General features: G+C 71.0%; 88 protein-coding genes, 7 tRNA genes, 1 other RNA gene and 2 pseudogenes (2 of these 98 cut by a window edge). 60 read left to right on the top strand and 38 right to left on the bottom strand.

Translation table 11 applies throughout. The features are described 5' to 3' along the window. Positions 1–274, bottom strand: the 5' end (the start) of a protein-coding gene (locus IPI43_11080; GenBank protein ID MBK7774661.1) for a hypothetical protein. It extends 1,358 nt beyond the left edge of the window; 274 of the gene's 1,632 nt are visible here — the first part of the coding sequence; the start codon lies at positions 272–274; the stop codon falls past the left edge of the window. Positions 275–376: 102 nt separating this feature from the next. Continuing rightward, entirely contained in the window at positions 377–1,777 is a 1,401-nt protein-coding gene (locus tag IPI43_11075; protein MBK7774660.1) for an AgmX/PglI C-terminal domain-containing protein, read from the bottom strand. A gap of 66 nt (positions 1,778–1,843) precedes the next feature. Here IPI43_11075 and IPI43_11070 point away from each other — a divergent pair, with 66 nt between their 5' ends. The 4 genes from IPI43_11070 to IPI43_11055 all read left to right on the top strand — a co-directional run bounded on the left by IPI43_11070 (position 1,844) and on the right by IPI43_11055 (position 5,418). Then, positions 1,844–2,272 (top strand): hypothetical protein, encoded by a 429-nt coding sequence (locus tag IPI43_11070; protein MBK7774659.1) that lies wholly within the window; start codon positions 1,844–1,846, stop codon positions 2,270–2,272. Further along, positions 2,257–2,664, top strand: a complete 408-nt coding sequence (locus IPI43_11065) for a hypothetical protein (GenBank protein ID MBK7774658.1) — start codon at positions 2,257–2,259, stop codon at positions 2,662–2,664. The genes IPI43_11070 and IPI43_11065 overlap by 16 nt, the downstream gene beginning before the upstream one ends. 64 nt (positions 2,665–2,728) lie before the next feature. Further along, positions 2,729–4,444 (top strand): hypothetical protein, encoded by a 1,716-nt coding sequence (locus IPI43_11060; protein MBK7774657.1) that lies wholly within the window; start codon positions 2,729–2,731, stop codon positions 4,442–4,444. Further along, complete coding sequence (locus IPI43_11055) at positions 4,441–5,418, top strand: hypothetical protein (GenBank protein MBK7774656.1); 978 nt, start codon at positions 4,441–4,443, stop codon at positions 5,416–5,418. Before IPI43_11060 ends, IPI43_11055 begins: the two co-directional genes overlap by 4 nt. On the opposite strand, the gene IPI43_11050 is transcribed toward IPI43_11055, so the two are convergent. After that, positions 5,378–6,004: a DUF2238 domain-containing protein gene (locus IPI43_11050; GenBank protein MBK7774655.1), complete on the bottom strand. Its 627-nt coding sequence runs from the start codon at positions 6,002–6,004 to the stop codon at positions 5,378–5,380. The genes IPI43_11055 and IPI43_11050 overlap by 41 nt on opposite strands. Positions 6,005–6,216: 212 nt before the next feature. Between IPI43_11050 and IPI43_11045 the strand changes: the two genes are divergently transcribed. Both IPI43_11045 and IPI43_11040 read left to right on the top strand, forming a co-directional pair. Then, positions 6,217–6,924, top strand: a complete 708-nt coding sequence (locus tag IPI43_11045; GenBank protein MBK7774654.1) for a hypothetical protein — start codon at positions 6,217–6,219, stop codon at positions 6,922–6,924. Between the two features lie 42 nt (positions 6,925–6,966). Continuing rightward, entirely contained in the window at positions 6,967–8,016 is a 1,050-nt protein-coding gene (locus IPI43_11040) for a hypothetical protein (protein MBK7774653.1), read from the top strand. Positions 8,017–8,019: 3 nt separating this feature from the next. Here IPI43_11040 and IPI43_11035 read toward each other — a convergent pair whose 3' ends face one another. Next, positions 8,020–8,691 carry a PAS domain-containing protein gene (locus tag IPI43_11035; protein ID MBK7774652.1) on the bottom strand — a complete coding sequence of 224 codons (672 nt, stop codon included), beginning with the start codon at positions 8,689–8,691 and terminating at the stop codon, positions 8,020–8,022. Positions 8,692–8,867: 176 nt separating this feature from the next. Beyond that, the gene (locus IPI43_11030; GenBank protein ID MBK7774651.1) at positions 8,868–10,367 is read right to left on the bottom strand and encodes a hypothetical protein; all 1,500 of its coding nucleotides are present in this window, start codon (positions 10,365–10,367) and stop codon (positions 8,868–8,870) included. A 267-nt stretch (positions 10,368–10,634) separates the two neighbouring features. Between IPI43_11030 and katG the strand changes: the two genes are divergently transcribed. Continuing rightward, positions 10,635–12,830 (top strand): catalase/peroxidase HPI, encoded by a 2,196-nt coding sequence (katG, locus tag IPI43_11025; protein ID MBK7774650.1) that lies wholly within the window; start codon positions 10,635–10,637, stop codon positions 12,828–12,830. A 41-nt stretch (positions 12,831–12,871) separates the two neighbouring features. Here the strand turns inward: katG and IPI43_11020 are convergent, their stop codons facing one another. Beyond that, on the bottom strand, positions 12,872–15,421 hold the full coding sequence (locus IPI43_11020; GenBank protein ID MBK7774649.1) for a VCBS repeat-containing protein: 2,550 nt from the start codon (positions 15,419–15,421) through the stop codon (positions 12,872–12,874). Positions 15,422–15,525: 104 nt separating this feature from the next. Between IPI43_11020 and IPI43_11015 the strand changes: the two genes are divergently transcribed. From IPI43_11015 to IPI43_11000, 4 genes are all read left to right on the top strand, one after another. Beyond that, positions 15,526–16,953, top strand: coding sequence for a hypothetical protein (locus tag IPI43_11015; GenBank protein MBK7774648.1), 1,428 nt, complete (start codon positions 15,526–15,528; stop codon positions 16,951–16,953). A gap of 42 nt (positions 16,954–16,995) precedes the next feature. After that, complete coding sequence (locus IPI43_11010; GenBank protein ID MBK7774647.1) at positions 16,996–17,862, top strand: hypothetical protein; 867 nt, start codon at positions 16,996–16,998, stop codon at positions 17,860–17,862. 13 nt (positions 17,863–17,875) lie between these two features. Beyond that, entirely contained in the window at positions 17,876–18,835 is a 960-nt protein-coding gene (locus IPI43_11005; protein ID MBK7774646.1) for a hypothetical protein, read from the top strand. Between the two features lie 83 nt (positions 18,836–18,918). Further along, positions 18,919–19,308 (top strand): hypothetical protein, encoded by a 390-nt coding sequence (locus IPI43_11000; GenBank protein MBK7774645.1) that lies wholly within the window; start codon positions 18,919–18,921, stop codon positions 19,306–19,308. 28 nt (positions 19,309–19,336) lie between these two features. Here the strand turns inward: IPI43_11000 and IPI43_10995 are convergent, their stop codons facing one another. Beyond that, positions 19,337–19,729 carry an MmcQ/YjbR family DNA-binding protein gene (locus IPI43_10995; protein MBK7774644.1) on the bottom strand — a complete coding sequence of 131 codons (393 nt, stop codon included), beginning with the start codon at positions 19,727–19,729 and terminating at the stop codon, positions 19,337–19,339. On the opposite strand from IPI43_10995, the gene IPI43_10990 reads away from it, so the two are divergent. Together IPI43_10990 and IPI43_10985 are read left to right on the top strand one after the other, a co-directional pair. Further along, positions 19,633–20,172, top strand: coding sequence for a DUF2238 domain-containing protein (locus IPI43_10990; protein ID MBK7774643.1), 540 nt, complete (start codon positions 19,633–19,635; stop codon positions 20,170–20,172). The genes IPI43_10995 and IPI43_10990 overlap by 97 nt on opposite strands. Before the next feature lie 118 nt (positions 20,173–20,290). Continuing rightward, positions 20,291–20,530, top strand: a complete 240-nt coding sequence (locus tag IPI43_10985) for a twin-arginine translocase TatA/TatE family subunit (protein ID MBK7774642.1) — start codon at positions 20,291–20,293, stop codon at positions 20,528–20,530. Positions 20,531–20,597: 67 nt separating this feature from the next. Here the strand turns inward: IPI43_10985 and IPI43_10980 are convergent. The 5 genes from IPI43_10980 to IPI43_10960 form a co-directional block, all read right to left on the bottom strand. Next, positions 20,598–20,670: transfer RNA gene (locus IPI43_10980), tRNA-Lys, on the bottom strand. A 9-nt stretch (positions 20,671–20,679) separates the two neighbouring features. Further along, positions 20,680–20,756: transfer RNA gene (locus tag IPI43_10975), tRNA-Arg, on the bottom strand. A 110-nt stretch (positions 20,757–20,866) separates the two neighbouring features. Further along, a tRNA-His gene (locus IPI43_10970) sits at positions 20,867–20,941 on the bottom strand. 49 nt (positions 20,942–20,990) lie between these two features. Then, positions 20,991–21,560, bottom strand: a complete 570-nt coding sequence (locus IPI43_10965) for a TrmH family RNA methyltransferase (protein ID MBK7774641.1) — start codon at positions 21,558–21,560, stop codon at positions 20,991–20,993. Positions 21,561–21,569: 9 nt separating this feature from the next. Continuing rightward, positions 21,570–22,286 (bottom strand): hypothetical protein, encoded by a 717-nt coding sequence (locus IPI43_10960; protein ID MBK7774640.1) that lies wholly within the window; start codon positions 22,284–22,286, stop codon positions 21,570–21,572. A 170-nt stretch (positions 22,287–22,456) separates the two neighbouring features. On the opposite strand from IPI43_10960, the gene IPI43_10955 reads away from it, so the two are divergent. Further along, the gene (locus IPI43_10955) at positions 22,457–23,944 is read left to right on the top strand and encodes a YifB family Mg chelatase-like AAA ATPase (GenBank protein MBK7774639.1); all 1,488 of its coding nucleotides are present in this window, start codon (positions 22,457–22,459) and stop codon (positions 23,942–23,944) included. Positions 23,945–24,044: 100 nt separating this feature from the next. Then, complete coding sequence (gene recA / locus IPI43_10950; protein ID MBK7774638.1) at positions 24,045–25,130, top strand: recombinase RecA; 1,086 nt, start codon at positions 24,045–24,047, stop codon at positions 25,128–25,130. A gap of 76 nt (positions 25,131–25,206) precedes the next feature. On the opposite strand, the gene IPI43_10945 is transcribed toward recA, so the two are convergent. Beyond that, positions 25,207–27,201 (bottom strand): hypothetical protein, encoded by a 1,995-nt coding sequence (locus IPI43_10945; GenBank protein ID MBK7774637.1) that lies wholly within the window; start codon positions 27,199–27,201, stop codon positions 25,207–25,209. Positions 27,202–27,285: 84 nt separating this feature from the next. Beyond that, positions 27,286–31,707: a hypothetical protein gene (locus IPI43_10940; GenBank protein MBK7774636.1), complete on the bottom strand. Its 4,422-nt coding sequence runs from the start codon at positions 31,705–31,707 to the stop codon at positions 27,286–27,288. 89 nt (positions 31,708–31,796) lie between these two features. Here IPI43_10940 and IPI43_10935 point away from each other — a divergent pair, with 89 nt between their 5' ends. Next, positions 31,797–32,810: a hypothetical protein gene (locus tag IPI43_10935; GenBank protein ID MBK7774635.1), complete on the top strand. Its 1,014-nt coding sequence runs from the start codon at positions 31,797–31,799 to the stop codon at positions 32,808–32,810. A gap of 28 nt (positions 32,811–32,838) precedes the next feature. On the opposite strand, the gene IPI43_10930 is transcribed toward IPI43_10935, so the two are convergent. After that, positions 32,839–33,885, bottom strand: a complete 1,047-nt coding sequence (locus IPI43_10930) for an NAD-dependent epimerase/dehydratase family protein (protein ID MBK7774634.1) — start codon at positions 33,883–33,885, stop codon at positions 32,839–32,841. A gap of 88 nt (positions 33,886–33,973) precedes the next feature. Between IPI43_10930 and IPI43_10925 the strand changes: the two genes are divergently transcribed. From IPI43_10925 to groL, 9 genes are all read left to right on the top strand, one after another. Continuing rightward, positions 33,974–34,063, top strand: a tRNA-Ser gene (locus tag IPI43_10925). Positions 34,064–34,163: 100 nt separating this feature from the next. Then, positions 34,164–34,253, top strand: a tRNA-Ser gene (locus tag IPI43_10920). A gap of 81 nt (positions 34,254–34,334) precedes the next feature. After that, positions 34,335–34,423, top strand: an RNA gene (ffs, locus tag IPI43_10915) — signal recognition particle sRNA small type. A gap of 69 nt (positions 34,424–34,492) precedes the next feature. After that, complete coding sequence (gene arfB, locus IPI43_10910) at positions 34,493–34,924, top strand: aminoacyl-tRNA hydrolase (GenBank protein MBK7774633.1); 432 nt, start codon at positions 34,493–34,495, stop codon at positions 34,922–34,924. Positions 34,925–35,044: 120 nt separating this feature from the next. Beyond that, positions 35,045–35,530, top strand: coding sequence for a nucleoside deaminase (locus IPI43_10905; protein MBK7774632.1), 486 nt, complete (start codon positions 35,045–35,047; stop codon positions 35,528–35,530). A gap of 118 nt (positions 35,531–35,648) precedes the next feature. Beyond that, positions 35,649–35,740: transfer RNA gene (locus tag IPI43_10900), tRNA-Ser, on the top strand. A gap of 65 nt (positions 35,741–35,805) precedes the next feature. Beyond that, positions 35,806–35,881 (top strand) — tRNA-Arg (locus IPI43_10895). Positions 35,882–36,172: 291 nt separating this feature from the next. Further along, positions 36,173–36,460, top strand: a complete 288-nt coding sequence (gene groES / locus IPI43_10890; protein MBK7774631.1) for a co-chaperone GroES — start codon at positions 36,173–36,175, stop codon at positions 36,458–36,460. A gap of 14 nt (positions 36,461–36,474) precedes the next feature. Continuing rightward, positions 36,475–38,136 (top strand): chaperonin GroEL, encoded by a 1,662-nt coding sequence (groL, locus tag IPI43_10885; protein ID MBK7774630.1) that lies wholly within the window; start codon positions 36,475–36,477, stop codon positions 38,134–38,136. Between the two features lie 78 nt (positions 38,137–38,214). Here groL and IPI43_10880 read toward each other — a convergent pair whose 3' ends face one another. From IPI43_10880 to IPI43_10870, 3 genes and pseudogenes are all read right to left on the bottom strand, one after another. Then, positions 38,215–39,423 (bottom strand): alkaline phosphatase D family protein, encoded by a 1,209-nt coding sequence (locus IPI43_10880; protein MBK7774629.1) that lies wholly within the window; start codon positions 39,421–39,423, stop codon positions 38,215–38,217. Between the two features lie 13 nt (positions 39,424–39,436). Beyond that, positions 39,437–39,964: pseudogene (locus IPI43_10875) on the bottom strand (PhoD-like phosphatase N-terminal domain-containing protein). A 71-nt stretch (positions 39,965–40,035) separates the two neighbouring features. Then, positions 40,036–40,617, bottom strand: coding sequence for a hypothetical protein (locus IPI43_10870; GenBank protein ID MBK7774628.1), 582 nt, complete (start codon positions 40,615–40,617; stop codon positions 40,036–40,038). Positions 40,618–40,717: 100 nt separating this feature from the next. On the opposite strand from IPI43_10870, the gene IPI43_10865 reads away from it, so the two are divergent. The 3 genes from IPI43_10865 (at position 40,718) to IPI43_10855 (ending at position 45,419) form a co-directional block, all read left to right on the top strand. Further along, complete coding sequence (locus IPI43_10865) at positions 40,718–42,241, top strand: coniferyl aldehyde dehydrogenase (protein MBK7774627.1); 1,524 nt, start codon at positions 40,718–40,720, stop codon at positions 42,239–42,241. A gap of 31 nt (positions 42,242–42,272) precedes the next feature. Then, positions 42,273–44,462, top strand: coding sequence for a molybdopterin-dependent oxidoreductase (locus tag IPI43_10860; protein MBK7774626.1), 2,190 nt, complete (start codon positions 42,273–42,275; stop codon positions 44,460–44,462). A 90-nt stretch (positions 44,463–44,552) separates the two neighbouring features. After that, positions 44,553–45,419, top strand: a complete 867-nt coding sequence (locus IPI43_10855; GenBank protein ID MBK7774625.1) for a patatin-like phospholipase family protein — start codon at positions 44,553–44,555, stop codon at positions 45,417–45,419. Between the two features lie 26 nt (positions 45,420–45,445). On the opposite strand, the gene IPI43_10850 is transcribed toward IPI43_10855, so the two are convergent. After that, a complete protein-coding gene (locus tag IPI43_10850) occupies positions 45,446–46,294 on the bottom strand; it encodes a LysR family transcriptional regulator (protein MBK7774624.1) in 849 nt (282 codons plus the stop codon). Positions 46,295–46,373: 79 nt separating this feature from the next. Here IPI43_10850 and IPI43_10845 point away from each other — a divergent pair, with 79 nt between their 5' ends. Together IPI43_10845 and IPI43_10840 are read left to right on the top strand one after the other, a co-directional pair. Then, the gene (locus IPI43_10845) at positions 46,374–47,099 is read left to right on the top strand and encodes a pirin family protein (protein ID MBK7774623.1); all 726 of its coding nucleotides are present in this window, start codon (positions 46,374–46,376) and stop codon (positions 47,097–47,099) included. A gap of 4 nt (positions 47,100–47,103) precedes the next feature. Then, on the top strand, positions 47,104–47,676 hold the full coding sequence (locus IPI43_10840) for an NAD(P)H-dependent oxidoreductase (protein ID MBK7774622.1): 573 nt from the start codon (positions 47,104–47,106) through the stop codon (positions 47,674–47,676). On the opposite strand, the gene IPI43_10835 is transcribed toward IPI43_10840, so the two are convergent. Together IPI43_10835 and IPI43_10830 are read right to left on the bottom strand one after the other, a co-directional pair. After that, the gene (locus tag IPI43_10835) at positions 47,651–48,214 is read right to left on the bottom strand and encodes a hypothetical protein (protein ID MBK7774621.1); all 564 of its coding nucleotides are present in this window, start codon (positions 48,212–48,214) and stop codon (positions 47,651–47,653) included. The genes IPI43_10840 and IPI43_10835 overlap by 26 nt on opposite strands. Positions 48,215–48,759: 545 nt before the next feature. Next, positions 48,760–49,209 (bottom strand): hypothetical protein, encoded by a 450-nt coding sequence (locus IPI43_10830; GenBank protein MBK7774620.1) that lies wholly within the window; start codon positions 49,207–49,209, stop codon positions 48,760–48,762. Between the two features lie 121 nt (positions 49,210–49,330). Between IPI43_10830 and aspS the strand changes: the two genes are divergently transcribed. The 3 genes and pseudogenes from aspS to IPI43_10815 all read left to right on the top strand — a co-directional run bounded on the left by aspS (position 49,331) and on the right by IPI43_10815 (position 54,648). Further along, positions 49,331–51,205, top strand: a complete 1,875-nt coding sequence (gene aspS, locus IPI43_10825; protein MBK7774619.1) for an aspartate--tRNA ligase — start codon at positions 49,331–49,333, stop codon at positions 51,203–51,205. Between the two features lie 219 nt (positions 51,206–51,424). Further along, the gene (locus IPI43_10820; protein MBK7774618.1) at positions 51,425–54,157 is read left to right on the top strand and encodes a hypothetical protein; all 2,733 of its coding nucleotides are present in this window, start codon (positions 51,425–51,427) and stop codon (positions 54,155–54,157) included. Between the two features lie 197 nt (positions 54,158–54,354). Continuing rightward, a pseudogene (locus tag IPI43_10815) lies at positions 54,355–54,648 on the top strand (transposase). A gap of 1,101 nt (positions 54,649–55,749) precedes the next feature. Here the strand turns inward: IPI43_10815 and IPI43_10810 are convergent. Further along, entirely contained in the window at positions 55,750–58,512 is a 2,763-nt protein-coding gene (locus tag IPI43_10810; protein ID MBK7774617.1) for a glycosyltransferase family 39 protein, read from the bottom strand. 167 nt (positions 58,513–58,679) lie between these two features. Next, a complete protein-coding gene (locus IPI43_10805) occupies positions 58,680–59,960 on the bottom strand; it encodes an MFS transporter (GenBank protein MBK7774616.1) in 1,281 nt (426 codons plus the stop codon). Here IPI43_10805 and IPI43_10800 point away from each other — a divergent pair. From IPI43_10800 to recD, 8 genes are all read left to right on the top strand, one after another. Next, positions 59,959–60,516: a hypothetical protein gene (locus IPI43_10800; protein MBK7774615.1), complete on the top strand. Its 558-nt coding sequence runs from the start codon at positions 59,959–59,961 to the stop codon at positions 60,514–60,516. The genes IPI43_10805 and IPI43_10800 overlap by 2 nt on opposite strands. An 8-nt stretch (positions 60,517–60,524) precedes the next feature. Then, the gene (locus tag IPI43_10795; GenBank protein MBK7774614.1) at positions 60,525–62,669 is read left to right on the top strand and encodes a bifunctional (p)ppGpp synthetase/guanosine-3',5'-bis(diphosphate) 3'-pyrophosphohydrolase; all 2,145 of its coding nucleotides are present in this window, start codon (positions 60,525–60,527) and stop codon (positions 62,667–62,669) included. Positions 62,670–62,694: 25 nt separating this feature from the next. Beyond that, positions 62,695–63,894 carry a serine/threonine protein kinase gene (locus IPI43_10790; GenBank protein MBK7774613.1) on the top strand — a complete coding sequence of 400 codons (1,200 nt, stop codon included), beginning with the start codon at positions 62,695–62,697 and terminating at the stop codon, positions 63,892–63,894. Between the two features lie 89 nt (positions 63,895–63,983). Next, complete coding sequence (locus IPI43_10785) at positions 63,984–65,018, top strand: hypothetical protein (protein ID MBK7774612.1); 1,035 nt, start codon at positions 63,984–63,986, stop codon at positions 65,016–65,018. Positions 65,019–65,072: 54 nt separating this feature from the next. Then, complete coding sequence (locus tag IPI43_10780) at positions 65,073–67,097, top strand: protein kinase (GenBank protein MBK7774611.1); 2,025 nt, start codon at positions 65,073–65,075, stop codon at positions 67,095–67,097. 58 nt (positions 67,098–67,155) lie between these two features. Continuing rightward, complete coding sequence (locus IPI43_10775) at positions 67,156–74,574, top strand: exodeoxyribonuclease V subunit gamma (protein MBK7774610.1); 7,419 nt, start codon at positions 67,156–67,158, stop codon at positions 74,572–74,574. Continuing rightward, positions 74,571–75,134: a hypothetical protein gene (locus IPI43_10770; protein ID MBK7774609.1), complete on the top strand. Its 564-nt coding sequence runs from the start codon at positions 74,571–74,573 to the stop codon at positions 75,132–75,134. Before IPI43_10775 ends, IPI43_10770 begins: the two co-directional genes overlap by 4 nt. A gap of 53 nt (positions 75,135–75,187) precedes the next feature. Next, positions 75,188–76,615 carry an exodeoxyribonuclease V subunit alpha gene (recD, locus tag IPI43_10765; GenBank protein MBK7774608.1) on the top strand — a complete coding sequence of 476 codons (1,428 nt, stop codon included), beginning with the start codon at positions 75,188–75,190 and terminating at the stop codon, positions 76,613–76,615. A gap of 62 nt (positions 76,616–76,677) precedes the next feature. Here the strand turns inward: recD and IPI43_10760 are convergent, their stop codons facing one another. From IPI43_10760 to IPI43_10725, 8 genes are all read right to left on the bottom strand, one after another. After that, the gene (locus IPI43_10760) at positions 76,678–78,399 is read right to left on the bottom strand and encodes a zinc-ribbon domain-containing protein (GenBank protein ID MBK7774607.1); all 1,722 of its coding nucleotides are present in this window, start codon (positions 78,397–78,399) and stop codon (positions 76,678–76,680) included. A gap of 170 nt (positions 78,400–78,569) precedes the next feature. Then, on the bottom strand, positions 78,570–80,237 hold the full coding sequence (locus IPI43_10755) for a hypothetical protein (protein MBK7774606.1): 1,668 nt from the start codon (positions 80,235–80,237) through the stop codon (positions 78,570–78,572). A gap of 82 nt (positions 80,238–80,319) precedes the next feature. Further along, positions 80,320–81,282 (bottom strand): electron transfer flavoprotein subunit alpha/FixB family protein, encoded by a 963-nt coding sequence (locus IPI43_10750; protein MBK7774605.1) that lies wholly within the window; start codon positions 81,280–81,282, stop codon positions 80,320–80,322. Between the two features lie 30 nt (positions 81,283–81,312). Continuing rightward, a complete protein-coding gene (locus IPI43_10745; GenBank protein ID MBK7774604.1) occupies positions 81,313–82,152 on the bottom strand; it encodes an electron transfer flavoprotein subunit beta/FixA family protein in 840 nt (279 codons plus the stop codon). Between the two features lie 151 nt (positions 82,153–82,303). Next, positions 82,304–82,933 carry a TetR/AcrR family transcriptional regulator gene (locus tag IPI43_10740; GenBank protein ID MBK7774603.1) on the bottom strand — a complete coding sequence of 210 codons (630 nt, stop codon included), beginning with the start codon at positions 82,931–82,933 and terminating at the stop codon, positions 82,304–82,306. A gap of 102 nt (positions 82,934–83,035) precedes the next feature. After that, a complete protein-coding gene (locus tag IPI43_10735; GenBank protein MBK7774602.1) occupies positions 83,036–83,743 on the bottom strand; it encodes a hypothetical protein in 708 nt (235 codons plus the stop codon). Next, the gene (locus IPI43_10730; GenBank protein ID MBK7774601.1) at positions 83,734–84,282 is read right to left on the bottom strand and encodes a hypothetical protein; all 549 of its coding nucleotides are present in this window, start codon (positions 84,280–84,282) and stop codon (positions 83,734–83,736) included. The genes IPI43_10735 and IPI43_10730 overlap by 10 nt, the downstream gene beginning before the upstream one ends. Positions 84,283–84,289: 7 nt before the next feature. Beyond that, positions 84,290–85,276 carry a hypothetical protein gene (locus IPI43_10725; protein MBK7774600.1) on the bottom strand — a complete coding sequence of 329 codons (987 nt, stop codon included), beginning with the start codon at positions 85,274–85,276 and terminating at the stop codon, positions 84,290–84,292. 88 nt (positions 85,277–85,364) lie between these two features. On the opposite strand from IPI43_10725, the gene IPI43_10720 reads away from it, so the two are divergent. The 7 genes from IPI43_10720 (at position 85,365) to IPI43_10690 (ending at position 94,076) form a co-directional block, all read left to right on the top strand. Beyond that, the gene (locus IPI43_10720) at positions 85,365–85,775 is read left to right on the top strand and encodes a PilZ domain-containing protein (GenBank protein MBK7774599.1); all 411 of its coding nucleotides are present in this window, start codon (positions 85,365–85,367) and stop codon (positions 85,773–85,775) included. 336 nt (positions 85,776–86,111) lie between these two features. Then, positions 86,112–86,804 carry an alcohol dehydrogenase catalytic domain-containing protein gene (locus IPI43_10715; GenBank protein MBK7774598.1) on the top strand — a complete coding sequence of 231 codons (693 nt, stop codon included), beginning with the start codon at positions 86,112–86,114 and terminating at the stop codon, positions 86,802–86,804. A gap of 5 nt (positions 86,805–86,809) precedes the next feature. Next, positions 86,810–88,648, top strand: a complete 1,839-nt coding sequence (gene asnB, locus IPI43_10710; GenBank protein MBK7774597.1) for an asparagine synthase (glutamine-hydrolyzing) — start codon at positions 86,810–86,812, stop codon at positions 88,646–88,648. A gap of 121 nt (positions 88,649–88,769) precedes the next feature. Continuing rightward, on the top strand, positions 88,770–89,483 hold the full coding sequence (locus IPI43_10705) for a class I SAM-dependent methyltransferase (protein ID MBK7774596.1): 714 nt from the start codon (positions 88,770–88,772) through the stop codon (positions 89,481–89,483). Beyond that, positions 89,480–90,310, top strand: a complete 831-nt coding sequence (locus IPI43_10700; protein MBK7774595.1) for a hypothetical protein — start codon at positions 89,480–89,482, stop codon at positions 90,308–90,310. Before IPI43_10705 ends, IPI43_10700 begins: the two co-directional genes overlap by 4 nt. Then, positions 90,307–93,108 (top strand): AMP-binding protein, encoded by a 2,802-nt coding sequence (locus IPI43_10695; GenBank protein MBK7774594.1) that lies wholly within the window; start codon positions 90,307–90,309, stop codon positions 93,106–93,108. Before IPI43_10700 ends, IPI43_10695 begins: the two co-directional genes overlap by 4 nt. Positions 93,109–93,122: 14 nt before the next feature. Further along, positions 93,123–94,076 carry an AAA family ATPase gene (locus IPI43_10690; protein MBK7774593.1) on the top strand — a complete coding sequence of 318 codons (954 nt, stop codon included), beginning with the start codon at positions 93,123–93,125 and terminating at the stop codon, positions 94,074–94,076. On the opposite strand, the gene IPI43_10685 is transcribed toward IPI43_10690, so the two are convergent. The 3 genes from IPI43_10685 to IPI43_10675 form a co-directional block, all read right to left on the bottom strand. After that, a complete protein-coding gene (locus IPI43_10685; protein MBK7774592.1) occupies positions 94,069–95,007 on the bottom strand; it encodes a hypothetical protein in 939 nt (312 codons plus the stop codon). The genes IPI43_10690 and IPI43_10685 overlap by 8 nt on opposite strands. A gap of 61 nt (positions 95,008–95,068) precedes the next feature. Further along, positions 95,069–97,570, bottom strand: a complete 2,502-nt coding sequence (locus IPI43_10680; GenBank protein ID MBK7774591.1) for a tetratricopeptide repeat protein — start codon at positions 97,568–97,570, stop codon at positions 95,069–95,071. A 476-nt stretch (positions 97,571–98,046) separates the two neighbouring features. Further along, positions 98,047–98,766 carry a hypothetical protein gene (locus IPI43_10675; GenBank protein MBK7774590.1) on the bottom strand — a complete coding sequence of 240 codons (720 nt, stop codon included), beginning with the start codon at positions 98,764–98,766 and terminating at the stop codon, positions 98,047–98,049. Positions 98,767–99,006: 240 nt separating this feature from the next. On the opposite strand from IPI43_10675, the gene IPI43_10670 reads away from it, so the two are divergent. Next, positions 99,007–99,234 carry a hypothetical protein gene (locus tag IPI43_10670; protein ID MBK7774589.1) on the top strand — a complete coding sequence of 76 codons (228 nt, stop codon included), beginning with the start codon at positions 99,007–99,009 and terminating at the stop codon, positions 99,232–99,234. A 70-nt stretch (positions 99,235–99,304) separates the two neighbouring features. Beyond that, complete coding sequence (locus tag IPI43_10665; protein MBK7774588.1) at positions 99,305–99,877, top strand: SMI1/KNR4 family protein; 573 nt, start codon at positions 99,305–99,307, stop codon at positions 99,875–99,877. Positions 99,878–99,891: 14 nt separating this feature from the next. Here IPI43_10665 and IPI43_10660 read toward each other — a convergent pair whose 3' ends face one another. Next, positions 99,892–100,437, bottom strand: a complete 546-nt coding sequence (locus tag IPI43_10660) for a hypothetical protein (GenBank protein ID MBK7774587.1) — start codon at positions 100,435–100,437, stop codon at positions 99,892–99,894. A 120-nt stretch (positions 100,438–100,557) separates the two neighbouring features. Between IPI43_10660 and IPI43_10655 the strand changes: the two genes are divergently transcribed. Further along, positions 100,558–103,143, top strand: coding sequence for a hypothetical protein (locus tag IPI43_10655; GenBank protein MBK7774586.1), 2,586 nt, complete (start codon positions 100,558–100,560; stop codon positions 103,141–103,143). A gap of 38 nt (positions 103,144–103,181) precedes the next feature. On the opposite strand, the gene IPI43_10650 is transcribed toward IPI43_10655, so the two are convergent. After that, positions 103,182–104,312, bottom strand: a complete 1,131-nt coding sequence (locus IPI43_10650) for a hypothetical protein (GenBank protein ID MBK7774585.1) — start codon at positions 104,310–104,312, stop codon at positions 103,182–103,184. 110 nt (positions 104,313–104,422) lie between these two features. Here IPI43_10650 and IPI43_10645 point away from each other — a divergent pair, with 110 nt between their 5' ends. The 7 genes from IPI43_10645 to IPI43_10615 are packed head-to-tail and all read left to right on the top strand — an operon-like array spanning position 104,423 to position 110,668. Then, positions 104,423–105,001, top strand: coding sequence for a DUF4920 domain-containing protein (locus IPI43_10645; GenBank protein ID MBK7774584.1), 579 nt, complete (start codon positions 104,423–104,425; stop codon positions 104,999–105,001). Between the two features lie 59 nt (positions 105,002–105,060). After that, positions 105,061–106,338 (top strand): sulfotransferase, encoded by a 1,278-nt coding sequence (locus IPI43_10640; GenBank protein ID MBK7774583.1) that lies wholly within the window; start codon positions 105,061–105,063, stop codon positions 106,336–106,338. Next, positions 106,335–106,937: a DUF1214 domain-containing protein gene (locus tag IPI43_10635; GenBank protein MBK7774582.1), complete on the top strand. Its 603-nt coding sequence runs from the start codon at positions 106,335–106,337 to the stop codon at positions 106,935–106,937. Before IPI43_10640 ends, IPI43_10635 begins: the two co-directional genes overlap by 4 nt. Beyond that, positions 106,904–107,509, top strand: coding sequence for a DUF1214 domain-containing protein (locus IPI43_10630; GenBank protein ID MBK7774581.1), 606 nt, complete (start codon positions 106,904–106,906; stop codon positions 107,507–107,509). The genes IPI43_10635 and IPI43_10630 overlap by 34 nt, the downstream gene beginning before the upstream one ends. After that, positions 107,506–108,240, top strand: a complete 735-nt coding sequence (locus IPI43_10625; GenBank protein MBK7774580.1) for a TetR/AcrR family transcriptional regulator — start codon at positions 107,506–107,508, stop codon at positions 108,238–108,240. The genes IPI43_10630 and IPI43_10625 overlap by 4 nt, the downstream gene beginning before the upstream one ends. Continuing rightward, positions 108,237–109,115: an SDR family NAD(P)-dependent oxidoreductase gene (locus tag IPI43_10620; GenBank protein ID MBK7774579.1), complete on the top strand. Its 879-nt coding sequence runs from the start codon at positions 108,237–108,239 to the stop codon at positions 109,113–109,115. The genes IPI43_10625 and IPI43_10620 overlap by 4 nt, the downstream gene beginning before the upstream one ends. Beyond that, on the top strand, positions 109,112–110,668 hold the full coding sequence (locus IPI43_10615; protein MBK7774578.1) for an FAD-binding oxidoreductase: 1,557 nt from the start codon (positions 109,112–109,114) through the stop codon (positions 110,666–110,668). The genes IPI43_10620 and IPI43_10615 overlap by 4 nt, the downstream gene beginning before the upstream one ends. An 84-nt stretch (positions 110,669–110,752) precedes the next feature. Here IPI43_10615 and IPI43_10610 read toward each other — a convergent pair whose 3' ends face one another. Next, positions 110,753–111,691 (bottom strand): glycoside hydrolase family protein, encoded by a 939-nt coding sequence (locus tag IPI43_10610; GenBank protein MBK7774577.1) that lies wholly within the window; start codon positions 111,689–111,691, stop codon positions 110,753–110,755. 142 nt (positions 111,692–111,833) lie between these two features. Here IPI43_10610 and IPI43_10605 point away from each other — a divergent pair, with 142 nt between their 5' ends. Further along, complete coding sequence (locus IPI43_10605; GenBank protein ID MBK7774576.1) at positions 111,834–112,700, top strand: hypothetical protein; 867 nt, start codon at positions 111,834–111,836, stop codon at positions 112,698–112,700. Positions 112,701–112,703: 3 nt separating this feature from the next. On the opposite strand, the gene IPI43_10600 is transcribed toward IPI43_10605, so the two are convergent. Continuing rightward, positions 112,704–114,734 carry an NADPH-dependent 2,4-dienoyl-CoA reductase gene (locus IPI43_10600; GenBank protein ID MBK7774575.1) on the bottom strand — a complete coding sequence of 677 codons (2,031 nt, stop codon included), beginning with the start codon at positions 114,732–114,734 and terminating at the stop codon, positions 112,704–112,706. A gap of 88 nt (positions 114,735–114,822) precedes the next feature. Between IPI43_10600 and IPI43_10595 the strand changes: the two genes are divergently transcribed. Beyond that, a protein-coding gene (locus tag IPI43_10595; protein ID MBK7774574.1) for a TetR/AcrR family transcriptional regulator crosses the window boundary here: on the top strand, positions 114,823–115,343 show its 5' portion. It continues 79 nt past the right edge of the window; 521 of the gene's 600 nt are visible here — the first part of the coding sequence; its start codon is at positions 114,823–114,825; its stop codon lies beyond the right edge, outside the window.

Below are 115,343 nucleotides of genomic sequence, written 5' to 3'. Positions count from 1 at the left end.
CGCCGGTCGCGTCTGCACCGAAGCCTTCGGCGGAGGGGAACGCGCGCAGGGTGCCGTTCATGGGCAGGCTGGTGTCCGTGACCTCCGCGTCGCTCGGCACGTCGCCGTCGGTGGGCGTGTCGCCGTCGCTCGGGGTGGTGGCGTCGCGTGTGCCGTTGTCGCCTGCGCCGCCGTCGCCGGTCGGGTTGCCGTCGCTGCCGCAGCCGGAGGCGACCGCGAGCACGGCTGCCAGGAAGAGCGCGCCTGTGGGGCTCGCGAGTGGGTGTGTGTGCATGGGCCGAGGTCTCCGATGTGGGATGATGAACGTATCACCCACACCCCCCACCCGAACCCCCGCGATCACGGGGGCTGCGGGCTCGCCGTGAGCGGCGAACCTTCAGTGCGGCTCGAACACGAACGGGTAGCGGAAGCTGGCCGCGCCCCCGTCGGGTCCGGTGGCGACCCGCAGCCGGCCGATGATGCCGCTCACGCAGTTGGCGAGCTGTGCGTCGCCCGTTTGGTTCTCGGGCACCGTGACGCCGGAGAAGGCGCCCGAGCCCTCCACCCGGAAGCTCACCACCAGCCTGCCACGGGCCGCCGGGTTCGAGCCCAACGTGCGCTCGTAGCAGCGGCGGATGGCGCCGACGCGCGCGCGGATGGCCTGGGTGACCGGGTTCATGGGCATGCTCGTGGGCCCAGGCAGCGATGTGGGACGGTCCACGCGCACCCGAACGTTGCGCTCCGTGACGGGGTCTCCCTCGGTGGTCGAGAGCGTGGGCGCGGTGGGCGAGAACCTCCCCAGCTCGTCTCCGGTTCCGTCACGCCCCTCCCGTGCGGTCAGGCCCGAGGTGGGTCCCGTGGCCACCGAGCCATCGGCCATGGCGTCCATCAGCTCTTGGCCATCACGCACCGCGGCGCCTCCCGCCAGCGCGTCGCGCAGCGGGCCCACCCCGATGCTCCCCAGCAGCAGCGCGGCCTGGTCACGCGCCTCTTCGCGCGTGAGGCGCGGCGTCCCCTCATCGCTCGCGGTGCTCGGTCCAGCATGTTCCCGCGGGCTCGGCCCTCGCGTCTGATCGCGCGTCGGTGTGGGCGTGGCGTCGGCCACCACGGGCTCTTCGTCTGTCAGCGTGGGCTCCGCGGGCATGTCCGGCGCAGGCGGCTCCGGCGCTTCATACAGCGGTCGGAACGCGAACACGCTCTCGGGCGGCGACAGCTCCACCAGCGGGTCGGCGGCCTCGGCGGCCAGCCCCAGGAAGAAGAACGCCAGCATCACCGCGCTCAACGTGCCACCAAAGCGCCAGTCGATCTCCGCGCGCAGGTCACGGCGCACCACGCGCGGGAGCGGCGCGGCGTGCACCGCAGGGGCCTGCTCGAGGGCGACCAGCAGCCGGCCGTGCCACAACTCCACCACGGCGCTGGCCCAGGGCACAGCGCTATCGAGATCCAGCGGGACCAGCACGACGTCCCCCGCTTGCCGCGCGCGCCCGGTGGCCACGTGCTCCACCAGGGTGCCCGCGTGCCCCGCGAGACGCGCGCGGCCCAGCACTCCGGCCGGCAGCGTCAGCCACCAGCGCCCACCTTCGTTCCGCAGCAGCGTGTGCGTCCCGCCCAGGCGCGGGTCGCACAGCACGAGGTCGTTCTCCTCGGAGCTGCCCACCTGCAGCGTGCCCAGCGCCGGGACCCGCAGCGTGTGCACCACGCGGTCCTCTACCGCGAAGGCGATGCGCGCGCAGACGGCGCTGGCCTGCGTGTGGCGTGACGAAGAGGACGCGGGCGAAGCAACGGTTGCGGTGGGCATGGCGTCCCTGTGACACCACCCGCCGCGCGAAGTTCCCTGCTGCTTCTCGGGCTGCTAGCGTCAGGCATGGAAGCCACTCCCTCCTCGGGCCTCATTCCCCTGCTGGTGGGCCTCGTGTTCCTCTTGGTGTTCGGCGGTGTGGTCGCTCTCGTGGTCTACGCCGGCTGGCGCGGGAAGCAGGAGAAGCTGGCCCTAGCGGGCCGCAAGGCGCGGGCCCGCCCGGGTCGCGCGCGCGTGGTGCAGGCTTCGTCCAAGCAGATCTCGGGTGGCCACAGCGTGATCACGGACATGTACCTGACCCTGTCGGTCGAGACGCCCCGCGGCCCCGTGCAGGCGAAGGCCGTCTGGACGGTGGACCCACTGCGCATGGACCAGCTGCGCGAAGGCTGCGTGGTGGACGTCCTGGTCGACGCAGACGCTCCCCACCGTGTATACCCCGCGGCGTCATGGGCACAGCAGAGCGGAATGGACCCCAATCGGTGGATGACGCGGTGAGCGACTACTTCACCTTCGACCAGCGCGCGTGGCCGCGCGTGCGCATCCACATCGCTGCCGTCGCCGTGCCCGACAGCGCCTTGCTCCGGTCCGTGGCGGTGCTGGGAGAGGTCGCCAAGCGCGGCGAGCGCTACACGCTGCTGTTCGATGCGCGCAACGCCAAGCCGCTCGGCGCGCAACAGCGCAGGCTGCTGGCCGACGCGTCGCTCCCCACGGCGGCGCATGCGGCGCGCAACTGCGCGGGCTCGGCCATCGTGGTCAACAACATGGTCATCGCCGGCATCGTCACCGCGCTCCATTGGCTGAAGCCCACCGACTACCCCGAGAAGGTCTTCTCGTCCGTGGCGGAGGCCGAGGCCTGGCTCGACGAGCGTCAGCGCGCCCCAGCCTGAGCCTGCTGGCACGGAGCTCCGGCCGCGTTTGTAAGCGAGGATGCACACCGGGTAGCATTCGGGGATGTCCACCCGCCCCCGCCGTGCTCCCTCCGCCCCGGTCCTGCTCGCCTTCTTGGCGGCGCTCTCGCCCCTCGCGGCGGGCTGCGGTGATTCCTCTTCCACTGGCATGGACGGAGGCGGCGTGGATGGCGGCGGCCGCGACTCGGGGCCCATCGTTCCTCCGCCGGCCACGTGCACCCCGCCCATCACGCTGGTGGACACCAGCAGCCCCGACCGCGTGGTGGGGGACGGCACGCCGGCTAGCTGCACCCACGCCAACCTGGCTGCTGCGGTGGCGCAGGGCGGCGTCATCACCTTCGACTGTGGCGCGGGCGAGCACACCATCGCCATCCCCACGGCGCTCGACCTGCGGATCGACACGGACACCATCATCGACGGGGGCGGCACCATCACGCTCTCCGGCGGCGACGCGTCGCGCATCTTCGAGTACGACTCCCCGAACTACCGCGTGACCACCACGCGGGTGGTGTTGCAGCGCCTGACCCTCGAGGACGCGCGCGCGCCTGCCACGGACTTCACCCCCCAAGACAGCGGCAACCCCGAGTGCGCCTGGGGCTACAAGGACGGTGAGGGCGGGGCCATCCGCATGCGCGACGGACGCCTGCACGTCATCGACTGCATCTTCCGCAACAACCACGCGGCGCCCACGGGCCCCGACACGGGCGGCGGCGCCATCTATGCGCTCGGCGCCCTCGAGGTCATCGTGGTGGGCAGCTCGTTCGTGGGGAACGAGGGCTCGAACGGCGGCGCCATCGGTCTCTTGCAGACGGACGGCATCTTCTACAACACGTTGTTCCAGGACAACGCTGCCACCGGCGTGGGTCAGAATTTCGGCGGCGCCAGCGGCTGCCCCGAGTTCAACCACGCGGAGCAGGGCGGCGCTGGCGGCAACTCGGGCGCCATCGGCATCGACGGAAACTCGGTGGAGCGCGTGGAGTTCTGTGGCGTGACGTTTCGCGGCAACACGGCCAACGAGCTGGGCACCGTGAGCCGCACGCCCAACTCCCAGCGCGGGCTGAGCACCTTCAACCGCTGCACCTTCGACGGCAACCACGCGGGCGACGGCGGCGGCGCCATCTGGATGCAGGACATGGAGCTCGAGCTCTTCAACTCGGCCATCGTGGGCAACACCAGCGACGGGCTGGGCGCCGGCGTGCGCATCGACCAGGGGCCGCACGGCAGCACCATCCGCGTGGTCAACACCACCTTCCACGGCAACGTGGCCACCAACTCGCTGGGCGGCGGCCTGGTGTTCTCCGGCGAGGGCACCATCCAGAACTGCACGTTCGCGGAGAACGAGGCCGCAGGCGGCGTGGGTTTCTTCGGTGCGGCCATCGTGGCGCACGGCACCGAGTCGCAGGGCCTCGAGATCCTCAACACCATCTTCTGGAACAACATCACCAACCACGAGTGGACACCCATGACCTGCTCGGTGGGCAACCCCGGCACACCGGTGCCGCTGCCAGGCTCGGGCAACCTGCAGTGGCCCACGCTGCGGAACGGGCCAGCCAACAACCCCGACAACGCTTGCACCACCAACATCATGTTCGCGGACGCGATGCTGGGCGCGCTGCAAGACAACGGCGGGCCCACGCCCAGCATGATGCCGGCGGTGGGCAGCGTGGCCATCGGCCTCGGCGCGGACTGCCCCGACACGGACCAGCGCGGCGAGCCGCGGTCCACCACCACGTGCACGGCAGGGGCCGTGGAGCCGTGATCCACGCCGTGGCGCTGCGGCATGCACTTGCCCTGGTGGCTGTGTGCACCGCTGCTGCCGCCCACGCGGGCTGTGCCGCGACCCCTGCGCCGGAGACGCAGGCCGTCACCACCGGGGGCATGCACCGCACGCCCGAAGCGCTGGACCTGCTGTCCCTGCTAGGGCCCAACGCCACGGGCGTGCTGCGTGTGGACGTGCGCGGCGCGCTCTACCACAGCTGGGTGCGCAACCTGCTGGTGGGTGTGATCCTCGCGCGCGGGGAGGGGGCGCAGGCGTTCATGCAGGGGCTCGACCACACCGACGAGCTGGTGGTGGGCTTCTGGGACATCCCCGACGAGGGCAGGGTCCCGCCCATGCTGCTCATGGCGCGCGGCGACTACCGCTCGCTGCCGCTCGAAGACCCCGCGGCGGGCCAAACGGTGGCGCACTACCGACAGCACGAGCTGCGCGCCGAGGACTCACTGCGCGTGACGGTGCGCCTGGGCGACCACACGGTGATCAACGGCGAGCGCGAGCTGGTGGTGGCGGCGCTGGACGTGATCGACGGCGTGTCGTCGGCGTCCGGCCCGCGCGGCGCGCTCATCACGGGGGCCATGGAGCGTGTGGGGCTGCGCGACCACACACTGGCCCTCGCGCTCGCGGCCCGCGTGCTCATGCCGCCGGACGGAACGCCGCTCGCCGACTCGCCGCAGGTGCTGGGCTTCTGGGCGGACATCGCCGAGACGGTCACCACGGAGGGCTTCATCACGTTTGCGGACCAGAGCGCGCCCGCCGTCTTCCTGGCCGTCATCGACAACAGCCTCCAGCTGCTGCGCCAGAGCCCCGAGGTCGCGGCTCTCGACCTGGTCGCTCCACTCGAGCGCATCGAGCTGCGCACCGAGGGCAACGACCTGCTCGCCCGCGCGGTGTTCGGGTCAGAAGACGTGGAGCGCTTCAGCCGTGCGCTCCAGTCCCTGCTGGACGCGCCGGAGTGACGGCGGCCAGCTGCGAGTCGTGGAAGCGCGACAGCAGGACCAGCGCCAGCAAGGCGCCCACCAGCGCCCACATCATGTCGGACTGGGTGTCCCACGCGTAGCCCTGCGTGCCCAAGAACGCCTCGGCGGACTCTCCGCTGGCCTCGGCCACGCCCCACTCGATCAGCTCGTAGAAGGCGCTGAACGCGAGGCAGAGGCTCACGGTGACCACGTTCATCCACGTGCGTCCGTTGACCACCGCGCGTCGCAGCAGGATCTCGCGCGCCAGGATGGCGGGCACGAAGCCCTGCACGAAGTGCCCGAGCTTGTCGTAGTTGTTGCGCGTGGATCCGAAGAGGTCGTCGAAGAAGGGCACCTCGGCGTAGGTGTAGTGCCCTCCCACCATCAGGATCACGCAGTGCACCAGCACCAGCACGTAGAGCAGCGGCGTGAGCGGGAAGCGCTTGCGGGTGGTGACGATCAGCACCACCCCGATGAGCGCGGGCGCCACCTCCAGGAACCACGTGAACTGGTCCTTGGGCGCTATGCCGGACCACACCAAGACGCTGCCGAAAATGGCCAGCCAGAGCCCGTTCTTCGCGTTCATCGTTTCCTGCTTTCGGGAGAGCATAGGCACAACGGCGCGCACGTGCCCGAACCAAGCAGGTGCACTTCGAGGGAACTTCTGAAACCCTGAGGCTGTCTGCTGGGTGCGGACGATGGGCCATGCATCGCCGCGGCTCTGAAAGGTGAGGTCCCGTGAGACACGACGTTGCTGCACTTCGGCCTGCGGTCGCCTTGGGGGTGGGGTTGGTCTTCGTGCTTCTGCTTTCCCTCGCCCCGGTAGAGCGTGCGCGCGCGGGCGCGTGCGCGAGCTTCCGCCACTACACCTCGGGCTTCGCGGCCCCGGCTGGCAGTGCGCTGCCCGCGAACGGTGGTGTGCTGTTCGTGCCCACCGTGGCGGAGGGCGACGGCGCGGGGGCCTCCATGCTGGGTGGCCCGCCACTCGAGTCGCTGCGTCGCGGCACGGGTGTGCTGGCCAGCGCGCGCGTGGAGCTGGCTCCGGGCTGGGTCATCCTGCAGCCCACAGCGCCCATCAGCGGGCGTATCACAGCCATGGCGGGGGCCACCCGCCGGGCGTTTCGCCTGACCCGCGGCGACGCACCCGCCCTCGCATCGGCCCGGAACCCCAGCGTCGAGTACATCCCGCAGCGACAACAGGAGACGCCCATCGGCATTCGGAGCGCGCCCGCTTCCAACACCCTCACTCTCGGCGGCCGGCCGCCCGCGGGCGCCTATGCGGTGATCGTGCGCCAGCCTGCCGCCGACGGACGCGCCGCGCCGCCCAGCGGCTGGGCCATGCGCATCGAGGACGCGCACCAAGTCATCTTCGCTTTCAGCCCAGACGCGGGACGCTGCCAGCCCAACTACCCAGGCTACGTTCTCCCGGCGAACGTGGACGTCGAGGTCTTCTTCGTGGACATCCGCGGCCGCCTGTCGGCACCCGTCGTGACCCGGGTGCGCTAGCGCGCCGCCGGCGGACCGCACTGCGCTACCCTCCCGCTGGTCATGCGTTCTCAGACCACCACCCTCGTTCTCGTGGCCCTCGCGATGCTCGGCGTGTGCGTCGGCGTCTGGCTGCTGCTCACGAGCGGCAAGGACACGGCGTTGGTCGGCACGTGCCCGTCCATGAGCCGCACGCACTTCGCCGTCATCGTGGCGCGCCGCAGCACCACGCACAACGACTACACGCGCCACAACGGCACCCTCGCGATCTTCGACATCGCGACTGGCGCGCTCACAGCGAAGCAGAGCGTGGGCGCCTGGGAAGACGATGCCCACCGCGCCGTGTGCTTCGGCGCCGCAGGCGAAGGGCGGGTGTGGTTCCGCCCCGCAGGCTCCGCTCCCACCTTCGAGGTGCGCGCCATCGACACAGGCGCTGTGGTCACGCCCTTTTCGGCGTTCGTGCAGGCCAACCCACCGCTCGGGGTCGGGGTGCTTGCCCTGGGCTGGGACGGCGACCGCGCGGCGCCCACGGTGTCCACCGCAGATGGTCGCACGCTGTGGCTGGACGCCGCCACGCGCAGCGCATCGCGGTACGAGGGAAACGTGACGATGACGCCTCTGGGCATCCAAGCCGACGCCGCCATCCACTCCCACAGCGTCAGCTACTACCTCGGGGGCCTCCCGGGCCTCGTGCTGGCCGACGGACGCCGCGTCACGCTCGACGGACACCCTCGCTCCGTGATGCGCGTGGACGGCGCGCCGCTGTTCGGCGAGCGTGACTTCTACATGCCCAGCGCGTTGGTGCACCCGGCGAGCGGCAGCATCGAGTGGCCCTCGCCGCCCAGCTTGCTGGTGGTCGAGGAGACGCTGGTGGGCAGCTACACCTACCGCGTGACACGCATTGCACTCGACGGAAGCGTGCTCTTCACCTTCGACCCCGGCGAGGCGCTGCCTGCCGCCACGCGCTACCGCCCCACGCCGTGGACGTCGTCTCCGGACGGCACGCTCTTGCTGCACTTCGGGGAGCTCGGCGTCATCGCCATCGACGCAAGAACGGGCACCGAGCGCTACCGCATGGGCTACGACGGCGAGCCCATGGACCGCCCCTCCTGAGGGCTAGCGCGGCTTGAGCCGAGAGACACAGCCCTCGCAGATGCCGTGCGTGATGGAGCGCTCCGTGACGGACGCGAGGTAGACCTCGAGGGGCCGCCATCCGTCGGCGTCGTCGCCGATGGCCTTGCACCACGCGCACACGCGCAGGAACTCATCGTCGTCGTTGGGCCGCTTGTGCTCGCGCTCGTAGTGCTGCAGCAGCGAGCGGACCTCTTCGTCCCGATCGTGGCGCGCCGTGATGTCGTGCGTGAAGCACACGATCTGCGGCAGGCCGCTCGGGTCCTTGCAGTTGGCAGAGTGCGTCTCCACCCAGCGGAACGAGCCGTCTGCCGTGCGGAGTCGGTACTCCACGGCCTCGGCACCCATCCCGTCCACGTGCTGCTCATGGTTCGCTGCGAGGCGCGCCAAGTCGTCGGGGTGGAACAGGTCATAGGCCGAGCGTCCCACCAGCGCCTCCGGCTCCCAGCCGAAGAGCCGCGCGCACGACGGAGACGCCCAGAGATAAGTCCCATCAGCGGCGTGCACGGACAGGAAGTCGTGCGCCAGCGCTCCCACCAGGGCTTGCACCGCCTGCTCCGCGGACTCGGAGATGGGCGCCGGAAACACGCGGTACTCGAGCCCGAGGTTGGCGCGCAGCTCGGCGCAGCGCTTCTCGAGCGCAATGAGCTCGCGCATGACCTGTTCTCGACTCGGTGACCCCGCGGCCCCCGACCCTTCGTCGCTCATTCCAGTACTCCAGACCGCCCCCGCGTCCACTGTTCCCACCGAGGGGCAGCCGCTGCACCACTTGGTGGACCTGACAGGACTGTACCCCGTTTGGGGAGCGCGAGGGAAGCTCCAGCAGACTCGCGCTAGGGCGCGGCCGCGTGGGTGAAGCGCACGGAGAAGCGTGTGCCCCCCAAGCTCGGAGTGGACATCTCCGTGGGCTGTCCCTGCCGATAGTGGCTGCCCGTGACGGTCCCAATGGCGATGTCGTCGCTACCCATGGCGATCGCCAGCGTGGTCGCGCCAGCACTTCCAGACCTCAGCGTCACGGCGATCTCGTAGGTGTTGCCGGGCACCAGCGCGACGCTGGCAGGTGAGGTGGTCAGGAAGCGCCCCGCGTCGATCACCAGGCTGGCGAACGGCAACGTGGCGATGAGTGAAGACGTGCTCGTCCCGGCATCCAGCTCGTACACGCGAACGACGCTGTCGGCATGAACCGCGTCACCGATGTCGCTCAGCGAACCCGCACGGACGGACACACTCGTCAGCGTGCGTGCGACATCCGGCACGAAGAACGTGGAGTAGGTGGTCGTGGACCAGACCGGGGAGTACTCCGAGTAGGCTTCGCGCGCGATCCACTCTTCGCCCACGAGGCCACATGCTCCAGCGGCGCAGTAGGTTCCGGACGCGGAGCAGTCTGCTTCCACGGCCTCGAAGCCGCTGCCCGACGGGGCACACGTGCTGAGCGTCTCGCCGTCGGAGCACTCCTCTGCTCGCGGCGGGCAGACGCGCGGTCTGCAGGTGGCGATGCCGACGAGCGGACGAGTGCAGAACTGACCTGTGTCCGCGCAGTTCTGCTGCAACGTCCAGCCGCTGCCGGTGTCGTTGCAGCGCTGCAGCTGGAGCTCGTTCGCCGAGCAGCCGAGCGTGGCGGGCTGGCACACGTTGGCGTAGCACGCTCCGTCGTAGCATCGGAACCCCTGCCCGCAGGACTCGGTCAGCGTGGATGTGAAGCCGTTCGGATCGCACGTCACGACCCGCGTCCGGTCACCGCTGCAGAGCGCCTCCCCTGGCTCGCAGGTCCATGGCTCACACTGGATGTCCACGCCATCGTCTCGGCAGGAGCGACCCGTGACGCAGTTGGTCTCGCTGAGCGCGCTCCCATCGAATTCGCACTGTCCGATGGTGTCGTCGTCGAGGCACCAGCGACGGCCGGACTCGCACTCGTCACGGATGCACTCGTTCTGTGCGCAGTAGTACGCCACCGGGCAGTCCACGGTCTGGTTGCAGCGCACGCAGGCTTCCCCGTCGCAGAGAAGACCGAGCCCCACGCATTCGTTGTCCGACTGGCACCGCGGCACGCACCGGTTTGCCCGACATGTCTGGTCTGTGTCGCAGTCGGCCGCGCCGCCGCACTCGCGGCAACGCAACGATGCGGGGTCGCAGACCTCCCCACCCGTGCAGTCGAATGAATTGGCGCACGCAGGATGCGCCACGCAAGCGCCGCCTTCACAGCTGGAGCCGTCGGCGCAGTCCGCGTCGTAGGCGCACTCGCTGCACGCGCCCGCGCGCAAGTAGCAGTGGAGCGAGCCCGTGCAGTCCAGGTCGCTCTGGCACGGAGGCCTCGCGCCGACGTCGGTGGCCACGGAGGCGTCTCTCGTGGCCTGGCTCGTTGAGCAGGCCACGACGAGCGCGCCCAACAGCAGACCGGAAGCACAGAGTTGGGCTGGGCGATGCATGACTTCTCCTCGACGTCGCTGGTGACATGGCTATCGGCCCACGCTCTCGACGCTCGCTGCCTGCGAGTTACCACAGTCGTGGGTCGCCGCCAATCGCGGGATTGTGGCTCTTTTTCGTAATCTTCTCCGAGCCACCCCGTCTAGACTCCTCGTCACACGTCGAAGGAGAGAACGATGACGAACGAATCGAAGTGCCCCGTCTCGAGCGGCGCGCGCAGGCACACGGTCGCGGGTGCAGGGACCAACGCCGCGTGGTGGCCCAACCAGCTCAACCTGAAGATGCTGCAGCAGCACTCCTCGCTCTCGAACCCCATGCCGAACGCGTTCGACTACGCGGCGGAGTTCAAGACGCTGGACCTCGACGCGGTGGTGAAGGACCTGCACGCGCTCATGACCGACTCGCAGCCCTGGTGGCCGGCCGACTACGGCCACTACGGCCCGCTCTTCATCCGCATGGCGTGGCACAGCGCGGGCACGTACCGCATCGCCGACGGCCGCGGCGGTGGCGGCGCGGGAGCGCAGCGCTTCGCCCCGCTCAACAGCTGGCCCGACAACGGCAACCTCGACAAGGCGCGGCGCCTGCTGTGGCCCATCAAGCGCAAGTACGGCCGCAAGCTGTCCTGGGCCGACTTGATGATCCTGGCTGGCAACGTGGCCATCGAGTCCATGGGCCTGCCCACGTTCGGCTTCGCCGGTGGGCGCGAGGACATCTGGGAGCCCGAGGAAGACATCTACTGGGGCCCCGAGGGCAAGTGGCTGGCCGACGAGCGCTACAGCGGAGACCGCGCGCTCGAGAACCCGCTCGCCGCGGTGCAGATGGGCCTCATCTACGTGAACCCGGAGGGGCCCAATGGCACGCCGGACCCGCTCGGCTCCGCGCGCGACATCCGCGAGACCTTCGCGCGCATGGCCATGGACGACGAAGAGACCGTGGCCCTGACCGCCGGTGGTCACACCTTCGGCAAGGCGCACGGCGCGGGCGACCCGAGCATGTACTGCGGTCCCGAGCCCGAAGGCGCCGGCATCGAGGAGCAGGGCCTCGGCTGGAAGAACAGCATGGGCACCGGCCACGGCGCCAACACCATCACCAGCGGCATCGAAGGCGCCTGGACCCCCAACCCCATCCAGTGGGACAACGGCTACTTCGAGACGCTCTTCGGCTACGAGTGGGAGCTGACCAAGAGCCCGGCCGGCGCGCACCAGTGGAAGCCCAAGGGCACCACGGGCGACGGCACGGTCCCAGACGCGCACGACCCGAGCAAGCGGCACGCCCCCATGATGACCACGGCCGACATGGCCATGCGCGTGGACCCGGCCTACGAGAAGATCTCGCGCCGGTTCTTGGCCGACCCCGCCGCGTTCGCGGACGCGTTCGCGCGTGCGTGGTTCAAGCTCACGCACCGCGACATGGGCCCCGTCACCCGCTACCTCGGGCCGCTCGTGCCCAAGGAAGAGCTCATCTGGCAGGACCCGATCCCCGCCGTGGACCACCCGCTGGTGGACGCGAGCGACATCGCGGCGCTCAAGGCCAAGCTGCTGGCTTCGGGGCTCAGCACAGCGCAGCTGGTTCGCACGGCGTGGGCGTCGGCGTTCACCTTCCGTGGCAGCGACAAGCGCGGCGGGGCCAACGGCGCGCGCATTCGCCTGGCGCCGCAGAAGGACTGGGAGGCCAACCAGCCGGCCGAGCTGCAGCAGGTGCTCGCGAAGCTCACGCAGGTGCAGACGGACTTCAACGCTGCGCAGACCGGCGGCAAGAAGGTGTCCCTCGCGGACCTCATCGTGCTGGGCGGCTGCGCGGCCGTGGAGGACGCCGCCAAGAAGGCGGGCCACCCCGTCAGCGTGCGCTTCTCGCCGGGCCGAATGGACGCCTCGCAGGCACAGACCGACGCGGAGTCCTTCGCCCCGCTCGAGCCGGTGGCCGACGGCTTCCGCAACTTCGTGAAGACGGGCCTCGAAGACATGGCGGCCGAGCTGCTGGTGGACAAGGCCCAGCTGCTCACGCTCAGCGCGCCGGAGCTCACCGTGCTCATCGGTGGCCTGCGCGTGCTGGACGCCAACGTGGGCGGCGCCAAGCACGGCGTGTTCACCACGCGCCCCGGCACGCTCACCAACGACTTCTTCGTGAACCTGCTGGACATGAACACCACCTGGCAGCGCTCTGCCACGCCCGGCGTGCTCGAGGGGCGCGACCGCAGCACCGGCGCCGTGAAGTGGACCGGCACGGTGGTGGACCTGGTGTTGGGCTCCAACTCGCAGCTGCGCGCGCTGGCCGAGGTCTACGCCTGTGATGACGCCCAGGCGGACTTCGTGCGCGACTTCGCGGCAGCGTTCGGCAAGGTGATGCACCTGGACCGCTTCGACCTCGGGTGAGCCGCGCTAGCGGAGCACTCCGCTGGCGCGACGGCACCTGCTCACTCGAAGGAGAAGCAGACTGCCGTTCCGCTGGTGGTGTTGTTGCCGCTCCGGCACTCGACGAGGGAACCGATTGGCGTTTGCAGCGGATCGTTGACCACGACCTGGAACTGATGGTCGTCGTACGCTGAGCCTACTGTCAGGGTGAACTCGGCGGACACGAGCTCGAACTCCCCGGGCAGCAGTGAGCGCGTGGTCGAGACGGTGGTGAAGTACGCCATGGCGGGCGACACACCTCCGTAGAAAGCGACCGGCACGCCGGCGGGCGCGGATGACCAGCCTGCGTTGTAGATCTCCACGTAGACGCGCATCGTGGCGGTGCAGGCCGAGAGATCCACGGACAGGTTGCGCGGCCGGAGGTCCGGTTGGTTCGTGGCGCCAGGCTGCACGTTGAGGCGGAAGTTGTTCAGCGCGCCGATCGTCCAGTTCCGGGTCTCGAAGGTGGGCACCCGACCCGACTCCGTGATGTTGGTGACGTGGTACGAGTGCTGATTCCAGATGCGCCGCGTGCCGATCCAGCCTTCACCCGGGCCGCGGAGCACGCGCACACCCGGGGTGCTCGTGTCCCTGCCGGCCGCCACCTCATCCGCGGTGCACTGGTCCCCGGCCACTGCGGTGCAGGTCGCCATCGTGGTTGCGTTGTTCGTGTTGCTGGCCAGCACGATCTCGGCGTGACCGTTGTCGTCGACGTCGGCGATCACGGGGTACTCCCACAGCGTCGCGCTGGTGTTGCAGCGGCAGTACAGCGTCTCTCCCGTGTCGCCTTCCATCACGCGGAGCCAGACCTGGTCGTTGTACACCACCTCGGCTGCGCCATCGCCGTCGAAGTCGAAGATGCTCGAGCCGGTCTTGCGGGACGAGTCGTCGTTGGTGGCACGATGCCAGAGCTCGCTCATGCGCGCGGCCGGTGTCGCCTGGGCGAGGTCCACGTCGAAGACCACGTAGTTGTAGGCGCCGGCCAGGGCCACCTCGGGACTGGCGTCGCTCGCGTCGAAGTTCCCGATGGTGGGGGGGCCGCCGCCCGCCACGCGGCACACCTGCTGACCGCCGATGGTCTGACAGCTGCCTGCGTCGGTGTCGCCAGAGGGTGGCGTCTCGCGGTTGACGTCGATGGGCCCCGCCAGGATCGCGCCAGTGGCCGCGTTGCGGACCACGAGCCAATGGTCACCCTGATACGCCTGACCACTCGGTGTGGTGCTGCCGTTCAGCCAGGAGGACTCGGCCACCACGAGCTCGGGGGCGCCGTCTCCGTCGAAGTCCGCGAGGGCCGGGTAGCCGTCGTTCCGACAGTTCACACTGTTGGTGCAGTTGCGGTAGTCCCAGAGGGGGGTGAGGCCTGTGGTTGCGTCGAAGTCGAACACCACGTTGCCACCCACCAGCTCGAGCTCCGGGTCACCGTCCACGTTGGCCGCCGTGGTGTAGTCGCACGGGTCATGCGAGTCGCGAACCGTGGCGCCGACGTTGCCGATGCCGTCGCACGTCTCGTGGTCGACGTACGAGCCGTCTGCGCCGTTGACCACCGTGTAGCGCACGAAGACCTCGACCGTCCCGTCGCCGTCGAGGTCCGCGATGCTCGGCCCTGCCTGACCACAACGAACGTTGGTGTCGGACGCGATCCACTTGATCGCGCCCGTGTCCTCGAAGGCGATCAGCGGGCCGGTGGTCGCGCCGTTCGCCGAGCAGGCCACGATCTCCGGACGCCCATCGCCATCGATGTCGGCGATGGCCACCTGGCCGCCGGGGGCCACGTACTGCATGGGGTCCGTGGCGCTCCAGATGTCGTCCCCGGTCGTGCCGTCCACCACGCGCAGGATGCCGTTCTGGGTGTAGCTGCCATCCACGTAGCTGATGAAGACGACGTCCGGGTTGTCCCGCTCATCGATCACGCCGTCGGTGTTGTCGTCCGTGATGTTCGCGACCATCGGCGTCATCATGACTTGGTCCGACGTGGGTGCTTGCAACGAGACGCCAGCGCTGGTCGGCCACTGCCAGACCACCTCGGGAACGACGCTCGAGCCCATGGGCGTGAGCTGACAGGTCTCGCCGCCAGGTTGGGGAAGGCAGGTGCCCCCGTTCACGCTGGGCTCGCAGTACTGGCCGTCTGGGCAGTCGATGAAGTCGGTGCACGAGGTGACCGGGGTGAAGCACGCACCCGATGCACACACCTGCGTGGACCCGCAGCAGATCTCGGCGCCCTCTGCGTTGGAGCAGCGCACCTCCGTGGGCTCGCAGGCGATGTGACAGACCGCGCCGATGCATGTCTCGTCGGTGCCGCAGCAGCGATCACCGCAGGCCGCGCTGAAGGCGCAGCAGACCGTGTTCGGGTCGCAGAACTCGTTGCTCGTGCAGCAGTCGTCGCCACAGGCGAGGCTCGCCCCGGTGCAGGTGCCGCCGTCGTCGCCACCCCCGTCGCGCCCGCTGTCTTCGCCGCCGCCATCGGTCCCGATGTCGTCCCCGCCTGCGTCGCGGCGGGGCACACCGCTCTCGCAGCTACACCCGGGTAGGGTCATCAGACATGCCAGCGAGGCGAGGGCGAAGAGCGTTTTCATGGGGTCCAAGATGCCATGGGTGGCTGGGCGTCGCCATGGGGGTGACGCGCGCGCGAAAGTCGTGATCGCTCTCGGCCGTCACGCCACTACGCTCTCGAAGACTCATGCACCCCTTCGTGACCGCGGCACTCAGTGTCTTGCTCCTCGCGGCGTGCCACGCCCCGGTGGTGGGTGCGCCGCACATCAGCGTCGCACCCACCGAGCGGTGGCGCCCTCACTGGACCATTGTCGGGCACTTCGTGGCCGACCTGGGCGCTTCGCTCCTGGTGCGGCACGCCCGCACCTCCGAGGACGTGACCTTCACGCTGTACAGCGCGAACACCGGCGCGCGCGAGCACGACCTGCCGTGGCTGGCCACTGCGCTGCCTCGCTGGGAGCGCACGTACACGCACCGCTTCACCTTCGCCGGGCCGTGGGTCTCGGTCATCGAGGGCGAGCCGCGCACCGAGACCACGGTCCGCGCGCTCGAGACCGGCGCCATCGCGTGGCGGCAGCCGTGGCCGTCCACCATCCAGCTCTTCGAGGGCGATGACGAGCCGCTCGCGTTCGTGATCGACAGCGCGCAGCCGAGAGTGGGCGTGGTCGCTGTGGCGTCCGGAGTCTGGCGCTGGTCCGCGCCGAAGAGCGCACGCCACGTGACGCTCGTGGCGGTGACCCCGCGCTGGGCGCTCACGTTCGAGAGCGACACGGACGACCCCGAAGTCCCGGGCACGCTGGTGGCGCGGGCCGTGATCGACGGCGCCACCGGCTGGACCGACCGCCTGCCCAACCCGCCCCACGCGCCCATTCGCGTGGAGGCCGATGCGCGCTTCACGGTGGTGGCCCAAGGGGCCGCCTTCGAGGTGCACGCCACCGAAGACGGCCGGCGGCTGAGCCGCGCGGAGCTCGACCAACGCATCGACGACCTGGCCGTCGCGCAGGGGGTGGTTGGCGTCGTCTCGTTCGAGCGGCTGTTCGCGTTCCGCGCCGAGGACGCGACGCTCTCGTGGCGCGACGACGCCCGAGTCGACTGCGTGCACGCCACGGGGGACACGTTCGTGACCGTCGCGAGCCAGGCTGAGTGGCACGAGCGCGACCCCCGCACGGGCGCCCCGCTGTTCGCGCTCGGGGGAGGCCGTTGCGACTGGGAGTTCTCGGCGTGGTCACCCGGCCCGGGGTCCCTAGTGCTGCGTGTCCCCGGCGAGGTCGCCGCGTTCCTGCCGAGTTCGGAACCGTACTCCGCGGCCACCCTGCGTGTGCACGGGCAGCTCACCCTCGAGGGCGTGCCCGTCGCCGGCATCCGCGTGACGCTGGGCGCGCAAGCGACCGCGACCAACGCGCAGGGGCACTTCGAGTTCGCGTTGCGCACTCGCGGGCGGTTCACGCTCGGCTTCGATGCGGAGGCGCTGGCCGAGCACGCTCCCGGGCGATGTCTCGACGCGTTCCACGCTTCGCACCGCTTCGAGCACGATGGAACCGGAGGCGACCGCCGGGCGGATCTGGTGGTGGTCACGTACGAGCCGAACGAACTCACGGGCTGCTCGCCGATGTGAGCCCTCGTCAGCGCCCTCGTGGGCGTGATATCCGATGGGCCCATGAGTGACGCTTGGACTCGTTTCCACGACAGCGTGACGGGCGCCGTGTCTTCGCGCGACAGCCTCGAACAGTTCGACTTGGGCGCGCTCGCCTCCCTCGATGCGGCGGGGCGTGAGCAGGCCGAGGCCTTGCTGGCGTCTCGCCTCGACCACGACGACCCGCGTGTGGTCGCCGCGCTCGCGCAGCTGAGCACGCCGAGCGCGAGCGTCTTGCTGCGAGGCCTCGCCGACCGGCCCGAGGCCTCCTTCATGCGCATCGCCGCGGTGGCGCTGCTCCGCGACGCCGCCGCGATGGCAGACGTGCTCACGCGGACCGGCCGTGACGACCTGCGCATCGCGGCCGCCGTCGCTGCAGCCTCGCTCCCATCCCACGCCGAACTCGATGCTGGGCTGCTGGCCGCCGCGCGCGCTTGCCATGAGCCCACCGCGCGGCACGCGCTCGTGGACGCGGCCCTGACACGGCGCGGTCGCGGCCCCTCGCTGCGCACCCCGCCGGATGCATCGTTCTGGGTGCTGCCGCTGGTGGCGTCGGCGGTGCCGGCCGTGCGCGCGTGGGGGCTCGCCCGCCTCGAAGCCGGTGGGCCGCCCGTTGCACGCCAAGACCCTCGCTACGACCGCTTGCGTGACGCGCTCGGGGACCCTGCAGCCCCTCTCGACGAAGTGCTCACTCCGCTCGCGTCCGACGCAGACGACCGCGCCTGGGCCATCGACGCGCTCGTCTGGCGCCTGGGCAAGGGAGACGCCCGCGCGCCGGCGGCCATGGTCCGGCTGGGTGCGCACGCGGCGCGGCCGGCGCTGGAAGCCGTGGCCCAGAACGCGAGCGGTGACCTCGCCGCGGAGGTCGCGCGCGCGCTCGGGGCGCTCTGAGGTAGGCTCCCCCATGGCGAACGAGGGACTCGAGTACAAGGACGCTGCGTTGCGCGCAGCCCACTGTTGGTTCGGCGTGGACCGTGTGGCGCGCGACGCGGCCACCACGGCATGGAAGCGGCGCGCTCGCTTGCGGCAAGCGCAGTGGCGGGCCGCACGAGGCTTCCCGATGGGCACGCACCCGCACGGCGGCGGCCCGGACGCGAGTGCGGTCGGGAGCCGGCTCGAGCTCGCCTTCGCACGGCAGTCCGGCGTGAACTTCCTCACCACGGGTGCGCTGGCTGCGGTGCGCCAGCGGCTCGCCGCCCCGGAGCGGTTTCAGATGCTCAAAGAGGACCGCCTCTGGGCCGACCTGCTCTCGTCCATGCCCATGTGCTTCAACCTGTTCGGCGACCTGGCGGGGGATGCGGCCGCAGCACAGCGAGCGGTTCGCGCGTGGTGGCCCGACGCGCCCAGCGGTCCCGTGCAGGTCCGCTTCGAGCACTCACCGGGGCGCCGCGACCCCGCGTTCCTCGGCAACCAGAGCGCGTTCGACGTGGCGTTCGAGATCGACGCGGGCGCTGACACGCGCGCCATCGTGGGGGTGGAGACCAAGTACCACGAGCACGCCGCCAAGGAGGCACCACCCAAGCCCGTGGCGCTCGGGCGCTACGTGGAGGTCACGGAGCGCAGCGGGGTGTTCGTGGACGGCTGGCGAGAGCACATCCTCGGCACCGACCTCCAGCAGATCTGGCTGGACCACCTCTTGGTCCTGTCCATGCTGCAGCACCCCTCGCAGCGCTGGCGCTGGGGCCGCTTCGTGCTGGTGTATCCGGCCGACAACCCGAGCTTCGTGTCCGCCGCCGCGCGCTATGCGGCCCTGTTGGCCAACCGCTCCACGTTCGCCGCGACCACGATCGAGGCGCTGCTCGCCACTCGAGGCGCGCTCAGTGGCGAGGGTGTCTCGGCCTTTCGCGAGAGGTATCTGGGATGACGAACGTCACGCTCGCGGGGAGCCCTCGGTGACGCGGCGCGACCGAGCTTGACGGACGTACTCGCAGGCGGTCCCCTCACACCATGGCCAGCACACCCTTCGGGCTCGAGAAGACCTACGTCCACCTCACCGCCGATGGCGGAGCCACGCCCATCCCCGTCACGCCGGACTTCTGGGCCAGCATCGCCACGCGCTACGACCTCGACGAAGGCTTCCTCGTCACGCGCATGCCCATGACGGAAGACTGGCCGCACTGGGAGATGCACCCCGAGGGCGAGGAGGTCGTCATCTTGCTCTCCGGCGCCGTGGACCTCCTGCTGGACGGCGGCACACGCCAATGGACGGTGGAGCTGCGCCCCGAGACCAACACGTGGATCAACCCGCGCGGCGTCTGGCACCGCGGACTGGTGCGTGAGCCGAGCGAGTTGATGTTCATCACCGCAGGGCGCGGCACGCAGCATCGCGCGGCGTGACGCTGCCCGGCCGGACACATGCACACGCCTAGAGGGCTTGCCCCTTCGCAGCATCGAGGGCCTTCCGCAGCTTGGCCGTGGCCACCAGCTGGTACGACTCCCGCACCAGCAGCGCGATCTCCGCCCAGTCGGGGCTCGTGTCGAGCACCACACCAACCCAGCCCTTGGGCCCCACGTACGGCGGGCGAAAGAAGCGCTCAGGGTCGGCCTCCAGCAACGTGAGCTGCCCCTCCAGCGACTGCGGCAGCCACACCGCCAAGTGAGGCGAGCCGTGGTGGTGGTTGTCCAGCATGGCGAACACCTTGTCCTTGCCCGCGAACCACGTTGGCTCCCCGTGCGAGATCTTCTCGTTGGTTTCGGGGAGCGCCATGCAGATCGCGCGGAGCTTCGCGATGGCGGCGTCGTCGGTGCGCTTGGGCATGGCCCTACACTCGGACGCCAGCCACACGCTCGTCAACGCCCTCGCGCCCGTGCGGCTACAACGAGTTCCCGCTCTTCGCCGAGTGGCGTGCGTGGGGCTGGTCGCGCAACCACTACGACCGTGTCGTCCATCTGGCCCACGGCCTGCTCATCGTGGTGCCCGTGCACGAGGTGCTGCGGCACGTGCTCACGCCCGGCGAGAGTCCGCGGCTCGGGCTGTTGATCCGCTACCTTGCCGTGTCGGAGATCATGGGCACCAGCATGGTCTACGAGCTGATCGAGTGGGTGTACGCGGTGAGCTCCAGCACGGACGCCGGGCCCATGTTCCTGGGCGCCCAGGGCGACGCGTGGGACGCGCACAAGGACATGGCGCTGGCCACGGGTGGGGCGGTGTTCGCCGTGACGGTGGGTGCCCTGCGCGAGCGGGACATTCGCGCGGCGTGAGCGAACCTTCGGCTGGTCGCGGTGTCTTACCCGAATCATGTCTGTGGACTGGCGAGAATCACCGACCGAGGCGTGGCGCCGAGCGACCCGGCGCGCGGGGTGGCGTCGCGCGAAGGCCATGCTCGCAGCAGCCTCGGCGTATGCGGCGACCCTTGCTGCCATCGTCGGCGGCTGGGAACTCTACCAGGAGCTCAGATACGTTCTCAGGGGACCACTCGAGCTGTTCCTGGTCTTCGCGATCTTCCTGCTCGTCTTCGGACCACCTGCCCTCGCTGCCCGCGCCGCATACATGCGCGTCATGAACAGCACTCCGACAGTGAGCAGCGCTCCTCCGCCGCACCGCCCGACCACGTTCTGAGGCGTGCTCCAACGACAGTCGCGACGGAAGAAGAAAGCCCCTTGAAGCAAGGCTTCAAGGGGCTGGGTGGGTCATCTCGGACTTGAACCGAAAACCAACGGATTAAGAATCCGCTGCTCTACCGATTGAGCTAATGACCCGGAGGGGAGTGGCACACCCGGTAGGAGTCGAACCTACGACCTGCGGATTCGAAGTCCGACGCTCTATCCAGCTGAGCTACGGGTGCATCGCGTGCAGAGTCTTTGGTCCGCCCTCTCGGGGGAGCCGCAGCTTCGTTTCGCGAAGCAAGACAAGTTATTTCAAGGGGACGAAGGGGCCGAGCGAACTCGGAGAATCTGGGGTGAGTGACGGGGCTTGAACCCGCGACCACCGGAGCCACAATCCAGTGCTCTACCACTGAGCTACACCCACCAGAGGAGGTTGGCGCGGACTATAGCGGCGGAACGCGGGTTGGCAAGTCCTATCCCGATGGTTCTGCATCGGTGCGCGCAGGCGCTCCGCGAGGGGTCACGAGGCGCCCTTGCTGGTACCGCCGACGCGCCCACTCGGCCATCGCGATGCCTGCCGACACGGCGATCGGGTAGCTGTGGTTGATGCCGTACATGGGGATGGCCACCACCTGACGGGCGGCGGCCAGGATCTCGGGCGCGCAGCCGTCGTCCTCGTTGCCGAACACCAGCACCGCGTCTTCGGGCAGGTCGGCGTCCCACAGGCCCACGCTGGACGCGTCCTTCTCGAACGCGACCAGCGGCCACTGCTCGCGCGCGGCGTGCGCCAGGAACGCCTCGGTGCTGGGCAGCTCCACGATGTTCTCGTAGCGCTGCATGCCCATCGCGGCGCGCGGGTACCACGGCTCGCTGCCGATCAGCACGATCTCGCGCGCCAGGAACGAGTGCGCGGTGCGGATGATGGCGCCGATGTTGAACGGGTTCTTGGCGCGGTCCACGGCCACGCGGAAGGGGTGCCGGATCTCCTCCAGCATCTCGCGAATCTCGTCGCGCGGCATGTCGAACGGGGGCACGTGCGCCATGGGGTCTCCTCACTCCGGGCTGGTGTGCCGCTCCAGGATGGCGATCTTCTGCCAGATCTTGCGCTGCAGGCCGATGGTCATCTGCTCGAGGTCGGTGACCGCCTCGAGCGACTGGTCGTCCTCGAAGCCCTCGCAGTAGAGCGCGGCGATCTTGCCGATGAGGCTGAGCATCTCGGTGCAGTAGTCGAGGTAGCGGCTCATCTCGAAGGCCGTCAGGCGCCGCACCGGCGAGCTCTCGGTGGTCTCGTAGGTGGCCTCGAGCGCGTCGGGGTTCTTGGTCAGCTGGTGCACGTCTACCAGGTGCCCGAGCGTGCGCAGCTGCTGCACCGCGGCGAAGACCTTGGCCCGCTTGGCGCGGCGCTCCACCGAGAACAGGAAGAAGATGGCGGCGCCCAGCAGCACCACGTCGTTCACGGCGGCCTCGCTCACCTGGACGAACTCGGCCAGCCCGAAGCGCGCGTTGGGGTCGCCGTTCTTCAAAGCGGCCACCACCGCGAACAGGCTGCCGCCCAGGATGAGCGCCACCACGGCCACGCTCAGCGCGCGCAGCTTGTGGTTGGGGCGGGCGATCCACTCGCTGCGCTCCTTGGCGTCCGAGGCCAGCTGCACCAGCTCTTTGCTCAGGCGCGAGAGGCCGCTGTCCGGGAAGCGCTCGTGCACGCGGCGGGCGAGCAGCTCCGCGGTGCTCACGAGCTTGAGCGGGTCGAGGCGGGACAGTTCGGTCATGGCTCGCGGAGGGTAGCACTGAGCGCGAGGTCCGGCGGCCGCCACCCCTGCGCCGGCGGGGGAGGGTGCTGCCCGCGCGGAGCGGGAGCGCTGCATGCCTGAATTCTGGGCGATTGACGCGCACCGGGCGCCGCTACGAGCTGGCACGTGGCGTGAAGAGGGTGCTGCCCATGCTCGCCACCGCACACGCAGGCTGCCTCATTGGCATCGACGCCCACCCCGTCCAGGTGGAGGTGCAGGTGGGCACGGGCCTGCCCGGCTTCGACATCGTGGGGCTGCCCGAGCGTGGTGTGCGCGAGAGCCGGGTGCGCGTGAAGTCCGCGCTGCAGGCCTTCGGCTTCAAGCTGCCGCCGCGCCAGCTGGTGCTGAACCTGGCACCCGGGGACCTGCGCAAGACGGGCGCGGGCTACGACCTGGCCATCGCCGTGGCGGTGCAGGCCGCGTGCGAGACGGTGGACCCGAGCGCGCTGGTGGGCACGCTGTTGCTGGGGGAGCTGTCGCTCTCGGGTGCGCTGCGGCCGGTGCGCGGCGTGCTCAGCCAGCTGCGCGGGGCGCGTGAGCGCGGCATGCGGCGCGCGGTGGTGCCCATCGCCAACGCAGCCGAGGCGTCGCTCGCCACGGGCATCGAGGTGTACGTGGCCGAGTGCCTGAGCGAGGTGGTGCGCTTCCTGAACGGGCAAGACGGCCTGCCCAAGGCCACGGCGCGCACTGCCGTGGAGGGCAGCCCCAGCGCCACGGACATGTCCGACGTGCGCGGCCAGGCGGGCGCGCGGCGTGCGCTCGAGATCGCGGCGGCGGGAGCCCACAACCTCTTGCTGCTGGGCCCTCCCGGTGGCGGCAAGACCATGCTGGCGCGGCGCCTGGTGACGCTCCTGCCCGAGCCCACACCGGAAGAGGCCATGGAGATCGCCACCGTGGCCAGCGCCGCCGGCATCTACGCGGGCGCCACGCGCGCGGCGGTGCGCAGGCCGTTTCGCGCGCCACACCACACCGCCAGCGCGGCGGCGCTCATCGGCGGCGGCGACCCGATTCAGCCCGGCGAGGTGACGTTGGCGCACGGCGGCGTGCTCTTCTTGGACGAGCTGCCCGAGTTTCGGCGTGACGTGGTGGAGACGCTGCGCACCACCATGGAGTCCGGCGAGGTGAGCATCGCGCGGGCGCGCTGCCGCGTGTCCATGCCGGCCGACCCGCTGGTGGTGGCGGCCATGAACCCGTGCCCCTGCGGCTTTGCCGGGGACACCGAGCGCATCTGCGCGTGCACGCCCGAGCAGGTGGCCCGCTACCGCGCGCGCGTCTCGGGCCCGCTGCTGGACCGCTTCGACATGCACGTGGAGGTGCCGCGCGTGCGCGCCAAGGACCTGCGCGAGGCCCAGATCGGCGAGGGCTCGGCCGCCATTCGCGCGCGTGTGATCGAGGCGCGCCGGCACGTGCTGCCGCGCCAGGTGGACCTGCCCACCCTGCACCGCGTGACCGACGCGAGCAGCCTGCAGCTGCTGGACCGCGCGGTGGAGAAGCTGGGGCTCTCGGCCCGCGGCTACGTGAAGGCGCTGCGCGTGGCCCACACCATCGCGCGCCTCGAGGGCCGTGACGTGGTGGGCACCGCGCACGTGGCCGAGGCGGTGCAGTACCGGCGCTTGGACCGCCGCGAGAGCGCCTGAGCGGCGCGCCCGTTCTTCGCCGACTGCTGCGCGGCGGCGATGAATCGATTCGGCGTGTCCGCACAGGGCGGCGCGCTCGTCAACACCGGAGCAACGACAGATGACCCTCAAAGACAAACTCAAGGCCTTGGATCAAGCACTTCGTGACGTGGAGAAGCAGTTCGGCAAGGGCTCGCTCATGCGGCTGGGCGAGCGCCCGGCGGTGAGCGTGCCCAGCATCTCCACGGGCTGCCCCTCGCTCGACGTGGCGCTCGGCGTGGGTGGCTACCCGCGCGGGCGCGTGGTGGAGATCTACGGCCCCGAGGCCAGCGGCAAGACCACCCTCACGCTGCACGCCATCGCGGAGTGCCAGCGCGGCGGCGGCGTGGCGGCCTTCATCGACGCCGAGCACGCGCTCGACACCAACTACGCGCGCGCCCTGGGCGTGGACGTGGACGCCCTGCTCGTGAGCCAGCCCGACAACGGCGAGCAGGCGCTCAACATCGCCGAGACGCTGGTGCGCAGCGGCGCGGTCGACCTCCTGGTGGTGGACTCGGTGGCGGCGCTGGTGCCGCAGGCCGAGATCGAGGGCGACATGGGCCAGAACCACGTGGGCCTGCAGGCGCGCCTCATGAGCCAGGCGCTGCGCAAGATCACGGGCGTGTGCCACTCCACCGAGACCACGATCATCTTCATCAACCAGCTGCGCATGAAGATCGGCGTGATGTTCGGCTCGCCCGAGACCACCACGGGCGGCAACGCGCTCAAGTACTACTCGAGTGTGCGCCTGGACGTGCGCCGCATCGCCGCGCTCAAGACGGGCGACGAGGTCATCGGCAACCGCACGCGCGTGAAGGTGGTGAAGAACAAGCTCGCGCCGCCCTTCCGCAACGTGGAGTTCGACATCCGCTACGGCACCGGCATCGACGCGGTGGGCGACCTGCTGGACACGGGCGCGACGCTCGGCCTGGTGGAGAAGAACGGCGCCTACTTCTCGTTCGAGGGCACGTCGCTGGGCCAGGGTCGCGAGAAGGCGCGCGTGTCGCTGATCGAGTCGGCGCCGCTCAGCACGCGGCTGCGCGCCGCGGTGGCGCAGCACGGGACGCCGCTGTCGGTGTCCACGCCCGCGAGCCCCAGCGAGATCGAGGCGCTGGGTGTGGCGAAGGTGGACCCCAAGGCCGACCCGAAGGGCAAGAAGGCCGCGTAGCCACGCGCTCGCCCGCCGGCACCGCCGGCCACCCGCCGCCCATGCAAGACTGACGCGTGGTGCCCGGGTGGTCGGCTCAGCCGAAGTCGTCGCAGCGCCACTCGAGGCCCACGCGCTCGACCCGCGGTGCGCCGTCCCGCGCCGCCGTGCGCATGACCAGGCGCACCTCCACCACACCACCGGTGGGCAGCGACAGGTCCACGGGCACCTCGCCGCCCGGCAGCAGCAGCACCTGCTCGAAGCTGACCGCCGCGAGCCCGGCGGCGGTCGTGGCGTGTCGCAGCCAGACCTCCACGCTCGAGTCCGCGCCTGCCAGCCAGCTCACGTGCAAGCGGTCCCAGCGCGTCAGCTCGTTGCCGCAGCCCATGAACACGTGGCTCGCCGTGCCCTCCGGCGCGGCCACCCCCAAGAGCCGCCCGCCGCTCAAGTCTCCCTGCGCGTGCGGCAGCGTGCCCAGGTCCACGCTGGCCATGGGCGCCCCCGTGGTGGCGTTCAGCGCGCTGGCTCGCCCGCGCGACACCCCGAAGGACTCTTGGCTGCTCACCAGCCAGATGCGGCCCGCAGCATCAGCCGCTGCGCCCAGCGTCTCGATCGGCCCGCCCAGGTCTACGGTCTGCATCACGCGCAGCGGGTCGAGCGCCAGTCGGGACGCGCGCCCGTCGGTGTGCGCAACCCACGCACCACCTGCCGTGATGGCCACGCTGCGCGGGCTGGGCAGGGTCTCGAGGCGCCGGAAGGTGCGCGCCGCCGGGTCGTGCAGGGTCACCTGGTCGCACGAGAAGCCGCTCATCAGCAGGCGCCCATCGGCGTCGGCGGCCAGCCCATAGAGCAAGTAGCAGGCGAGAGGCACGGCCTCTACGGTGAGCTCCCCCACGCGCCCGCGCGGCAGCGTCAGCAGGTAGCCGTCGCGCGAGATGGCGTAGAGGTTGCCGAACGCGTCGAACGTGGCCTCGTAGGGCTGAAAGCCGGGGGTCTCCACACGCTCGCGCAGCTCGCCGGTCTCGCCGTCCAGGTGCAGGAACGCTTCGCCGTGGTGCAGGCCCACCCACACGTCGCCGCCCGACTCCACTCCGTCGAAGTTGGTAAGGCTTCCGTCCAGCGCGATGGCGCGGCCCACCTCGTTCACGCCGCCGATGGGCACGGTGAACAGCACGCACTCATCATTTGGCAGGGCCACCAGCGGGTCCGTGGATGTCTCGATGGTGCCCGACATGTCGCGATCCACGCAGCGGTCGAGGTCGGTCGTGATCTTGCGCAGCGTGGAGATGCCGCCGAACTCGCGGTTCACCACGAAGACGTCGCCGCGCCAGTCGACGGCCACCCGGGTGGGCTCGCTGCCGCCGCTCTCGTAGAGCGCCACGGCCTCGGCGCTCTGCACGTCGATGCGCGTGACGGTGTTGTCGTTGGTGTTGGGCACGAACAGGGACTCGGACGCGAGCGGGGTGCGCGCGAGCGTGAGCCAGCCCTCGCGGGTGAGCGCCGTGCCAGCGCTCGCCTCGCCCTCGAACGGGGCCTCGCCTTCGCCCCACACGCCGCCCACACAGCGCGCGTCGCAGCCTCCACACGGGCTGCGCACGCCGTCGTCCACCCGCCCATCGCAGTCCTGGTCGCTGCCGTCGCAGACCTCCGGCACTGGGAGCGTGGCGTTGCGGCACGCGCCCCAGAAGCCGCTGGTGCACACGCTGGTGCCCGCGCGGCACAGGCCCACGTCCTCGGTGACGGCGTCTGCGGGGAAGCACCCCGTGGTGGCCAGCACCACGCACGGGCAGCCGGTGGCCAGCGGGTTGGCCTCGCAGTCGGGCGGCGGGACGGCCTCGCAGTCGGTGTTGCGCGCGGCGTTCCGGTCGTCGCAGTCGGGGCGCCCGCAGTGCCGGCCAAAGCCGTCCAAGTCTTGGTCGATGCAGCGCGACGAGCCGCAGCCCGGCACGAGCCCCGCCACGCCGAGCACGGCCAGCAGCGTGAGTCGGCGAACATGCGCAGCCCACAGCGTGTGTGCGCGAGGGAGCAAAGGTGGCGCACGCCGCTCGCGGCTCGGTTCGATGCCTCCTGCTTGCCAGAACGCGGGCGGCACGTCCAATCCTGATCTCCGTGGAGTCTGCATCGGTGCGCGTCCTGGCACTCCCGGAACGTGCCGTGGTGATGCGTCCATTCGCCTCTAGCGCGTCGGCTCTTCGTCGTCTGGCGATCGGTCGCGGAACGGCTCGCCCTGCGTGGGGGAAGCCTCGCTGGGTGCGCTCTCCTCGGGTGGCGCATCGACGGCCGCAGAGGTCGCTGCGGCGGGACCCTCGGCCAACGTCTCACTCGGTGACGGCACCGACTCCGCTGCGGGCCCGTCGGTGGTGGGCAAGCTCGTCTGCGCTTCTGGCATCGCCGTGGGGGGCGCTGGGATTCCAGCGGCGCGGTGCGCGTGGCCGAAGTGCCGATGGCGCGGGGGAGCGCCCTCCGGGCGGAACAGCCCGCCGTCCTTGAAGCTGCCCCAGCCCCAGCGCGCCCACTTCACCAGCGACACCGCCAGCCACAGCGCCCACACGAACATGAGCGCGCGGAACACCCACACGGGTAGCGTCAGCAGCGTGGCCGTGGGCAGCTCGCCCTCGCTGCGGTCCACGAAGAAGCGCAGGTGCTGGTCCCAGCACTCCGGCCCCTGAATGCTCATCTGCGGGTCGCCCAACAGACCGGCCTGCACCGCCCAGACCATCAGCCCGAACGTCATCAGCGTGTACCCGATGATGAACAGCTGCCGCAGCGCGAACCACGCGGGGCTCGCGACGTCCGTCGACTTGCGCGACTCGAGCACGAAGAACCAGCCCACAACGAAGAGCGCCCCCACCGGGTGGATCTGTGTGAGCCCCACCAGCAACAGCGCCCAGTCGTGCGGGCGTGGCGGCAGGTCGCGGCGCCGCGAGAGCCCGAAGGCCAGCACCAGCACCAGCGCCAGGTACGGCCAGAACAACACGGCAGGGCCCCAGCCCGAGCCGCTCACCCACAAGAACCAGCGGTCCGCGCCGCCCTCCACGATCAGCTCGGCGTTCACCACGGTGTGGTCCAGCGTGATGCGCGGCGTCTCGTAGGCCGTGTCCCAGCCGCGGCTCTCCTGCCACGTGAGCACCACGGTGTGGGACCCGGGCTGGAGCGCGATGACCACCTCGTCGCCCTCGCGCTGGAGCGGCCGGGTGACCTGGTCCACGGTGAGCGCGCGCACGTCGGTGGCGCTCGGCACGGTGAGGCGCAGCGAGGTGCTCACGCTGGTGCGCACGCTCAGCTCGAGGGTGCTGGATGACAGCCGTACACCCGGACGAACCGTGAGCATGGCGCGGTCCACCGTGATGGACTGCCCGGGCGCTGCCCCGGGGCGCGTCATGGTCAGCACCAGGGTCTCGCCCGGCCACGGCTGGAAGCGCGGCTCCCAGCTGGTGCCCGACGCGCTCTCGGTGGCGGACAGGCCCGCGCTCTCGCAGTGCCAGAGGGCGCTGCAGGCCAGTATCCACACCTCGGAGAGGCGGCCTTCACGCGGGGCCGCCAGCGACACGGTCTCCGCGGGCTCGAGCGTGGAGGTCCAGCTCAGCTCGGTGGCGTTCTGACCCAGCGTCACCAACACCAGGCCACCTTCCACCGTGACGCGCGAGTCCGTCACCGACTCACCGGGCAGCAGCGGGATGCGCGCCACGGCCGGCGCGTTCGCTGGCGAGCGGCGGCGCACGGTGGACGTCAGCGTCCAGCGCACCCCGATGTCGAGGCGCCGCTCGATCTCGAGCCACGTCGGCAGGTCCGCACGAATCGCGGCATCAGCACCAGGCTGGGTGACCAACAGGCGGCGCAGCTGGATGGACTCGGGGGCGCTCGTCTCGGCGGACAGGCCGTCCACCTCCCAGCCCTCGGCCGACACGCTGAGCGTGCGCGGCACACGACCGAACGCGAGCGTGATGGCGTCGCGCCCCGCGAGCGGGCCCTCCATGCGCAGCACGTGCACGCCTTCGGGGACGCGCGCGTGCAGGAAGCCGCTCGGCAGGCGCACCACGGCGTTGGTGGCCCGGCCGTCGAGCGTGACCAGCGAGGGAGCCCAGGTGCCGCTCGGGCCAGGCAGCGGATAGGACGCGTTGGCGGCCGCGCTCACCTCGAGCTCGGCGATCAGCGTGTCGCCCTCGATGCGAATGGTGAGGCGGTTGGCGTCGGCGCAGCGCTCGCACGGGGGCGGTTGCGTGAGGCGCGTGCGCAGCTCGCCCAGCAGCTCGGGGGAGGGCGTCTGGGCACGCGCGGGGGTCGCCCATGCGCTCGCGCCCAGCATGAGCAGCACCGCCACGGCTGCCACGGCGCCTACGGTTGCCGGCGTGGGCGAGGCTTCACTCACGGGGCTTTCGGGTGCGTTCGGGGCTCCTTCGTCACTCGGCGTGCTGGGCGCCTGCGGTCGCAGACGCACCACCAAGGCCAACAGCGCGAGCGCCAGCACCGCCCGCAGGAGCGCGACCAACCGCGTGAGCCAGGGCGGGCTCAGCATCAGGTCGATGCGGTGCTCGCGCGACACGGGGCCGTCGAACGCCAGCGTGTAGCTGCTCCAGCTCCAGGTGGGCACGCCGAAGCCGGTCTGCACCACGGCGCTCGGGTCCAGCCACATCGAATTCGAACCGTAGTCCATGCGTCCGGAGGGCGAGGAAGACCCGCTGCCCCCGAGGAGGTCGTCGATGCCACGGCTTCGGCTGTGTTCCTCGCTTCGGAATTCGATCTCTGCCGCGGGGGCTTCGCTAGGGGCCACCGCAGCGGGTGCAAACGAGTCCGCGCCCGATCCCCCCGACTCGCGTTCATCCAAGTCCCACACCTCGCCACCCGCGGACGACGCATAGCCCTGCGCGGGCGCCAGCTGCGGGTAGAGCGCGTTCTTCACTTCCGAGCCCGCGAACAACACCACCATCACAACGGCCGCCACCATCACGGCCAGGTAGCCCCAGCGCAGCCAGCGCTCGAAGCGGCGGCCGTCGAGCGCGCGATGCACCGCCAAGAACACCGCCAGCGTCAGCCATATCCAGCGGGGCGCCTCATCGATGTGCAGCGCCAGGCCCACGCCCACGAACGCCACTGCGCCGGCCTGCCAGCCGAGGACGCGCCCCACGGCGGCGGTGATCAGCAGCAGCGCGAAGAACCCCAGCAGCGTCCAGCGCTCCACCCACGTGCCCGGCGCGCGGTCCACGCTGCCTGCGTGGATCAGCTCCCAGCCCGGCGGCAGGTTCAGCGTGGTGGTGGACGACTGCGCGTCCTCGGACCAGCCCACCGCCGGCAGCGACGCGTGGCCAGACTCCACGCGCCACTCGGCGGTGAGCGCTGACTGCGTGGCGCGCAGCTCCACACCAGGGCGTCCGTCCTCGGTGGCCAGCGTGATCAGCTGGTCGCTGCCCGCCAGGCTCACGCGGCCGAGCGTGCCCTCACTCAGCTCGAGCCGATGCGCGCTGTGCATCTGGAACGACACGTGGTCCTGCACCGAATAGCCCGTGCCGTTCACGTCCAGCCACGCCGTGCGACTCACCTCGAGCTCGTTGGGCGGGGGCGTGGGCTCTCCGCGGCGCGTGGTGCTCAGCGTGAACGTGCTCTCGCTCCCCACCAGGTAGGCCGAGTAGCTGCGCCAGTCGTCCGGCAGCGAGGTGCGCGCCGGGTCGATGCCGTCCGCGCCGCTGATCTCCACTTGGCGGAAGCTCTCGTTGGGCACCCACACCCAGACCTCTTGCGCGGGCCACGGCAGCTCGAGCGCTGGGCGCCGATAGGTGGTCTCGGGGTTGGCCACCAGCGCGGTCACCATCACCGTGAACTCCCCCGCGCGCAGCTGCAGGCTGAGCTCGCCGCTGGCCATCAGGCGCACCGGAAGGTCGGCGGTCACCTCGATGGGCACGGCGCCGTCTGGGAGTATGTCGCCCAGGGCCAGCTCGCGCGCGCGCCCCGCAGCACGCACCACGATGCGCGTGGTGAGCGTGACGGGTGAGCCGTCGTCCAGGCGCCGATGCACCTCGAGCGTCACGCGGTCCTCGCCCAGCGTCTCGCTCTCGCGCGCGCGCAGCCACACCTCGCCGTTGGTGCCGCGGTTCGCCACGCTGCTCACGCCGTCTTCCACCAGCAGCACGCGCGCCACCTCGCTCGGCACGCTCAAGGTCTCGGGCGGCGTGGTCCAGCTGAAGCGGCCCTCGATGCGGTGCTCGCCCGCGTCCACCCACACCAGCGACTGACCACCCTCGGTCAGCACCACCGCCGGGCGCCCGTCCAAGCGCACGTCCACGGGCTGGATGCGCTCGCTGCCCGGGAGCGCAAAGGCGTGCCGCCGGTCGCTCGAGCCCAGCAGCGTGAACGTGGCGCCACCCTCGCCCACCTCGATGCGCAGCTCACCGGGCCACACGCAGATGGGGTCGCGCGTGCGGTCCGAGTCGGTCGCGGCCGTGGCCAGGGTGCAGCCGTAGAGCGGGGCGTCGGCCAGCACCCAGGGCACCCAGGGGGTCAGCACCTCGGGTACGGGCACCGGGGGCTGCTGAGCGCTGGCCGCGCTGACCCCCAGCACGGAGAGAGACAGCCCGAGGGCGACCAACGAGAGTGAGCGGCGCATGCGCAGGATGGTACACCCTGCGGCGCCCGCGCCTTGGGTTTGAGGCGAAGACGCTTCCCAGCTCGTCGGCGCTGCGGTACTTCGCCTCCATGCGTTGTCACCTCATGAGTCTGCTTGCGTCCGGGTTGGTGATCTCCTGTGGCTCTCAGCAGCCAGGAGCGCAGGCGGAAGGACGCGACGACTCCCTGACGCAGGCCGACCCATCCACGGTCCTGGTTCACGGCAATATGGGGGTGATGGAGGTCACGCTAACGGGTGAGCCCGTGCGCCGGTTGCTGTCCGCACCCGTACAGGCGGCCGTTCGCCACGGCGAGGACGTCTTCGCGATCACGGGCGGCCAGCACGAGGCCCTCGGGGACGAGGATGATGTGATCACCGAGACGGCGCTGGTGCGCGTGTCGCTCCGTGACGGGAGCGCCCAGCGCGTGGCGCTGCTCGATCCCGTGCCGGGGCTCGACTGTGAGCAAGCACAGGTGCACTTGCTGCCGCTCACCGTGCAGAGCGCCTTCGACTTCCGCATGAACGCGTCGGGCGACGCGCTCTGCGTGAGGCGTCAAGACCGCAACGCGAACATGATGGACGTGGCCGTGCATCAACGGGTGTGGCTCGCCGACGGACGCGTCGAGTCCCGTGTCCTCCAGTGCGGTGAGCCGCGGGAAGAGCCTTTCGACTGTGGCGCGCTGCCCCGGCGCCCGGCTCCGCCGCCGGTGCGCGGTCATCGGGTGGAGGAAGGGCACATCGTGGCACCCGATGGAACCCGCCGGCCCATCGCGGGTGGCTTCGAGGAGGAACAGAGCTCGCCGTCAGGGAGCTGGGTGCTGCTGTCCGCGGTGGCCGAAGAGGGTGACTACATCCACCGCGCCCTGCTCCTGCTGGACCGACGCGGCGGCAGCGTTCACCCCTTGGGCCCCTCGTCGGACGGGGCCGCGCTGACGGACGCCGCCCTCGCGGACACGGCGTCGCTGCTGGGCGGGATGACCGTCCCCGGCGAGGCCTTCATCCGCTTCGTGAGCTGGGGCGGCGTCGAGTACCTGGTGGCGGACCAATTCCTGGTCACGCCGGGCGGTGGCACCGCGAACCTCATGGGCACGCCCATCCTGTAGCGCTCCTGTCCCCGCGCCCTGCCAGCGCTCACATGGCCGTGGCCGCGCCGCTTTCGTTCGCCCTCCGCACCTGGGTCGCGATGGCGTCCGCTGCAGGGGCCTTGCGCGCGTCGGCCAAGATGGCGTCGGCGCCGCCTCGCTTGGTCACCGCCTGTGCGAGCGCGGCCAGCCCCTCGTCCACCGTGACGCGCGGCGCGTAGCCCAGGTGCTCCCGGGCCGGCGACACGTCGAACGACGTGCTGCGACCGCGGTGGATGACGTCGTTCAGGCTCAGCCCACCCACCCCCAGCCGCGCCTTCAGCGAAGCAAACCCAACGCCGGACCCGGTGCGTGGCGCCGGCAGCCCCAGCGCCTGGCAGAGCCCCGCGTAGAAGTCGCGCGCCAGCGTCATCTCGTCATCGGTCACGTGGTAGAGCGAGCCCGCAGCCCCCGCGCGCTGGGCGGAGAGCAGCACCGCCTCCGCCAGGTTGTCCACGTGGCAGGTGGCCACCAGGTTCTCGCCGCGGCCCACCAAGCGCACCCCGCCCGCGCGGGCTTCCCGCACCAGGCGCGGCAGCAGCCAGCGGTCGTCTGGCCCCCACACCGTGGCCGCGCGCAGCACCACGGTGGACATCTTCGCGTCGCCGAGGCCAATGACCAGCTCTTCGGCTTCGAGCTCGGCGCGAGCGTGCGCGGCCCGCGGCCGGTGGCCCAGGGCCTTGTCTTCGTTCCAGTTCACGCGGTCGTGGTTGGCCAGGGTCACGTCCACGCAGCCCACGTGCACGAAGCGCTTCACGCCCGCGTGGCGCGCCGCCTTGAGCGCGTTCTCGGTGCCGGCCACGTTGATCCAGCCCAGCACCTCGAGGCCCGCGTCGTGCGCGCACTCGCGCGCGGCGTGCACCGCCACGTCGCAGCCGGCGGCCGCTTTGGCCATGGCTTCGGGGTCGCCCAGGTCGCCAGCAAACCAGCGCACGTGGGCGCCGTCGATGGGCAGCGGCCCGCGCGTGAGGGCGTGCACGTCCACGCCCTCGGCCTCGAGCCGCCGCAGCACCGCCTGGCCGACCTGTCCGGTGGCCCCCGTCAAGAACACGCGCATCCCGTGCTCCTACCGCCTTCGGGGCACGCGTAGCAAGTGTCATGCTCGCTGTTGACACGGGGGATCCTTTTGCTAGGGTCCCGGCCGCGGAGAGCTGTCCGAGCGGTCAAAGGAGCTTGATTCGAAATCAAGTGTACCGGGAACGGTACCAAGGGTTCGAATCCCTTGCTCTCCTCCAAGGTCTGGTGTGGTTGGTCTTTGAACTTCTGAGTTTCGCCCGCGCGTCCTGCGCGCAGGTGGACTGATCAAGCCTGAGAGAGGCTCACGCCTCTCACCCTGGAGAGGTGACCGAGCGGTCGAAGGTGCACGACTGGAAATCGTGTGTGCCCGCGAGGGCACCGGGGGTTCGAATCCCTTCCTCTCCGCCAGGTCCGCGACGCCACCTTCGTTATAAGGGTGTGCCCGCGGCAACCTTCGTGCTACTTGGGTGTTCGTCTTCGGACACCCTCTATGGTCCTGCCAACGCTGGCCCGTGAACCCCGCCAGGCCCGGAAGGGAGCAACGGTAGCGGTCACCAGCGTGTGGTGGGGCCACTTTTAATTCCGGGGTCGGAGTCCGTGACCGGGTCTGGCGGTTTCGGGCTGGGTGCCCTAGGGTCCGGCGGGTCATGTCCGAAGATCTCGTCGTCGATGCGCGCATTACGCTGCCTGGAGCTAGTCTCTCCTGGACGGCGGCCCGTGCGAGCGGTCCCGGCGGGCAGAACGTGAACAAGGTCTCCACCAAGGTGGAGCTGCGGCTCGATCTGGACGCGGCAGAGCTGCCTGGGCCAGTGCGGCTGCGGCTCGAGGGGCTGGCGGGCCAGCGGCTAGGGCAAGATGGGTCCATCCGGATCGTGAGCGACGTGACGCGCAGCCAGCAGCGCAACCTGGAGGACGCGCGCGAACGCCTCCGGCAGCTGGTGGTGTCGGCGCTGCACGTGCCCAAGCGGCGCAGGCCCACCAAGCCCAGCAAGGGCGCGGTGCGCCGCCGGCTCGAGGGCAAGAGCCAGCGCTCGGAGGTGAAGCGGGGGCGCGGCAAGGTGCAGGGCGGGGAAGACTAGCCGACGCGGGTTGGGCCGGTGTCGCCCGGTGGCCAGCTGCCACGACGGGGCGACGGCCTTCCACCCCCGGCCGGTTTCCTGCTATCCCCGCTCTCGCGACCCCTCGCAGCCCCCCCGACCATGAGCCCCACCGACGAAGACTTCATGCGCGCCGCCATGGCGCAGGCCACGCTGGCCGCCCAGCAGGGGGAGGTCCCCGTGGGGGCGGTGGCCGTGCGCGCGGGCGAGATCATCGCGGTGGGTCGCAACCTGCGCGAGCGCAGCCAAGACCCCACGGCGCACGCGGAGCTCATCGCGCTGCGGGCGGCGGCGGCGCGGCTCGGCACGTTTCGGCTGGACGACGTGTGCATGTACGTGACCCTCGAGCCCTGCCCCATGTGCGCGGGCGCCATGGTCAACGGGCGGGTGCAGCGCGTGGTCTGGGGGGCCGACGACCCGAAGGCGGGCGCCACCCGCACGCTCTACCAACTGGGCGACGACCCGCGCCTGAACCACCGCTTCGAGGGCGTGGGGGGAGTGCTGGCCAGCGAGTGCGCCGAGCAGCTCTCGGCCTTCTTTCGTGCGCTGCGGGCCCAGCAGCGCGGCGACCGGCCGGCCCAACGCTGAATCCCGCGGGGAATCTCGCCGCAGGCTCCGCACAAGGATTGACACACGGGGGGGGCGGGGCTAAGAACCGGTCCCTGTCGGCCGGTCTCCGGACGGCACGGCATTGAAAAGTTTCTTTGGAGAGGTGGCCGAGTGGTCGAAGGCAATCGCTTGCTAAGCGGTCGTACCCGTTAAACGGTACCAAGGGTTCGAATCCCTTCCTCTCCACCAAGTGCGCTAGAGGCGCCAACTTTCCTTGACCGGCGAGTTTTGGCGACTAGAGTGCGCGCCTCGCTGGACGCGTGGCTCAATGGATAGAGCACCGGTCTACGGAACCGGGGGTTGGAGGTTCGAGTCCTCCCGCGTCCGCCAGCAAAGCCCTTGCGCTACCCGCGCCGGGGCTTTTTTCTTTGTTTTTCGACGGCGGCCCTCAGGGGCCGCCGTCGCTGCTTCGACGGGGGCGTGGGTCGGAGCGGGCGTCGCTGCTTGGGCGGGGGCGGTGAAGACCTGCCGAAAAGCAGCAGTCGGGGGTGGCGAGTGCCAAAAAGTTCCCCAATCCCCCTTGCCCAAGCGACGCAAGATGCGTATCAGAGGCATCCCGCGCAGGCTGCTGGGTCATGGGCCCTCTGCCGCGCACAACGACTCAACCGAGGTGACTCCGCGATGAAGATCCGACCCCTACAGGATCGCGTGCTCCTAGAGCGCGTGGAAGAAGAGAAGAAGACCAAGGGAGGCATCATCATCCCCGACACCGCCAAGGAGAAGCCCATCGAGGCGAAGATCGTGGCGGTTGGGAATGGTGCCGTGGGCGACGACGGCAAGGTCCGCCCCCTGACCGTGAAGAAGGGCGACCGCGTCCTCTTCGGCAAGTACTCGGGCACCGAAGTGAAGCTCGACGGACACGACTACATCATCATGCGCGAGTCCGACATTCTCGCGATTCTCGACTGAGGAGAGACTGAATCATGGCTGCCAAGCAGATCCTATTTGATGCAAACGCGCAGAAGCGCATCCTCGCCGGCGTCGACGCTCTCGCCAACGCGGTGAAGGTCACCCTCGGCCCCAAGGGCCGCAACGTCCTGCTCGAGAAGAGCTTCGGCGCGCCCCGCGTCACCAAGGACGGCGTCTCCGTCGCCAAGGAAATCGAGCTCCGCGACAAGTTCGAGAACATGGGCGCGCAGATGGTCAAGGAGGTCGCCTCCAAGACCAACGACGTCGCCGGTGACGGCACCACCACCGCCACGGTCCTGGCGCAGTCCATCTACCGTGAGGGCGCGCGCATGGTCGCCGCCGGCCACAACCCCATGGACATCAAGCGCGGCATCGACGCCGCCGTGGTCGCCGTGGTCGCCGAGATCGCCCGCATCACCAAGAAGGTGAACGGCACCGAGGGGATCATCCAGGTCGGCACCATCTCCGCCAACGGCAACGAAGAGGTCGGCCAGATGCTGGCCAAGGCCATGGCGAAGGTCGGCGAAGAGGGCGTCATCACCATCGAAGAGGCCAAGGGGCTCGAGTCCGAGCTCGAGGTCGTCGAGGGCATGCAGTTCGACCGCGGCTACCTGTCGCCGTACTTCGTGACCAACCAGGAGAAGATGCAAGTCATCCTGGAGGACGCCTACATCCTCATCCACGAGAAGAAGATCTCCAGCATGAAGGACTTGATCCCCGTGCTCGAGGCCGTGGCGCGCAGCCAGAAGCCGCTCGTCATCATCGCCGAGGACATCGAGGGCGAGGCCCTGGCCGCGCTCGTGGTGAACAAGCTGCGTGGCGCGCTGAACGTGGCCGCCGTCAAGGCGCCGGGCTTCGGTGACCGCCGCAAGGCCATGCTGCAGGACATCGCGGTGCTCACGGGCGCCGAGGTCATCAGCGAGGACCTGGGCATGCAGCTCGAGAACGTGACGCTGAGCTCGCTCGGTCACGCCAAGACCATCACGATGGACAAGGACAACACCACCATCGTGGGCGGTAAGGGCAAGAAGGCCGACATCACCGGTCGCGTGGAGCAGATCCGCCGCGAGATCGAGAACACCACCAGCGACTACGACCGCGAGAAGCTCCAGGAGCGTCTGGCGAAGCTGGCGGGTGGCGTGGCCGTCATCAAGGTCGGCGCCGCGAGCGAGATCGAGATGAAGGAGAAGAAGGACCTGGTCGAGGACGCGCTCAACGCGACCCGCGCCGCGGTCGAAGAGGGCGTCGTGCCCGGTGGTGGCGTTGCCCTCATCCGCGCGCAGTCGGCTCTCGACAAGCTGGACCTCTCGCCCGAGCAGATGATCGGCGTCGCCATCATTCGCCGCGCCATCGAGGAGCCCCTCCGCCAGATCGCCGCGAACGCGGGCCACGAGGCCTCGGTCGTGGTGAACGAGGTCCGCAAGTCGAAGGGCGGCCACGGCTTCAACGCCCGCACCGAGCAGTACGAGGACCTCTTGAAGGCGGGCGTCATCGACCCGGCCAAGGTCGTCCGCACCGCGCTGCAGAACGCTGGCTCGGTCGCCGGCCTCATGCTCACCACGCAGGCCCTCATCGCCGAGGAGCCCTCGAAGGACGACGGCGGCGGCGCCGGCGGCGGTGGCGGCGGCATGGGCGGCATGGGCGGCATGGGCGGCATGGGCGGCATGGGCTTCTGAGCCCCGCTCGGCATCCGTGCTGAAACGAAGCAGCCCTCGGCGGAGACGCCGGGGGCTTTTTCGTGGCTCGCGCAAGGGCTACTCGGTGGGTTCCATCGGGGCCGGGCGCTGCCAGTGGTTTGCGCCGCGTTGCACCTCGAGGGTGCCGCCGAGCTCTTCGGTGTCGCTCGGCTCGAGGATGGGCGAGTACCAGAGCTCGGCCACGATGCGCTCGGCGGTGACGTCGAGCAGGCCGTACCCGTGGCGCACCAAGTCCACGAACGCGAACTGCGGGTTGGCGGCGCGCGCGCCGCGGTCGATCGCGTTCACCAGCGTCTGTGAGCCGTTGACCGACTCGTCCACGTTGCCGCGGCTGACGCTGCCGGGCATCAGCTCCACGCCGATGGAGCCAGCGCCGGTGGTGGCGCTGTACGGGGTGGCACCCGGGCGCGGGTCCGGCAGGTCGCTGGCCAACGTGATGTGGGCGTCGCCGCTGATGAACAAGTTGTCGTCATGGCCGCCGTCCGCCAGGAAGCCGAACAGCTGCGCGCGCGAGGCCTCGAAAGCGTCCCAGGTGGAGCCGCCCAGGAGCGCCAGCGAGCCCTCGATGGGCGCCACGATCTTCTGGGAGCCGATGACCCGCCAGGCCGAGTCCGAAGCGCTGATCTGGCTGGTGAGCCACGCATACTGGGTGGCGCCCAGGATACTGGCCTCGTCGCTGCCGGGCACCAGGCTCTCCTCGCGGAAGAGCAGCACGTCGGTGATCAAGAGGTCCAGCAGGCTTCCGAAGCGCACGCGGCGGTAGGCGATCTCGGGGGCGTCCACGCTCACCGGAGGCGTGATGGCGTTCCACTCGCGGAAGGCCTGCACCCCGCCGCCGAAGTCGGCTTCGCGCTGCTCGAGGTCGTGGTTGTCCCAGATCATCACCCAGGGGAGCGAGGCCCGCGCGGCGCGCAGGTTCGGGTCTGTCAGGTAGTACGCGTGACGCCCGCGCCAGCCGGCCACGTCGTCGGGCACCACGGGCTCGGGCATGGGCACGCGCACGCGCTCCTCGTCGTCCACGAAGTCGTAGAGGTAGTCGCCCAGGTGCACCAGCGCGTCCACGTCGGTGCGCTCGGCGATGCGCCCGTAGGCGTTGAAGTAGCCCGAGTAGATGCTGCTGCACGACACCACCGCCAGGCGCACGCGCTCGGCGCCCGGCTCGGGCGTGGTGCGTGTGCGGCCCAGCTCGGAGCGCTCGCCGTCGGCGCTGGTGAAGCGGTAGTAGTAGGTGGTGCCGGGCGCGAGGCCGTCCACGCGCACCTGCACGGTGTGGTCGGCGCCCGGGCGTGGCGCTCACGCTGCCCTCGGCCACCAACGGCGAGAAGTCGGGCGTGGTCGCCACCTCGTAGTCCACGCTCTCGGCGCTGGCTGCGTCGGCGGGTGTGACGCGCGTCCACAGGTACACGTGGTCGGCGCCGGGGTCACCGGACGCCACGCCGTGGGCAAAGGGCCCGCAGGCCGGCACCAGGCCCAGGCGCTCGTCCACTTGCGCCGCGTCGGGGGAAACCAGGATGCGCTGCACCAGGGTGCCGGCGCCGTTGTGCAGCGTCAGCTCCGTCTCCGTGAGCACCGCCGGCGCCCGGAAGTGCACCAGCCCCTCGGTGTCGACTTCGGGGTGCAGGAGCGGGAAGCCGCGCAGCGTGTAGGGCCCCCGGTCGGGGTTCACGGCCGGCAGCGTGAGCGCCTGGCACATGCTGGCCTGGGTCACGGGGATCACGCGCTCCTCGCAGCCCGAGGTGCTGAAGGGCGAGGCGACCACGGCGAGGGCGGCCAGCGCGGCGGGCAGACGCACCTGAAAGTTCATCATGCCGCGAGGTTGCGTGCCGGCTGCCACACGGCGGTGGCGGCTGCGTGACGATCCCGTTGCCGAGCCGGCGCTCAGCCCAGGCTCACCGGGCGCTCGCTCGGGGCGCCGGTCTTCGCCGTGAGGCGTGCCCCCTCCGGCGTGCGCTGGCTGGTGGTGCGCACCCCGCTGCGACCCGCGGCCAAGAGCGCTGCCTCCACACCGGCGGTGAGCGCCACGATGTCGAGGTCGTCCATCTCGGGCCAGCCGGTGATGTCCAGCACCACGTGCCCGGTGCCGTGCTGAGTCACCGTGAGCGTGCCCTTGTCTACGGTCTTCGAGTAGAGCGTGCCCGCGCGGCGCACCAGGGCCTCGTCCGACGAGTTGGTCATGAGGATGCGCCAGACCGTGCGCAGCACCGTGCCGAAGCCCGCTACCACCACCTCGCGCACGAACGCCGCCGGAGTGCGCCCTGCCGCCTGCGCTACCGCGCGCGTGACGGCCGTGGCGGTGGACGCGCGGCACCAGCCCAGCAGCGAGAGCGCGTCGTATTCGTCGCGCTGCTCCAGCGTCACGGCGTTCAGCCCGCGCTCGAAGACGGTGTCGCCCACCAGGCGCTTCATGACGCGACGTTGCTCCAACAGCACCGCGCCGAAGACCTTCGCCTCCTGCGTCACGACCCGCACCCCGTCACGTGGCAGCGGGGAGCGCACGACAACAACCCACACATCGCGCGCGAGTGTCGCGCGAAACCGGGCGCCTGCCCAGCCCTGGCGAATGCTGGACTTCGACCTGCGTGTGGGCTTCCATCACTCTGGAACGCCCCCCTGTGAACGTCTGCCCCTGACTGCGAGGCTCGCCGTGCCCGATATTACTTCCGTCGAACCGAGCCGCCCCGCGCAGGACCCAACGCGCCTCTTCGAGGCCCAGCGCCGAGCGTACCGCAGCACGGGCAGCCCGGACTACGCGCTGCGGCGTGACCGCCTGCAGCGACTGCTGCGGGTCATCGAAGACAACGAGGAGGCGCTCGTGGACGCGATGCGCCTCGACTTCGGGCACCGGTCCCCGGTCGAGTCGCGCATGCTCGACATCGCGCTCACCATGGGCGACATCCGGCAGGACATCCGCCGGCTGAAGGGCTGGATGTCGCCCCGGCGCGTGGCCACGCCCCTCCACATGCGCCCGGCACGCTCGCGCATCATCCCGCAGCCGCTCGGCGTGGTGGGGGTCATCGGTCCGTGGAACTTCCCCGTCTACACCGCCATCCCGCCCGTGGCGGCGGCCATCGCGGCCGGCAACCGCGTCATGCTCAAGCCCAGCGAGCTCACCCCGCGCACCAGCGCGCTGCTGGCAGACGCCATCTCGAAGGTGTTCGCCGAGGACGAACTGGCCGTGGTCATCGGCGGCATCGACGTGGCCCGCGCCTTCTCGAGCCTGCCCTTCGATCACCTGTTCTTCACCGGCTCCACGGCGGTGGGCCGCGAGGTGGCCAAGGCGGCCGCCCTGAACCTCACGCCCGTCACCCTGGAGCTGGGCGGAAAGTCGCCGTGCGTGGTCACGCCCTCGGCCGACGTGGCGCTGGCCGCGACGAAGATTGTGTATGGGAAGCTGATCAACGCGGGGCAGGCGTGCATCGCGCCGGACTACGTGCTCCTGCCGCGCGGCAGCGAGCAAGCCTTCGCGCAGGCGGCGCAGGCGGCCGCCGCGAAGCACTACCCCACGCTGGCCGACAACCCCGACTTCACCGCGGTGTTCTCGGCCGGGCACTACGCTCGTCTCGAGGCGCTGGTGCGAGACGCCGAAGAGCAGGGTGCGCAGGTCACGCGCGTGAACCCCGCCAACGAGGCGCTCGACCCCGAGAAGCGCAAGATGCCCCTCACGCTGATCGCGGGCGCCACGGGCGCCATGCGGGTCATGCAGAGCGAGGTCTTCGGGCCGCTGCTGCCGGTGGTGAGCTACGACGAGCTGAGCGACGCGATCGCCTTCGTGAACGAGCGCGACCGGCCGCTGGCGCTCTATGCGTTCGGGAAGGCGGCGGACTGTGACCGCGTCCTACGAGAGACCGTGTCCGGGGGCGCGACCGTGAACGACGTGCTGTGGCACGTGGCGAACGAGAAGCTGCCCTTCGGTGGCGTGGGTCCGAGCGGGATGGGCGCGTACCACGGGCAGGCCGGCTTCGACACCTTCTCGCACCACAAGTCCGTGCTGTACCAGCCGGCGTTCAACGCCATCCCGCTGTTCTATCCGCCCTATGGCAAGACCATGGCCTTCATCGTGAACGTGCTGAAGAAGTTCATCTGACGGCTGCCTGCGCGGGATGTACTGTCTAGGGATGCGCACCGTCCCCACCTTCTGCCGTATCTGCGAGGCATCCTGCGGGCTCTTGGCCGATGTGGAGGGCGAGCGCGTGGTCGCGCTGCGACCCGACCCCGACCACGTGTCCTCGAAGGGCTTCGTGTGCATCAAGGGCATCCGCTACCTGGACGTGCACGACTCGCCGGACCGTGTGAAGACGCCCCTGCGACGCGTCCCCGGCACCGAGCGCTTCGAGCCCATCTCGTGGGAGACGGCGTTCCGGGAAATCGGCGAGCGCACGCGCGCCATCCGCGAGCGTCACGGCAAGCACGCCGTGGCCACCTTCCTGGGCAACCCGGCGGCGTTCAGCGTGGCGCACGCCATGTTCGCGGCGGCCTTCAGCAAGGGCCTCGGCACGCGCAACGCGTACGGGTCGTCCACGCAAGACTGCTCCAACAAGTTCGCGGTGGCCGAGCGCATGTACGGCTCGGCCATCCACCAGCCGGTGCCCGACCTGCAGCGCACGGACATGGTCATCCTGATCGGCACCAACCCGGCCATCAGCCAGATGAGCTTCGTGCACGCGCCCAACGCGGTGGACACCCTGCAGGGCATCGAGGCGCGCGGCGGGCGCGTGGTGCACGTGAACCCGCGCCGCACCGAGACGGCCGAGCGCGTGGGCCAGCAGGTGTTCATTCGCCCCGACACCGACGTGTTCTTCCTGCTGTCGTTCCTGCAGGTGCTCTTCGCCAACCATGATCCCGGCGAGGTGCCCCACGTGCGCGGGCAGCGCGTGCTGCGCGAGCTGGCGGCGGCCTACACGCCGGAGCGCACCGAGCCGGTGACGCGCGTGCCGGCCACCGTGCTGCGCGAGCTGGTAGCCGCGTTCGTGAACGCCAAGGGGGCAAGCGTCTACGCGTCCACGGGCCTCAACATGGGGCAGAGCGGCTCGGTGGCGTTCTGGCTGGTCAGCGCCATCAACGTGCTCAGCGGCAACCTGGACCGCGAGGGCGGCGCCATCGTGCCGCACGGCATGTTCCCGCTCGCCACGCTGGCCCATCACTCGGGCTTCGGGCGGGGTCATCAGCGCTCGCGCGTGGGCGGCTTCGAGGCCGTGCTGGACCAGCTGCCGGGCGCCATCCTGCCCGACGAGATCCTCACGCCGGGCGCCGATCAAGTGCGCGCGCTCTTCGTGACGGCCGGCAACCCCGTGCTCAGCTGCGCCAACGAGGCGCGCATGCGCGAGGCGCTCACGCAGCTGGAGCTGCTGGTGTGCATCGACCTGTTCCGCAACGAGACGGGCCAGCTGGCGCACTACGTGCTGCCGGGGCTGTCGTTCTTGGAGCGCAGCGACATCCCGCTGGGGGCGCAGGGCTTCATGAGCGAGCCCTACGTGCAGCACACGCCCGCCGTGGTGGAGCCCGACGGCGAGCAGCGCCACGAGTGGTGGATCTTCCGCGAGCTGGCGCACGCCATCGGCGTGCCGCTCATGGGGCTGCGCGCGAGCCAGGCGTGGGGCGCCTTCGATCGCACGTTGCGGCGGCTGCCGGTGCTGGGCCAGAAGCTGGCCTTCCACCCGGACCAGCTCTACGCGGGCATGATCGCGGCCACCGGGCAGACCACGCTGGGCGGCGTGCAGCAGCACCCGCACGGGCGCCCGCTGCGCCGCAAGCCGCCGGGCGACTTCCTGCCGGGGCGCTTGCTCACGGCGGACAAGCGCGTGGACCTGGCCCCGACCGACCTGGTCGCCGCGGCGCGCACGCTCGAGGCGCGCTTCGAGCAGGAGCTGGGCACGCTGTCCGAGCTGCGTCTCATCACCAAGCGCGAGCGCAACTCGCACAACTCGTGGATGCACAACGTGGAGGGCCTGGTGCGCGGCAAGCGCGCGCGCAACTACCTCTACATGCGGGCCGATGACGCGGCCACGCGGGGCCTCACCGACGGCGCGCTGGCCTGCGTGGAGGCCAACGGCAGGCAGCTCCGCGTGCACGTGCGCATCACCGACGACCTGGCTCCATGCGTGGTGGCGCTGCCGCACGGCTGGGGCCACGCCCGCGCCGAGGGCCTGCGCATCGCGCGCGCCACCGAGGGCGTGAACGCCAACTGGATCGCGGCCGACGGCCCCGACTCGGTGGAGCGCATCAGCGGCATGTCGCGCCTGACCGGCTTCCCGGTGCGCGTGAGCCCGGCGCTCGAGGTGGCGGCAGGCGCCTCCGCCACGGCCTGAACCCGCAGGCCCCATGCACAGGCCTCACAGGCTGGGGGGCGACCGCGGCGTTGCTGCGGCGAGCACCCCTTTGGTGGCACACTGAGCGCGATGAAACGCGCACTCGTACTCAGCAGCGGCGGCTCGCGGGGTCAGTTCCACGTCGGCGCGGTCAAGCACCTGATGGGTGACCTGCGGCAGCACTACGACATCTTCGCGGGCGTCAGCGTGGGGGCGCTCATCGCGGGGTTCCTCGCGCAGTACCCGAAGGGCGCCGAGGACGAAGCCGCCGACGGGCTGGTGGACCTGTTCACGCCGCTGAGCAGCAAGCACCTGTACCGCCCGTGGCGCATGGGCCTGATGAGCGGCTTCTGGAAGTCTTCGCTCTATGACGCGAGCCCTCTGCGTGAGCTGCTGCGCACCGCAGTGGACGTGCAGCGCGTGCGCGAGAACGGGAAGCAGCTGCTCTTTGGCGCCACGTCGCTCACCACAGGGGCCTACCGGTTGTTCTCGCAGGAGGACGAGCCCTTCCACGACTTGCTGTATGCGTCGGCGGCATTCCCGGTGGCCTTCGACCCCATCGAGATCGCGGGCGAGGTGTGGACCGACGGCGGCATCCGGGCGGTCACGCCGCTGGGCGCCGCCATCCGCGCGGGGGCCGACGCCGTGGACATGGTCCTGCTCACGCCCACGCAGCCGCACCCGCGCTTCGACCCCACCGCGTCGGCCATCGAGGTGGGCCTGCGCTGCCTCGACATCATGCTGGACGAGATCGTGGACAACGACGCCAAGATGGCCGCCATGATGAACCGCCTCATCGCCGAGGGCGGCTCGCTGCCGGGCAAGCGCCACGTGGAGATCCGCATCATCCGCCCGGACACGGAGCTGCCGGTGGTGAGCCACGTGTTCGATCCGCTTCACGCGGGGAGCATCCAGCGGCTGGGCTACGAGACCGCCAAGGCCGCGCTCGGCAGCTGAGCGCGCAGCTCACGCTCCGTCGTGCGCTACTCCCCCGAGAACCTGCGCAGCTCAGGGGTCAGACACTCCACCAAGCGGGCCCGCGTGGCCTGCACGCGTGCGCTCTTGCGCAGCGCCTCGGGGCTCAAGAGCCAGAGCCCGATGGACGTCTTCTCCACGGCACCCACGCGCGTGAGCTTCGGGTGCGCGTCGCCCACGAAGCAGGGCAGGCGCCCCTCGCCGAGGCCGGCCGCGATGCACTCGGCCATGGCCGAGTCGGTGGTGACGGCGATGGCGGAACGCGCGCCCGCCACGGGTGTGCTCTGGTCCCGCTCCGCGAGCCGGCCCGCGTAGAGCAGACGCTCGTCCTTGCGGCGGCCGGCCCTGCGGCGGTAGGTGGCCCAGCCCATCACGGAGAGGCGCGTGCCCACCAGCTCGGGCGGCGGCTCGGCGGTGGGCCGCAGCGCCAGGTCGGCGTCGCCCCGCTCGAGCGCGCGCGTGTCCGGCGTGGCGTCCAGCTCGAGGGTGAGCTCCGGGCACTGCTCGCTCAGGCGCGTGAGCGCGGGTAGGATGGACGCCACCAGCGAAGGCACCGTGGTCAGCCGCACGCGCCCACGCGGAACACCTTCCCGGCTCTCGAGCGCGCGCTGCACGCCCAGCAGCTCGTCTTCCACGCGAGCCGCGTGCTCGGCGATGACCTGGCCGGTCTCGGTGGGCGCGTACTCGCCTCCGAGGCGGTGGAAGAGCGCGAGGCCCGCGTGCTCTTCGGCGCGTTGCAGTCGGCGGAACGCGGTGGAGTGGTGCACCCCCAGCGCGTCGGCGGCCTGTTGCAGCCCCGCGCCCCGCGACAGCGCCAAGACCAGCGCGAGGTCCTCCCAGTCGAGGTTTGCATTCATGCAAACAAACTGTGCACACACGCTCGTGGACTTGCAACATCGCAATGAGCACCATGGGGTCATTCGAAGGAGCTGACCCATGACCACCACCACCATTCGCAAGGCCCGCGAGCGCGGCATGGCCAACCACGGCTGGCTGAAGAGCGCCCACACCTTCTCGTTCGCCGACTACTACGACCCGCAGCACATGGGCTTCGGTGTGCTGCGCGTGCTCAACGACGACCGCGTGGACGCCGGCGAGGGCTTCCCGCGCCACCCGCATCGCGACATGGAGATCGTGAGCTACGTGGTGGAGGGCGCGCTCGGCCACAAGGACACGCTCGGCACCGGTTCGGTCATTCGCCCCGGCGAGATCCAACGCATGACGGCCGGCCGCGGCATCGCGCACAGCGAGATGAACGCGTCGCAGGAGGAGGACGTGCGCTTCCTCCAGATCTGGTTCCTGCCGGCCGAGCGCAACACCGCGCCGGGCTACCAGCAGCAAGACTTCCCCTATGACCCGGCGCGCCCCATCGACCTGATGGTCACGCCCACCGGCGAAGGCGGCACCGTGAGCATCGGGCAGGACGTCCGCATCTTCCGCGTGCGCTTCGACGCCGCGGGCCATGCCGAGCACACGCTGCCGGCGGGGCGCGCGGCCTGGGTGCAGATCGTGCGTGGCACCTTGCGCGTGGACGGCGAGGCGCTGAGCGAAGGCGACGGCCTGGCCATCCACGACGAGGAGGCGGTCCGCACCCTCCGCGTGGAGGGTGACGCTGGCGCGGAAGCGCTTTTCCTGGAGCTGCCGAAAGTGAGCCATGCTTGAGGCCATGAGCGCTCCACCCCTCACTCTCGCCCTCTTCACCGGCAGCCTGCGTCCCGACGGAGTGAGCGCGGCCGCGGCCCACTCGGTCAAGTCGGTGCTGCCCGGGCACCTGCAGGCGGTGGATGTCGCCTTCGGGGGCTTCCCGCTCTACGACCCCCGCCTGCACCTGGGGCCGCTCGGCTCGCCCGACGGGGCCGACCTGCCCGAGCCCGTGCGCAGCGCCTACCGCGTGGTGCGCGACGCGGCGGGCGTCATCATCGTCACCCCCGAGTACAACTACGGCATCCCGGGCCCGCTCAAGAACGCGCTCGACTGGCTCTCGCGGCCGGGCTTCAAGAGCGTCTTCGCGGGCAAGCGCGTGGCGGTGCTGTCGGTGTCGCCCAGCCCCACCGGCGGCGTGCGCGCCCAGGGGGCGCTCAAGACGGTGCTCGGCGGCATGGTGGCGCAGGTGTTCCCGTTCCCCGAGGTGGCGCTGGCCGGGCCGTTTGCTGCCCGCGGCGACCACGGTGGCCTGGCCGAGGCGGCGGCGCGCGAGCGGGTGGCGGCGCTGGTCAACGCCTTCGTGGCCTCCCTGTAGCGCCCGCAGGCCAGCTCGCCCCGAGGCTCAGGCGCAGGCTCCCTCCAACCAAGCCGTGCTCCATGTACACACGCGTCTCGAGCGTCAGGAGCACGCGCGGGTGCGGGTGCGCGCCGAGGAGCACGCCCAGGCCCCCCGCGCGCAGGCGACTGGGCGTGGTGTAGGGCACGTCCTCGTTCACCGTGTACCCAGCAGCGTCGCGCAGCCACGTGTGGTTGAAGATCACCTGAGGCCCGACGCGCACCGGGCCCGCTCGGACGACGAGCCCCACGGACGCGTCCAGGCTCACGGCCACGCCGGGCAGTCGAACGGGCTCCGGCCCGAACCAGCCTGCGTCGAGGAAGGGCTCTTCGAACTTGAGCACGGGCTTGCCGGCCCCGACCCCGAGGGCCAGGCGCAGCCCCACCGCACGCGGCCCGAACACGGTCCAGGACGACTGCAGCACCGCCTCGCGCCGCGACAGCGCGATGCGGTACTGCGCGCCGTCGACGGTGCTGCGGCGCGCGATGACGCTCGTCAGCGCGAACGCCGTCCCCACCGTGAACTCGTGACGCGGCCTCGGTGCGCGGGGGCGTTCCGAGGTCGGCGTCGTGGAAGGAGTCGGCGGAGTGGGAGCGGGCTCCTCGGCCTCTGCCGGGCACGCCACACAGTCGACTTCGTCGGGCGGATCGGGTGGGTCGGGCAGTCCCAGCCATTGCGCGTGAACCAGGGCCGGGGCACCCGCCGTGGACCACAGCAAGAACGCCAGCACAGCGAACCGGAGCGTGCGCTGGACACCACGCCATGGGGCACCGCGTGGATGCGCTGGGACTGTGACGGCCTCTCGAGTCATCGACGTGCCTCCCCGCGTGCATCGGGCGCGCGCAGGTCAGGCACTCTGCAACCGGCGTGCCGTCAGCGCGTGCCTGCAGGAGGCCAGCGCGTGCTAGCCGGAAGCGGCCGTGAACGGGCGGGACGCCCCCGGCCCGCGTCCGCGACGAGGCACAGCGTGCGCGCGAGGCACACCCCTGTGCCTCAGCGGCACGACGCGGGAGCGGCGCTCACTGCGCTGCTGCTACGCGCCGTGCCTCGGGAGACGGGAACTCAGGGGACGCGCGTGAGCGTGGTGCCCGCGAGCGCACCCCGACGGCCGGCGCACGGCTCGTAGAGCAGCTCGAGGTTCACTTCGCCGCAGGCGTTGGCGTAGTTGAGGCGGTACTGACCGGCCTCGGTCTCCGTGCAACGCAGCGCAGCGGGGTTGGCGCGCGTGTCGGTGACCTGCAGCACGCCGTCCACGATGCGCGCCCGCATGGTGACGCTGGCCGTGACGGGCTCGCCGAAGCTGACGGTGGCGGTCGCGCCCCGCGCCACGATGCGCCCGGGCTGACCCGCCACGGGACCCGCCGCGCCCGGAGCGGTGAACGTCCACGTGCCGTTGAAGCTGCACGCGGCCTCGGCCGCTTGGGACTGCGCGCTCGACGCCCCCAGGAAGAGGTGGGTACCCACCGCCAGCGCGGCAGCGCAGGCGACGACACATGCTGAACGGAGTTTCATGACCCGCACCGTCGCGCCGAACCCGCCACCCTGTCAAGTCCACCCCCAGAGCGAGGCCGCGCCCCTTGACGTGCGCCCCGCTGCGGGTAGGGTGCCGCCTGTTTTCTTGGAGCAAAGACCAGTGGCGCGTTTTATCGATGAGCTGAAGCGGACCCATTCCTGCGGAGCCCTCCGCGACACGGACATCAACAACGAGGCCGTGCTGTTCGGCTGGGTCCAGAACCGCCGCGACCACGGCGGGTGCATCTTCATCGACCTGCGCGACCGCGACGGCATCACGCAGGTGGTCTTCGACCCCGAGCGCACGCCGGCGGAGGCCTTCAAGCAGGCCGAGCGCGCCCGCAGCGAGTGGGTCCTGGGCATCCGCGGCATGGTCAACGACCGCGGCCAGAAGGACGACGGCACCAGCCTGCGCAACACGCGCCTGGCCACGGGTGACGTGGAGCTCATCGCGCAGGAGGTCACCGTCTTCAACAAGGCCGAGACCCCTCCCTTCGAGATCGAAGACAACATCAAGACCAACGAGGACAAGCGCCTCGAGTACCGCTACCTGGACCTCCGCCGGCCCAAGCTGCAGCGCAACCTCATGATGCGCTCGAAGCTCAACCACGAGACGCGCAGCTACTTCCACGAGAACGCCTTCCTCGAGGTGGAGACGCCCTTCCTGGTGAAGTACACGCCGGGCGGCGCGCGCAACTTCCTGGTGCCCTCGCGCCTCTACCCCTCGCACTTCTACGCGCTGGCCGAGAGCCCGCAGCTCTTCAAGCAGATGCTCATGGTGGCGGGCTTCGAGCGCTACTTCCAGATCGTGCGCTGCTTCCGCGACGAGGACCTGCGCATCGACCGGCAGCCCGAGTTCACGCAGATCGACGTGGAGATGTCGTTCATCAACCAGGACGACCTCTTCAAGATGATCGAGGGCCTGGTCTTCCGTCTGTGGAAGGAAGTGCTGGGCATCGACCTGCTGGAGCGCTACCCGAGCGGCGCCTTCCCGCGCCTCAACTTCGCGGAGTCCATGCGGCGCTTCGGCAACGACAAGCCGGACATGCGCTTCGGCCTCGAGCACCATGACCTCACCGAGCTGGTGGTGGCGCACAAGGGTGGCGGCATCTCCATGCTGGAGCCCATGGCGCAGAAGTTCGCGGACGGCACCTACCGCAAGGACCTGCCCGAGGAGATCTGCAAGGCGCTGGTGGTGCCGAACGGCCACAACTTCTCGCGCAAGGACCTCGAGAGCCTCGAGAAGTACGTGAACGGCATGGGCGCCAAGGGCCTGGCCCGCGCCAAGGTGGAGGGCGCCGACGGTGCGTGGGTGCAGAGCCCGCTCGCCAAGATGGTCACCGACGAGTTCCGCCTGGCCGTGAACGCCGCGGTGGGCGCCCAGGACGGGGACCTCATCCTCTTCCAGTTCGGCAACGAGGCGCGCGTGCACGCCGTGATGGCCAACCTGCGCCTCCACCTGGGCAAGCTGCTCAAGCTCATCCCCGAGACGGGCAGCGCCGGCCACTGGAACCTGCTGTGGGTGGTGGACCCGCCGCTCTTCGAGCGCGAAGAGGGGGGCTGGGCCGCCGCGCACCACGTCTTCACGCGCCCGCACGACGAGTGCGTGGAGCTGCTGGAGACCGACCCCGGCAACGTGCTCTGCCACCGCTACGACTGCGTGCTCAACGGCTTCGAGATCGGCGGCGGCTCCATCCGCCTGCACGACCCCGAAGTGCAGAAGAAGGTCTTCGCCGTCATCGGCTTGTCGCAGGAGGAGGCCCAGGAGAAGTTCGGCTTCCTCCTCGACGCGCTCACCTACGGCGCTCCCCCGCACGGCGGCATCGCCGTGGGCATGGACCGCATCGCCATGCTGGCCGCCGAGACCGAGTCCATCCGCGACGTCATCGCCTTCCCGAAGACGCAGCGCGCCAACTGCCTGCTCACCAAGGCCCCCACGCTGGTCACCCCCGAGCAGCTGCTCGAGGTGCACTTGAAGACCATCGAGCCGAGCTGAAGCTCGTTCCGTGGGACGAGGTCGAGGCCCGGATCAACGGCGTCCTCGGATTCGAGAACAATCGCTACATGTAAACTGTTTGTACACACGCCAGGTTCATGCGGACTATGGGCTCGATGGGGAAAACGCAGTCTGGTGGTGCTGTTCGAGGCGTGATAGGTTGATAGCCGGTTGAGAATGTCACCGCTGCCACCTCCCGTCCCCCATTGGATGTCTACCATGCAGATCTTGCGTTCGTGGTTCGTCGTCTTCGCAGTGTTCGCCGCGTTCAGTCTCTCTTCTCTCGCGTGCGGGAGCCCCGATCCCCGTCGTGACGGCGGCCTCGACGAGGACGGCAGCACGGGCATGCCCGACGGCGGCGGTGGCAACACCGATGGCGGCGGCAACACCGATGGCGGCGGCAACACCGATGGCGGCGGCAACGTCCCCGATAGCGGCCTCCCTCCGGACTGTCGGACCGCCTGCTCGCAGAACGACTGCGGTGAGGTCCCGAACTGCGCGGGGGGCGTGCTCCAGTGCGCTAGCATGTGCGACACGGGTCTGACATGTAACCCGGCGACGAGCCGCTGCGAGTGCGAGGCGCTGACGGCCGCCGAGGCGTGCCCTGGACATTGCGGTGCGGTCACGAACGGGTGCGGAGGCATCTTGCAGTGCGACTCGACCAACGGCGGCGTCACCTGCGACGCGGACGAGACGTGTTCTGGCGCGAACAGCACCTGCGCTCCGGTGGGCCCCGGCCCATGCACGCCCATCACCTCGTGCGGGGGAAACACCTGCGGCATGATCCCCGATAGCTGCGGCATGTCCCTCGACTGCTGGCCCCAGGGCATGAGCGCCTGCCCTGCGGGCCAGGGCTGCGTCAACCCCACGCCGGGCGACCCCAGTAGCGGTCCGCTCGCTTGCCGCCAGGGCACCATCGCGTGCAACGGCTCGCTCTGCCCCAGCGTGCCGACCACATGCGACACGACCTCGCCCACGCGCCTGACGGGCACGGTGCGCACGCCGGGGCGCCCTGCTTCGACCGGCTTCATCAACCGAGTCCCCGTCCCCAACGCCATCGTCTACATCCCGGCGGATCCAGGCACCCCGCTGCCCGCGATCTTCGAGGGCGCGGAGGCCGGCAACCCGCTCGCCTGCGGGCGCTGCACGGATGAACGCTTCGTGGCGGACGGCCAGAGCGTGCTCGCGTCGGGCATCACCGACCACGCCGGCAACTTCACGTTGGAGGGGCGCATCCCGGTGGGCGTGGCCTTCAAGATGGTCATCAAGGTCGGTAAGTGGAGGCGCGTCGTCGATGTGCCGGCCGGCCAGACGACCGCATGCGCGAGCCGCGCGCTCGACCTCCAGTACACCCTGCTGAACGCGAGACACAACCCGGCGCAGGGCGATCACCTGCCGCACATCGCCGTGAGCACGGGCGAGGTGGACGCGATGGAGTGCGTGCTGCGCAACATCGGCGTCGCCGACGATCAGTTCACGATCGCGAGCGGCGCGGGCCGAGTCCACCTCTATCGAGGCGAGGGAGACCGCGGCGGTGCGCGCATGCCCACGTGCACCGGCACGTCCACCACGTCGAACACCACCTGCACGGGCAGGTACTACGACGTGGGCATGAGCACCGTCCGCAGCTGCACGTCTTCCAGCAACTATGGCTGCAACAACAACATGCCGGGCTGCGTGCGGCGCAACCAGGTCACGGCGTGCAACGCGACGATCAACCACGTACCCAATGCAGGTTGTGCCTCCGGTGCCAGCGGGTGCTCCTGGAGCGGCACCAACAGCGTGAGCGCCACCGAGCTCTACGGCAACGGGGGCGACGACAACAACGTTGGGCGGGCCAATGACTACGACATGGTCATCTTCGACTGCGAAGGCGAGTACGTGGACTTCAGCGGCCGGCGCGACACACGCATCCGAGAGTACGTGGCCAATGGCGGTCGCATGTTTGCGAGCCACTTCGCCTACACGTGGATCGAAGGCAACGGCACCCTCGATGACTCCGCAGAATGGGGACACAGTGGCTCGGCGGACACTGGCACGGGGCGGCTGTCGCTCCCTGTCGGCGCCGGGGTGAACGAGCGTGCTGGCGCCAACCCCGTCAAGAGCCTGGTGTTCCGTGATTGGCTCGACACGCTCGGCGCCCTGACATGGACCGGCACATCCCCGCGGTTCCCCATCTATCAGCCGCGTGACCGCGCGGGTCTCACCGTAGGCGCGAGCACGGACGAGTGGGTCTACCGCAACGCTGGCGATCCTTCCACTTCCAGAGTGCAGCAGCTCTCGTTCAACACGCCCTATGGCGCGAGCGAGACCACGGCGTGCGGACGTGTCGCGTACACGGGGTTCCACGTGGCGCAAGATGACGACAACAACGAGCTCAACCTCAACGACGCGGACGACTACTTCCCGTACGTCTGCCCGATTGGGCCGCTGCGCCCGCAGGAGCTGTCGCTGGTGTTCATGCTCTTCGACCTGAACGCCTGCGTCTCGGACGGAGACCCGCCCATGCCGCCCGTCTGCACCCCGCTGACGACAACGGAGCTGTGCCCCGGCGTGAACGACGCCTGTGGCTATCTCTCGGACGGCTGCGGCGGTCTGGTGGACTGCGGAGGCTGCGCTAGCGGAAACTACTGCAACGGCACGGTCTGCACGCCCGCCACTTGCACACCCCAGTCGTGCTCACAGCAAGGCTACGCCTGCGGCCAGTTCCCGGACGGCTGCGGCGGCATCGCCGACGGCGCCATGACGGACACCTGCGGAACCTGCCCCCCCGGCCAGAACTGCGGCCCGAACGGTCAGTGCACGGGGGATGTGTGCATCCCGAACGAAGACCCCTGCGACAGCCGCTCCTGCGGCAACGCGAGCGACGGCTGCGGCCAGACAGAGGAGTGCGGCTTCTGTGCGCCGAACGAGTTCTGTACCGCGAGCGGCATCTGTATCGGCTTCGAATGACCGGGTGGTAATAAGGCGTTCGCGGAGGCACTGGCCGTCGCCTTCGCGCGCGGGCGGGGCGAGACCTCGCTGAACCACACCTGCTCTCCGCTCGCGAAGAACTCCATGCCGAACAGGGCCCATAGATGGGATGAAGCGCCGCCGTTCCTCGCAGGTGGCACACTGAAAGCTGCGACGCGGAGCCGCGAAAGGAGACGCTGCTCGAGGCCTCGACGGAGAGTGAGTGGGTCGCGCGATGTCTCGAGCGGGTTGGCCACGAGGTGGTCATCGCCGACCCTGGATTCGCGCCGATGTATGCCACTCGAAGCCGGAAGGTGAAGACCGACCGACGCGATGCACGGTGCCTCGCGGAGGCCTGCCAGCTGGGCGCGTACCGGGCGGCGCATCGGACATCGGACGCGAGCCGTCACCTGCGCGACCTGGTGCTGACGCGCAAGCTCCAAGTCCGCATGCGGAGCCAGACCATCGTCACGCTGCGGTCCCTCCTGAGGCGAGAAGGGTTTCGCCTTCGGAGCGGCGCTGTCTCATCCTTCCGGACACTCCACGCCACGATGGACGACACCAGCCGCTTCTCGTCCGCCCGTGCCGTTCGCGCGTACCTGGGCCTGGTCCCCAGAGCGAGCGGTAAAGCGAGCCCACTCAGCCAGAGGGGGGGGCGAAAAGGGGGCGGCCAAGGTGTGTGGGGGGGGGGGGTGGCGGCGGGACGCGCGCTGGTGCGACCCAGGTGCAGGGTGCGGCAGAGGCCGCCCCGCGGGTGGGCCCCCCCCGGGTGGGACCAGGCCACCAGGCGGTCGAAGCGCTCGCGGTCATGCGGATGTGCGACCCGGCGTGAGTGCGGCGCCTTGGGCGGGTTAGACCCCCTCGGCGGTCGCCCGCAGGCTAGCATGCACAAGGTCTTGATGGCCTACCAGCGCGCCATCTCGGTCCGTGGACGCCCCCCCCCCCCCCCCCCCCCCCCCCCCCCCCCCCCCCCGTCCACCCCCCCCCCCCTCCCCCCCCCCCCGCCCCCCCCCCGGGCCCCCCTTCCGAGCGCCCCATTCGCGCCGTCGCACCGAAGCGCTGCCGTCGCCGCCGCAGGCCCCGCAGGTCGACCACAAAGCCGAAGCGGGCGCTCGTGACGCGGCCCCCCCGCCCCCCGGTTGCGCCGCCCCCCCGCCCCCCCGGCGCCCCCCCCCCCGGGGGCGCCGGGCGCCGGGGGGCGGCGCCCCGGGGGCCGCGGCGGGCCCCCCCGGGCCCCCCCCGCGCCGGGCCCCCCCGGGCCGGCGGGCGGGCCCGCCCAAGCGGGCGGGCGGCGGGGGGGGGGCGGCCCCGGGGGCCCCGCCGCCCCCCGCCCCCCCCCCCGGTCCGGTTGCGGGCCCCCCGCCCCCCCCCCCGCCGCCGCGGGGCCGCGGGGCCCCCCCCCCCCCCCGCCCGCCCCCCCCGGGGGGGGGGGCCCCCCGGCCCCGGGGCCGCCGGGGGCCCCCCCCCCCCCCCCGGGGGGCCCGCCCCCGGGGGGCCCCCGGGGGGGGCCCCCCCCCCCCGCGGGGGGGGGGGGCGCCGGGGGGCCCGCCCCCCCCCGGGGCCCCCCCCCCCCCCCCCCCCCCCCCCGGGCCCTATAGCGTCATCTCGGCCAGCACGAACTTGCTGCACACCCGCGTGCTGGTGTGCTCCAGCACCTGGACGTTGCTGCCCACGATGCTGGTGAAGCTCCGCAAGCGCGTGCGCTCCACCAGCACGAAGACGCGCTTGCCGCGGTTCTGCTCCACCCAGCGGGTGAGCGGCGCGGTGTCGAGGTCCACGAAGGTGTGGACCCGGTTGCCGGTGTAGAAGTTCTCGGCCTTCCAGTTCATCTGGAACGCGAGCAGCGGCTCTTCCGGGCCCTCGCGCAGCTCGTAGTACTGCGTCATGAGCGGCTTGAGTCCCCAGTGGTCGCTCAGGTCCGAGAAGTAGACGTTGACCGTCCAGGCGGCGAAGACCACGGAGAAGCCCACCAGCAGGCGCGCGCCCCAGGCACGCAGCTGGGGCAGCGCGGTGGCCCCCAGCAGCACGGTGCCCACGATGCCGAAGGCGGTCAGGATGGGCCGGTAGTCGAACTGCGTGGGCCAGGGCCGGTTGTAGTTGTAGACGTAGAGATGGATGAGGCGCTCGTAGCCGTGCGGGCGCTGCTGCGTGACCCAGCTCAGGTCGCGCGCCACGAAGGCCAGCAGACACGCGCCGCCCACGCAGGCCACGGTGAGCGGCCAGGCCAGGCGGCCGAGCTCGCGCGGTGGCGTGGCCGGGTCGCGCTGCCGCAGCAGCCAGAACGCGCCGGCCGCGCAGGCGAGGCCCAGCACCATCAGCCCCGCCATCAACGGCGTCTGCCCATGCTGCGCCAGCACCCAGTCGGTGCCCTCATGGCCCCGCGGAATGATGCCGCGCACGTCGCCCATCATGCCTGCGAAGCCCACCACGAAGAACAGCGGCCCGGCTCCGGCCAGCAGCGCCGTGGCAAAGCGGACGCGCGCGGGGCGGGTGTCCTCGCCGCACATGGCGTCCAGCATGAGCCCCACCAGGATCATGGCGGGCGGCACGGCCGGGAAGATGTAGTGGTGGAAGCGCGTGGCCATGGCGCTGAACAGTACGAACGCCGCGAAGAACCACAGCGCCAGCAGCATCAGGAACTGCCGCTGGTGATAGGCGCGCCCGTCGCTGGCCAGCACGGCCGCGCGCTCGCGCCGCCGGAACCACATGAAGGCCACCACCGCGAACGGCACGAGCCCGATGTACGGGAAGGTCCCGAAGCCCAGCTGCAGCACGTAGTAGCCGAAGCTGCCGGGCGACGTCTCGTCCATGTGCACACCGCGCGCGAGGCGGTTGATGTGGTCGTGGATCAGCAGCTGCTGCGTGAACGCCGGCCCGTGCCGCATGTACATGGCCACGTACCAGGGCAGGCCCGTGACGGCGAGCGTGAGCGTGCCGGGAAGCACCTTGAGGCGCCCCTCGAGCAGCATGTCCCAGCGCGCCGACGAGATGAGGTACAGCAGGGCGACCAGGCCCGGTAACGCGAAGCCGGGGATGCCCTTGCCCATGAAGGCGAGGCCACAGAAGTAGTAGAAGCCGTACATGCACAGCGCCTGGGCGCGGCGCTCGCGGCTGAGCAGGAACACCAGGCCGGCGAGGCCCACCAGCCACAGCGCGCCCTCCACGATGGGCTGCGAGAAGAGGCTGTTGTAGACCGCCGTCTGGTCGGCGATGTCCGGGTTGCCGGGGATGCCGTCATTGCCCGCCGAGCCGTAGAAGAACTCGTCCTTGTGCCAGGCGAAGCCGCGCGAGAACCACGTGACGTTGCGCGTGATGAGGTACATGGCCTGCGGCAGCACCGTGACCAGCAGCAGCCCCATGATGATGTGCTGGAACGACGCCTCGAGCGGGCCCAGGCGATAGCGCGTGACCTCGCGCTCGGCGGGCTCCGCCAGCGCCAGCGCCAGGAGGCACACGGCGATGGTCATGTTGCCCACCATGGACATGTCCGTGATGGCCTGGTGCGCCAGGAAGAAGTAGTGCGGCGCGGTGGCCATCGCTAGCGCCGCGAAGGCCCCGGCGCGCGCGCTGAAGAGGCGCTTCACCGTGCCGTACACCACCATGAGCGCCGCGATGGAGAGCATCACGATGGGCAGGCGCACGGCCCACTCGGGGTGCAGCGGGTTGGCGTCCGGCAGGTAATCCACGCCGAGCGCGCCCATGGCCAGCGCCTCCATCCAGAAGATCAGGATGGGCTTCGACATGAACCACTTCTCGTGGGCCCACCACGTGCTGATCCAGTCGTCGCGCGCCAGGATCTCGCGGGCCACCTCGCCGTAGTGCGTCTCCCACGGGTCCCACAGCGCGTGCATACCGAGCGTGGGCAGGTAGACCAGGCCCACGGCCACGAACACGCCCAGGCCCGGGCGCGTGACGGCGGCGGGCAGCAGCAGCAGCAGCGCCAGCGTGATGGCCACCGTCAGGTAGGCCACGTCCAGCGGGATGCCCAGCAGGTCGCGCGTGTCCACGTGGAAGGTGTCCACGCCGAACACCAGCGCGCAGGCCACCACCACGGCCAGGCTCACCGGGAGCATGACGCTCGGCCGGCGGAACCACAGCTCGCCCTCGGGGTGACCCAGGGCCGAAGCCGCGAAGGGCACGCTGGTGGTGGAGCGCGCGAAGAAGCCGAGGCCCGTCATGAGGCCGAGCGCGGCCGTGAGCGTGGCGAACATGCCCAGCAGCACGCCGTGGGGGGCGCGCTCGCTGTTGGACATGAGCAGGAACATGGCCGTGACGCCCAGCGCGAAGGCGCCCCAGCCCAGCTTGCGCGGACGGGAGCCCGACAGCGGCGTGGACGGGGCACTGCCAGCCGCCACGGGCTCGGGCTGAGACCCGGTGGTGGGCTCGGACGGGGGAGGACTCGAAGTTGGGTTGCTCTCAGTCACGCAAGGCCGGGCGCGGCCCCGGGGCCGCCATGAGCGTCATTCGCGCGCGGAGCATAGTCGGCATGCCCAGCGCTTGCACCCCCGCACTGCCGTCTCCGTTAGTGGAGCGCCGAGGTCTCGTCGAGGTCCAGCCCCTTGGTCTCGGGCAGCAGCGCCCAGACCAGCGCGGTGGTGATGAGCGGGAAGATGGCGGTCCACACCACCACCGGGCCATAGGCCCCCACGCGGCTGGCGGCCTCGCCCACCAGCACGGGCGCGAACACGTAGGACGCGCGCCCCAGGATGTTGTTGCACCAAGCGAACGCCGACCCACGCAGCTCCGTGGGGAAGAGCTCCGTGGTGTAGGCGTTCAAGATGGGCAGGTAGGAGCTGACGCTGAACACGGCGAAGATCAGCGCCACCGTCAGCAGGCGCAGGTCGCTCAGCGTGTACGCGAAGTAGATGGCCACCGAGCCCGTGGCGAAGATCACCGTGGCGCCCCAGCGCCGGCCGATCTTGTCGATCAGGTAGCCCGCCGCGAAGTTCATGGGCATGGCCACCAGCGCCGCTTGCGCGATGGCGTTGCCAGCCTGCTGCTCGGTCAGGTGGATCTCCCCCATGGCGTAGAGCTTCCAGAAGCTGATGCCACACTGCGCGGCGATGTAGGCGAAGAACCACACGCTGGCCAGACGGATGACGGCGCCCCGGTAGGGCGTGTGCCAGATGTGCATGAGCGGGGTCTTGGTGTCCGCCGCGCCCGTGGCCGCGAAGCGCGAGGTCTCCTGCATTCCGCGCCGCAGGTAGGCGAGCGCCAACAAGGGCACGATCCCCACGAAATAGACCGACCGCCAGCCGAAGGGGGCCGTCACCAGGAGGGGCACTACTCCAGCGCAGACGATGGACCCGAGGGCACTGAACGCCTGGATGATGCCGATGACGGAACCGCGCCGCTCCGCCGGGAATTCCTCGGCGGCCACCACCATGGCGAGCGCCCACTCGGCCAGCAGGAACACCTTGGCCAGCAGCTGACTGAGCCCGAAGTCCCACACGCTGACGGCCAGCCCGCTGGTGATGGTGAAGAGCGTGTAGCCCGCGATGGTGACGGCCAGCAGCCGCCGCCGGCCGAAGCGGTCGGCCGCGCGCACCAGGAAGAACGCCAAGATGGCGCCGATGTTGGTGATTCCCAGCAGCAGCCCCATGCCAGCCCGGTCGAGGTCGAACTCCACGCCCAGGTGCGGGAGCAGCTGGGTGATGGCGAAGAAGTCGTAGCCCTCGAAGAACGTGGCCACGCTCAGGAAGATGAGGAGTCGACGCTGGTAGGGGGTGAAGGCAGCCACGGCGCGCCCAGTGAGCCATGGTTGCTGGCGCGAGCGAAAGCAGAAGTTTAGGCTCGCCGGCATGGGCCTCCGCGCGCGCCTGGTCGAAGGCTTCCTGAAACACCGCACCCGGCTCGCCCGGGTGGTGGCCGTGGTGGGCATCCTGGTCATCGCGGCCCAGTTCCTCCCCGTCGTCCCCCGCGAGGTGGAGCTGCGCTATGACCTGGGCCCCGCGCACGCCTCGGTGCGGGGCCTCGAGCTGGTCTACCAGGCCGGGGACGAAGACCTGGCCAGCGCCCGCTTCGGCTTCGGCGAGGAGGGGCCCCGCCTGGTGGAGCACCGCGTGGAGCTCGCGCCCGGCCACTACGACGTTCGCGCCACCCTGGACACGTCCCAGGGAAACCTGCGCTTCATTCGCCACTTCGAGGCGCCGGCGGACGGGGTGGTGCGGATCGAGCTGTTCGACCTGGCCCTCGCGGGGTCCAAGCCTGCTGGCCGCGGGGTGTCCGAGGTACCGTGTCACTCCGCCCCTCTGAATCCGACTGCATGTCAGACGTCCCTTCCTTGGCACCCCCACTCGGCGGTGTTAGTTTGGCACTCCGTTCCGTTTAGTGCGGACGGCGCCGTGTTCCCCCCCTAGACAACACCGTGCGGCTCAACGACATCGTCCAGAAAGTTAAGGTCTATCAGCCGGGCGCAGACACCGCCCTGATTGAGAAGGCCTATGTTTTCGCGGCGAAGTGTCACGACGGCCAGACGCGCAAGTCCGGTGACCCCTACTTCGTCCACCCGGTTTCGGTGGCCGGCATCATCACGGAGATGAAGCTGGACGTGTCCAGCATCTGCGCGGCTTTGCTGCACGACGTGGTGGAGGACTGCGGCATCACCGACGCCCAGATCAAGCACGAGTTCGGGGACGAGATCGCCTTCCTGGTGGACGGCGTCACCAAGCTCGGAAACATCAACTTCGCCTCCAAGGAGGACCTGCAAGCCGAGAGCTTCCGCAAGATGGTCGTGGCCATGGCGCGCGACATCCGCGTGCTGGTGGTGAAGCTGGCCGACCGGCTCGACAACATGCGCACGCTCGAGCACATGAAGCCGGACTCGCAGGAGCGCATCGCCCGCGAGACGCTCGAGATCTACGCGGCCCTCGCGGCCCGCCTGGGTATCCAGTGGCTGCGCATCGAGCTGGAAGACCTGGCGTTCCGCTACCTGCACCCGGTGGACTACGCGCGCCTCAACGAGCAGGTGTCGGTCGTGGGGAAGGACCACGACAAGCTCATCACCGAGGTGGTCACGCGCCTGCGCAAGATGCTGCTCACGCGTGGCTTCGCGGTGGACGTCACGGGGCGCCGCAAGAACCTCTACTCCATCTGGCGCAAGATGAAGCGGCAGGACTGCGAGTTCGAGCAGGTGCAGGACTTCATCGCGTTCCGCGTGCTCGTGGAGAACGTGTCCGACTGCTACGCGGCGCTCGGCGTGGTCCACTCGGAGTGGACCCCCGTGCCGGGGCGCTTCAAGGACTACGTGGCGCTGCCCAAGCCCAACATGTACCAGTCACTGCACACCACGGTGATGGGGCCGGGCAACCACCGCGTGGAGGTGCAGATCCGCACCCACGAGATGCACCGCACGGCCGAGCTCGGCATCGCGGCGCACTGGCAGTACAAGAGCAACACCGGCGGCCTCGACGCACGGGACGCGGCGCGCTTCGCCTGGCTCCGCCAGCTCATGGAGTTCCAGAAGGACGTGGCGGACCCGGCCGAGTTCTACGACTCGGTGCGCGGTGACCTCTTCCCCGAGGATGTCTACGTCTTCACGCCACAGGGGGACGTGAAGACCTTCCCGCGCGGCGCCACGGCGCTCGACTTCGCCTATGGCGTGCACACGGACCTCGGGCACCACTGCCACAGCGTGCGCGTGAACGGGGCCATCGCGCCCTTCCGGCACAAGCTGCGCAACGGCGACGTGGTGTCCATCGAGACCCGCAAGGACCAGCACCCCAGCAAGGACTGGCTGGACCACGTGGTCACCAGCAAGGCGCGCGCGCGCATCCGGCAGTACCTGCGTGAGCGTGAGCGTGAGCGCAGCATCCGGCTGGGGCGCGAGCTGCTGGAGCGCGAGGTGCACAAGCGCGACCTCTCGTTCCAGAAGTTCCTGAAGGGCCCGCAGCTCAAGAAGACGCTCGACCACTTCAAGATGCAGTCGGTGGACGAGCTGTTCGCCAGCGTGGGCTACGGGCGCGTGTCGGTGGCCAACGCCGTCGAGATCATCGCCCCGGAGGAGTCCTCCGAGGAGCGCAAGAGCCTCGAGCCGGGTCTGCTCGAGAAGACCATGCGGCGCATCCAGCCCAAGACCAACGACGAGGGCATCCTCATCGAGGGCATGGACGGCATCCTGGTGCGCTTCGCCAAGTGCTGTAACCCGGTGGCCGGCGACAACGTCACGGGTTGGATCACGCGCGGGCGTGGCGTCACGGTGCATCGGCGCGAGTGCCCGAAGGCCATGGAGCTGGACGCCGCCCGCAAGGTCAACGTGGCCTGGTCCAGCAACGCGCGCATGGACCTGCCCGTGGACATTCGTGTCACCACCAACGACCGGCAGGGCATCCTGGCGCTGGTCTCCGGCGTGTTCACGGACCACAAGCTCAGCATCCGGGAGGCCAACTGCCGCTCGGAGACGGACCGCGCGGTCAACGTTTTTCATGTGCACGTCACTGACGTAAAGCAGCTACGGACCGTGATGCGTGATATTGAGAAGCTCACGGGCGTCATGGCCGTGGAGCGAATCTAGGCCTGTCCCGCGGAGAGAGTGGTTGGTGTCCATCAGCGTCGACAGATTGCTGGAGAGCGTTGATACGTTGGACGAGTTCGATCTGGAAGAGATCGAGCCGACGCGTGTGATGTCGTCGTTCGAGGACGGCTTCTTCTTCGCAGACCGCTTCAAGATCGACGAAGTGCTGGGCAGCGGCGGCATGGGCACGGTCTATGACGCGCGGGACATGCAGACCGGCCACCGAGTGGCGCTCAAGGTCCTGAAGAAGACCAAGTCGTCGGGCGAGTCCGAGGATCGCTTCCGCCGCGAGGCCGAGATCCTGGCCTCCATCGACCACCCGGGCATCGTAGGCATCCATGGGTTCGGGGCGGCCCCCGACGGGACCCTCTGGCTGGCCATGGAGTACCTCGAGGGCGTCACGCTGCGCGAGAAGGTGTCGCGCGACGGGCCCATGGACCCGGCCGAGCTCTGCCCCATCATCACGGCGGCCGCGGCCGCGCTGAGCGAGACGCACGCGCGTGGTGTGGTGCACCGCGACCTCAAGCCGGACAACATCTTCCTCACGTCGTCCACCCCGCCCGAGGTGAAGATCCTGGACTTCGGGCTGTCGCTCACGCTCACCAGCAAGAAGCTCACGGCCACCGGCACCATCATCGGGACGCCGCGCTACATGGCCCCCGAGCAGATCAAGAGCGCCCACGCCGCAGGGCCCCAGGCCGACGTCTACGCGCTGGGGGTCATCGCCTACGAGTGCTTGGCGGGGCAGTCGCCGTTCGTGGCCAGCGACCACGGCCAGCTCTTGGGCGCCATCCTGACCGGGCGCACCCAGCCCCTCGCGGCGCTCAAGCCGGACTACCCCGAGGCGCTCGACGCCTGCCTGAAGAAGGCCATCTCGCCAGACGTGGCGGTGCGCTACGCCACCCCCGAGGCCTTCGCCATCGACTTCGCCGACGCGGCCTCCATCCACATGGCGCTCAGCGCCATCCCCGCGCCCAGGGCCGTGCGGGGCAAGCCCACGGTGCGCGTGGCGTCTCCCGCCGCCGAGCGCGAGGACGCCACCACCCGCACCTCGCAGCCAAGGTTTTCCTCGGTGGAGGGGTACAAGCCCGCGGTGAAGCAGGAAGCACCTGCGAAGACCGAGCAACCGCTGCACGTCCCCACCTGGATGATTCCCCTCGTGATCCTCGGGGGAGCGGCCATCATGGCGGTGGGCGCTGCCATCGCGTACTGGTGGATGCGCTGAATATCCGCGCGGGCGACCGCGTCCAGCCTGATAGGCTTCCGGTCAGTCGAGAGTTCGAGAACAGGAAAGTGGGCAAGATGGTTGGGAACGTGAGCAAGCCAAAGAGTGGCGCCGTCTTCTGCACGGCCTTGGCGCTGGCCTCGTTGGTCAGTGGGGTGTCGGACTCGGCCCTCGCACAGCAGTCCATGTTCGGGAACGCGTCGCTGCGGTCCGGCTTCTTGCCCGACCCGCACACGCTCAACGGTCAGAGCGGCGGCAACGTGGACGCCAGTGGGGTGAACGCAGCCTGCCGAGGCTTCATCTCGCCTCACCCCAGCCACGTGGTCACGCTGACCAGCGCCTTCCGGTGGATGCGGGTGTTCGTGGAGTCGGCCGGCGACACCACCATCATGATCCAGACTCCGCAGAACACCGTGCTCTGCAATGACGACACCTACGGTCTGAACCCCGCCGTGGAGCAAGCCTGGCAGCCCGGGACGTACCGCATCTGGGTGGGGGCCTACCAGCAGAGCTCGGCCGCGCCCTACACGCTCCGGTTCACCGAGATCGCCAGCGTGATGCCGGGGTCCACTGGCACCGCCGTCGGACCGCAGCCCATGCCCATCCAGCCCGGGCCCAACCCGCAGACCGGTCCCACCACGCAGCCCAGCGGCGGGCTCACCATGACGGTGGACGCCATGCAGGGGAACGGCACCCCCGGCTGGATCGACGCGCGCCTGCGCCCGGACCCCGCCGTGCTGGAGGGCGCTGCGGGCGGCACCATCCAGGCTCAGGCCGCTGCCGAGCCGGCCTGCCGCGGCTTCGTGCAGTCCATCCCGGACCACATCCTCTATGTGCAAGGTCGCGCTCGCTACCTGCGCCTCTACGTGGAGGCCGGCGAGGACACCACCATGGTCATCCGCACGCCGGACGGTCGCTGGCTGTGCGACGACGACGGCGGCGGCAACCTGCAGCCCATGCTCGAGCAAGAGAACTGGGCGCCCGGTCAGTACCTGGTGTGGATCGGCACCTACAGCGCTCGCGGGACGGGCACCGTGCCGTACCGCCTGATGGCCACGCGCGAGCCGCTGCCCAGCGCGGCGCCCACGCCCCCGCCGCCACGGGGTCGCGGCCGCGGTCGCTAGGCCCGCGTGGTAAGTCGACACGCGTAGCGCCGACCGTTAGTGTCGAGGGCGAGCATGGCGTCCGAACACCCGACCAAGCGAGGGCTGACCCGTGAGGTTCTGGCGGAGACGCTGGCCCTCCCGGGCAATGGCCTGTTCGAGCCCGACGCCACTCTGCGTCCCCTCGGGCTGCGCCACTCGGACCGCCCCGTCGGAGGTCCTCGCCACAAGTCGAGCCGCATCCCGTTCGAGGGCACCGGGGCCACGCTGCGCGTGCGGGAGCCGCTGGCCGAGGGCGGCATGGGGCTCATCTCGCTGGGGGAGCAGGGCGCGCTGCGCCGTGAGGTGGCCGTCAAGACGCTCAAGCCCGAGCTGCGCGACCCCGATCTGATCGACCGGCTGCTGACCGAGGCCCGCATCACGGGCGTGGTGGAGCACCCCAACATCGTCCCCATCTATGCCCTGCAGGCGGACGACGAGGGCGTGCCGCTGATGGTGATGAAGCGCATCCACGGCGTGTCGTGGCGCGCCATGCTGCGGAACGACGAGCACCCGGGCTTCCCCGCGGACGCGCAGGACCGCCTGGCATGGCACCTGCGGGTGCTGATGGACGTGTGCGACGCCGTTCACTACGCGCACAGCCGCGGGATCCTGCACCTGGACCTGAAGCCCGACAACGTGATGATCGGTGGCTTCCGCGACGTGTACCTGGTGGACTGGGGCGTGGCCGTCAGCACGCGCGAGCAGCACCGCGGCTGGCTGCCCATGGCCGACGAGGTCTCGGAGGTGGTGGGCACGCCCAGCTACATGGCGCCCGAGATGGTGGACCGGCAGAGCGCCGTGCTGGACGAGCGCACGGACGTGTACCTGCTGGGGTCCGTGCTGCACGAGATCCTGACGGGGCGCCCGCCGCACCAGGCCGAGAACGTGCACGAGATCCTGTATGCGGCCTACGAGTCGCGCCCGCCGCGGTTCGACAGCGACGTGCCGGCGGAGCTGGCGGCCATCGCCACGCGCGCCATGGACCCGCGCGCGGAGCGGCGCTTCGAGAGCGCGGAGGCCTTCCGCTCGGCGGTGGTGGCCTTCCTCGAGCACCGCTCCTCGGCGGCGCTGGCCGAAGACGCCATGCTCATCCTGGGGCGCCTGCGCGTGACCGTGGCGCGCGAGCGGCTGCGGCAGGAGGCCTTCGACAACGTGCGCGCACAGGTGGACGCAGCGCTGCAGCGCGAGGTCATGCGCGAGTTCGTGGAGTGCCGCTTCGGCTTCTCACGGGCGCTCAAGGAGTGGCCCGCGAACGAGCGCGCGCGGGCCGGCCTGGTGGAGGCGCTGTTGCTCATGGCGGAGCACCAGCTGTCGCGCGGAGACTCCACGGCCGCGTCGGCCACGCTGCGCGAGGTGGAGGCGCCCACGCCGGCCGAGCAGGAGCTCATCCGGGCCCTCGAAGAGAAGGTAGCGCTGCGCCTCGAGCGTCAGGCTCGCCTCGAGCAAATTGGCTACGACCAGGACCCGAAGTACGGGCGTCGCGACCGCGCGCTGTTCGTGCTCGTGGTCTCCTTCGTGCTGGGTGTGATCCCCATCGGCGGCTTCTTCGGCATGCGCATGGGCTGGTACGAGTACGCCACGTGGCACTCGTTCGCGTTCACGGGTGGCCTCACCGCGATGCTGCTGGTCGGCGGTGTGGTGTTCCGGCGGCGCATGATGCCCAACCGCGCCGGGCGGCGCTTCGTGGCGGCCATGGTGGTGCTGTGCGTGCTCACGCTGCTCAACCGGGTGGTGGCGCTCACGCTCGGGCACACGGAGTTCCGCGACGTGGCGTTCGACCTGTTCCTGTTCGGGACGGGCGCGGCCATGATCGGGACGCTGACCGACCGGCGCTTCTTGGCGCTAGCCGTGGCGTTCACCATCTGTGGGCTGCTCACGGCGATGTTCCCCAGCTACGGGCTCTTGTTGATTGGCATCGCCGCGTGGCTGGGGCCCGGCTGGACGGCGTGGTCGTGGCTGAAGAGCGCCGCCAAAGACGACGACGCGGATGACCTGCCCCGGCGCGTCAACGCGTCCGAACCAACGGGCAAGACGCGCAACACGCGGCGCCTCCCATAGCGCGTGCGCACACAGCAGGATCGCCACGGCTGCCCCCCTGTGGCACCGTTGGGGCTGCGTGATCCGCCTGCACTACAGCAACCGCACGGAGGCCTTGCTCGCCCGCTTCGTAGAGCAGCTCCGCGCGCAGCGCGCGTCCACGCACCCGCTCGAGCCGGTGCAGGTGATCGTGCCCAACCGGAACATGGAGGCCTACCTCGAGCGCGGGGTGGCCGAGGCGCTGGGCGTGTCTGCGAACCTGCGCTTCGCGCGCCTCGAGCGCTTCATGGGGGCCTGGCTCGAGCGGGCGCTGCCCGACGTGCGCATCATGGACCGCACGGCCTACGAGAGCCTGCTGCTGGCGCTGCTGCACGATGAAGCGCGGCTGGGTGTGCCCGCGCTGCGTGAGGTGCGCGAGTACATCGAGGCGGGCGGAGACGCGGACGCGCGCGACGTGCGGCGCGTGCAGCTGGCGCGGCGCCTGGGGCAGCTGTTCGAGGCCTACGGCTTCACACGCCCGGAGCTGCTGGACGCGTTCATGGCGGGTGAGCTGGGCACGCACGACCCCGACCTGCTGGGCACGGCGCGCTTCCAGGCGGCGCTGCTCCACGAGATCACGGCTGCCCATGCCCCGCGCCCGGTGTTCGCCCCGCGCGCCCACTACGTGCCGCTGGCCTCGGCGCTCCGGGCGCTCGAGACCCTGCCGGAGGTGCTGAGCCCCGTGGCCGAGGGGCTGCTGTTTCCCGAGAGCGAGCGCGCCGCGCGTCCCACGCTGCACGTGTTCGGCGTGAGCTACGTGGCGCGCGTGTTCCAGTGGCTGTACGGCGCCCTCGGCGAAGTGGCGGACCTGGACCTCTACGTGGTGAACCCCTGCATGGAGTTCTGGGAGGACGTGCCCAGCGAGTCCGAGCTGCGCGCGGCCCGCCGCCTGCCAGAGCGGGCTGCACCGCGCGTGCTGGATCCGACCCACGCGGGCGCTGACGCGGGCGACGAGCGGCTGGCGCTTCACCAGGCCGACGAGCCGCCCCTGCTGGTGGCCTTCGGGCGGCCGGGCCGCGAGCACGTGCACCTGCTCAACGAGCTGACCCAGGCGGACTTCGAGCCGTGCTTCGTGGACCCCTGCGCCAGCGCCGTGCGCGCGGGGCGCGTCCCCAGCGTGCTCGAGCACCTGCAGCGCGACATCCTGCTGCGAGCGCCCGTCGAGGCCGCGCCCGGCACAAGCCGTGTCGAGCGAGACGCGTCGGTGCGCTTCCACGCCTGCCCCAGCGTGCGCCGTGAGGTGGAGGTGGTGGCCGAGCAGATCTGGCGCGCCGTTCGCGACGCTAGCGGTGGGGACGCGCCGCTGGGGTTCCACGAGATCGCCGTGCTGCTACCCAGCGACGCGCGCGACGAGTACCTGCCGCACGTGGAGGCCGTGTTCTCGGAGGCCCATGGCATCCCGCACTGCGTGGTGGACCTCGACCTGGCGAGCACCAGCCGCGTGGCGGACGCGTGCCTGGCCCTGGTGGAGCTGCCGCTCGGGCGCTTCGCGCGGCCCGAGGTGCTGGCCCTGATCACGCACCCCAACCTGCTGGCCAACATGCCCGAGGCGTCCATCGACGACGTGCGGCAGCTGGTGAGCGAGCTGGGCGTGTTCTACGGGCTCGACCGCGAGGAGCTGGCCGGGACCTACGTGGACGAGGACCGCCTCAACTGGGAGCAGGGGCTGCTGCGCGTGGCGCTGGGAGAGCTGATGAGCGACTCGCGTCGCCCAGACGACGTGGGGCTCGCCCTCGGTGACTCGCACTACCTGCCCGTGAGCACCGACCCGAGCTGGGCACGCACGTTCTCGTTGCTGCTACGCGGGCTCATCGCCGACGTGCGCTTTGCGCGCAGCGCGCCCCGACCGCTGCGGGAGTGGTCGCAGTTCTTCGCGGGGATGTGGGAGGGCTACGTGGTGCCCGGGAGCGACCCCGAGCAGAGCGAGCTGCGCAGCTGCCTCGCGGCCGCGAACTCCCTGGTGGAGCGCGACGTGGCCGGGCTGCCCGTGTCCTACCGGGTGGCGTCCATGTTGGTGACCGAGGCGCTGGGGAGCCTGGGCGCGGCGCGCGGCGACTACCTGGCGGACGGCGTGGTGGTGTCGTCGTTCCTGCCCATGCGCGCCATTCCCTTCCGGCAGACCTTCGTGCTGGGGCTGGGCGAGGGCTCCTTCCCGGCGCGCGACACGCGGGACACGATGGACCTGCGCCTCGAGCGGCGCCGCCTCGGAGACGTGCGCGCGAGCGAGCGCGACAAGTACATGTTCCTCGAGGTGCTGCTCAGCGCGCGCGACGCGTTGTCCATCTCGTGGGTGGCGCGGGACCCGTACACGGGCGATGAGATCCCGCCGTCGCCGGTGGTGGGGCTCTTGGTGGACAACCTGCGTCGCTCGTACCTGAGCGCGGAGGAGGGCGCGGCGCTCATCGAGACGCACGCGCTCTTCCGACACGAGCCCCTCGACCCCCGGAGCCCCTTCGCCGAGGCGCACGTGGAGGCCTGGCTGCGTCACCTGGGCCGGCTCGCACGGGCAAGCCTGCGAAGCCGTGACGCAGCGCAGGGCGACCCAGGCGACCGGCCGCCGGAGCTCGCGCGGGCCATCGCGGCGCTGCACGGCACGCTGCCCGAGGAAGACCTCGCGCGCCTGCAGCGTGAGCTGCGCACCATCTCCCTCACCGAGGGCTGGCGTGCGGATGGCACCGCGGACACCGCGAGCGCTGGCGCAGCGCCGCGGGCGAGCGTGACGGCGGGGGCAGACCGGGGAGGACGAAGACGACCTCCCGCTCGAGACGCTGTACCTCTCGCGCGCCCACCTCGCGCGCTTCCTCGAAGACCCTCAGAGTGGCTGGGCCGAGGCGCTGCTGGGGGTCACGCGCGCGGACGACGAAGAGGCCGAAGAGAGCCTCGAGGACGAGCCCTTCGAGCCGAGCGGGCTCACCAAGGTGGTGGCGCTGCGCCAGGCCTTCTGGGAGGGCAGCGCCCCGGGCAGCACCCTTCCCGGCGCCTACGAGCGCACGGTGGCGCGGCTGCAGGCGCGAGGGGAGTGGCCCGTGGCGTCGCTCGCCAGTGCGCGCCGCGAGCCGGACCTCGCGCTGCTCGACGAGTGGCGGGCGGGGCTCGCCTCCCTCGCGCTGCCTGGGGAGCGGCCACAGCGCGTGCGGCTCGGCGATGCCCTCGAAGACGGCGACGTGGAGCGCTTGATGCCGAGCTTGGCGCTCACGCTCGCCGACCCGCGGCCCGGCCATCGGACGCGGCTGCGCGTCATGTTGCGCGGGCGCACGGAGGCATTGCTGGAACATCCGGGGCAGCGCGCCTCGCTGGTGCTGGAGCCCGTCGCGCGGCCTTCGGTGGCGCGTGCGCGCGCGCGGCGCGAGGAGCGCTCTGGCCTGCGGGGCTTCCTGGACCACTTGCTGCTGAGCGCTTCGGGCGAAGAGGTGGACCGGCACGCGGTGCAGGTGCTCTATCCCGAGGAGCCGCGGCCCATCGCGGTGGCCCTCGCCGGGCTGTCCTCCGAGGCGGCGCGCGAGTACCTGAGCGCGCTGGTGACCGACCTGCTCACCGGGCCGCATGCGTACTACGCCCCACCCACGCCGCTGCTCGAGGCGCTGCCCGAGTGGGGCACGCGCAGCGCCGAGGCGTGGCAAGCGGCCCTCACGCGGACCCGGCAAGAGGCATTCGGGCGCTCGTACGGCAGCGTCCCGCACGCGGAGGAGTACCCGCTTCCGTCGGTGGCCGAGCTGCACGCCATGTACACACGGCGCTATGGGCTCTATGTCCAGCTGCGCGGCGGGGTGGCCGCATGAGCGTGCTGCGCCGCTTCTCGCGCCCAGACGTGCTCGACGAGATCCCGCTGGCGTCGCACGCGTGGATCGAGGCGTCGGCGGGCACCGGCAAGACCTTCACGCTCGAGCACCTGATCGTGGACCTGATCGTGCGCGCCGGCGCGCGCCTCGACGAGATCCTGGTGCTGACCTTCACCGAGAAGGCCACGCTCGAGATGCGCGAGCGCGTGCGGGCCACGTTGGTGGCGCTGGTGCACGCGGGGCCGAGCGATCCGCGCGTGGATCCGCTCGACCCGAGCGGCACCGCCAACGTCTGGGCGCTGGACGAGGCCGCGCTCGCGCGCCTCAGCGAGGCCGTGGCCGGCTTCGAGGCTGCCAGCATCCACACCATCCACGGGTACTGCCAGCGGGTGCTCAAGGAGCACGCGTTCCGCAGCCGTGGTCTCTTCGAGCAGGTGCTCACCGACACCCGCGCGCACTTTCGTCGCGCCGTGCGGGCCGTGATGCGCGAGGCGCTGCGCCCCGGGGACCCCGCACACGCCGTGCTCCGCGCCGCCCTGCAGGGGCAGACGCCCTCGCAGCTCACCCGCACCCTCGAGCAGTGGGCGTCCGAGCCCGGCTTGCTCATGCCGCCCGCGTCGCTCGAGCACGTACATGCCGCGGCCGCTGTGTGCGCGCCCGCGCCGCGCCTGCACGCGCTCCTGGCCGCCGTGCGCGAGGACGGAGCACGCACCAAGGGGCCGCTGGCGGAGCACCTCGAGGCGCTGCACGCGTGCGCCGTGGAGGTGCTGGGCACCAGAGACCTGATGGAGGCTGCGGCGCACATCGCCAGCTGGTCGAGCCGCCCGCAGGGCAGCAAGCCAGCCCCGCAGTGGATCATGGAGCGCGCGGAGAAGAACCCCGCCCTCCTGCGCGCGCTCGCCCCCTTCGAGGCGCTCCTCGGCAGCGTGCCGCACTTTCCCATGTTGGTAGTGCAGACCCTGCTGCCGCGCGTGCTGCAGAAGGCGCAGGCGTCGAAGCAGGCCCGCGGTGAGATGGACTTCGACGACCTGCTCACGCGCGTCCGGGATGCCGTCGCCGGAGAGGCGGGGGAGCCGCTGGTCGCCGCCCTGCGCGCGCAGCATCGCTTCGCCATCGTGGACGAGTTCCAGGACACGGACGCCACGCAGTGGGAAATCTTCCGGCGGCTGTTCTTCGACGGCAACGAGCGGCCGGCGGACGTGCCGCTCGCGCGGCGCCGCGCGCTCTACCTGATCGGCGACCCCAAGCAGGCCATCTACGCCTTCCGCGGCGCCGACGTGCACACGTACCTGAAGGCGCGCGAGTCGCTCGCTCCGTACAGCCGCCGTGTGGTGCTGACCCAGAATTTTCGCAGCACGCCGGGCGTCATCGGGGCGTACAACGCCATCTTCGCGCGCGGCTTCTTCGCCGGGCCCATTCGCTACGACGCGCCCGTCACGTGTGGGAACCCCGGGCTCACCGCGGAGCACCTCGACGGCCGGCCTGCGGCGCCGCTGGTGCTGCTGCGGCCACTCGATGCGAGCGCGGACAAGCTGAGCGCGGACGGCGCCCGCGACGTGCTGGCGGGGGCCATCGCGGAGGAGATCGCGCGCTTGTTGGGAGAGAGTCACGCCGCGCTCGCGGTCGGCCGGGAGGGTGCCCTGCGGCGCCTCGAGCCGAGCGACATCTACGTGCTGGGGCGCAACGGGAAGGACCTCGACGGCGTCCACGACCGGCTTGCCGCGCGCGGCATCCCCTGCGCCTACTTCAAGCGGCACGGGCTCTTTGCCACGCGCGAGGCCGAGGACCTGCTCATGGTGCTGCGCGCCGTGGCGGACCCGAGCGAGCGCAGCCACCGCCTCAAGGCCTGGCTCACGCCGTTCTTCGGGCTGCAGCTCGCGGAGCTGCGCGGGGACGAGTCGCTGCACGACGACCACCCGCTGGTGGCGCGCCTGGTGCGGCTGCGCGAGCGCTGCGAGGTGCGGGACTATGCGGGCTTCGCGCGTGAGCTTCTGCACACGAGCGGCCTCGCGCGCCGGGAGCTGTTCGTGGAGGAGAGCGCCCGCAGGCTCACCAACTACCAGCACCTCGTGGACATCCTGTTGGAGCGCGCGCACGGCCGGCGTCGCACGGTGGACGAGCTGGTGGTGGACTTCCAGCAGCTGGTGCAGGGGCAAGGTGGGCCCGAGGTGGGCGACGACATCGAGCGGGTCGCGACGGAAGGCTCGGCGGTGCAGCTGCTCACCATGCACAAGTCGAAGGGTCTCGAGGCCGAGGTGGTGTTCGTGCTGGGCGGCCTCGGCAGCTCGGAGCGCCCGGGCAGCGAGCCACGCGTGCGGCACGTGCGCGGGACGCGCGAGGCGTGGATGCGTCCGCTCCCCGCTGCCGTGGCGGACGACGTCACGCGCGAGCAGAGCGAAGAAGACGAGCGCCTGTTCTACGTGGCGCTGACGCGTGCGCGCTCCCGCTTGTACCTGCCGTTCTTCGGCGGCGATGCGGCTCCCGGAACGGGCTACGCGCTGCGTCCGAGCGCCGCTTACTACCGGGTGCAGGAGGCGCTCGGTGGCCTGGTGGGGCAGGTGCCCAGCGCGCGCCCGCTGTGGATCGAGCTGCGCGACGTCGGCACTAGCGGTGATCTGCCGGGGGCCCACGAGTCGCGCCAGACGCCCCCGGCATCGGTGCTCGTGGAGGTGCCCGCGAGCCCACCGCCCTTGCCGCCGGCGCCGCTCGAAGCGCAGCTCTTCGTCGACCTGCGCCGGCGTCACCGCGGGCCACTGGCCACTTCGTACTCACGCCTCGCGGGGCGGCGCGCCCGGACCCTCACGGAGGGCGCCCCCAACGAGGAGCCCAAGGCCGACGTCCACGACGCCCCGTCGCTGTCGGTGCCGATTGCCCCACGCGAGGCCGCGCAAGCAGGCGAGGGGGGCGAGCTCCTGCGCGCCGCTGCTCCACTGCCGGGCGGCGCAGCCACGGGCATCTTCCTGCACGAGGCCCTCGAGCGCGTGGACCTCCACTACCTGGCCGGCGTGAGCGACCCCGCCGAGGTGTTGACGCCGGAGCCACGCGGCGCCGAGCTGCGCGCGCTGTTGGGGGGGTGCGCCGCCCGCAACGGCGTGAGCGCAGGGCACGTGGACGCTGCCGCGCAGGTGCTCTTCCACGCCGTCCGAACGCCGCTGCCCACGCGGGATGGGGGCGCGCTGCCGCTCGTGAGCGCCACGCGCGTGGTTCGCGAGATGAGCTTCCAGTTTCCCATCCCGGAGGTGCACCACCCCAGCCTCGTCAGCCCGTCCAGACGGCAGACCCCCGAGGGTGCGGCGCCCTTCCGCGTGGAGCGCGGCATCGTGCGCGGTGTGGTGGACGTGGTCTTCGAGCACGACTCCGCCATCTACTTCCTCGACTGGAAGAGCGACCGCGTGGAGGGCGATCCGACCCAGCTGCGCGCACACGTCGCGACCCACTACGACCTTCAGATCAAGCTCTACACCCTGGGCGTCCTGCGCCTGCTCGACGTGTGGGACGAGGCGGCCTACGAGCGCGTGTTCGGCGGCCACCTCTATGCTTTCCTGCGCCCCATGGCGCTGGGCCAGCCGGGGGTGGTGTTCGAGCGGCCCACGTTCGCCGACGTGCAGCGCTGGGAGCGCGAGCTGCTGGGCATGTCGTTTGGCGGGACGCCGGACAGCCTCGCCGGAGGCGCGCGATGACGCTGCACCCCGGTGGCGCTGGGCGGGCGCGTTGGGCAGATGCGCAGGGGGCTCCGCCCGCGTTCGACGTAACGCTGCTCGCCGTGGCGAGCGCGCTCGACCAGGACACAGCGCTGGCGCTGCGCGCACACGAGCTCGCGTCGATCGCTCCTGTGGTCACGGGGATGGAGCGCCGGGACGTCGCCTTGCTGGCGCTGGCGCTGCTGGTGAGCGTGGCGCGTGGATCCACACGACTCGGCGTCCGCGGCAGCGGCGCGGCGGAGCTGGTGACCATCTTGCGCGAAGCTGGCGATGCGCTGGGCAGCGACCAGCGAGCGCGGGTGACGGCGCTGGCCCAGCGCCTCGGCGACCCGGCAGCACTCGGGGCGCTCGCTCCGCTGCTGGTCGCGGCGGGCGAGACCGGCCCCATCGTGGCGTTCGGCGAGCACCTCTATCCCCAGCGCTTGTTCGAGACGGAGGGGCGCATCGCGAGCGCTGTGGTCGAGCGCCTGCAACCCGCAATCGGTGTGGGCACCATGCCCCCGATGGCGAGCGCCTGCCCACGGACGGCAGAAAGCTAGAGCGCGCCCTGCGCGATGTCCTCGCGGCCCCGCCCTTCGCAGGGGAGCGCCCCGTGCGGCTCTCGCGCGAGCAAGAGGGGGCGGTGCGCGTGGCGGCGCAGGCCCGTTTGGCGCTCGTCTCCGGTGGCCCCGGGACGGGCAAGACCAGCATCGTGGTGAGCCTGCTGCGCGTGCTGGTGCGGCTGGGCTACGACGCCGAGGCCGACGTTGCGCTCGCCGCCCCCACGGGCAAGGCGGCCGACCGCATGCGCGCCTCGGTGGCCCGCGCGCTGCGTGCCCTGCGTGCGCCCACCTTCGACGACGCGGCGCTCCTCCGGGCGCCGCCGCACAGCCAGACGTTGCACCGCCTGCTCGGGTACTCGCCGCGCAGCGGACGCTATCGCGCGCACGAGCGCAGCCCGCTCGGCGCGCGCGTGGTCGTGGTGGACGAGGCCTCCATGATCGACGCCATGATGATGGACCGGCTGCTGCGCGCGCTCGGGCCGGACACGCGCCTCGTGCTGCTGGGCGACGCCGACCAGCTCCCCTCGGTGGACGCTGGCGCCGTCTTTCGGGACCTCTGCGCGCTTCCCTCCGATGGGGTGGTGCGGCTGACCCACAGCTACCGCATGGACGCGAACGACCCGGCGGGGCGCAACATCCTGAAAGTGGCGCAGGGCGTGCATCGCGGGCGCCTCACCACGCTGCTGCGCGAGCCCGCGCCTCACGAACCAACCGCCTCGGACAGCATCACGCCCGTGCCGCGGGCCGCCGCGCTGCGCTTCTCGGGCTGCGAATGGGTGGAGGCTCCCGATGCGGCCACACGCGCCGAGCTGCTGGGCCGCTGGGACGATGTCTATCTGCGGCCGCTCACCGACGCAGCGCGCGCGCTCGGGTCCGAGCTGGTGCTCACGGGGGGGCGGCCTCCAGCCAGCATGATTCCAGTGCTCGAGTCCCTCTTCACGCGCCTCGAGCGGGCGAAGCTGCTGGCGCTCACGCGCGCTGGCTCGCTCGGGGTGGAGCGCGTGAACCAGCACTTCCACGTGCTGCGCTCCCGCGATGCGCGCGCCCGCTTCGTGGTGGGCGAGCCCGTCATGGTGCACCACAACGACTACGTGCGCGGCCTGTTCAACGGCGACGCAGGCGTGGTGCTCACAGGGCGCTTCGACTTCGAGCGGGGGCTGCGCCGGCTGGTGCTCTTCCGGCGCGACGACGGGTTTGTCGGCTTCCCGCTCTCGGCCATCGAGGACGGGCTCGAGCTCGCTTACGCCATCACCGTGCACAAGGCGCAGGGCTCCGAGTACGACGCCATTGGTGTGCTGCTGCCCGACGTGGAGACGCCGCTGCTCACGCGAGAGATCCTCTACACCGCCATCACGCGCGCTCGCCGCAGCGTCACGCTGGTGGGGCCACGCTGGGCGATCGAGGCAGCCGTCACGCGCCGCGTCACGCGCTCGAGCGGGCTCTTGGCGCGCGTCGAAGCGGACCTCGCAGCTCGCTGACCGCCAACGCAAAACGCCCACCCGGCTGAGCCGAGTGGGCGCCTTCTCGGAGCGCGTACCCGTCAGAGGCGGTACGGGAAGTTCACGTTGAAGCTGGCCTGCCGGAAGGCCGGAACGCGCGCGCCGCGCACGGCGTTGGCGATGCACGAGTTGCCCGCGAAGGCGCCCCCCGTGACGTTGGCGGAGCTGACGCGGCCGTTGCTGGAGAAGGTGACAGCGACGGTTGCCGTCCCGGTGGCGCCATTGCCGCAGGCACGCACGGCAGCCGCACGGCCACCCAGGGCACTGGAGACGGCCGAACGCGACGGCGTGTCGGGGAGATCGGCCGTGTCTTCCTGCATGGGAGCCACGGCCATCCCGAGCAGGTCGTCGATGCTGGCCGACATGGAGCTCTGCATGGGGGTCGCGGCCTCGGGGATGGGCGCCGAGCCCGTCGAGGAGCTCCCCGTGGTGGACGCCATGTCCGAGGTGCCCGTGGGGCGCGTGGCGCTCCCGGTGGAGCCGGGGCGACGGGTGGACGACCCCGTGGAGCCCGTGGAGCCGGTCTCTGCGGTGGGGGTGGCCGTCTCCGTGGGCGTGGTGCCTGGGGCGGGCGTGGTGCCTGCCGCCGGAACCGTGCCCGCGGTGTCACTCGCAGCCGGAACCGTACCTGCGGTCTCGCCAGGCGTGGGCGTGGGCGTGGCCGCGGGCTGCGTGACGACTTGGACGGCGGGGGGACGCGTGACCACGAAGCCAACGCCGCCGAGCACTGCGATGACCACGACGGCAGCGGCGATCAGCACCACCTTGTTGCTGCTGCCGCCCTGCTGCGCGGCCGCCTGCACGGGCACCGGCTCCGCTGCGACGGGCGCGAGGATGGGTGCGCCGAGGGCCGAGCCCAGCGACGGGCCCACGCCGATGGCCAGGAGGTCGTCCACCGGCGAGCCGGCGCTCTTGAGCGGCGAATGCTGCGGCGCGGAGGACGTGGCGCTGGCGAGCGCGCGGATGTCGATGAGGCCGGAGCCTTCACCCATGGCCATGCCGGAGGACGCGGGGAAGCCGCCACCACCGCCGAGACCGCCGCCACCACCGAGGGGTGACGAGCTGGCGCTCTTGAGCGGGCTCCCGCCCTTCGGAGCGCTGTCGCCACCGGTGGCCAGCGCCTGGAGGTTGCTGAGCGAAAACAGCACCGAGTTTTCGTTGCGCTGGCCGGTCATGGCCTCGCCCGCCGACACGCGTGGGCCCGGCTTCGACGCCACCACGTCATCGCCACCGCCGCCGCCGAAGAGGTTGCCGCCGCCGCTGCTCGCGAACAGATCGTTCGCCCCGCCGCTGCCGCCGCCGCTGGCGAAGAGGCCACCACCGCTGCTGGCGCTCGCGGCGAATGGGTCGGCGCCCGCCGAGCCGCCGTCGCTCTCGTCGGCCACGTGGCTGTCACCGCCGGCGTCTGCGCTACCGAGCGCGGCCATCAGCTCGGGCACTTCATTGAGCGCCTTCCAGCCGTCGAAGCCTTCCTTCCAGACGTACGACTCGTAGTCGATGGTCCCTTCGGAGAGCATGCCGGCGATCTGCAGCGGCGTGAACGGGCCCTGCTGCTCGCCGTCGAGGACGAGGTGCCAAGCGGCATCGCCGCCATAGTCGAATACCCGCGTGGCTTCGTCTTCGTCGTTTCCGCCCTCAACGTGGTCGCCGCGGACCACGATCACGTTCGAGCACTTCTTACAACGAATCTTGAAGACCTTGCCGGCGACCTTCTCATCCGCGATGGAGTACTTCGCGGAGCAGCTATCACAGACGATTTTCATTTCCTGGCGGTCCTCTTGGCTCTGCTCGGAGTGGTGGCTCCGAGACGGGTGAATGCGGAATCCCTTGACGGGACGTGATGATAAGCGCGCGACGCGCTGGGGATCAAGATCGCGCTGCGTCTCGTAGCTACCGAACCTCGACGCGAGGCATCCTTGGGTGGCTCGAGCGACTAGTTGACGGAAGACAGGGAGGCCCCGTCCTTGCCACAGAAGGTGACGTGCTGGCCGTAGCGCTCACCGCACGTGGGGCAGATGCGCGGGAGGGTCTCCGTGGCGGTCTCGGCCCGGCGATAGAGCGTGTAGGGAACGAGCGCCGCGCGATCGTGGGGGCAGAATTCGGCGTCTGGCGGGTAGCCCCGGCGGCAGGTTGGGCAGATCATCCCGGCCGCTCTCAGCGGATTTTCGGCGGCCGTCACCAGCCGCTCGCCATGCTTCGCGCAGAACCGCTCGCCCCCGGTCCCCGGCACCCCGCACACCGGGCAGGCGAGCGGCCCGCCCACGGAACTGGCCGCCACGACCGGCGCAGCAGGCCGCGGGGCCACGGCCGCGCTCGGGGCAGGCGCCTCCATCATCGTCTCGGCCCGTGAGGCCGCGCTGGCTGCGTGACCCGGGAGCTGCGCCTTCTTGGGGATGAGCGCCGTGCCCGAATTCTTGAGCGGGTCGCTCTTCCGCTCAGGGTCGCTGTCGCGGCTGCCCTTGGTGTCTTTGCTGCCGCCCTTGGTGGCGGCCGTGGCGGACTTGCGCCGCGCCCGCACCACCAGCAGCGAGAACCCGACCGTGGCGCCCAGCAGCAGGAGGCCCACGCCCAACAGCAACCAGCGCTGCCCATGGCCACCGCCCGGCGCGACCGCAGCCACGCCTGCCGCCCGCTCGGACTCGGCGTGCTCGATGGCGCTGGGCTGGCCATCCGGCGCGCGATCGCGCACCGCGATGAGGCCAGACAGGTCGGGTGAGTGCACCTGAACGTCTGCACGCGCCTCGAGGGCGCCGAGCGTGGCGGTGATGCGGTACTCCCCCTCGGCTTCGGCTGCGTTGTCCGTGGTCACGAAGCAGCGCCCATCCATGCGCCCCGACGACCCGGTGGGACCCACCACGCGCCACTCGATGGGCGGGTTGGTCAGCGCGCAGCCCGCGGCGTCTGTGGCTCGGGCGGTCAAGCACAGCCGCGCGCCCGGCTCGACGGGCGCCTCGGGCGCACGCATGCGCAGCGCGGTGGGCGTTCCGGCTACGCACGTACTGGGCTCCTCCGGTGCGGGCTCGGCCACCGTGGGCTCGCTCGGAGGCGGCAGCTCGCTGGGGATGGCCAGGGGCACGGCGCGCGTGAGCGTGCGGCTGGCCGTGCGCGTGGCGGTGCACGTGGAGTCGCGCAGCTGCCAGTTGTAGGTGGTGCGCTCGGTGTACGAGAGCGTGTTGGGGTCTCGCACCGTGAAGGAGTAGCGGCCGCTCTCCCCACGCGGGTTGCCGGCGATGGTGGCGCAGCTGGCCGACCAGCTCTCGGGGCGGGCGGACGCCGACACCCGGCGCACCTCGGCGTTGTCGCTCCAGCACGCGCTGGTGGCGCCCGACAAGGCTCCGGTGAACCGCAGGTGGCTGCCCTCGGCGCTGACCGTCACGCGCCCGCCGGGCTCGCTTGCGGCTCCGGGGCGTGGCCCGCAGTCGGGGCCCCAGCTCTGCAGCGCGTAGCGCACGCTCAGCGGGCTGGCTTGCCACGCACCCGTGTAGGCCACCTCCTGCGCGCTGGCCTGGCCCACGCTACTGGCCATGCAGCCCACGCACAGCGCCGCGAGCACGGCAACGTGGCGCGTGCGCAGAGGGCGTGAGCAAGGGCGAGCGAACATCGCGTCAGTATCCCATATCTGGTGGCCTTAACGAAAGAAGCCCGGCGCTGGGCCGGGCTGCTTTCATGGGTCGCGGCGAGCTTCAGCCCGCGGACTTGACCTTCTTGATCTCGGCGGTCAGGGCGGGCACGGCCTCGAAGAGGTCGGCCACCAGGAAGTAGTCCGCCACCTGCGCGATGGGGGCTTCCTTGTCCTTGTTGATCGCCACGATGACCTTCGAGCCCTTCATGCCCGCGAGGTGCTGGATGGCGCCCGAGATGCCGACCGCGACGTAGAGCTTCGGCGCCACGACCTTGCCGGTCTGACCGACCTGCAGGTCGGCGGCGACGTAGCCCGCGTCACAAGCCGCGCGCGAGGCACCCATGGCGGCGCCGAGGGTGTCCACCAGCGGCTCCATGATGCTCTTGAAGTTCTCGGCGCTCTTGAGCGAGCGGCCACCCGACACCACGATGTCGGCCTCGGCGAGCTCCGGGCGCTCGCTCTTGACGACCTCGAGGCTCACGAACTCGATGCGGCTGGACGCGGCATCGGTGACCTCGGCCACGGCGGAGACGGGGCTGGCACCACCGCTCGGCTCGGCCGCGTCGAACTCGGTCTGACGGCCCGTGATGACCTTCTTGGCCGTGTCGACCGTGAGGGTGCCCGAGACGTTGCCGGCGTACATGGGGCGGCGCAGCACGAGCTTGCCGCCGTCGTTCTTGATGCCGGAGATGTCGCTCGCCACGCCCGCGCCGATCTTGGCGGCCACGCGCGGGAGCAGGTCCTTGCCGTACGCGCTGGCGCAGGCGACGACCACTTCGTAGTCGGCCGCAACGGCCGCGACGGTGGCGGCGTGCTTCTCGCACACGTAGCCACCCGCGATGTTGCAGGTGAGCACCTTGCCGGCGCCGAAGGCGGTGAGCTCGCTGGCAGCGCCGCTGGCGCCATCACCCACGAGCAGGATGTCGAAGTCGCCGCCGATCTCGCGCGCCATCGTCACGCCGCTGAGGGAGGTCCTGCGGACCGCACCCTCGAGCAGCTCTGCAACCACAAGAGTCTTTGCCATGATGTTGTTCTCCGTTCCTGTGGTGAGATGTCAGAGGACCTTCGCGTCGGACTTGAGCTTCTGCACGAGCTCCTGGACCGACTCGACGAAGGTGGTCTTGCCCGAGCGCGCGGGCGGCAGCTCGAACTTGAGGTACGTGAGCGTCTTCTGCGGCGAAGCGCCGAGCGAGGCTGCGGTGACCTCCTCGATGGGCTTCTTCTTGGCCGCCATGATGCCCTTGAGCGACGCATAGCGACCGCCCTCGGCCTCGGGGTACTTGAAGTCGGCCGGGGTGGCGCCGTTCTTCACGGACTCGGGCTTCAGGATGCGGTCCGACGTGGTCACCACGGCCGGGCCGGTCACCTTGATGGTGCTGACGCCGGTGTCGAGCTCGCGGCGCACCGTGAGCGTCTTGCCGTCATCGGCCGTCTGGATGCTCATGGCGTAGTTCGCCAGCGGCCAGCCCAGCAGCTCGGCGAGCACGGTGCCCGCCACGTTGCTGTCGCCGTCCACGGTCTGCTTGCCCATGACCACCAGGTCCGGCTTCTCCTTGTCCACGATGGCCTTGAGGATCTGCGCCACCATGTTGGAGTCCAGCTCCTGGTCGTTGGCCTCCACGAGGATGCCGCGCTCGGCGCCCATCGCGAGACCCTGGCGCACGGTCTGCGCCGCGTCCTTCGGACCGATGGACACCAGGACGACCTCGCCCGTGCGAGCCTTCGTGGCGCCGTTCTCCGTGAGACGAAGCGCAGCCTCGAGGCTCCACTCGTCGAACGGGTTCATCTTCCATTCGAGGCCCTCGGACGTCACCTGAGTGCCGTCACCGCTGACCTTGACCTTGTTGGCGTTGTCGGGGTCCGCAACGCGCTTGATGGGGACGAGGATCTTCACCCATTCCTCCGAGGAAAGTGTTTGGTGCTCAGGCGTTGAGCTCACCGCTCGTCGGTGGCCACGACTGGGCGAAAAATGGCCTCGCCCGCAGGCGAGAAACCGCGTTGGATCTAGGTGGCCGAGGCCCAGAAGTCAAGCACGCTCTGCACGGTCAGCGGGCCCGCAGGCCTTCCAGGAAGAGCGAGGCCAGCTGCTTGGCGGCCTTGCGCAGCGCCACCGGGTCGGCGTCGCCACCCACGGCCCACGTCAGGGTCACGCCGTCGAGCGCGCCCCAGAGCGAGCGCGCCGCCACCTTCGGGTTGATGTCCGTGCGCAGCGCGCCCTCGCGCTGGCCTTCGGCGATGGTCCCCGCAATGAGCTCGATGTACTCGTTGAACAGCGGCGCCGCGTACTGTTTCAGCAGCTTCGAGCTCTGGCGCAGGTTGACGGTCACCACCTCGGCCAAGTCGCGCTGGCCCTCGAGCAGGCCGAGCTGCAGCTCCACCACGCGCGTGATGCGCTCTTCCACGGTGGCGCAGGCGGCCATCTCCTGGCGGATGACCACCAGCAGCCGCGTGATGCGGTCGTCGAAGATGGAGACGAGGACGTCGTCCTTGTTCTTGAAGTAGAGGTAGATAGTGCCGTCGGCCACGCCCGCCGCCTTCGCGATCTCGCTCACGCGCGTGGCGTAGAAGCCCTTCCGCGCGAAGACCTTGATGGCGGCGCGCAGGATGCGCTCGCGCTTGTCGTTGTCCGGAGCGCGGCGTGGCTTGGTCTTCGTGGCTGGGCGTGCGGTCGGCATCGGGCTCTCGGCAGCGTGGCGTTCGGGGGTCGTCACCATGGGGGCTGAACTGAATGATGGTTCATTCGGCCGATCCCGCAAAGGGGTATCAGCAAAGGGGGCTCAGCGCCCGTTTTGGCGCCGCATGGCCTCGGCGCCCTGGGGGCGGGCCACCACGTAGCGGGGCCCGGCGGCGGGCGTGGCGGGGGCGACCACGAGGCTCGGCAGCCCGCGCAGCGCTTGCTCTCCGAGCGAGGGCGTGCCCGGTCGGGCCAGCTCGGCCAGCGTCGGCCCCAACACGAGGTCCGCGCGCAGGGCGGCCTCGATGCGTGCCGGAAGCCCGTCGAGAGCATCCACGGTGGTCTCGATGGCCACGGCGGACCAGTGGCCGTAGGCGCCGCCGTCGCCCGTCGCCCAGATGACGTCGAGGCCGATGCCGCGCAGGCGAGCGGCGAGGGCGGCGGCGTGGGCGCGCCCCAGGTGGCTCTCCGGCGCGTCGTGGCCACCCGCGGCGACTGGGTCACGGAACGCGACGAGCAGGCGCGCGTGTTGGGGGGCGCCACCGATCCACGCGACCGCGTGTGGCGAGTTGCCCAGCGCGCGGCTGCGGACCGGCTCGAAGCGCTCACCGCCGGCCAAGGTCGCGAGCCGTGGGGCCACACGACGCGCGACGCGCCGCGGGGACGCGCGCACGAAAGCCAAGACGCGGGTGCGGGCTCCGACCCGCAGGCGCTCGAGCGCGCGCGTGATGTCGCCCACGCGCACGGCGTCCAAGCGCTCGGCGGCGCCTGCGGGCGCGACGCGGCCGGGCTGGGAAGGGCTCAGCGCCATGGCCACCCAGCCGCGCATGCGCCGCCGGGGCCGCCGTCGAAGGCCACCAGCACGCCGTTCTCTCCCGTGGGGCTGAGCGCCACACGCAGGATGGCGCCGTTCGGGAGCGTGGCGTCCACGGGGCCCCACAGCTGGTCGGCGGAGTCCGCGTTCTCGGGGTTGAGGTCTGGGAGCGCGAACAGCGGCTCGAGCCGCGGCTGCTCGCGCCAGGGGCGCGCCTGCTGCAGGGCGCGCGCGTGGGCCTCCCGCAGCGCGGTCTCGGCGTTGCGGCGCGTGCGCGCATCGGGATCCGCGTCGTCCAGCGCATCGGCCCGGCCCCCGTTCAGCGTGATGCCGAGGCCCAGCGTGTCGCTCGGGAAGGCGGCGGGATCGCTCGCGGTCTCGACCGGCTGGCGCGCGGCCCAGCGCTCTCCCAGCGCCTGCACCGTGCCCGCGCCCGGTGGCGCCCACTCGAGCGCGTGGTCGCCCGAGTCGTCGCTGCTCGGGCTCTCGCCCCACGGCAACGAGTCGGCCGCATCGGACGCGCGCAGCGCGAGCACAGCCAGCTCACGCGCGGCGTCCTCGGGGCGCCCCTCGAGCCGATCCCGTGGGCAGGGTGAGCAGCACCAGCGCGCCGCCGCGCAGCTCGAACGCCGCGAGGTCGAGCGGGGGCAGCGGCGTGTTGGTCAGGAACGCCGGGTCACGCAGCAGGTGCACGATGGCACGCGCGTGCTCGAGGCTGCGCGCGCGGAGCGCCACGGAGGCCGCACTCTCGTGGGCCACCTCCACGGCCACGCCGCCACCGTCCGGGAGCTGGCGGCTCTCGCGCTGGCGCGGGGCGGCCGGGGCTTCGCGCAGCTCGAGGCCCAGCGCGTCCAGCGCGTGCGCGTCCACGTCGCCCTCTGCCAGCAAGAGCGCGCGCTGGCTGCCGTAGTGCGCGTCCACGAAGGCCTGGACCACGGCAGCGCTGGCGTCCACGTCGTGCTCTGCCTCTCCCAGCGGGAAGAGCCCGCTCGCCTCGGTGCCCAGCAGCGCGCGCAGCGCGGCCGCCTCGGCCGAGCGCGTGGCGTCGGCGTGCGCCCCGGCGCGTGCCTCGCGCAGCTGCACATGGGCGGCGGTGAGCTCGCTGGCCGAGAGAGGGGCGGGGTGCAGCACGGTGGTCAGGCGCCGTGCGCAGGCCAAGAGCTGCTCCGCCGCGCAGGTGAGCACGAACGCGCTCGCGTCGGGCGTCACTTGCGCACGCACGGGCGGCTGGCCAGCGTCCTCGTCGAAGCGGGCCGCGAGCGCGTGCGCCGCGAGCGCAGCCACCTGCACAGGAGCCGCGTCGCGCGAGCCGGCGTCGATGTACAGCGCCAGCTCCACGGTGCCCTGCGTGGGCAGCGGGCGCACGAACCAGCTGAACTCCGGTGTGTAGGCGGGGGCCGACCGCGAGGGGTCGCTGCCCGGCGCGCGCACGCCAGCGCCGCTCCCGGACGCGCCGCCGGTTGCGCAGCTCGGAACCGACGTGAGCACGAGCAGCGCCGCACACGTCACGGAGCGGATGGAACGAAGCACGCGCGAGGTATAGCAGCCTGCCCTCGGAGTTCTGCCCGCGTTCTCCCGTAATTTGCTTCGTTGTCCTACATGTACGCACACTGTGTGCGTGAACGATCGTCGACAAGAAAAGCGAGTCGAGGTGGGTCTGTTCGTCCGCGAGATCGTGGGCGAGGCGACCTACTCGTCCTTCGTGATGAACCTCTCCTCGGGCGGCATCCTGCTGGAGCGTCCGTCCACCGCGGCGCCCCCTGCCGGCCCCGTGCAGCTGGAGATCCGCCTGCCGGACCACCACGGGCGGCTGGATGCCGACCCCGTCTGGGGCCTGGCGCAGGTGGTCTACGACGAGCAGCGCGTGGACGAGCCTGCTGAGGCGAGCGGCTGGCGACGCAGCGCGCTGCGCTTCAGCGCGATGGCCGACGCGCACCGCGAGCGTCTCGAGACCTGGCTCGCCAACCAGCGCGGCGGCGAGCGCTGGGAGGATCTGGGGCAGGGCGTGCGGGTGCTGCGCCCAGGATGACTTGACGGCTCACCCCGTCTCCGGGCACGAAGCCCAGGTGGCCACGACCGGAGACACGATGCGGGCGCTGGTGCGGACTCGCGCTGGCGCCGCGCTCGTGAGGCGGGCACGCCCCACGCTGCCCAGCGTGCCGGGCTGGGCCCGCGTGCGTCTGCTCGTCGCGGGGCTGTGCCGCACCGATGTGTACGCGGCACGCGGTGAGCTGGGGTGTGAGCCTTCCACGGTGCTGGGTCACGAGGCGTCCGGCGTGCTGCTGGAGCTGAGCCCGGGTAGCGTGCCGGGGACGCGCTGCGGCGCGCTCTCGCGGAGGGGACGCTGGTGGCATTTCACCCCTTCGTGGGCTGCGCGCGCTGCGAGGCCTGCCACGCGGGACGGCCACATCACTGCCCACAGGCGCAGATGCTCGGCGTGGGGCGTGACGGCGTGTTCACCGAAGAGGTGGTCTTGCCGCTGTCCGCGTGTGTCCCGCTGCCGGGCGTCACGGACGCGCGCCGGGCGGCGTTCCTCGAGCCCTACGCGGCGGCGCTCGGCGTGGCGTGCATGGGTCTTCCGCGCGACGCCCGCGTGCTGATCATGGGCAGCGGGCGCGTGGCCACGCTCACCGAACACGTGCTGCGCAGCGAGGGCTACGCGCACGTGGTGCTGGCGGAGCGGCCTCCCGCAGGCGAGTCCTTCGATGTCGGTGTGGAGACGCGCGCGGAGGCCGAGCGCTTGGACCAGCTGGCGCGCGCGGTGTGCCCGTTCGGCACGCTGGTGCTGAAGAGCCGTCCGGCCACGCGCGTGCCCGCCAGCTTCGGGCTGTGGGCGCAGCGGGACCTCTGCGTGCGGGGCGTGTCCTATGCGCCGTTCGCGCTGGCCGCCGAGCGGTTGGCGGATGCGAGCCTCGATGTGTGCCGGTGGCTCGGCGCGCTGCACTCGTTCGAAGAGTTCGGTGCGCTCCTGGCGGCTGACTCGGCCGGGCTCGGCGACGTGAGCGACCACCTGCGGAAGCCCATGCTGGCGTGCGGCGGAGCGGCATGTGCGGCCTGATCGCGTTGGTCGATTCGGTAGCGCCCATCGAGCAGAGCGTGGTGGAGCAGGCGCTCGACGCCCTGCGTGAGCGCGGGCCTGACGGGCGGCAGCACTGGCTGAGTCCGGCTGGGGACGTGGCGCTGGGCCACACGCGGCTGGCCGTGGTGGACGTTGCGGGCGGCGCGCAGCCCATCTGGAACGAGCGCGGGACGGTGTGCGCCATGCTCAACGGCGAGCTCTACGGCGCCGAGCGGCTGCGCGCCGAGCTGCGCGCGCGGGGGCACGTGCTGCGCACGCGCTGCGACGCCGAGCTGCTGGTGCACTTCTACGAGGACGAGGGCGCGGGGCTCACGCGTCACCTGCGTGGGGAGTACGCCTTCGTGCTCTACGACAGCGAGCGGCGCCGTCTCTTGGGCGCGCGCGACCCGGATGGTGTGCGGCCGCTGCTGCTCGCCTCGCACGGCTCTAGGGTGATGCTGGCCAGCACGGCGCGCGCCCTGTTTGCGGCGGGCTTGTCGGCGCGCTGGGACGTGCAGGCGCTGCAGCAGTCGGCCGCGCTGCAGTACCCGCCGCCGGGGCGCACGCTCTTCGCGGGGGTCTCGCCCGTGCCGGCGGGTGGGCTGGTGATGGTCGACCATGCCGGCGTGCGGGTGCAGCGTGCCGAGACCTGGCCGGGCGCCATGGGCGCGGCGGACACGAGCGAGCATCGCGAGCCGTTGGCCGGCCTGCGCGCCGCGCTCGAGGACGCCGTGCGCGTGCGCATCCCGGAGGAGGTCTCGTATGCCTGCGCGCTGAGCGGCGGGCTCGACTCGAGCGCGGTGCTGGCGCTGGTCACGCGCATCACGGGCCACGCGCCGCCCGCGTTCACGGTGTGCTTCGAGGGCGACGTGCAGTCCGAGTGGGACGCCGCCGCGGAGACCGCACGCTGCTTCGGGGCAGAGCACCACGCCGTGTCGTTGGACGATGAGGCGCTGGCTGCGCTGCTGCCCGCAGCGGTGCGCGCCGGGGAGGGCAGCGCCATCAACGCCCACCTGGTGGGCAAGTGGGCGCTCGCGCAGGCCGTGGCGCGCGCCGGTCACAAGGTGCTGCTCAGCGGGGAGGGCGCTGACGAGGTGGCGTTCGGCTACGCACACTTCCTGGTGGACGCCGGCTTCGCGCCCACGGCGGAGCAGCAGGCCTCGCTGGCGGGGGCCATGCTGGCTCCCAGCGCGGTGGGGGCCGAGGGCGCCCGAGCCGCCACTGCCGTGCCGCACTTCATCACCGCCAAGCTGGCGCTGGGCGCGCGGCTGCACGCGCTCGGTGACTTTGGGGACGTGCGGGTGAATGCCAGCGGGGCCGTGGACGCCGTGTTGCGCGCCACGTCCGGTGTGGACGGCCAACCCCATGGGCTCGAGCGCTCCCGCGCGTGGTGGCGCGCGCTCGCGTTCGAGCGCTACATCCTGGGCACGCTGGGCGACGCGGTGGAGCTCGCGCACGGTGTGGAAGGGCGCCCACCCTTCCTCGACCGCGAGGTGCAGCAGGCCGCGCGGCGCATCGCTCCCCTCGACTTCATGCGCGGCGGCGTCGAGAAGCAGGCGCTGCGCGACGCCCTCCGCGGGCTGGTGCCAGATGCCGTGCTGGCGCGCCGCAAGCAGCCCTTCTTCGCCGCCCCCATGCTGCTGGCTTCGCAACCCGGTCGGCTGTTCGAGCTGTGCCACGCCACGCTCACGGGGCCCACGGCGCCGGCGTTCGTGAACCGTGCGGCGGTGGCGGCCCAGCTCGACCGGGCGCGCGGGGCGAGCCTGGCAGCGCGGCGCGACTGGGAGGCACCCTTGATGTGGATGCTGACCACGGCGTTGCTGGAGCAGGAGCTGTTTCGATGAGCATCGTGGCAAGCGACGGGGCGGGCGCGCGCTGGTGGGAGCGCTTCTTCGACGACGCCTTCGCGGAGCTCTGGCTGAGCGACGACGACCCGGCGAGCGCGAGCGCCGCACCGACGGCCTGATGCGCGTGCTGGGCCTCCGCGCCGGCAGCTGGCTCTTCGACCAGTGCTGTGGCGTGGGGCGCGTGGCGGTGCCCCTGATGGAGCGCGGCGTGCACGTGGAGGGCGTGGACGGCGTGGCCAGCTACGTGGCGCGAGCGCGCGCCCGCTGCGAGAGCCTCCCGGCGGGAACGCTTGGCCATGCCCGCTTCGAGTGTGGAGATGCTCTCACGTACGTGCCGGCCGTCCGCTGCGATGCCGCCATCAACTGGTACACCAGCTTCGGATACTCGGACGACGACGCCGCGAACACCACCATGCTCGCGCGCGTGCGGGATGCGCTGCGCCCGGGTGGTCTCTTCGCGCTCGACTACCCGGACATGGAGCGCGTGCGCGCCTGCTTCCACCCCCGCTCGGAGCGCACGCGTGACACCCGCAGCGGGCGCTTCACAGCCGTGCGCGAGGCGCACCTCGACGAGCGACGTGGGATGCTGGTGGACCGCTGGACCTTCGTGGCCCCCAGCGGGGAGACGCGCACCAGCGCGGGGGAGACTCGGCTCTACTCGAGCGCCCAGCTGCGTGTGCTCTTGCGGAGCGTCGGCTTCGAGGTGCTGAGCCAGGTGGCGCCCCGGGACGTGGGCTACACGGAGGACGCTGGACGCTGCATCCTGCTGGCCCGCCGTCCTCTGCTGGGCGCGGCCTCGGAGAGCTCCGGGAGCTTGGGGAGCTCGCCGTGAGCTACCCACGTGCCACCGGGCTCCATGCATCCCTGCGCGCCGCCATCCACGCGGGAGCGTGCCCCGTGCTGCCGCCCACGCCCGCCAGCCAGCAGCTGGTCGCCCATGTTCGCGCCGTGGTGGCGGCCGCGTTCGGGGGCAAACCCGAGACCGCGCACGAGCGCCATGGCGTGCACGCCTTCTTCGTGGCGCTCACCCGGGCACGCCAGGCGCTCGCGCGCGACCACCATCTGACCGCGCTCACTCGCTCCGTGCTGGCCGAGCTGGGCGTGACCGAGCCCGCCTTCGCCATCGACCGCGCGCGCCTGCGCGGGGTGGCCCCGGGTGCGCATCGCGAGCCCATCACGCGGGACGCTTACGCGCTCCACCGCGACACGTGGTACGCAAACCCGCGCGCGCAGATCAACCTGTGGATCCCGCTGCGAAACGTGAGCGCGCGGGATGGCCTGCAGCTCTTCCCAGGCGCGCTGCGCCGCGCGCTCCCCAACGACTCCGCGGGCTTCGACTTCGCGGCCTTCCAGTCGGAGGGTGGCTTTCAGAGTGGGCGGGTGGGCACCCCCGCCGTGTACCCGCGTGCGCTCACGGTGCCCAGTGCTCCGGCGTACGTGCCCGCCATGCCGTGCGCCGCCCGCCTGCTCTTCAGCGCTGCGCAGCTGCACGGGCCCACCCCGCATGACGAAGCCGAGACGCGCTTCAGCGTGGACGTGCGGGTGGTGGCTCGGCTCGACCAGCGCTTCGGTCGTGGAGCTCCGTCGGTGGACAACGCCAGCCGCGGAGACGCGTCGCGCAACTATCACCTCACTGCGGTGGCCGGTGAGCGCACATGAACCCCTTCTCCGAGCGCATGCGCCGGGTGTTCCGCACGCACGCTGCGCGCGTGGCCGTGCTGGACCGCGGGCGGGCATGCACCTACGCCGAGCTCGATCAGCGTGTGCAGCGCGTCGCGGCGCTGCTGCACGAAGCCCGGGTGGGGCCGGGCGTGCTCGTGGGGCTCGACGGAAGCCGCGCGCTCGCTCGCGTCGTGGACCTGCTGGCCCTCATGCGGGTGGGGGCCGTCCCGCTGCTGCTCTGCCCTCGCTGGCCGCAGGCCTATCGCCGGGCGTGCATCATCACCAGCCTGGCCAGCCACACGCTCACCGCGGGCGTGCTGGCGCGCGTGGAGGGCGCGGCCTCGTGTGAGCCGCTGCCCAGCGACGCGGCGTACCTCATCTACACCAGCGGCAGCAGCGGCCGACCGAAGGGCGTGGTGGGCACGCACGCGGGGCTGGTCCCTGTGCTGGACGCGCAGATCGAGGCCTTTGCGCTGAGCCCTGCGAGCCGCTCGTTGTTCCTGCTGGGGCTCGCCTTCGACGCTAGCCTGTCCGACATCGGCACGGCCCTGCTCGCGGGGGCCACGCTGGTGCTGGAGGACGACGCGAGCTGCGCGCCGAGCCGCCTGCTGGCCACCGCAGCGCAGCGCGGGGTGACCTATGCGGACATCCCCCCGGCCTATCTCGCGCACCTCGACGCCGATGCGCTGCCGGCGTGTCTCACCACGCTCGTGGTGGGCGGGGAGGTCGCCCCGCCGCAGGAGGTCCGCCGCCTCGCCGAGCGGGTGACGCTCTTCAACGTCTATGGCCCCACCGAGGCCACCATCTGTACCAGCCTCGGTCGCTGCGACGCGGCGTGGTCGCGGCCGCTCCTGGGCCAGCCCATCGCCGGGAACACCTACGAGGTGGTGTCGCGCGAAGGGCTGCCTGCAGGCGAGGGCGAGCTGCTGATCGCCGGGCCTGGCCTCGCGCTGGGCTATCACCTCGACGACGAGCTCACGGCGCAGCGGTTCGTGGCGCGCGCGGGACGCCGCTGGTACCGCACGGGCGACGTGGTGCGCCGACACCCGGACGGCGAGTGGGAGTTTCGGGGCCGCGTGGACCGGCAGCGGAAGCTGCGTGGTCAGCTGGTGGCGCCCGAGCAGGTGGAGGCGGCGCTGCTGCGCACGGGGGCGGTGCGGGCCGCCAGCGTGAGCCTCTCGGGTGATGGGCAGCGGCTGCTCGCGCAGGTGGAGCCGTGCGTGGCCGTGAGCCGGGGTGAACGCGCCGCATGGGGTGCCCAGCTGCGCGAGACCCTGCGCCAGCAGCTGCCCGCGGGGTTGGTGCCGGACGAGGTGAGGCTCACGCACGAGCTGCCGCGCGGCGCGACCGGAAAGCTGGTTCACATCCACGCAGCTTCGAGCCTGCACGGCGCCGTGGTGCTCGAGCCTCCCGGAGCGGTGCTGGGCCGCGACGCCCTCGCGCCCGACGAGGACTTCTTCGACGCCGGGGGGACCTCACTGCTCGCGCTCGAGGTCGCGGCGCGCGCGGAGGCGGCGGGCTCGCGCGTGTCTGCTGTGAGCATCGCCCAAGGGCGCACGCCGCGTGCGGCGCTGGCGTCACACACGGCCGAGCTGACCACATGGCTGGCTCGCGCGGCGCAGGAGCGCTGGCTGGGCAGCGTGACTCCACTCTCGCGCACGCCCGCCCGGCCTCTCTCTGCCATGCAGGTGCTCGTGACCGGTGCGACCGGCACGCTGGGCGGCGCGCTGCTGCCGCGCTTGTTGGACGAGCTCGGGCCGGACGGACGCGTGCACTGCCTGGTGCGCCGTCCAGATGCGCTGCACGCCGGGCTCCCCCCGGCGCTGCGCGTTGCCGCTGGGGACCCACGCGTGCGGGTGCACGTGGGAGACGTGACCGAAGAGCACTTGGGCCTGGCCGCAGCTCACTACGCGCAGCTCACCGAACAGCTGCACACCGTGATTCACCTCGCCGCGCGCCTCAGCGCCGCAGCCTCGCTGCATGAGCTGAACGCGGTGAACCTCGAGGGCACCCGGCGCGTGCTGCAGCTGTGTGCCAGCGGCCGCCCGAAGGCGCTGCTCCACGCCTCCACCCTGTCGGTCTTCACCGACGCGCTTCCGCGACCCGAGCGCTGCATGGAAGCCGACGACCTGGCCATCACCGAGGCGCTGCTCACGCCGTACGCCACCAGCAAGTGGCTGGCCGAGCGCCTGGTGCGCAGCGCCGATCCGCATGCGCACGCCACCACCATCGTGCGCCTGGGCTTGCTCACGAGTACGGCAGCGGACGGTCACGGCGCGCCCCACGGGCACCTCGCTCGCTTCCTGCGAGGGCTCGCGCGTGTGGGGGCGTTGCCTGCACCGTGCGTTTCCGCAGCCACGGAGCTCCAGCTCGACATCACCCCGCTCGACCACGCCGCCGACGCCTGCCTCGCGCTGCTGCGCCACGATCGGGCTGCCGGCGTGGGTGGCACCTATCACGTGGCGGCCACCCGGCCCGCCACGCTTGCTGCGCTCATGCTCGCGATGCACGCAGAGGGCATCCCGCTCCGCACGCTTCCTTCGCAGGAGTTCTTCACCCTCGCCGGCGAGCAGCGGGACCCCAGCGGCGACGCCGCCCTCATGGCCCTCTCGCTCGGGCGCGGTGTTCCCGGCATGTTGGCCAGCCACCGGGCCCTCGACCTCTTCGCCGCCACAGGTGCACACTTCTCGCTCGTGAACACCACCCAAGCACTGGCTGCGTCCTCGAGCTCGCTGCACACGTTGCAGCCAGACCACGCGCTCCTGCGACGCTACGTTCGGGCGGCGCTCGCATGAAGCGCGGCGTGGGCATGGTGCTCGGCAAGTTCTACCCGCCGCACCGCGGGCACGTGTACCTCTGCGAGTTCGCGCTGGCCCACGTGGAGCGCCTGCACATCGTGGTGGGCACGCTCTCGCGCGAGACCATCCCGGGCACCGTGCGCCACGCCTTGGTCCAAGAGCTGGTGCCGGGGGCCACGGTGCATCACCTCACCGACGAGAACCCACAGGACCCGAGCGAGCACCCCGAGTTCTGGCGCATCTGGCGCGAGAGCCTGAAGCGCATCCTGCCCGAGCCGGTGGACGTCGTGTTCGCGTCGGAGCCGTATGGCCAGCGGCTGGCCAGCGAGCTGGGTGCGCGCTTCGTGCCGGCCGACCCGGCGCGGGCCATCCTGCCCATCCGCGCCACCGTCATTCGCCAGGACCCGCTCGCCGCGTGGGACGACCTGCCGCGCGCGGTGCGCCCGCTCTTCGTGAAGCGCGTGTGCCTGATGGGGCCCGAGTCCACCGGCAAGACCACGCTGGCGGCGAGCCTCGCGCGCGACCTCCAGACGGTCTGGGTGCCCGAGTACGCCCGCACGTACCTCGCACAGCGCGAAGGTCAGCCCGTGCTGGCGGACTTCGAGCCCATCGCCCGTGGGCAGGTGGCCTCCGAGCAGTCCCTCGCGCGTGACGCCAACCGCGTGCTGATCTGCGACAGCGACGCGCTCACCACCGCGCTCTACGCCGACGCGCTGTGCGGCGAGGTGCCGGCCGAGGTGCAGGCCCTGGCCGACGCCGGTCGCTACGACCTCACGCTGCTCACCGCGCCCGACGTGCCTTACGTCCCGGAGCCCCTGCGCTACCTGCCGCACGCTCGCGAGCGCTTCTTCGAGCGCTGTGTGCATGCGCTCGAGGCACACGGTCGTCCCTATCACGTGCTGAGCGGTGGCTGGGCGGCCCGCCGTCGCAGCGCACGCGCCGCCATCGACGCGCTGCTCAGGTGAGCACGTCCAGGCGGTCGGGCTTCAGCAGCGGCGGCAGGTCCGTCTCGTGCAGGCGCTGACGGAGGTTCACCTCGATCATGCGCGTGATGGCCGAGAGCGGCAGGTCGTTGGCGTCCAGCCCGAACGGGTTCTCGATCTCTTCACCCACCGCGTCCAGGCCGAAGAACGCGTAGGACACCATGGCCACCACGGCGGGCGTGCCGTAGCCCACCTGATCGATGATCCCGATGGGCAGCGTGACGCAGTACACGGCCACGATTCGGTGCAGGAGGATGTTGAAGCTGAAGGGGATGGGCGTGCTCTTGATGCGCTCGCAGCCGCCCTGCAGGTTGGTGAACTCGGTGAGCGTGGCCTCGAGCGCGGGGAAGTGCATGGGGTGCACCCAGCCCAGGTTCCAGCACCGCCGGAACTCGTCGCCCATGCGCTGCAGAATGGAGATGGGCGGGTTCAGCTCGTGCTCCAGCTTCGCGAACTCGGCCTCGGGCAGGAAGGGGCGCAGCTCTTCGAAGTCGCGGTCGTCGCGCAGGTGCTTTCGCAGCGCGTGGGAGTAGGCGATGGTGCGGTAGATGAGCGCCTTCCGGGTGGCCAGCGACTCCTCGTCGGGCTCCTGCGGACCCACCAGCGTGAGGACCTGCCGCGTCATGGTGCGGGTGGTGTTCACCATGCCACCCCACAGCTTACGACCCTCCCAGAAGCGGTCGTAGCTGGCGTTGTTGCGGAAGCCGAGGAAGATGCCGAGCGCCACGCCGATGAGCGTGAACGGCAGCGGCGTCAGCGCCTCGTGGAACAGCGTGTCGTGGTACTGGTAGGTGACGGTCACCCCCGTGGCCAGGACCGTGCTGAAGAGCACGCGCCGCCAGACCTTTTGGAGGGCGCTCCCGTGCCAACGGAGGATGACGCGGAGCCAGGTGATGCGGTCAACGACGATCATGCGGGGCGCAGCTTGGCACAGGTCCGCCAGCGGTAAAACAACAGGTCAGCAAAACAACAGCTCACTTGGCGCGCGCGAGCATGGCGCGGATCTGCGCGCCCACCTGGCCGTCACCCAGGTCTTCTTGTAGCGCGTCGATGCGCTCCACGGCGCGGCGCAGCAGGTGCGGAGGCGGCCCGTGCTGCAGCAGCTCGTGCGTCAGCTGTCGCGCCTCGAGCGGCCGGCCCGAGGCGATGAGATAGAGCAGCAGCTCGAGCACCAGGGCCGGCTGCTCGCTCGCGTCTCCGCCGGCGGCGTCCATGCGCGCGCGGGTCAGGTCCTCCGCGTGTCGCAGGTCGGTGGTGGCGTCGTTCAAGCGCCCGCTGGCGCGCTGCACGAGCGCGCGCTCGAGGTACAGGTTGGCCTCGCCCGGGTGGCGCAGCAGGGCCTCGTCCACGTGGGCGCGGGCCTCGGCCAGCCGGCCCAGCCGCCGCAGCAGCGCCACGCGCGAAGAGTGCGCCTCGAGCGACTCGGGGGCCTGCGTGAGCACGGCGTCGATGTCCGTGAGCGCGTCAGCCAGACGCTGGCTGTCGGCGTACACCCGCGCCCGCCCCAGCAGCGCGTCCACGCAGCCCGGCTCGTGGTCGAGCGCGCGGTGCAGATCCAGCAGGGCCTCCGCCCCGTCCCCACGCCGGCGGGACACCTCGGCGCGGCGCGCCAGCAGCTGGGCGTCGTCACCCTGCCGTCCCACCGCGTCGTTGTAGGCGTCCATGGCCAGGTCCAGCTCGCCGAGGTCCAGCCAGGTCTCTGCGCGGGCCGCGGCCAGCGAGGGCAGCTCCGGGTCCAGCGTCTCGGCGGCGTTCAGGTCCTCGAGCGCGTCCTCGAGGCGACCGAGCGCTCGCAGCGAGAGCGCGCGGCCCACCAGTGACAGCGCGTCCCCCGAGTCGCGGTCCACGGCGCGCGTGTAGTCGGCGATGGACTCCGCGTAGCGACCCAGCGCGCGCAGGCTGTCACCCCGCCGCGCCAGCGCCGTGTTCCCGTGCGTGGGGTGGTCGATGACGCGCGAGTATGTGTCCGCGGCGTCTTGGTGGCGCCCTAGCAGCCACAGCACGTTGGCGCGTCCGGCCAGGCTGTCCGCGTGGTCGGGCTTGATGGCCAGCGCCGCGTCGAAGTCCGCGAGCGCGGGCTCGAGCTCGTCCATGGCCATGCGCGACTGCGCCCGCATGCGGAACAGCCGCGCCGACTTGGGCTGCGCCACGATGAGTGGCTCCAGCACCGCGAGCGCGTCCTCGTGACGCTCCAGCTGCTGCAGGCAGCGCGTGCGGCCCTCGTGCGCCCAGGGGTAGTCGGGCTGCAGCTCCACGGCACGCTCGAAGTCGGCGAGCGCGCTCTCGTGGTCGCCCATCATGAAGCGCGTCTCGCCGCGCGAGGCCACGGCCCACGCGTAGTCCGGCTTGATGTCCAGCGCGCGCTCGAAGCCGGCCACGGCCTCCTGGAAGCGGTGCAAGAGGCGCAGGGTGTCCGCGCGGTGCGAGATGGCCCACGAGTCCTGCGGGTTGCGCTGCAGCAGGCGCTCGAAGTCGAAGAGCGCCGCGTCGTAGCGGCGCAGCTCCACGTACGTCTCGGCGCGGCGGCCGATGGCGAAGGGGTTGCTGCCGTCGAGCGCGATGGAGCGGTCGAGGTCCACCAGCGCGGCTTCGTAGCGGCCCATCTCGAACAGCACCATGCCGCGGTTGGCCAGCGCCCATGCGTAGTTGGGGTCGAGGCGCACGGCCTGCGAGAGGTCGGCCCACGCCTCTTCAAGGCGCCGCATGGAGCGGTAGCTGGCGCCGCGGCTGCCCCACGACCACGCGTTGGCAGGGTCGAGCGCGATGGCGCTGCTGAGGTCGGCGATGGCGCGCCGGTGGTCGCCCGCCAAGCGGTGCAGCTCTCCGCGCTGGGCCAGCGCCCAAGGGAACTCGGGCTTCATGCGGATGGCGTCGTCCAGGTCGCGCAGCGCCTCGGTGCGCCGCTCGGCTTGGGCGTGGCACTTGCCGCGGCTGGCCAGCACCCACGCCAGCTTCGGGTTGAGCGCGAGCGCGCCGTCGAAGTCGGGGATGGCCTCCTCGAAGCGGCCGGCCAGGCGCTTGGCTTCTCCGCGCGAGGCCAGCGCAGACACGTGCTGCGGGTCGGCTTCGAGTGCGGCGGTCAGGTCGGCGATGGCCGGGTCGTACTGGCCGGCGTCCATCTGGATCTCGCCGCGCCGGTAGAGGGCCCACACGTACTTGGGGTCTAGTTCGATGGCCACGCTGAGGTCCGCGAGGGCCATGGCCTTGTCGCCGAGGCGGTGATAGGTGTCGCCGCGCGACGCCAGCGCGAAGGCGTAGCGCGGGTCCAGCCGGATGGCGGTGTTCAGCGAGGCGAGGGCGTCTTGATAGCGGCCGAGGCGACGCAGGGCCTCACCGCGCCGGCCGTGGGCCTCGGCCATGTTCGGGGCGAGCTGGATGGCGCGCTGGAGCTCCACCAGCGCTTCCTCGTTGCGGCCGTCTTGCAGCGCCTTGCGGGCGCGGTGCATGAGGTCGTCAATAGACTCGGGGTCCGACATTCGGTGCCCATCTTTACCGGTCTCTGGGGGAAACACCAGTGCTGGGGGGCGTGGTGGTGGGCAGCCGGGGCGGGGCAGGGGTCGCGGCGGGCACGGACGCGCTGGCGCGTCCTGTCGGGTCCTCCCTAAAAGCGGCACTCCGCGCTTCGCGCTGCGTTTGCTTTTTTGGGTCCCCCCACGCCCCTGGGGCCCGGGAACGGGTGAGTCGTTCGCGCTCGCGGCCGAGGCATCCCGGCTGGCGTCGTTGCTCCTCGGTCACATACCAGTCGGTATGCTCCCTCGTCGCGCCTAGCCATCCGGGCGCCTCGACCGCGATCATCGAACGCCCCCCCGTTCCCGGGCCCCCGCTGACCCCTGCCCCGCCCCGGCTGCCGGCAGCGCCTCGGCCTGCACGCGGGTGGGGCCCACCCGCGAGCGCGATGGGTGCGGATGTCTTGCTCGTCACGGGGCTCGACTGGGCTCGACGTCCTCTTCGCTCAACGCCCTGGCATGGGTACCCGCACCGGCACGTCCGCAGGGACGGGTACGCGCTCGGGCGCGGGCGGTTCCGAGGGGTCCAGCGTGAGCACGGGGAGGTCGACGGACTCGACCGTGACCGGTGGCTCCTCGATGGGCGGGGGCGTGTAGGACCCGATGCCGCCTTGGACGACCTGCATCGGCATCTCCCCCATCACCTCACAGGGCTGCCCCATCGTGGCCGTCGAGTACATGCCCGCCCCGGCCGCGGCGCTGACGGTCAGCGTGGCCGCGACCGCGAGCCTCTGCAGGCGGCGCCGCCCGCTGCCGGTCGGGCAGTCCGAGGTCATCACCATGCCGTCGGCGCGCCGATAGAAGCGCACGCACAGCGCTCCCTCCCGCTCGCGCAAGAGCGCTTCGGCCTGCGGGGGTGAGAGCGCCGAGAGGTTGTAGACGTGCTTGTCGCACTTGCCGCAGTGGCGGACGCGGTCGTCGCCCTGCATCCCTTCCCAGGACTCGCGACACGGGCTCGCGACGCGCAGCTGGCTCAGCAGCGGCAACGCCCGGTGTACCCGCGCGTGATCCAGCTGCGGCGCCAGCGCCTCGAGCTCGCGGCGGAGACGGGCCGAGCGCGCCACCTGCGCGTCGTGCGCTGCCAGCTGCGTGTCCAGCGCCTCGAGCTCACGTTGGAGTTCGCGCTCGCGCGCGGCCAGGACGGGGAGGGCGTCGCGGTAGGACATGGCGCAGAGACCCGCGCCATGCGGTGTTCCTTGGCTGGCGGAACACGCCTGTGACCCTCGACATCCGCGACCTGCGGCGTATCGGCCAGCTCGGCTCAGTGCCGTTGGGTCACACTCACCCGTTGCTGAGCGAGCGCGTCGGGGGGTACCGTTCCATATGGGACACTTCTCGGGGCTGGTTGGAGGACGTCGCTGGCCGGCTCTTATGGGGGAGTGCCGTCGGACGCTGGGTGCGCGATCGTGTTCGCGGTGCTCCTGGCTGGCTGTGGTGGAGGCGCTGAGCCTCTGACCGACGGAGGCGTGGACGGCGCAGGCTACGTCACGTGCTGCATCGACAATCGCTATGCGCAGTGCCGGTGCTACTCGGAGAACTGTGACGGGCCCTTCATCGCAGACTGTGGTGGTGGTGCGTGCGCCAACTACGTCCCGATGACCCCCATGAGCGACCCGTGCGAGGGAGTGCCGTAGCGACGAAGGTGCCGCTGCGCACGGGGCCAAGCGAGGCGCATCGCGGGCCAGCTAGCGTATGCTCGCGCCCATGGACGCTGCCCAACTCCGACTCGCCCTGACCGCCACCGAGGGCCTCGAGCCTCGGCCGCCCGCAGCGCCCAAGCATGTGGCTGCGTTCGAGCTTCGCTTCGGCATCACGCTGCCTGCGCTGTTCCGCACGTTCGTGCTCGAGGTCGCGGATGGGCTCGTCTACGACGGCGCGTCCTGGCTGTACTCGCTCGATGAGATCGCCGCGGACGTGTCGGACGATGCGCTCGTCGCGCGGCCGTTCTGGTACGGCGACGCCCAAGCCGCTGCGCTTCGGACGGCGGTGGCGGCCGCGTCGAGCGCAGGGGACGTCTTCAGCCCGGAGGTGCTCGCGCTGCAGAGAGGTGGGCGTCCCGACGGTTGCCTCACCCTCGCCAACAACGGAGGCAATGACTTCTCGGTGTTGGTGGTGACGGGTGAGCAGGCCGGCTTCGTGTGGCGGACGGGTGAGCTCGACTTTCCCGAATCGCGGAGCCTGTACCATCCGGGATCGAGCGATGACTCGCCGCTCGACTTCCGTGCGTGGCTAGCGCTCTGGGGCGAGTGCTTCCTCGGCCTCAGCGTTCAGGGCTGAACGTCGACCAGTGCTCAAGCGCCCGGTCTGCCGGGACCGAGCGCGCGGCGGATGACATCCACGAGCTGACCCGGGTCGCCCGACGAGCCCCCGCGGTAGCCATCGAGCAGGGCGATGCTCCCGCCCTCGCTGGCGAGCTCCTCCACCAGCGCGGCGAGCTCGGCCCGGTCGGCGTCCTCCAGCGTCCAGGCCACTCGCGTGACGTCGCGGTCCAGTCGCCGCGGCGACACGCCTGAGCCGTAGTCCGACATGACCCTTGACCGGACGTCGGCGAGATCGGCGTCAGCTCCGAAGCGGGCGCGGCACATCCTCTCGATGGCAGCCCACTCCGTCGGCTTCATGTCGCCGTCCGCGAAGGCAGCGCGAATGACGACCTCCGCCATGGTCGTCGCGCGGTCTCGCTCGGCGATGGCGCGCTCCAAGCTTCGGAACATCGGCCCGTTGCGCGGGTCGCGATGCTGGCTCCACCACCGGAGGAGCGATAGGGCGATAGCTCCCGCCACCACCAGGAAGACGAAGACGGTGACCACGATGACGGGGATCGGGTAGACGAGGAGCATGGACGCGACGCTGCCCGAGGGTACATCGCGGAGGGGGGGCGGTGGGTGTCGGAACGCTCGGGAGCAGATCCCCGCGCCCTCTGTGGGTGACACGCCACCGATAGTTCTTACCGTAGGAAGATGACCCTCTCCCCTGTCAGCACGTGTGTCTGGTGTGCAGCCCTGATGTTGCCTGTTTTTGGGGCTCCGGGGTGTTCGAGCGAGGGGGGCGCGAGCCACTCCATCGACTACGAGCTGTTCGACACGACCCATGAGCTCGACGAGCAGACCCTCGCGGCGTTGATGTCGATCAACGAAGACCAGAGCGAGCTGATCTTCGTGGGGTCGACGCCGACGGTGGACGCCGTGGCGCCAGGCGAGGTGCTGCTCGCTGGCGCCACCGAGACCACGCCGCGGGGGATGCTGCGACGCGTGCTGACGGTCACGCGAGCCGGCGGAGAGACGCGCGTCACCACGGAGCCCACCACGGTCTTCCACGCCTTCCGGCGGCTGAACGTGGAGCTCGCGCAGCCTCTCCGCGTGGACGCGCCCATGCGCATCCCGCCGCCCGCGCCCACGGGCCCTGGCGTGGCCATCGCTCCCTTGACCTTGGAGCACTCCATCGGCGTCGAGGACGAGCCCATCGAGCTGTTCGACGGCGACGACAACGACGCGACCACCGAGGACCGCGTCGCGGGGACGGGCACCCTGCTGGCCACCGTGCGCATCCACTTCTGGCTGCACTTCGACTGGGAAGACCTCACCCCGGCGGAGGCGCTGGGTGAGCTGGACGACATCATCGACCAGATCGGTGGGCTGCTGACCGGCGACATCCCGGGTCTCGCCCAGCTGTTGAATCTGCGCACCGGGCTCACGTTGGAGGGGGAGTTCGACGCGGCGCTGGACCTCACGGGTCGCGCGTCCCGGCACTATGAACGTGACCTTCCGCTCGGCACCATCCCGCTGCCCGACGTGCCCATCGGGCCCCTGCTGTTCACGCCCTCGCTCAGCTTGGACGCGCGCTTCACAGGCTCGGTCTCCGGGGCCATGAGCCTCGGAATCGAGCTGGGCGCCGACGCCACGCTGGGCTTCGAGTACGACGCCGACGAAGGCGTGTCGCCCATCGTGAGCGGCCCGCACTTCACGCAGCAGATCGCGACGCCCCAGGCCACGGTGTCTGCGGCGCTGCACGGCGAGCTGGACCTCTCGCTCCGCTTTCCGCTCTATGGCTTCTTCGGGCCCTACGTGGGCATCGGGCCCTCGCTGGACGCCGACGTGGACCGCACGCGCACGCCCTGCTTCCGCTTGAGCGCCGGGCTCGAAGGCAAGAGCGGCGCGTGGCTCGGGGTGTTCGACCGCACCCTGGCCCGCATCGAGGGGCCGTCGTTCCCCATCGGAGACTCGTTCGAGCTCGCCTCGGGGGCGTGCGCGCCGCTGCCCGATCCCCCGGTGACCGACGCGCTCATCACCCCGTGGTCGCGCAGCTACAGCGACACGGCCTGGTCCACCGGCACCGACGACGACTACGCCACCCTGGAGCGGGCGCACGACGGGCGCTTGCTGGCCACGATGTCCACCGGTAGCGCGCTGCTCAAGGTGGAGGAGGACGGCACGCTGGTCTGGGCGCGCACCTTCGACCAGCCCGACCGCCCTGGCTTCACGACGCTGCACCCCGCCCTCGCGCTGCCCACCGTGGACACCGGCGTGTTGGTCGTCACGCGCGAGGGCGTGCTGGTGAAGCTCAGCGCGAGCGGGGAACACCTGTGGGCCGCGGCGCTCTCGAGCGACAACGCCGAGGTGGGCTACGTCCGGGCCGCGGAGCTGGTCGGGACGGAGAACTGGTTGGCCGGCACGCACCGCGCGGAGGGGTCGAGCGACCGCCAGGCGCTGCTCGCCGTGTTTGCCGCAGACGGCACCGTCGTTCGCGCGTGGACGTGGGGGTCGCCAGACTACGACGAGGTCATCCGCGACGTGCTGGCGGTGGACGGAGGTGTCCTGCTGGTGGGCGAGGCGCGCTCGACCACGGTGGACTCTCGCAGCTTCGTCATGAAGGTCGGGGTGGACGGCACGCTTCTGTGGGCGCGGCACGTCCAAGGCTGCGCGGGCGCGACCGAGCCGCTCCTGGCGACCGGCATCGAGACGCACGACGGTGACCTCATCCTCGGCGGCTGGCACTACGCGACGACGACGCGCGCGCTGCTGTTGCGGCTGCCGGCCGACGGCAGTGGCGCGAGCCCCGCGTGGGTCAGCTCGACGACCGTGCCGCTCATCCTGGGGCTAGAGCCCCGCACGCTGCACCAGCTCGAGACCGGCGAGCTGCGCGTCACGGGTCGCTTCGCGCGCTCCGGCGGCGACGAGCTGTTCGCGGCAGGCACGGACTCCATCGGACGCTTCGCGTGGTTGCGCTGGTACGGCGGCGCGGGCGACCAGGGCCCGCCGGCGTCGATCATCACCGCTCAGGGCGGTCTGCTCCTGGCGAGTTCTTCGGCCACGGTGGAGCCCGTCCCGGGGAGCCTGTGGCTGCTCGAGGTGCCCAACCCCAACGGCGAGATCACCTTTCGAGCGGACAGCAACGCGGTCACCGAGCCGCTGGCGTTCACGACGACGGTCGGCTGCCTCGAGCTGCTGGACGCCGCGCTGCAGGTCGTCCCTCACTCGCTGGGGCTGAACTCGGTGCAGGTCGTGACGAGCGCAGCGGCCCCCGTCGTGACCGACCACGCCCTCTGACGGGCGATACCCGTACCGGCAGGAGGTCTCCGTACCCGTTACTGGCAGACCTGGATGTCGGGGTTGGCCTCCGCGCCCTCGTCGGGGTCGTCGCACTCGAGCGACGGTGAGGTCTCGTGCGTGAAGCAGCTGCCCGGGTTGCCCTCGCAGTAGGCCTCACAGGTGTCGGCGTTGCAGCCGCCCCAGTTGAGCGTGTGGAAGCCCGTGTCGCGGTCCTTGCCCCAGCTGAAGCTGCGACAGCCCGGGCTCAAGATCGGGCCGCAGTGTCCCTCGCAGCGCATCACGCCGTCTTCGCCGAGGGCGCGCTCGGCCACGAAGCTGTCGATGACGTCGGCGCAGGTGGCGCCGCCTCCTTCGCCCTGGGCGCTCTCGCCGCAGCGCGTGAAGGAGCTGTGCGCGCCGTTCGCTTGGTCGTGCTCGGCTTCGGAGTTGGCGCACTCGTGGCAGGCCGTGCACTCGGTCATGGGCGGCAGACCCGCCGGCGGGCACTCCACCCAGCCCTCTTCACATGCGCGCTTGCGCCAGTAGTTGATGCGCGCGAGGCAGCTAGTGCCCTCGGTGCGCCAGGTGGCGCGCGTGGTGTCGTGCGGCCCGCACTCCCAGGTGCACGCCTCGTCGAGCGGGCGGACGGTGCAGGGGCACACGCTCGCATAGCGCTCGCCGAAGCAGTTGGCGTTGCCGGGGTGCGTGTCGCAGCTGACCTGCGTCTCGGTCGGGAAGTAGCAGCTGCGGGTGCCGTCGTCCGCCACGTTGATGGAGACCAGGTACAGGCCCTCGCCGGGCGCCTCGGACCCCCAGCAACCACCCTCCCGGCACGCGAAGCCCAGCCCGTCGGCGATGGGGGCGAAGCTCTCCATGTCGGGATACTCGACCTGACGCCCCTCGTCGCAGGCGTAGTACGCGCAGTTGTCGGGCAGCGCCGCGCGGCACACCTCGGTGCACGTGGGCCCGTTCACGTTGCCCTCTTCGCGCATCACCCAGACCACGTCGGGGTCTTCCCCGTCCACGCAGCGGAAGCCCGGCGCGCACTCCCTGCCGCTGTCCGTGCGGGTGCCGCCTGGCGTGCCTGCGTCGCGCCCTCCGCCACCGGGTGAGCTGCTGCAGCTGCACCCGTGGAGCGAGAGCGTGAGGGCCATCATCAGAACCGCCGTGGATTGTCCAAGTCGCATTCGTCCAGCCTCGCAACAGCTCGGGGTGAACGCGCAGGGTAGCTCATCGCGCGACGGTATCCGACCCCCGGGCGCTGCACGGCGGCGACGAGTCTGGTATCTCATCGCTCATGACTCGTGAGCTTCGGTCGTGGTGTGTGGTTGGCGTGATGAGCGTGATGGGCTGTGGGCGGCCTGCGGAGGCGCCTGGGGCTGCGGCCGCCGAGGTGACGACCGGCGCTCCGGGGGCGTCGGGTGCGGCAGAGCCTGCTGCGGCCGCGGAGCCGGGAGCCGGTGCTCCCGCGGCGACGGGAGCCGGGGAGCAGGCGTTCGGCGCGCCGTTGGCTGGTGAGCGTGAGCCGGTGGCGCTCAGCGCGCTGATCGACGACCCCGCGGCCTACACCGGGCAGGTGGTGCGCACCGAGGGCGAGATCAGCGCGGTGTGTCAGAACATGGGCTGCTGGATGGAGCTGCGCGACGAGCAGGCGCGGGCGGTTCGCGTGCCGATGGCGGGGCACGCTTTCTTCCTGCCTCGCGACGTGAGCGGGCGGCGGGCGCTGGTGGAGGGGCCGCTCAACGTGCGTCCGCTGAGCGCGGCAGAGCGCGAGCACCTGGCGGCCGAGGGCGCGACCGCCACGGACGTGGGCCTCGAGCTGAGCGCCACCAGCGTCGTGGTGCGGGCGGCCGTCGAGCCGAGCGCAACGCTGTAGGCCCAACGCCGAGTTAACGCACTTGACTTAAATCGCCGCCGCCGCGATCGTGCGGGTCCGTGACTGTCCTCCCGCCGCCACCGCACCGGCCCTTCGGCATGCGCCTCGTCAACGGGGTGGGGCGGGTCGCGGGTCGGGCGCTCGGGCCGCGGCCCAGCTTGGCGGCCGAGGCTCTCCGCGCGGAGGCTGTCGCGCGCACGGGCTTCGACGACTTCGGCCCGCTGGACTTCGTCGAGGGGCTCGAGTGCTTGATCGACTCGCTCGAGCGCGAGGCCCAGCTGCATGTCATTGGCCGCATCTCGGCAAAGACGCAGATCGTGGACGCGCTCAGCGTGCGGCTCGAGCTCCTGGCGCATCGCAAGGCCCACCCGGAGGTCGACGGCGAGCGCATCGAGCGGCCGCTGTTCGTGCTCGGGCTGCCGCGCACCGGCACCACCATCCTCTACGAGCTGCTCGCGCTCGACCCGTCGAGCCGTTCGCCGGTCATGTGGGAACTCAGTCGCCCGTGTCCGCCGCCCGAGCCGGAGACGTACGCGAACGACCCGCGCATCGCGCCCATCGAGCAGCACCTCGCGCGCTTCCGCCGGATGGTACCCACGCTGGACGCCATTCATCCCATGGGCGCCACGCTGCCGCAGGAGTGCCTCGTGACGATGGCGCCCAGCTTCCGGAGCTACCAGTTCCCGCTCAGCTTCCACGTGCCCAGCTACGTGCAGTGGTGCACGCAGGCGGATCTCGCGCCGGCCTACCACTTTCATCGCTTCTTCCTGCAGCACCTCCAGTCGCGCTTTCGGCGTGAGCGCTGGGTGCTGAAGTCGCCGGCGCACCTGGGTCAGCTGGACGCGCTCCTCGCCATGTACCCCGACGCGCGCGTCATCCAGACGCACCGCGACCCGGTCGAGGTCATCCCCTCGGTCTCGAGCTTGCACCACGTGGTGCGGGGCTTTGGCAGCGACGGGCTGGACCCGCACGCGCTGGGCGCGGCGCAAGTGGAGTACTGGGGCAGCGCGCTCACACGCACCATGGCGAGCCGCGACCAACGCCCGGACCTCGCCCAGCAGTTCACCGACGTGCACTTCGAGGAGCTGCTCGCGGACCCCATCGCCGTGGTGGAGCGGGTGTACGCGCACTTCCAGATGCCCCTCGTGCCGTCCACCGTGGACGTCATGCGCGCATATCTCGCGGCGCACCCCCGCGGCGTGCATGGGCAGCATCAGTACTCGCTCGAGATGTTCGGGCTGAACGCGGCCGGGGTGGCCGAGAAGTTCGGCGCGTATCGCGCGCGCCATGGATACGACGTGGGCCAAGCGCCCGCAGCGAGAACGAGCCAGCCATGAGCACAGAACCCGTGATGACCAGCGTGAGTGAGCGCGCCTTCCTGAGCCTGCTAGACCAGCTGCGCGAGGCCGCCTCGGTGGTGACGGGGCCGAAGGGCGCCCAGTCCGAGCGCGAGCGGGCCGAGGGGTTTCGCTACCTCACGCGCGTGCTGCGCTCGTCGCTCGAGATGCACCTCGAGAGCGACGACCCGCTGCGCCCTCAGCTGACGCGCATGCTGTCGCCCACCAAGAAGTTCCTGGGGGACAACCCCGACACCGACTACGACTACGTGGCGCTCGATCCGCGTGAGCAGTACGTGATCCGCGGGCGCAAGACCGACGTCACCTATCTGGGCTTCTGCGTCTACAGCCGCGCCGAGGAGGGGGGCATCGAAGTCGGCAGCAACCTGTCGGACGCGGAGCTCGAGCTGGGCGAGGATGGCAGCTTCGAGATCCACCTGTCGGCCGAGCGCCCCGCGGGGGCCAAGCACTGGCTAGAGCTGCCAGAGCGGGCGTACGCCATGCTGGTGCGCCAGTACTTCTTCGATCGGCAGCGGGAGACGCGCGCCCCTTCACCATCGAGCGCGTGCCGGCGGACATGCCCGCGCCAGGGCCCCTGACCGAGGCAGAGCTGGCGGAGAAGTTTGCGCGGGTGGGTCAGTACGTCATCGACACGGCCGATCTCTCGGCTTCGCTGTCGGTCTTTGCGCTGATGAACCCCGTCACCGACGCGCGCATGCGCAAAGGCGGCGAGGTGGTGGACGGTGAGGTCGATGCGGAGCGCATGGCCCGCAACGAGGCGCTGCTCGAGAGCATCGACCCGAGCGTGATCCTGGGCCACATGCCCACGCCCGACATCGACTACACGGGCGCCTCCTTCGAGCTGGCCGACGACGAGGCGGTGATCGTGACGGGCACGGCGCCGCGCGCGCGCTACTGGTCGGTGCAGGTCTTCAACCGCTGGCTCGAGTCCCCCGACTACCGCTTCCGGCGGGTGTCGCTCAACTCGGCCCAGGTCACGCTCGACGCCGACGGCACCTTCCGCATCGTGATCGCCGCGCGCGACCCGGGGGTCCCGAACTGGCTCGACACGGCAGGCCTCGCGGCAGGCCAGATCGCGCTGCGTGCCCTGCTGAGCGAAGACGAACTCGATGTCGAGTTTCACCGCGTGAAGCTAGCGGACGTGTCGTGACGAGCACCGCCGGTCGCCGCCCCAACACGCGCAGCGCGGACACCCGCACGAAGCTGCTGGAGACGGCCGAGCGGCTGTTCGCGCTCGAGGGCATCGACGCGGTGTCGCTGCGCCGCGTCGCGACCGAGGCCGGGCAGCGCAACTGCAATGCGCTCCAGTACCACTTCGGCACCCGCGAGCTGTTGATCGACGCCATCGTCGAGGCGCGCATGACGCCCCTCAACCAGCGACGCCGCGCGTTGCTCGAAGAGGCCCTCGGGCGCACCAAGGGCAAGCCGAGCGTGGAAGACCTGGTGGTGGCGCTGGTCGTGCCCATGGTCGAGCAGCTGCTGGATGTGGAGCGCGGGTCCAGCTACGTGCGCTTCATGGGCGAGCTCTTCGCGCGCGGCGAAGCGAAGGGCGCGCTGGCCACGCCGCGTCCTTGGAACGACGCCTTCTTCGAGACCGTCTCGCACCTGCGCCGCGCGCTCTCGTCCATCCCCGAAGACGTCCTCGGCACCCGCATCTTCCTCATGGCGGGGCAGATGGTGCAGGCCACGGCGGCGGCCGAGCTCGAGGTGCGCGACCTCGAGGGAGACGCCCGCGCCGCCCGCGTCACGCGCTTCGCCGAGCAGCTGGTGGACTACGTGGCGGGTGCCCTCGCTGCGCCGAGCCGCGCCTCGCTGGTGGGGCGCGTGGGACCAGGACTCGTCGGGCCCCGACCTGTGACGAGCACGGGGGTGCCTTCGTGAGCCGGCGTGTCGCCATCGTTACGGGGGCGTCGTCGGGCATCGGCTACGCCACCGCGCTGCAGCTCGCGCAGGGCGGCTTCGACGTGGTGCTCTCGGCTCGCCGCGAGGAACTGCTGCACGAGCTCGCGCGCGCCGTCGAAGCGCATGGCGCGAAGGCTCACGTGGTCGCGGCCGATCTCGCTGAGGGCGCCGACACCACCCACCTCGCCCAGAGCGCGCTCGAACGCTTCGGGGAGGTGGACCTGCTGGTGAACAACGCGGGCTACGGGCCGCCGTTCCCGCTCGAGCAGATGGACCGCGACGCGCTCCGCCACGTGTTCGACGTGAACCTGCTGGCCGGCATGCAGCTGGTGGGGGAGCTCACGCCCATGTGGCGCTCGCGTGGTGGCGGCCGCGTGATCAACATGAGCTCCCTCACGCGCTACGTGGCGTCGCCCGTCACCAGCGCCTACGCCGCGACCAAAGCGGGCATGGAGGCGGCCACGCGCGCGCTTCGCATCGAGCTCGCGCCGTGGAACGTGCAGCTCTCCGTGATCATCCCGGGCTTCGTGGACACGCCCACGTTCGACAAGGCGCGCGAAGCAGGGCGCGAGGCCCGTGAAGACCGAGCCAATCCGTATCAGGCCTACCTCGAGCGCCTCGACGGGTTCGCTCAGACTCAGCTCGTGCGCGCCATCTCGCCGGACGCGGTGGCACGCGTGGTGCTGAAGGCCGCCAACGCCAAGCGTCCCCAGGAGCGCTACTTCGTGCCGTTCTCGTCACGCGTGGCAGCGCTGACCCTCGGGGGCATGCCCGCGTCGTTACGCGAAGCGATCCTGAAGAAGCTGTACCGCTGGGAGCCCGACTCCGCAGCCCACCGCCCGAGGACACCATGAAGAACGACAGCCGGCTCGAAGCGTGGGTGGAGCAGCACCGTGAGCTGCTCTTGATCTCCGAGCGTGTTGCCCGCTCGGCAAGGCCTACTCGGTGGTCGAGAGCTTCGAGCGCAGGCGCAACGCTCCCCGACCCGGCGGCGCACAGTGCGCGCGTGAGCCGTGTGGCCAGCGAGGTGAAGCAGTACGCCGACAAGCGCGCGCGCGAGGGCGCAGCGGCGGTGGGTCCCCTGCGCACCGACCGCAAGCCCAACGCTTCGCTGAACACGCGTGCCACGGACAAGTCGCGCGCGTCCACGGTTCAGATGGGGGACCTGCGCGCCATCCTCGGCGTGAACCGCGAGCGCGGCACCGTGCACGTGGAGCCCTTCGCCACTACCGGCGAGGTCGCCACCTACCTCGACGCGCAGGGGCTGCAGCTCGAGGCCACCATCGAGATGGAGGACGCCACGCTGGGCGGGCTGGTGCTGGCCATCGGCATGACCACCCACTCGCACGTGTCGGGGCTCGTGCACGACACGGTCGAGGCCTACGAGCTGGTGACCGCGCACGGCGAGATCCTCCGCGTCACGCGCGATGGCGAGCACGCCGACCTCTTCCGCGCGCTCCCGTGGAGCCACGGCACGCTGGGCTTGTTGGTGGCCCTCGAGCTGCGCGTGATCCCGGCCCCCACGCACGTGCGCTTGGTGTACCGCCCCTTCTTCGACCTGGACGAGTACTGCCGCGAGCACGAGCGCCTGCTCCGGCTGGACTCGCCGCCGTTCTTCCTGGAAGCGCAGGTCTTCGGTCGCCACCGCGCCGTGATCCTCGAGGGCTACCTGGCCTCTCCCGACGAGGTGGCCAGCGGCCGGCTGCCCATCAACGACGTGAACCACTGGCGCAAGCCCTTCTTCTTCAAGCACGTGGAGAGCATGCTCGCGCTCCCCGCCGGCTCCCGCGTGGAGGAGCTCGTTCCGACCTACTCGTTCCTGATGCGGCACGAGCGCAGCATGTGCATGACGCTCGGGCAGCTGCTGCCCACGGCCAACGAGAGGTGGTTCCGCAACACGCTCGGCTGGACGCTGCCGCCCAACCTGCGCGTGCTCAAGTCGCTGCGGCCCGAGGGCGAGCGGGAGCGGGCGTTGCGCAAGCAGATCTACCAGGACTTCGCGTTCCCCGCCGAGCACCTGCGCGAGATGCTGACCCACGTGGACCAGACCTTCGAGATCTACCCGTTGCTCGTCTATCCGTGCCGCGTGGTGGACCGTGGCGGCATGGTCCGCGTGAAGGGGCAGCATGGCCAGCCGTGGGACCAGCAGGAGCGCAGCGCCCTCTACCTGAACTTCGGCATCTACGGGTTCCCGCGCGCCATCCGCGAAGGCGCAGAGAACTACCCCACCATCACCAAGGTGCGCGAGCTCGAGGCGATGGTGCGCGACCGCGGCGGCTTCCTGCACACGTACGTGGACGTGCTGAGCACCGAAGCCGAGTTCGAGACCATGTTCGACCACGGCCTGTGGCGCGCGATGCGCACGCGCTACGGCGCGGAGGGGGTGCTGCCGACGATCTTCGAGTAGGTCCGCCCCGAGGTAGACGTGACGGGCTTCTTGGCGGAGGAGGAAGGCTGGATCCGCGGGCAGTAGCGCCCCGCGCCCTAGGGCCTACTCCACGCAGCCCGCGCCCGTCGGGGCGTTCACATAGGCCTCGCCGAGCGGTGTGAGCTCGCCGTCGTCGCCCAGCAGGTCCACGTAGGGGATGCCCTCGAAGCGTCCGGAGAACCACGCGTAGCGCGCGATGCGTGGCTCGCTCTCGAGGTACGCCACGGCGTCTTCCATGAAGGCCACCTGGTCGGCGAAGCTGCCGGCGTCGTCGCAGGCGAACTCGGTGAGCCAGAGGGGCTGCGAGAAGCGCGCCTTGTAGGTCTCGATGTGGTTGATGAGCCACTCGGCCTTGTTGTCCCCCGCGGGGTTGCAGCCCACGTAGATGTGGAAGGCCACGGCGTCCACGCGGCAGCCGTCGCAGGCGGCGAAGAAGTCGTCCAGGTAGTCGAAGGGGCTGGTGTCCTGGCAGTCGCCACCGCAGAAGTTCACGGCGGGCGACACGATGGAGAGCCCCAGCGTGTCGGCCACGCGCTCCACCTCGGGCCACAGCGCAGCGGCGGCGCTGGCGGAGATGTCGGCTTGGGACCCGAAGTTGGGCTCGTTGAAGCCCAGCAGCCACTCGGTGTCGGCGGGGATGTTCGCGATGACGTCGTCGGCGTCGAAGGTGGCCCCCCAGATCATGGGCAGGTACTCCACGCCCGCCGTGCGGTAGGCGCCGTCGCGCAGGTCCACGTCGGGGCGGTCGGCCCAGTTGTACCACCAGGCCACGCTCGACTGGATAGCGGTGAGGTCAGCCACCGTGTGGTGCCCATAGGCGATGCCGCGCTTGCAGCCCGAGCGCGCCCACACCGAGCCGTCTTGGCTGGCGTCGCGGCTGCCCAGGTCGCGCGTGCCTCCGTCGCGTGCGCCGCCGTCGCTTCCGCTGTTGGTGGCGTCGGAGCAGCCCGCGCTGGTCAGGAGCGCGAGGCTCAGCAGGCTCGAGGTGGCGCGAAGCATCATGGTGGGGGCCTTGGTTCGTTGCCGTGGGGGATGCCGCACCAGCTTAGCGCATACGCCTCGGGCTCTGGCGTCCTCTGTTTCGTGACCTCTTCGGCAGACTTCTCCCACGAGGCGTTCGTCCCGCTTCCGGTATGGTCTGCCGGTGACGCCTACCCCCAAGCTCCACCCCGCGATCGTGATCCTCGCACTCGCCGCATGTACACGGCCCGTGGGCGCCGCGCCGCCCGTCGGCACCGCCGAGCCCATGGCTGCCGCTCCAGACAGCCGGCAGCCCATCGATGCCGTCGCATGCCACGGTCCCTTCGCAGCAGTGACGCGACCCGCGTCCGACCCGCCGTTCAGCGGCACGTCGTTCATCGATCCGAACATGCTCACCGACGCCGACCCCAGCAGCCTGGTTTCGCTCACCTACACGGGCAGAGCGCAGCGCACGATGTTCGACCGCCGCACCAACAGCTTCAATCCGGTGAACGCGCATGTGTTCGACGCACGCTTCGGCACCACGGTCCACGTCGAAGTGCAGGTGAATCCCGAGTTCACGCCGCAGCAGGCCGAGACCGAGGCGCGCTTCTACGCGACCGCGGTGGGCCGCCTGCCCGCGTTCCTCTTCCGCGACCTCCGCACGATGTGGATTCACGCAGGCCACTTTCCGTTCGGCGGCGGCAACGAGAACCTGCTGATCCACACGGCCCAAGGCACCGACTACGTGCGCGACGGTGTCCTCGAGGAGATCTTGCTCCACGAGTCCACGCACACGTCCATGGACGCCTACCACGCAACCACCGCCCGCTGGCAGGAAGCGCAGCGCGCCGATGGAGTGGCCCTGTCCACGTACGCTCGCGACAACCCACAGCGCGAGGATCTCGCAGAGACCTTGGGGCCCTATCTGGCCCTGCGCTTCTGGTCCGACCGCATCCCGGCCGCGACCGCCGCCGCCATCCAGCGAGCGATCCCGAACCGCATCACCTACCTCGACTGCCTGGGCCTCAGCGCAGACCCGCCGCGCTGAGTCTCACAGCCGCGCGGCCAGCTCGGCGCCCTGCGCGATGGCCCGCTTCGCGTCCAGCTCGGCGGCCAGGTCCGCGCCGCCGATCACGTGCACGCCACCCCGCTCGCGCTTGCCGCGCTTGCCGGCGCCCTCGGGCACCAGGTCGCGCAAGGACACCTGCCCGGCGCACAGGATGATGTGGTCCACCTCGAGCAGCTCGGCCTTGCCCTCGCGGCGGATGTGCAGGCCCTGGTCGTCGATGCGCTCGTAGGTCACGCCGTCCAGCATGCGCACGCCGCCCCGCTGGAGCGCGATCTTGTGCACCCAGCCGGTGGTGCGGCCGGGGCCGGAGCCCATTTTCTTCAGGCCCTCGCTGCGCTGCAGCATGGTGATGGTGCGGCGCGGCTTCTCCACGTGGGGCTCGCGCAGGCCGCCGGGGGAGTCGCCGCTCGGGTCCACGCCCCACTCGGCGCACCAGGCCTCGAGGCTCATGTCCGGGTCCTGCAGCAGGTACTCGCACACGTCCACGCCGATGCCGCCCGCGCCGATGACGGCCACGCGCTTGCCCACGGGCTTCTTGTCGCGCAGCACGTCGGTATAACGCAGCACCTTCGGGTGCTCGATGCCGGGAATGCTGGGCACGCGCGGCACCACGCCGGTGGCCACGATGACCTCGTCGAAGCCCTGCAGCTCCTGCTGGCTGGCCCGTGTGTCGAGGCGCAGCGTGACGCCCGTGCGCTTCACCTCGTGCTCGAAGTAGCGCAGCGTCTCGCGGAACTCTTCCTTGCCCGGCACGGCCGCGGCCATGCGGAACTGCCCACCAATCGCGCTCGCGGCTTCGAACAGGGTGACGTGGTGGCCGCGCTCGGCGGCGACGGTGGCGGCCGAGAGGCCCGCCATGCCAGCACCCACCACGGCGATGCGGCGCGGCATGCTGGCCCGCTCGTACAGCAGCTCGCTCTCGCGCGCGGCGCGCGGGTTCACCATGCAGGTGGCGCGCTTCAGCGAGAAGGTGTGGTCGAGGCACGCCTGGTTGCAAGCGATGCACGTGTTGATGGTCTCGGGGCGCCCGGCGGCGGCCTTCATCACGAAGTGCGGGTCCGCCAGCAGCGGGCGCGCCATGGACACCATGTCGGCCTCGCCGTTGGCCAAGATGGACTCGGCCACCTCGGGCGTGTTGATGCGGTTGGAGGCGATCACCGGCACGCTGACGGCGCGCTTGAGGCGTGCCGTGACCTCGCGGAACGCCCCCCGCGGCACGGACGTCACGATGGTGGGCACGCGCGCCTCGTGCCAGCCGATGCCGGTGTTGAGCAGCGTGATGCCGGCCTCCACCAGCGCCTTCGCCATGGTCTCCACCTCGTCGTAGGTGTTGCCACCCTCCACCAGGTCCAGGATGGACAGGCGGTACATCACGATGAAGTCCGGGCCCACCTCGCGGCGCACGGCGCGCACGATCTCGACGGGGAAGCGCATGCGCCCGTGAATGTCGCCGCCCCAGCGGTCCTTGCGCTCGTTCACGCGGCGGCACGCGAACTGGTTCAGCAGGTAGCCCTCGCTGCCCATGATCTCCACGCCGTCGTAGCCGGCACGCTTGGCGATGGCCGCGCTGCGCGCGAAGTCGTCGATGGTGGAGAGGATCTGCGCCTCGCTCATGGCCTTCGGTTTGAACGGGTTGATGGGCGACTTCTTGGCGCTGGCCGACACCGACCACGGGTGGTGCGCGTAGCGCCCCGTGTGGATGAGCTGGAGCGCGATCTTGCCGCCGTGCTCGTGCACCGCGCGCGTGACCAGCTGGTGCGGCAGCACGTCGCCGGGCTGGTTCACCACGCCGGAGCCCGGGTAGAACCACGCGCGGCGGTTCACGCTGAGCCCGCCGGTGACCATGAGGCCCACGCCGCCCTTGGCGCGCTCGGCGAAGTACGCCGCCAGCTTCGGGTAGTTCCAGAAGCGGTCCTCGAGGCCGGTGTGCATGGAGCCCATGACCACGCGGTTGCGCAGCGTGGTGAAGCCGAGATCCAAGGGCGCGAGCAGGTTCGGGAAGGGCTGGTTCATGGGGAACTCCGGTCAGGGTGGCACGGCGTCGGCAATCTGTACGCCGTTTAGATGACACCCCGTCTGAACACTGTCAAGATCCACCGCGATGCCCCCCAAGGCCCCCCAGCGCTACCACCACGGCGACCTGCGCCCCACGCTGCTGCGCGAGGCCCAGGCCATGGTGCGCGAGGTGGGCCTGGACGGGCTCTCCCTGCGCCAGCTGGGGCTGCGCGTGGGGGTCAGCGCGTCGGCGCTCTACCACCACTTCGACAACAAGAACGCGCTGCTCTGCGCGTTGGCCGAGGAGGGCTTCACCACCCTCGACCAGGTGCTGCAGGACGGGGCGCGCGACGTGTCGGGCAGCGCGCGCGACCAGACGCTGCGCTTCGTGCGGGCCTACGTGGGCTACGCCGCGGCGCACCCCGAGGTCTACGACCTCATGTTCGGGCGCAGCATCTGGAAGGCGGGCGAGCCCACCGAGAGCCTGCGCGCGCTCGCGTTCGAGACGTTTCGCCGCTACGTGGACTACGTGAGCGCCATGGACCCTGCCGTGGGCCGCGGGAAGGCCGGCCTGCGGCGCGCACAGGCTCGGTGGGCGTGCGTGCACGGGCTCTGCCGCTTGGTCAT

Source organism: Sandaracinaceae bacterium (assembly GCA_016706685.1).
Taxonomy (GTDB): Bacteria; Myxococcota_A; Polyangia; order Polyangiales; family Houyiibacteriaceae; genus JADJJE01.
The sequence above is the reverse complement of the archived record's forward strand: the minus strand, read 5'-3'. Positions and strand labels throughout refer to the sequence as shown.

Coding starts and splice junctions, on each gene's coding strand:
- IPI43_11075 (MBK7774660.1), bottom strand. CDS start 1,777: ATGCCCACCGCAACCGTTGCTTCGCCCGCGTCCTCTTCGTCACGCCAC.
- IPI43_11070 (MBK7774659.1), top strand. CDS start 1,844: ATGGAAGCCACTCCCTCCTCGGGCCTCATTCCCCTGCTGGTGGGCCTC.
- IPI43_11060 (MBK7774657.1), top strand. CDS start 2,729: ATGTCCACCCGCCCCCGCCGTGCTCCCTCCGCCCCGGTCCTGCTCGCC.
- IPI43_11050 (MBK7774655.1), bottom strand. CDS start 6,004: ATGAACGCGAAGAACGGGCTCTGGCTGGCCATTTTCGGCAGCGTCTTG.
- IPI43_11040 (MBK7774653.1), top strand. CDS start 6,967: ATGCGTTCTCAGACCACCACCCTCGTTCTCGTGGCCCTCGCGATGCTC.
- IPI43_11035 (MBK7774652.1), bottom strand. CDS start 8,691: ATGCGCGAGCTCATTGCGCTCGAGAAGCGCTGCGCCGAGCTGCGCGCC.
- katG (MBK7774650.1), top strand. CDS start 10,635: ATGACGAACGAATCGAAGTGCCCCGTCTCGAGCGGCGCGCGCAGGCAC.
- IPI43_11020 (MBK7774649.1), bottom strand. CDS start 15,421: ATGAAAACGCTCTTCGCCCTCGCCTCGCTGGCATGTCTGATGACCCTA.
- IPI43_11015 (MBK7774648.1), top strand. CDS start 15,526: ATGCACCCCTTCGTGACCGCGGCACTCAGTGTCTTGCTCCTCGCGGCG.
- IPI43_11010 (MBK7774647.1), top strand. CDS start 16,996: ATGAGTGACGCTTGGACTCGTTTCCACGACAGCGTGACGGGCGCCGTG.
- IPI43_11005 (MBK7774646.1), top strand. CDS start 17,876: ATGGCGAACGAGGGACTCGAGTACAAGGACGCTGCGTTGCGCGCAGCC.
- IPI43_11000 (MBK7774645.1), top strand. CDS start 18,919: ATGGCCAGCACACCCTTCGGGCTCGAGAAGACCTACGTCCACCTCACC.
- IPI43_10995 (MBK7774644.1), bottom strand. CDS start 19,729: ATGCCCAAGCGCACCGACGACGCCGCCATCGCGAAGCTCCGCGCGATC.
- IPI43_10985 (MBK7774642.1), top strand. CDS start 20,291: ATGCTCGCAGCAGCCTCGGCGTATGCGGCGACCCTTGCTGCCATCGTC.
- IPI43_10965 (MBK7774641.1), bottom strand. CDS start 21,560: ATGGCGCACGTGCCCCCGTTCGACATGCCGCGCGACGAGATTCGCGAG.
- IPI43_10960 (MBK7774640.1), bottom strand. CDS start 22,286: ATGACCGAACTGTCCCGCCTCGACCCGCTCAAGCTCGTGAGCACCGCG.
- IPI43_10955 (MBK7774639.1), top strand. CDS start 22,457: ATGCTCGCCACCGCACACGCAGGCTGCCTCATTGGCATCGACGCCCAC.
- recA (MBK7774638.1), top strand. CDS start 24,045: ATGACCCTCAAAGACAAACTCAAGGCCTTGGATCAAGCACTTCGTGAC.
- IPI43_10940 (MBK7774636.1), bottom strand. CDS start 31,707: ATGCGCCGCTCACTCTCGTTGGTCGCCCTCGGGCTGTCTCTCTCCGTG.
- IPI43_10935 (MBK7774635.1), top strand. CDS start 31,797: ATGCGTTGTCACCTCATGAGTCTGCTTGCGTCCGGGTTGGTGATCTCC.
- IPI43_10930 (MBK7774634.1), bottom strand. CDS start 33,885: ATGCGCGTGTTCTTGACGGGGGCCACCGGACAGGTCGGCCAGGCGGTG.
- arfB (MBK7774633.1), top strand. CDS start 34,493: ATGTCCGAAGATCTCGTCGTCGATGCGCGCATTACGCTGCCTGGAGCT.
- IPI43_10905 (MBK7774632.1), top strand. CDS start 35,045: ATGAGCCCCACCGACGAAGACTTCATGCGCGCCGCCATGGCGCAGGCC.
- groES (MBK7774631.1), top strand. CDS start 36,173: ATGAAGATCCGACCCCTACAGGATCGCGTGCTCCTAGAGCGCGTGGAA.
- groL (MBK7774630.1), top strand. CDS start 36,475: ATGGCTGCCAAGCAGATCCTATTTGATGCAAACGCGCAGAAGCGCATC.
- IPI43_10865 (MBK7774627.1), top strand. CDS start 40,718: ATGCTGGACTTCGACCTGCGTGTGGGCTTCCATCACTCTGGAACGCCC.
- IPI43_10860 (MBK7774626.1), top strand. CDS start 42,273: ATGCGCACCGTCCCCACCTTCTGCCGTATCTGCGAGGCATCCTGCGGG.
- IPI43_10855 (MBK7774625.1), top strand. CDS start 44,553: ATGAAACGCGCACTCGTACTCAGCAGCGGCGGCTCGCGGGGTCAGTTC.
- IPI43_10850 (MBK7774624.1), bottom strand. CDS start 46,294: ATGAATGCAAACCTCGACTGGGAGGACCTCGCGCTGGTCTTGGCGCTG.
- IPI43_10845 (MBK7774623.1), top strand. CDS start 46,374: ATGACCACCACCACCATTCGCAAGGCCCGCGAGCGCGGCATGGCCAAC.
- IPI43_10840 (MBK7774622.1), top strand. CDS start 47,104: ATGAGCGCTCCACCCCTCACTCTCGCCCTCTTCACCGGCAGCCTGCGT.
- IPI43_10830 (MBK7774620.1), bottom strand. CDS start 49,209: ATGAAACTCCGTTCAGCATGTGTCGTCGCCTGCGCTGCCGCGCTGGCG.
- IPI43_10820 (MBK7774618.1), top strand. CDS start 51,425: ATGCAGATCTTGCGTTCGTGGTTCGTCGTCTTCGCAGTGTTCGCCGCG.
- IPI43_10800 (MBK7774615.1), top strand. CDS start 59,959: ATGGGCCTCCGCGCGCGCCTGGTCGAAGGCTTCCTGAAACACCGCACC.
- IPI43_10805 (MBK7774616.1), bottom strand. CDS start 59,960: ATGCCGGCGAGCCTAAACTTCTGCTTTCGCTCGCGCCAGCAACCATGG.
- IPI43_10780 (MBK7774611.1), top strand. CDS start 65,073: ATGGCGTCCGAACACCCGACCAAGCGAGGGCTGACCCGTGAGGTTCTG.
- IPI43_10770 (MBK7774609.1), top strand. CDS start 74,571: ATGACGCTGCACCCCGGTGGCGCTGGGCGGGCGCGTTGGGCAGATGCG.
- IPI43_10760 (MBK7774607.1), bottom strand. CDS start 78,399: ATGAAAATCGTCTGTGATAGCTGCTCCGCGAAGTACTCCATCGCGGAT.
- IPI43_10755 (MBK7774606.1), bottom strand. CDS start 80,237: ATGTTCGCTCGCCCTTGCTCACGCCCTCTGCGCACGCGCCACGTTGCC.
- IPI43_10750 (MBK7774605.1), bottom strand. CDS start 81,282: ATGGCAAAGACTCTTGTGGTTGCAGAGCTGCTCGAGGGTGCGGTCCGC.
- IPI43_10740 (MBK7774603.1), bottom strand. CDS start 82,933: ATGCCGACCGCACGCCCAGCCACGAAGACCAAGCCACGCCGCGCTCCG.
- IPI43_10735 (MBK7774602.1), bottom strand. CDS start 83,743: ATGGCGCTGAGCCCTTCCCAGCCCGGCCGCGTCGCGCCCGCAGGCGCC.
- IPI43_10705 (MBK7774596.1), top strand. CDS start 88,770: ATGCGCGTGCTGGGCCTCCGCGCCGGCAGCTGGCTCTTCGACCAGTGC.
- IPI43_10695 (MBK7774594.1), top strand. CDS start 90,307: ATGAACCCCTTCTCCGAGCGCATGCGCCGGGTGTTCCGCACGCACGCT.
- IPI43_10690 (MBK7774593.1), top strand. CDS start 93,123: ATGGTGCTCGGCAAGTTCTACCCGCCGCACCGCGGGCACGTGTACCTC.
- IPI43_10685 (MBK7774592.1), bottom strand. CDS start 95,007: ATGATCGTCGTTGACCGCATCACCTGGCTCCGCGTCATCCTCCGTTGG.
- IPI43_10680 (MBK7774591.1), bottom strand. CDS start 97,570: ATGTCGGACCCCGAGTCTATTGACGACCTCATGCACCGCGCCCGCAAG.
- IPI43_10675 (MBK7774590.1), bottom strand. CDS start 98,766: ATGTCCTACCGCGACGCCCTCCCCGTCCTGGCCGCGCGCGAGCGCGAA.
- IPI43_10665 (MBK7774588.1), top strand. CDS start 99,305: ATGGACGCTGCCCAACTCCGACTCGCCCTGACCGCCACCGAGGGCCTC.
- IPI43_10660 (MBK7774587.1), bottom strand. CDS start 100,437: ATGCTCCTCGTCTACCCGATCCCCGTCATCGTGGTCACCGTCTTCGTC.
- IPI43_10655 (MBK7774586.1), top strand. CDS start 100,558: ATGACCCTCTCCCCTGTCAGCACGTGTGTCTGGTGTGCAGCCCTGATG.
- IPI43_10650 (MBK7774585.1), bottom strand. CDS start 104,312: ATGCGACTTGGACAATCCACGGCGGTTCTGATGATGGCCCTCACGCTC.
- IPI43_10645 (MBK7774584.1), top strand. CDS start 104,423: ATGACTCGTGAGCTTCGGTCGTGGTGTGTGGTTGGCGTGATGAGCGTG.
- IPI43_10635 (MBK7774582.1), top strand. CDS start 106,335: ATGAGCACAGAACCCGTGATGACCAGCGTGAGTGAGCGCGCCTTCCTG.
- IPI43_10615 (MBK7774578.1), top strand. CDS start 109,112: ATGAAGAACGACAGCCGGCTCGAAGCGTGGGTGGAGCAGCACCGTGAG.
- IPI43_10610 (MBK7774577.1), bottom strand. CDS start 111,691: ATGATGCTTCGCGCCACCTCGAGCCTGCTGAGCCTCGCGCTCCTGACC.
- IPI43_10600 (MBK7774575.1), bottom strand. CDS start 114,734: ATGAACCAGCCCTTCCCGAACCTGCTCGCGCCCTTGGATCTCGGCTTC.